Genomic DNA, 115343 nt, shown 5'->3' with positions numbered 1-115343 from the left:
CCGCATCGTGGCCGCCGCCGACGACGAGCGCAGGCGCGTCGAACGGGATCTGCACGACGGCGCGCAACAACGGCTGGTCAGCATCGTGCTGCTGCTGAGGATGGCCGAACGGCGGCTCGGGAGCGACCTCACCCCGTCCGTCGCGACCCTGCTGAGGAGCACCATCGACGAACTGCAGGCCACCATCACCGAGTTGCGTGAACTCGCGCGCGGGCTCCGGCCCGCGATCCTCACCGAGGCCGGGCTGATCCCCGCGGTCCGGTCGCTGCTGGACCGAGTCCCGCTCGCGGTCGACCTCGCCGGGGCGGACGTGCCCCGGCTCAGCGGCGCCGTCGAGGCCACGGCCTATTTCGTCGTCTCCGAAGCGGTCACAAACTCGCTGAAGCACGCGCGGGCGCGGGAGGTGCGCGTGCGCATCGGCGTCGAGGAGGGCAGCCTGCGGGTGGACGTCCACGACGACGGCACCGGCACGGCCGACATCGACGGCGGCTCCGGGCTGCACGGCCTGCGCGACCGGGTCCGCGCGCTCGGCGGCGAACTGATCGTCGACGGTCGGCCCGGCTCGGGGACCACGGTTTCGGCTGTGATCCCGTTGGAAGGCTAAGCCAGTCCTCGGATCGCGCGCGCGGGCGGGCGCACCCCCTGGATCGACGCGATCATCTCCAGCACCTGCCGCGTGCGCTTCACCTCGTGCACCCGGAACACCTTCGCCCCCTCGGCCACCGCCCAGGCCGTCGCGGCGAGGGTCCCGTCGACCCGCTCCGCGAGTTCCACGCCGAGTGTCTCCCCGACGAAGTCCTTATTGGACAGTGCCATCAGCACCGGCCAGCCGGTGTCCGCCAGTTCCCGCGCGTGCCGCAGCAGCGCCAGGCTGTGCCACGTGTTCTTGCCGAAGTCGTGGGTCGGGTCGATCAGCACCCCCTCGCGCGGGACACCGAGCGCGACGACCGCTTCGGCGTGCGCCGTCGTCTCGGCGACGACGTCCGCGACGATGTCCGGGTAGTTCACCCGGAACGGGCGGGTGCGCGGGACGGCGTTCCCGGTGTGCGAGCAGACGTAACCGGTGCCGAATTCCGCCGCGACCTCGGCCAGCTTCGGATCGGCCCCCGCCCAGGTGTCGTTGATCAGGTCCGCGCCCGCTTCGGCCGAGCGCCTGCCCACCTCGTGCCGCCAGGTGTCGACGCTGATCACCAGGCCGGGGTGCAGTTCTCGAATCCGTTCCACGAACGGGACCACCCGTCGGATCTCTTCCTCGACGTCGACGTCCGCACCGGGACCCGCCTTGACCCCGCCGATGTCGACGATGTCGGCGCCGTCGGCCACCGCCCGCGCGACGGCCGCGAGCGCGTCCGGATCCGAGAAGGTCGAGCCCCTGTCGTAGAAGGAATCAGGGGTCCGGTTGACGATCGCCATGACCAGGGCGCGGTCTCGGGCGACGCGGCGTCCGCGGAAGGTCAGCTCGTTCACGGACCGATCGTAGGCGAGCGGGCGCTTTCACGGGGCATGCCGCCCACCGGGACCGTCCCGTGCACCGGGAACGGCCATTCGAGTGGCATATCTGATATATGACCCAAGAGATCGGATCTCTCTTGACTCGCCGTCGCGAAGGCGAGTAAACGTTGTCCCGCAAGGAAGTTCAGCCCGGCGGCAGCGGTCGCCCCACAGCTGGCCGGGATGCCGACGGACGGCGGATCGGCATCCCGGCCACCGCTCCCCCTGCGCAGGAAGGGCCTCGAATGCCACTGGATCCTCTTCGCGCGGCACGCCTTTCGCGGCGCACGGTGCTGGCGGGAACCGCGGGTGCCCTCGGCGCGCTCGCCTTGCCCGGCGTGGCCACCGCGGCGACGGCCGACTGGTCGCGCGCGGTCGTCGACTCGACGATGAAACGCTGGACCCCCGCCACCCTCGGCGGCTGGGGCTACACCCGAGGTCTCTACCTCTACGGCCAGTACCTGGTGTACCGGCGCACCGGCGAGAAGTCCTACCTCGACTACATCCTCGCCTGGTACGACCGTTTCGTCACCGAAAGCGGGATCTCGAACGGATTCACCAACCTGGACGCGATGCGGTCCGGGCAGATGTTCCCCTTGCTGTACACCGAAACCGGGCAGGCGAAGTACAAGACCGCGGCGGACCAGCTGCGCCGGCGGTTCCCGTCCTATCCCCGGACGTCCGACGGCGGGATGTTCCACGCCACGAGCAAGACCGGGCAGCTGTGGGCGGACGGCGTGTACATGGCGCAGCCGTTCCTCGCCCTGTACGGCACGACCTTCGGCGATGCGGGCTACTGCCACGAAGAAGCCGCGAAGAACGTCATCGTGTACTTCGACCGGCTCAAAGAACCCGGCAAGGGCCTGCTCTACCACGCCTACGACGAGGACGGCTCGGAACCGTGGGCCACCGGCGCCGGACGGCATTCGAAGTTCCACTGGGCCCGCGCGATCGGCTGGCTCGGCATGACGGCGATCGACCTCCTCGAGATCCTGCCGGCCGGACATCCGCGACGGCGGCGTCTCGTCGAGATCGTCCGGTTCCTCGCGGCGGGCTACACCCGCTGGCAGGACCGGGCCTCGGGCCGCTGGTTCCAGGTCGTCGACCGGGCGGGCGACAAGGACAACTGGCTGGAGACCTCGGCTTCGGCGATGTACACGTTCCTGCTCTCCCGCGCGGTGGAACGCGGCCACATCGGCGCGGAGTACGGCCCGGTGGCCGCGAAGGGCTATCGCGGGGTTTTATCCCAGGTTTCGACCGGTCCCGACGGATTGACCGACATCGCGAACATCTCCGAGGGCACCAACGTCGGCGACTCCGCGTATTACTACGGGCGCAAACGCAACACCAACGATTTCCACGGTCTCGGCGCGTTCCTCATCATGAATGAGCAGCTCGCCCGCTGAGGTCGCCGCACCGGCCGAAGGACACCTTCCCCGCGCTCCACCTGGGGAAAGTGTCCTTCGGTCGTTTTCGGGGGCAGTGCCGGGTATTGACGGGAGGCGCTAACATCGCGTGCTGCGACGCCCACTCCCAGGAGGGACGACCGGATGCGCGAGACGCCGCCCCAGGCTTCTTATACCCGGCTCGAACTCGGTGACACCAGCACGATCCCGGTAGGTGTGACGGTTTCTCCGCACGTCTCGCTGGTTTCGATGCTCGTCGAGGTGGTCGGCGGGTACGACCGCGGCCTGCCCGCCCCCTGGCGCCGCCAGGTGGGCTCGGCGATCCCCGAGCAGGGGTACCGCGCGGCGAGCGCGCTCGCCCGGCGGGGCACCTCGGTACAGCCGGACTTCATCGTTCCGATCAGTCCCGGCGAGGACTCCTCCGCCGCCGCGCAGTCGGAAATGCTGCGCGACCTGACGGAAACCGACATCCTGAAAGGCCTCGAAGAGGTCTTCGGAGATCGATTACCCGCGCAGTGGCGGCAGGCCGCGGACCATCCGAGACGCTGGGTCGCCTCACTCGCGGACGCCTTCACCGCGACCAGGGTGGCGACCGAAAACCTGTGGACCAAGGCCCGTCCCCTGCTCGACCGCGAGATCGAGCGGATCGGGGTCGCCTACGTCCGCGGCGGGACCGACGCGGTACTCGGCCTGCTGCGGCCCCATTTCCGGTTCAGCAACGGTTCCCTGCTGCTGCCCGACGCCGAACCGGCCCGGTACACCACCCGCGGCCGCAAGCTGATCCTCGTCCCGATGCTCGCCGGCTGCCGGTCGGCGGTGTCCAACTTCGACGAAGAGGACGCCATCTGGATCGGCTACCCCTTGCCGGGTCTGGACGGCCTGCTCGACAACGGCAGGAACGAAACGCCCCCCGGTGTCGACGGGCTCGACCTGGTGGTCGGCGCCCACCGCGCCAAACTGTTGCGTCATCTGGGAAAACCCGCCCGGATGGGGGAGATCGCGAATCTCCTGTCCTGCGCCGCGAGCACCGCGACGTATCACTGCGAGCAGCTCGTGTCGGCGGGCCTGATCCAGCGGCACCGCGAGGGTCAGGTCGTCCTCGTGGTCCGGACACCTCGCGGTGACGCCCTGGTCGACCTGCTCTCGTGAGCGGTGGGCTGAAAGCGTCCATCCCGCCTGAGGTGTCGCGAAAGCCACTTTCGCGACGTCAGGTGTCCCGAAAGTGGCTTTCGCGACACCGGTTTCCAGACACCCGACGCCGGTACCCGCGAGCGCGTGGCCTCGCGTGAGACTGGCGGAAGCGGCGTTGTGAAAGCCACTTTCGCAACGTTGAAGGTTGCGAAAGTGGCTTTCGCAACCCTTCCCATGGGCTACGCCGTGCCCCAGGTGGCAGGTCCGTGAAGGCCTCCTTGAGGGACTCTGAGTCCCTCAAGGAGGCCTTCACGGACTTCCGAACGCGGCTCACGAGGGTTCAGGCCTTCTGCAGTCCTGGTTTCCCGGCTTCCACGACGTAGCTGCGGTCCGCGGCCAGGGTCACCTTCGAGAAGTCGTACTCGGTGGTGTCCGAAACCGTCATGAAGTCGGCCCGCATCTGCGTCTGCGACGCCGTCACCCGGACATAACCGCGCTTTCCCCGGCAGTACTTGATGTGCGGGTTGTTCGACAGCCACGCCGACGACGGATCGGTCGCGGTGTCGCTGTTGCTGGTGACCGAGGTCGTCACCAGTTCCGAACCGAACACCGGGTCGCTGTGGTTGAAGTAGTCGCGGCGCAGATCGGCCGCCCAGTGCCGGTGGACGTCGCCGGTCAGCACGATCGGGTTCGGCACCTTGCGGTCCACGATGCCCTTCGCGATCCGGTCGCGCGAAGCCTCGTAACCCTGCCAGGAATCGGGGCTCTCACAGGTGGCCTTGTTGCCGTCACCGTCACGGGTGGCGAAGAAGACCTGCTGGCCGAGGAAGTCCCACTTCGCAGGCTGTGTCTCCAGCGCCTTCAGCAGCCACGCTTCCTGCGCGGTGCCCAGGATGCTGCGTGACGTCGACCGCATGTCGGTGCACGAGGGACCGGCCGAACCGGAGGGGTCGGGCACCTGCGCGTTGCGGTACTGCCGGGTGTCGAGCATGTGGAACCGCGCGAGGTTGCCCCAGCCGAACTGCCGGTACAGGCGGATCGTCGAGCCGCTCGGCTTGGCGGTGGACCGGATCGGCATGTTCTCGTAGAACGCCTGGAATCCGGCGGCCTTGCGGTCGGCGGTGGCCGGGCTGGTGGTGCCGTTCCAGTTGTTCATCACCTCGTGGTCGTCGAAGACCACGATCCACGGCGCCATCGCGTGCGCGTTCTGCAGATCGGCGTCGGTCTTGTGCTGGGCGTGCCGGGCGCGGTACTGGGCCAGCGTCGTCACGTCTTCGGTGAAGGCCAGGTGGCGCGGATTCCGTTCGGCGGCGGCGCGGCCGGACTTCTTCTCGTACATGTAGTCGCCGAGGAACAGCACGAGTTCCGGGTTGTCGGCGAGCATGCCCTTGTACGAGTGGTACCAGCCCTCCTCCCAGTGCTGGCAGGAGGAGAAGCAGTACTTCAGCTGATTGACCGCGGCGCCGGCGGCGGGAGCGGTCCGGGTCCGGCCGACCGGCGAAATGTAGCCACCGGTCTTGAACCGGTAAAAGTATTCACGTCCCGCTTCGAGCCCTGCCGGTTCGATGTGCACGCTGTGCCCGGAGGCGCGGGCCGCGGTCGCGGTGCCGTTCTGCACGACCGAGGAGAACGCCTGGTCGTTCGCGATCTCCCAGTCCACTGTGTACGAAGCGTCCGGCATGCCGCCGAAACCGTCGGGGTTCAGCGGGGCGGGAGCGAGCCGCGTCCACAGCACGACACTGTCCGGCAGCGGGTCACCCGAGGCGACGCCGAGCTGGAACGGGTCGCGGATGGCGGGCGCCGCCGCCAAGGTTCTCGCGTTCGCCCACGAAGGCACCGTCGACGACAAGGCCGCCGCCGAAACCGCCGCTGCTCCACCGAGGAGTACCGCCCGCCGGTTCACCTGACCCATGAGAATTCAACCTTTCGAAGTGGGGAAAGAACGGGGAGGGATTTCACGCGGCGTAATCGGTGAGGCCGCCACTGCACGCTTCGAGCGTCGGATTCGCGGCGGCGTTGGCGACGCAGACCTTGTAATAGACCCACGATCCCTTCGCGACCGGGACGGCCTTGTCGACGTGTGTGCCGTTGCCGCCGGAAGCCCAGACGTAGAACGGGCCGGCGCCGCCCTTCAGCCAGTAGGCGACCACGGCGGACTTGCCGTCGGCGTCCTTGTCGTAGACCAGGAAATGCGCGTCCGACGAGCGGAACTGGCCCTCGCCTGCGCAGACGCCGGTGGAACATTCGGCACTGCCGGAGCCGACCCCGCAGTCGGGCGCGATCCGCTGATCCGAGCCGGTGTAGACGTAACCGTCCGAGATGTAGCCGCCGAGCGCGGGCACGTAATCCCACAACGTCGTCTTGCCCAAGGGACCCGTGACCTCGGTCCCGATCGTCTGGCAGTCGATGGTCACCGAGGCGCCGTTGGCGACCGTGCGCACCGCGGACGACGACGTGCTCGGGGCGCGGCGCACGTTCAGCGGATCACCCGCCGTCTTCACCGTCCCGGTGGCCGCGGCCAGCGCGGGAGTCGCTCCGGCGAGGCCCAAGGCGCCCGCCGTCGCCAGTACGAGAAAGAAACCGGCGAGCCGCCGGACACTTGAACGCTTCATGGCGTCAGCGTCGACCGGAGTCGTACACATCACGTACAAACCGGACCGGGCGTCTGCACAAGCATGCAAATGGATCTAGCCAACCATGGCGGGACGGCAATATTATCGGCGGATATGGGGCTCCTGCCGTATTGGCGGTTTAGGTGACTATTCTCGGATTTCGCGTTCTCGGCCCGCTCGAAGTGGCGGTGGACGGACAGGTGGTGCCGCTCGGCGGCCCCAAACCACGTCTGCTGCTCGCTGCTCTCCTGCTCCAGCCCAACGTCGTCGTCTCCACCGAACTGCTGATCGAGGTCCTGTGGCCCTCGTCGGCACCCCGTTCGGCGGCGGCGAACATCCGCACCTACGTCCATTCACTCCGCAAGCGGCTCGCCGACCACGACCCCGGACTCGGGGAGCGCATCGGCAGCCGGGCATCCGGATACATCCTCAAAGCCAGCCCAGGGGAGATCGACCACATCAAGTTCGGCGAGCTGGCCGCCCGCGCACAGGACGCGCTCGGCCACGGGGACGCCGAATCCGCCCTCGGCCTGCTGGATCAGGCCGAAGCGCTGTGGCGCGGGGAGGTACTCGAAGGGCTCCCCCACGACCATGGCTGGGGCGCGACCGTGGCCCGGCTGACGGAATCGCGGCTCGCGGTCCAGGAACAACGGCTGCGCGCGAGGATCGAACTCGGCCGCACCGCCGAGGCCGTCGCGGAACTGCGCGGCCTGGTCACCGAGCATCCCCTGCGCGAGGAACTCTGGCAGCAGCTGATCGTCGCGTTACGGGCCGACGGCCGCACCGCCGACGCGATCGAAGCCTACGAAACGGCCGAAAAGGTACTGGCCGAGGAACTCGGCACCGAACCGGGGCCACGGCTGCGGGAACTGCGGGCTTCGCTGGTCTTGACGCCTTCCCCGGCGCAGGACGCCGTGGCCGTCGCCCTCGCCAGGCCGGCGGCACCGGTCTGCCAGCTGCCGCTGGACCTGCCGGACTTCACCGGCCGCGACGAGGTGGTCGGCGAACTCGTCGGCCTCTTCCGCGACCGTCGCGAACAAGGGAAGCCCGCGATCGCGGTGCTTTCGGGAGCGCCGGGGATCGGCAAGTCCTCGGTCGCGATCCGGGTGGCGCACGCGGTCCGGGACGATTTCCCGGACGGTCAGCTGCACGTGGATCTCGCCGGGACGTCGTCCTCGCCCCGGCCGCCGATGACCGTGCTCGCCGAGTTGCTCCGCGCGTTGGGCGTCCCCGACGCGGGGCTGCCGCGTGATCTGCCCGAACGCGCGGCGCTGCTGCGATCCCGGCTGGCGACGCTGCGGATGTGCGTCGTCCTCGACGACGCCGGCAGCGCGGCGCAGGTCCGACCACTGCTGCCCGGCGCGGGCGCCTGCGCGGTGCTGATCACCAGCCGGGTGCGGATGCCGGATCTGGCCGGGGCCACCCCGGTCGACGTCGACCTCCTGCCCGAGGCCGAAGCCGCGAAGCTGCTCGAAGGCATCGTCGGCGCCGACAGGGTCACTGCGGAGCCTGAGTCCGCGACGGCGATCCTGCGCCACTGCGGCTACCTTCCGCTGGCGATCCGGGTCGCCGGAGCGAAGCTGACCCACCGGCCGGGCTGGACGCTGCGCGTACTGGCGGACAGATTGCGCGACGAGAGACGAAGACTCGACGAACTCCGTGTCGGCGATCTGGCCGTCCGGGCCAGTGTCACGCTCAGCTACGACCTCCTGCCGATGTCGGCGGCGAGCGCGTTCCGCGGTCTCGGCGGGCTCGGTTCGGTCCAGTTCCCCGCCTGGGTGGTCGCGGCCCTGCTCGGCCGCGCGCACGCGGACGACGTCCTCGACGTGCTGGTGGACGCCCACCTGGTCGATCTCCTCGGCTCGGACGGCACCGGCGAACCCCGCTACCGGCTGCACGACCTGCTGCGGTGTTACGCCGCCGAACTGCGCGCGCACGACATCCCGGCGAAGGCGCACGACGCCACGAAACGGGTACTCGAGGGATATCTCGCGCTCGCGCTCGAAGCGGCGGACCGGATGCCGATCCACTTCTTCGGGCTCTACCGGGACGACACGGCCGTCCAGCCCGTTCTCCCGCCCGGAACCGGGCAGCTGGTCGAGGATCCGGCCGCGTGGTTCGCCGTCGAGCGGCACACCTGCGTCGCCGCGGTCTCGCTGGCCGCCGAACTCGGCTTCGACGGGCTGGCCTGGCGGCTCGCCGCCGCGCTGGCGCCGTACTTCGACCAGCGCGGGCATCAGGACGACTGGCTGCACACGCACGCCGTCGCGCTGGCCGCCGCCCGCCGGTCCGGAGAGATCCGCGGGGAGGCGATCATCCAGCGCAACCTCGGCCAGGTCCAGCTGTACCAGGACAGCTACGCCGAGGCCCTGGTCGCGTTCGAGCAGTCGCAACTGCTGTTCGACAAGATCGGCGACGCGCGGGGCGCGGCGATCGCGCTGGCCGGGCTCGGCACCGTGCTGCGGATCAAGGGCGAGGACACCGTCGCGCTGGAGCACTGTCACGCCGCGCTCGACCAGTTCTCGGCGGCCGGTGATCCGCACGGCGAGGCCGTCGCGCGGATCGCGATCGGCGCGGTCTGGCTGGCGCGGCGCCGGTTCGCCGACGCGGAACACTGGTTCACCGAAGCGCTCGAACAGGCGGCGGACATCGGGGACCGGCATCGGGAGGCGCACGCGTTGAAGCGGCTCGCGATGCTGCGGCAGCATCAGGGCAACCTCGCGGGCGCGCGGGAACGGGTCGACCGCGCGATCGCGATCTTCAACGAGCTCGGCGACGACCATTGCGTCGGCTACGCGAACCAGAACCTCGGCGAGCTGTATCTGCACAGCGGCGATCTGGCCCACGCGCAGCTGCTGCTGGTCAATTCGCTGAGCGTGCACCGGCGCAACGGGGACCGCCGGTCCGAGGCGGAGGTGTCGCAGTTGCTCGGGGAACTGCACGAGGCACTGAGCCAGCCCGAACGATCACGGACGTATTCGGAACGCGCGCTGGCGTTGTGGCGGGAACTTTCCGCGCGGCCACAGGAATCCGCGCTCGCCTCACGGCTGCAGGAGTCCGCCGAAGCCTCTTACGGCGACTCCGCCAGCGCCTGACCCTTCGCCAAGTCGGCACCTGATCGCGTGTACGTGACGCGACCGGGTGCCGACTTGCTTTGTATCGATCGTGTACAGGTCCCGGCGAAGCTCCATTCGTAGCAACCGAGAGTGCTCGAAGGGAGACCGGAATGGTCCGGACCGTGAAGGCCCGCCGTGTGATGGCGGCCGTGCTGGCCGTGCTGGCCTCGGGGGCGGTCACCGCACTGGCCCCCAGCCCCGCGAACGCGGCGCCCGAAGGAAGCTGGCGCGCCGACCTGTCCACTGTGGATGGCGACGACGTCAACGTCCGCAGCGACGGCGGCGTGCTCAGCCTGGAAAACGCCGCCTGGCACAGAAAACCCGACTCCATCGGCAGCCAGGGTTACCTGCTGCTGGCCGAGCAGCAGCTCGGAAAGCCGGTCAACCGCGTCACCGCCCAGGTGACCGCCGACGCGCCGAAGGGCACCGAGGTCGAGGTCGACGTCCGGGGCAAGCTGAACTCCAACGACTGGACGGAGTGGACGCCCACCGAAGGCGGCGCCGCCCAGCTGTCCACTTCGGTCTCCACGGTCCAGGTCCGCATCGGACTGCGCACCCTGACCGACGGCGTGACCGCGAAGGTCAGCGACGTCACCCTCCAGGGTGAACTCGGCCCGCAGGTCAACGCGATCGGCGCGGCCGCCGCCCCGCTGACGTACAAGGTCTTCGGCACCCGCGAAGGTCTCGTCGGCGGCACCACCGCCAACGGGCACGTGATCAAGTCCCGCGACCACTTCGTCGCCCTGCCATCGGGCCGCGGCCTCGCGCCGAAGAACACCGGCAACTACACCGTGCGGATCTGCCGCACCGACAACAGCCGCTGCGAGTACGCGCCGGTGTGGGACGTCGGCCCGTGGAACACCAAGGACGACTACTGGAACCCGTCGGCCACCCGCCAGATGTGGAAGAACCTGCCGCAGGGCAAGCCCGAGGCGCAGGCCGCGTACCAGGACGGCTACAACGGCGGCAAGGACGAGTTCGGCCGCAAGCCCGCGAACCCGGCGGGTATCGACCTCGCGGACGGCACCTTCTGGGACGGCCTGAAGATGACCGACAACGGCTGGGTCAACGTCTCCTACCTGTGGATCGGCTCCGGCCCGACCGGCGTCGTCAGCACGGCGGGCGACCCGATGAACGTCCGGGCGTCGGCGAGCACGAGCGCGGCGATCAAGGGCCTCGCAGCGAACTACGCCAAGGTCAACATCGAATGCTACGTCGAGGGTGACACCGTCACCGGCAAATTCGGCACCAGCAACATCTGGGACCGGATCGGCCCCGGACACTACATTTCCGACACCTACCTGCAGACCGGTTCGGATCTGCCGGTGGCGCCCAAGTGCTAGTCACCCCCTGAACGCGAAGGCCCGGCGGACCCCATACCGCCGGGCCTTCGCCCTTTTCACGGCATGGGAAAACCTTGCGCCGGGCGGTGCAGACCCGGACAACGTGTTCCGGCACAACGCGAATATCCGTCCCGCTGAGTGAGCCCTTCTATTCACAACCATGAATGGTCTTCACAAGCCTGGAATCGTCGTGCGAAACTCCCGTCACGCGTTTCCCACTGACGAATGGCGGGCGTTGTGAGCGTTTCCCGGCGAACCCTGTTGACCACCGCTGCCGGTGCCGCCGTCGCGGCGACGGCGATCACCCCGGCCGCCACCGCGGCGACAGAAGAAGCCGACGGGCTAAGGACTTTCCGCCGGACGGCCGATTACGCGGTGGCCAAGCTGCGAGCCGTCGCGCCGGGCGTGACGACCTTTCCGGAGATCACCCGGTTCGAGAAATGGACCTATTCCGCGAAGGGCGGCTGGATCGGCGGTTTCTGGCCCGGCACTTTGTGGCTCGCGTCGATCTACAGCGGCGATCCGCAATTCCGGGCCCTCGCCGCGGCGTCCGCGGAAAAGCTCGCCCCGCGCCAGTACGAGACGAGCGATCACGACCTCGGATTCCTGTTCTACCCGTCCTGGGTGACCGGCTGGCGGCTCACCGGCGACGGGAAATGGCGCACCGGCGCGCTCAACGCCGCCGCGTCACTCATCCAGCGCTACAACGAAAAAGGGAAGTTCATCCGGGCCTGGGGCGCGCTCGGCACCCCCGGCAACGCCGGCCGGGTCATCGTCGACACGATGATGAACCTGGACCTGCTGACCTTCGCGAGCGAACAGACCGGCGACCGGAAGTACCTCGACATCGCCGTCTCGCACGCGAAGACCACGGAACGGGTCTTCGTGCGCCCGGACGGTTCGACCCCGCACGTGTTCGACTTCGACCCGGACACCGGCGCCGAGATCGGCCCGAACTCCGTGCAGGGCTACGGTCCGGCGTCCTGCTGGTCACGCGGTCAGGCCTGGGCGATCTACGGTTTCACCACGATGTACCGGCGCTCCGGCGACCCGCTGTTCCTGCGGACCGCGCAGCGCCTGGCGGACTTCGCGCTCCGCGCCCTGACCCCGGACAACGTCCCGGTGTGGGACTAGCTAGCGCCGCAAGCGCCGCACGACATCAAGGACTCCTCCGCCGGCGCCGTGATGGCGTGCGGCCTGCTCGACCTCGCGAAGGCCGCGAACCGGCCGCAGTACCGCGAGGCGGCGATCCGGATCCTCACCGCGTTGTGCGACACCTGCCTGACCACGAAGTCCGCCCGTGCCGAGGCGATCGTGGCGCGGGGCACGCGAAACCGTCCCGCCGAGGACGGTGTCGAGGTTTCGTTGCCCTACGGCGACTACTACCTGCTCGAAGGCATCCTGCGGGTGCTGATGCCGAAGGAGATCGACAAGGCGATCGGCCTCTCGGCTGTTTAGCTCCAGCCCAAGTCCGTGAAGGACTGGCGTTTAGTGAGCGTGGTGCGCGTGGACTTTCGCGTGGCCCAGTCCGCGTCCGATCATCCATTTGTTCACCGGCACAGTCAGCACAAACGCGACGGCCAGCGAGAACGCCAGCGCGCCCCAGAACAGCAAGCTCCCGAGCCCGGCGTCCATGGCGCCCGGCACCACCACCATGACCCCGTTGTCGACGATCTCCATCACCGCGATCGACACCGTGTCGGCGGCCAGCGCCACCTTGAGCGCGGCGCCGAACGCGAGGCCCGACTTCAGCACGCCGCGCATGGTCAGCGCGTAACCGAAGACGAAGGCGAGCGCGATCGAGAGCACGATCGTCCCCGCGTTGTGCAGGCCGAGCGCCGTGCCGATCACCATGCCGAGGACCTCACCGATCGCACAGCCGGTGAGGCAGTGCAGGGTCGCCGACGCGGCCATCGACCAGCTTGCTCCATGCCGTGTCTCGTTCATGCGGGGAAATATACCCCCCACCCGTATATGCGGCGCGGTGATCCCCGTCTCCCGGTCGCTCACCGTCACCTGCGTAGGCCGACCCGGTAATCGGCCCAGGTCGATGAACTCACTTCCGTAACCCTTTGCGCTCATCCGGTTGACCGGCGTAACCGAAGACCTTAGTTTCGCCCGGAGGTCTCCACCGCGCGCAGACCGATCGGCTGATTCAAGTGGTTCCGTGACTATGGGGTGGAGATGCGAGGGCCGACCAAGACGCTCGTCGTCGCCGCCGTGCTCGCTTGGGGCATGGTGTTCGGGCTGACCGGTTGCGGCGGTGACGCGCCTGCCGAGGTGACGGCCAAGCCGATCCGGATCGCGTTCGTGCCGAAGGTCGCGGGCATCCCGTACTTCGAGGCGATGAACACCGGCGGGCACGACGCTGCCAAGCAGCTCGGTGTCGAATGGACCTCGACCGGACCGGCCACGGTGGACCCCGCGGCGCAGGTCTCGATCATGCGGGGCCTCGTCGACCAGCGGGTGGACGTCATCGCGATCGCCCCGAACGACCCGAGGGCGATCGCACCGGCGATCACCGACGCGCGGGCCAAGGGCGTCCATGTGATCACTTCGGACACCGACGCGCCCGGCACCGATCGCGAACTCTTCGTCAACCAGGCGACCCCGGAGGGCATCGGCAAGGCGCTCACCGACGCCCTGATGAAGAAGATGGGCGGCGCGGGCAAGTACGCGATCGTCTCCTGCGGCGAGACGGCAGAGAACCTCAACGCGTGGATCGCCGTTCAGCGTGCGTATACCGCTACGGAGTATCCCCATGCGCAGCTCGTCGAGACGGTCTACGCCGGTGAAGACAAGGAGTACGCCACCGCGCTGGCCAAGGACCTGATGCGCAAGTACCCGGATCTCACCGGCCTGGTCGGCGAGTGCACGACGTCCGCGCCAGGGGTCGCCGAGGCGGTCCGCTCGCAGCAGAAGATCGGCCGCGTCTTCACCGTCGGCGTCGGGACGCCGACGGCGATCAAGCCGTACCTTCTGGACGGTTCCGCGTCGCTTTCGGTGCTGTGGAACGTCGAGTCACTCGGCTACCTCACCGCTTGGGCAGGCAAGCAGATCGCCGAGGGCAAACCGCTCGGCCCGTCGAACAAGGTCAACCTCGAACTCCCGGCGATCAAGTACGAGGCAGACCGGAAGACCGTGCTGCTCGGTGACCCGCTGCTGATCACCCGCGAGAACGTGGACCAGTTCAAGTACTGACTCACCGGGCCCGCCGGACGGCACCGGCCGCCGCTCCCCCGCCGAGGATCAGGACCAGCGCGGTCAGCCCCCATCGCCGCTTCTCCTTCGTGCGCGCGTGCGGATCGGCCTTCGCCGCCGCTTTCTCCTGCTTGGGCGCGGCCGCACGGGACGGCTTCGGCACGGGAGCGGGCGGCGGAATCACTTTGGCCATCGAAGTCGGCGTTGGTGACGGCGTTGGTGACGGCCTCGGTGAGGACGTCGGCGTGGGACTCGGTGCCGGGCTCGGGCTCGGTGTCGGGCTCGGGCTCGGTGTCGGGCTCGGGCTAGGACTCGGGTTCGGCGAAGGCGTCGGACTGGGTGACGGACTCGGAGTCGGAGTGGGTGACGGGGTAGGTGTGGGCGTCGGGGACGGAGTAGGAGTGGGTGTCGGCTTGGGCGGCTCCGGTTCCGGCGGCTCGGGCGCGGTGAGGCAGCCCGCCGCGTCCGAACCCGCCAGCGGCGGACCCGAAAGCACCTCGGTCACCTGCCCGCCGCGGTCCAGGCGGTACAGCACGCTGCGCCCGCCGATCCGGTTCGCCGTGGCGTACAGGGCACCGTCGCGGGCGAGCACGACGGAACCGTAGATGTCGGCAGGCGGGAACCGGGCGTCTTCGACTTCACGGACCTTGCCGGACGCCGGGTCGATCGTGATCACCGCGCCTCTTCCGCGCCAAGTGGTGGAGACGCCGTAGAGAAGTCCGTTGTGGTACGCGAAATCGTTGACGTCGTGGGCGAGCGTGATCGGCCGCAGGAACACCGTCCTGATCACCCGCAGGTACCGCTCCCCCGGCGTCAAGTCCACTGTGTACAGTGTGCCGTTCCTCAGCAGGTACCAGGAGTTCCCGCCGATCGCGCCGGCGGTCACCCCGGCGACGGGACTCCACAGCGGCAGCCGGTTCCCGGCGCGGGTGATCGGGCCGAGGTCCTCGGTCCGCCCGTCACGGTCGATCGACACCGCGTGCGCGCCGCGGCTGAGCCCTTCGGCGACACCGAAGACCAGATCCCGTGTCGCGGAGTAACCGAGCGCGTTGAGCCGGTAGCCCGGTTCGGTCACCCGCGAAGTGGTTCCCGAGCCGACATCGAGCCACCGCAGCTTCGACGTCCCGTACGAGCCGGTCTCCGCCTGCACCACCAGGCAAGACTCGGCGGCACGCGCCGTCATCGGGGCCAGCAGCGCCGACGCGCCGACCAGTCCGGCGACGGCCGCCGTCGCCGCCGCCCGTGTCACCCCGTCCACAGTGCTCACCGGTTCAGGTGAGCCTTGCCAGCGCGGCGGTGAACGCGTCGGGTGGGATCCGTACCCCGCCGCCGAACGGGTTCTGCAGCTGGTAGATCGCGAACAACAGCAGGGTGACCGTACCGGCAAGGGTGGACACGATCACCAGATGCGCGGCCAGCCGGGTGCCACCGAACAGGTTGGGCAGCAGCACCGAGATGAGGCTGCCGAGAATGAGCGCGAACCAGACGACACCACCGACCTTGCCGCCCTCGACGGCGTTGAGCCGGGCCTGCCTCGCCTCGTAGACCTGCCAGAGCTGGGTGGACGCCTCGGTCTTCCGCTCACGGAACCAGTCGTCGTCCGAAGGGGCCTTGTCGACCGCCTTCCGCAGCTGGTCGAGCTGCGTCCAGCCGGCGCCGGAGACGGTCTCCTCGCCGCCCGCCATCTGCGGCCACTCCTTCTTCTCGACCGTGGAGATGTACTCCGCGCTCAGCTTCCGGACCTCGACCTTGACCTCGTCACCCAGGGAATCCGCGGCCCAGACCGCGGCGACCAGGCTGTCCGCCTCGTGGTACGAGCCGTCCCGCGCCGCGCTCGCGGAGTCGAAGAGGGAGATCAGGATGAACGCGACCAGGACGGCGTGCAACCCGCCGACGATGGTGAACACCTGGCCCGCGGCGTCGTTGTTGTCCGGCCGCCCCTCGTCCCAGCCGAACTTGCGGACGAGGTAGCCGACGAATCCGGCGAAGGCCGCCGCGCCGACCACCCAGGCGATGCCGGTCAGGTAAATACCCATTCGACTCCTTCCCTGCGATGACTGCTGAACCTAGTTCACGCTTCGACAAGCGAAAAGACCGGTTGAATCAATTCATACCTGCGGCGGATAAGTGAAAGTGGATCATCACCGGCTCGGCCCAACTTCTCATATCGCGAAACGAATTCCGACACGCACCGAAAAGGCGCGTCACCGGTCGGCGAGCCCGCCTTCACGACCGAGTGAGGATCCACCACGTGACGTCATCACCGGGTCGGATACCGACATTTCGAGCAGTTTCGTAGCCCGAACGGCCGTCATCGGTTGCCGCGTCCGGGCCAATCCGGCAAACAGGTGAACCTCTCCCGAGACCCGATCGAGCTGTTTGTCCGAGCATTACCGCTTGCTATGTTGACGTTGCGTCCGCCCGCTCGAATTGGGCATCCGCGAATTGTGCTAACAGCAGTTCACGAAGTCTGAAGGGGAATCCGTTGACGACGATCGACACCCGCATCGGCTCCCGGCCCGCGAACGAAGTACTGGCGTGGAGCCGGAACCTGCTCGATCCGGCGTTGCGCGAAGCCGTCGACGGGCTGCCGGAATCGATGCGGCTCATCGCCGGTTATCACTTCGGCTGGTGGGACGAGCACGGCCGTCCATCCACTTCGGACGGCGGGAAGGCGTTGCGTCCCGCGCTCGCCCTGCTGTCGGCGCAGGCGGTCGGCGGCGACGCCGAAGTCGCCGTCCCGGTGGGGGTCGCGGTGGAGATGGTGCACAACTTCTCGTTGCTGCACGACGACGTGATGGACCGTGACACCACCCGGCGGCACCGCCCGACGGCGTGGACGATCTTCGGCACGGGCGCCGCGATCCTCGCCGGGGACGCCTTGCTGTGCCGGGCCTTCGAGATGCTGGCCCCGTTCGGGCAGACCGCGCTGCGGGTGCTGAGCACGGCCGTGATCGAACTACTGGAGGGCCAGAGCGCGGATCTGAAGTTCGAGGAACGCGGTGACGTCGACACCGCCGAATGCGTACGCATGGCCGAGGGGAAGACCGGCGCGTTGCTCGGGGCGTCCTGCACGCTCGGCGCGATCGCCGGGGAAGGGAGGCAGGATCAGGTCGACCGGCTGACCGAGTACGGGAGGGCACTCGGGCTGGCGTTCCAGCACATCGACGATCTCCTCGGGATCTGGGGCGATCCGGCGGTGACCGGGAAACCGGTCCATTCGGATCTTTCCAACCGGAAGAAGTCCCTGCCGGTGGTGGCCGCGCTCCACTCCGGGACCGAAGCCGGGCGAGAACTGGATGCCTTGTACCGCAAGGAAAACCTCGAAGCCGCGGAGTTGCCCCACGCGGCGGAACTGGTGGAACGGGCGGGCGGCCGGTCCTGGAGCCAGGAGCAGGCCGACGCGCTCCTGACCGGCGCGCTGCACCACCTCGCCGTCTCGAACCCGGTGCCCCGCCCAGGCGCCGAGCTCGCGGCCCTCGCGAAACTGGTGGTGCGGCGACGGTATTGAAGACGGGCGCGGAAAAGCAGCGGGTGGGCCGGTCGAAGCGGCCCGGCCCACTCGCTGTCAGAGCGGAAGGTTTCAGCGTCCGAGGCGGGTCAGCCCCCGCTCACCGGCTCCCCGGCTGAGGACGACCTCGTCGGTGGCCTTGAGCGCTTCCGCGCCGGCGTTCCCGGCCTGCCCGGCGGTCAGGTCGAGCAACCGGATCGGCGGGCCGAGCTGGACCAGGGTCGGGACGTACTCGGCTTTGTCGACCTTCCAGCGTTCGCCGTCCCGCACGAACCGGAACCGCGCGGCCGCGCCCTGTTCGGTCGAGCCCTTCGGTTCCGAATGCCGGGCGACACTGTTGCCGAGGCCGTAGGCGACCCACTTGCCGTTGATCTGCTCGAAGGGCTGCACGACGTGGGCGTGGTGGCCGATGATCAGGTCGATCGAGTCGTCACCGAGGAGTTTCTTCGCCAGTGAGCGCTGTTCGGCGGTCGCTTCGTGCTGATACTCGGTGCCCCAGTGCAGGCTCGCGACGACGACCTGGGCGCCCGCCTTCCGGGCAGCCTTGGCCTGGGCGATCACGTCTTCGGCGTCGATCTGGTTGACCAGCCAGGGTTTCCCCGCGGGAACCTTGATCCCGTTGAACCCGTAGGCGAAGGAGATCTGGGCGACCTTAACGCCCTTGACGTCGACGATCAGCGGCTTCTTCGCCTCTTCGGCCGAACGTGCCGACCCGGTGTGCTTGATCCCCGCCTCGTCGAGTTTGTCGAGCGTCCGCGTCGCGCCGTCCGCGCCCTGGTCGATCGTGTGGTTGGACGCCGTCGAGCAGTTGTCGTAGCCGGTGTCCTTGAGCGCGTCGACGATCTCGGGCGGCGCGCTGAACGACGGGTAGCCGCTGTACGGCCCGCCCTTCGGCGCGAGCGGCGTCTCGAGATGGCAGATGCCGAGGTCGGCGCCGGAGATCAGCGGCTTGATCCCGGCCAGCAGCGGCCGGTAGTCGATCTCACCCTTGCCGTCCTCCTTGGCCTGGTCGGTCAGCGCGGGGTGGATCAGCACGTCACCGGTCGCGACCACGGTGAACGACCCGTCCGGAGCCTGGCTCGCCTGCGTTGGCGCCTCGGACGCGGCGGGCGGCTTCGGTTCCTCGGAGGTGGTACTGCACGCGGCCAGCAGCAGGGCGGTGGCGAGGAGGGCGGTGCCTTGACGGGCGCGGGAGCTGAACATCGGTTCCCTCGATCGGGTGACTTGTCTTGTTCATCCTGCCTTACGGGAATCGCGCGCGACACTCAACCAAAGTCAACAACACCGATCGGACAAACTTCGGACAAGTTCCACAGGACCACTCGCCGCCGAACCCGGCTGCTGACCGGCGATTAATACGACCACAGCCGTTCCTCGTGACCAGATCGCGCCTTGACGTCACCTGGAAGAGTGATTAGTAATACGAGTCACACTCTTCCGCTTCATCCTGGGAGCAATCGATGTCCACAGCTTCGCACAGGTCCCTGCCTTGGCGCATTGTTGGTTCTTGTTTGATTGCTGGTCTCGTGGTGACCGGCTGCTCTTCCGGGAAGGAGACCGCCACACCGCAGCAGCAGGCTCCCGCGAGCGGCAAGGTCACGCTGTTCTACCTGCAGAAACAGGGCGATCAGCAGTACTTCGTCGAGCAGGCGCAGGGCGCGCAGGAGAAGGCGAAGGAGCTGGGCGTCGAACTCAAGGTCGTCAACCTCGGGCAGGACGCCAACAAGGCGATCACCGAACTCGACGCCGCGCTCGCCCAGGGCGCCAACGGCATCGCGATCGTCGTCCCGGACCAGGCCATCGGCCCGCAGGTGCTCGACAAGGCCAAGAGCGCGGGCATCCCGATCATCGCCTCCGACGACGTGATCAAGGACGGCGGCGGCACGAAGTCGCCGTTCGTGGGCTTCAACGGCTCGCAGATGGGCGATTCGGTCGGCAAGGAAGCCGCGAAGCTGTTCAAGGCGGCGGGCTGGACCGCGGCCGACACCAAGATCATCAGCGCCTACAAGCAGGACCTGACCGTGTGCTCGGACCGCGTCTCGGCGGCGAAGGCCGCTTTCGACAAGACTCTGTCTGATCAAAAGAGCGGTGCCCAGGTCCCGGTGATCGAGGTCGGCACCGACAACACCCCGGTGGACGCGCAGAACCGCACCGGCGCGGTGATCGGCTCGAACCCCGGCGTCAAGCACTGGGTGGTCTGGGGCTGCAACGACGAGAACGAGACCGGCGCGGTGACCGCGCTGGCGAACTCGGGCGTCCCCGCCGCCGACATCATCGGCGTCGGCCTCGGCGCGTACCTGACCTGCAAGGACTGGGCCGCGGGCAAGGACACCGGCAACAAGTCGGCGTTGTTCATCTCCGGCGCCGAGGTCGGCCGCACCGCGATCGGACTGCTGGTGGACAAGGTGAAGAACTCCAAGGAACTGCCCCCGGAGACGATCGCGAAGACCCAGATCGTCACCAAGGACAACTACAAGCAGGCCGGCGTCAACTGCATCTGATCCCGCGTGGAGGCGTTTCCATGGCCACATCCGAACCCGCGGCGGCGCTGACCGCCGAAGGGATCAGCAAACGGTTCTCCGGGGTGACGGCGCTCGACGGCGTCACCCTGGACTTCCGGCCCGGCGAGGTGCTCGCGCTGATGGGCGAGAACGGCGCCGGGAAGTCCACCCTGCTGCGGGTGCTGTCGGGCGACCACGGTCCCGACGACGGGCGGCTGCTGCTCGACGGCGGTCCCATGACGTTCGACAGCCCGCGCGCCGCGATGGCCGCCGGGATCCGGGTGATCTACCAGGAACCGGAGATCATCCCGCATGTCTCGGTGGCGGAGAACGTCTTCGTCGGCGAACTGCCGACGCGGGGACGGCTGGTCAACCGGCGGACCCTGCACCGGATGACGCAGGAAGCGTTGCGGGAGTACGGGTTCGAGGGCGTGCTGCGACCGGAGACGCTCGGGAGCAGGCTGTCCGCCGCGCAACGGCAGCTGGTCGAGATCCTGCGGGTGCTCACCGCGACGACGACGGCGAAGGTGATCGCGTTCGACGAGCCGACGTCGTCGCTGTCCGAACACGAGGTCGACGCGTTGTTCGCGCTGATCCGGCGGCTACGGGACAGCGGGGTGGCGGTCGTCTACGTCTCGCACCGGATGAAGGAGATCTTCCAGCTCGCCGATCGCGTGGCGGTGCTGCGCGACGGCAGGCTGATCGGGGTCGAGGACGCCGCCTCCACCGACGAGAACCGGCTGGTGCGCATGATGATCGGCCGCGATCTGTCCACTTTGGAGCGCCGGGTCACGCAGGAGACCGGCCGGGTCGTGCTGCGACTCGACCAGGTCACCACCGACGACGTCGCGGACATCTCCCTGGAGGTCCGCGCGGGCGAGGTCGTCTGTCTCGCCGGGCTGGTCGGCGCCGGGCGGTCGGAACTCGCGCACGCGATCGTCGGCGACCTGCCGGTGCGCTCGGGAACCGTGGAACTGGACGGGAAACCGTTACGTGCCCGTACTCCCGGCGACGCGGTCAAGGCGGGGATCGGGTTCGCGCCCGAGGAACGCAAGACCGACGCGTTGCTGATGCAGCGATCCGTGCGCGACAACGTCTCCATCGCCGTACTGGACCGGCTGCGCCGGTTCCGGGTGGTGCGGCGGGCCAAGGAACGCGAACTCGTCGAGGAGTACGTGCGCGAACTGCGGGTGCGGACGCCGTCGATGGAGCAGGAGGTCCGCAAGCTCTCCGGCGGCAACCAGCAGAAGACCGTGCTCGCGCGGTGGCTCGCGCGGCGCCCGAAGCTGCTGATCCTCGACGAGCCGACGCGCGGGGTCGACGTCGGCGCGAAGGCCGAGATCTACCGGATCATCGACGGCCTCGCCGCCGAAGGCATCGCGCTGCTGGTGATCTCGTCCGATCTGCCCGAGGTGCTGAGTCTCGCCGACCGGATCGTCGTGCTGCGCGCGGGCCGGGTCGCGGGCGAGCTCGGCCGCGACGACGCGAGTGAAGAAGCCGTGCTGACCCTGGCCATTCCCGCCACCGAAGAAGACCTGGAGATCGTCTCGTGAGCACCCCCACGCGCACCGAATCCGAAGAACGGGCTCCCGCCGCGGAAGCCGAGCGTGTCTCCCCCGTCCGCCGGGTGCTGACCGCGATCGGCGTGCAGAACTCGAGCCTGCTGCTCACCCTGATCGCGCTGGTGATCCTGATGAGCTCGCTGAACGAGAACTTCCTCCGCACCAACAACCTGCTCCTGATCGGCAGCGCGATCACCATCATGGGCCTGTTGTCGCTGGTGCAGACCCTGGTGATCATCCTGGGCGCGCTGGACATCTCGGTCGGCTCGATGGCCGGGCTCGCGTCGGTGGTTTCGGCGATGGTGTTCACCTCGACCGGCTCCTCCGCGGTCGGGACGCTCGCCGCGATCGGCGTCGGCGTGGTGTGCGGCCTGGTCAACGGCATGATCATCATCTTCGGCCGGGTCAACCCGGTGGTCGCGACGCTGGCGATGCTGGCGACGTACAAGGGCATCGCGCAGGTGGTCTCGGACGGGAAGGCGCAGGGCTACACCGGCGCCGACGACCTGTTCATCTTCCTGGCCAAGGGCTCCATCGCCGGACTGCCGACGCTGGTGTGGGTGTTCCTGCTCGTCGCGGCGATCCTGCACTTCCTGTTGCGCTACACCGACATCGGCCGCAACATCTACGCGATCGGCGGCAACGACACCGCCGCGCGGCTGGCCGGGATCAACATCAACCGCTACATCATCGGCGTGTACGCCCTCGTCGGAGTGGTCGCGGCGATCGCGGGGCTGCTGATCACCGCGCGCACCGGATCAGGGCAGCCGACATCCGGTTCCGAAGGGCTCGAACTGCTCGCCGTCACCGGCGCCGCGCTCGGCGGCACGATGCTCAAGGGCGGCAAGGGATCCATCATCAGCACCGTGCTGGCGGTGATCATCCTGGGCGTGCTCAACAACGGGATGTCCGGGCTCGGCGTCAACCCCTTCTGGCAGAACATGGCCACCGGGACCCTGCTCGTCGTCGCCGTCGTGCTCCAGCAGGTCCGCGGCGGGGAACGCCGGGTCGGCCTGCCCGTATGACCCGACATGCCCGGATCGTCGACGAACTGGGCAGGCTGATCGTTTCCGGGGCCTTCGGGACCGAGCAGCCGATCGTGCCGGAGGATCTCGGCCGCCGGTTCTCCGCGTCGCGCACGGTGGTGCGGGAAGCGTTGCGGGTGCTGGAATCCAAGGGCATGGTCGCGGCGCGACCGCGGGTCGGCACCTGGACGCGGCCGCCGGAGCACTGGGACGCGATCGATCCCGACGTCATCGCGTGGCGGGTCGCCGGTCCCGAACGCTCGCGGCATCTGGCGGAACTGCACGAACTGCGGCTGGCGATCGAACCGCAGGCGGCGCGGATGGCCGCGTGGCATCGGTGTCCGGACGAGCTCGCGGTCCTCGTCGCGACGTACGGGCTGATGGCCGACGCGGTCGACCTCCGGGCTTTTCAGGAGGCCGACCGCGCCTTCCACGCGGCCCTGCTTCGCGCGTCCGGCAACGCTTTGATCGCGCAGTTGCACATTCCGGTCGTCGCGGCGCTCGAAGAGGTGCCCGGCGACGAAGTGCTGTCCGCCCATTCGCTCGTGGTCGCGGCGGTGCTCGGAAAAGACGGTGACGGAGCGGAATCGGCGTCGCGCCGGTTACTGGAAACCGTTGTGCCGTACCGCTCACCGGCATCTTGACACCCTCAGCGGTGCACACCATTCTCGATTCCGGGTTTCCGGGCACGGAAGCTCACCGCCGCCGCGAAGTGCTTAAGGAGGACGCTCCATGCGTTTCCTCGGAATCGGCCATGCGGCCCCCGCGAGATCGCCGCTCAATCACGCGTGTCGTCCGTCTGATCACGCGTGTCGTCCATCCAGTCACGCCGGCCCGGCTTGCGGCATCGGCGAACTCGCGTGATCAGACGGCGAACTCTCGTGATTGGATGGACGAGACGCGTGATCGGGTGGACGTCAGCCGGACAAGGGCGAGGCCGGGTCGCCCTGCTCGCCGCGGCGGTGTTGGGCGCGAGCCTGTCGACCGTGCCCCCGGCCGTCGCCGCGGAGCAGTGCACCGTGGCGAAGGCGATGATCGCGGCAGGCGACCACTGGGTCGCCAACGGAACGGATCTCGCGGCGAACTCATGGCAGAACGGCACCTTCCACGTCGGGAACCTCGCGCTGGTGCGGACGACGGGCGTCTCGAACCACAAGACGCTTCCGTGGGCCCAGGACAACAAGTACCTGTTGCAGAGCGACCCGGCGCGGCCGTTCTTCCCGGCCTTCCAGGCGGCCGGTGAGGCGTATCTGGACCTGTACTCCTTCCACCCCGACGCCCCGGTGATCGCCGATGTCCGCCAACGGATCGCCGACGAGGTCGTGAGTGTGGAGCGGGGCAATACCGGTTACTGGGACCACGTCGAGGCGCTGAACATGGCGATGCCGTCGCTGGCGCGGATCGGCGTCATGGACGGCAGCGAGCCGGCACTGGCGGCGATGGGGAAACTGTTCCGCTCGGCGGAAAGGAAGCTGTACGACGGCGGGATCGGACTCTGGCGCCGCGACGCGGGCAGCGACGCTTACTGGTCGCGCGGCAACGGCTGGGCGCTCGCCGGTTTGGCGAAGGTGCTGCAGGTCCTGCCTTCCGGCGACCCGCGTCGGCCGGAGTACCTGCGGGTCTTCGAGAAGATGGCGAACACGCTCTGGTTCCTGCAGCGACGGGACGGCTTCTGGAACACGGATCTGCTGCGGCCGTGGAACCACGGCGGACCGGAAAGCAGCGGGACCGCGCTGATCACGTTCGGGCTCGCCTGGGGCGTCAACGCCGGGCTCCTCGACGCGGGCAAGTACCGGCGCACCGTCGACAAGGCCTGGGAAGCGTTGTCCACCAAGGCTTTGCGGGCGGACGGTTTCCTCGGCTACGTGCAGCCGGTCGCTTCCGGCCCTGGGCCTTCGAGTGCCGGTGACACGGGTGCCTACGGCGTCGGCGCGTTCCTGATCGCGGGACAGCAGGTGGCCCGCCTGACGCCCGGCTGCTAGCGCCCGACCCGCTTGACCCAGCTCGGACTGCCTGCCCGGTCACGAGGGGGCGTCGAACTCGGCGGGAAAGTACGTGGGCCGAGGGCCTTCACCGGTACCGGATACAGGCCTTTCCGGAAGGCGCCGTTTTCGAACAAGACGACCATGGCGGTGTCTTCGCCGCCGACCCACGCCTCGGCATTGCGGCGTCCCGCCTGATACCTGGCGTCGTAGGTCGACATGATCGAACGGAGCCGGATCGTGCTGCCGTCTTCGAAGCCGATCGAGATCAACGGCAGGGGCGCCGCACGTCCTTCGAAGACTTCGACGTCGACGACTTTCGCGGCGTACCAACCGGTCTTCCGCACGGACCTGGCTCTTCTGTTCCAGCCCGCCCAGGCTGTCAAGCTGCCGAAGCCTCCGACGGCCAGTGGAACGCCGGGGAGAATCGCGAGGGCCGGTGAACGCACCACCACCACCGAGAGCCACACCATGAGACCGAACATCACGACAAGGAATATGGAGAGCGGGATGGCCAGGAGGCTCATGGTGTGGAAACGCTGGGATTGCACCTCGAGTCCTGGCTTCCGTGCGACGGCTGTTTCCACGGGAAGCCAGGTGTCGACCGTGGCCCCGCGTACCTTGCGGCCGTACTGGAGAGCGATGCCGCACGCGATCCCGGCGGCGAGGAGCCCGGCCGACAGGACCACGAGTTCGGCGCTTCTCACCCAGGCGGCGCCGTCCCCTGACAGACCGAGGCAAAGCATGACGCCGGCGGCAAGGGCGACCACGAGCCCGCCCACGGTCGCCAGGTAGAACATCCGTCGCCGGTCCAGAAGCATCGGCACTGAAGAATGGGTGGCCACGGGGAACTCCCTTGGGTCGACGAACACCATGCCGACCAGACTTCCCGGCGCTCCTACCTGGACGATACCCGAACCGCCTCACGATCGGAACGCGTTTCGGGATCAGACCAGGCAGTCGCCGGGTTCGCCTCGGCGCAGAGCCGGATCCTCCTGAGGGAAGGTCCGCGCCACACCAGGGCCGCTGGACCGCGTCTCGAACCGCACGGTCACCCGCCCGTGCCCGGCGCCCTGCACCCAGCCCGTTCCGTGCGCATCGTGCACGACGTCGTCTCCGGGGCGCCAAGTCGACGAGACCGCGACCACCGGTGCGGGCGCCCGCTCGACCACGGGCACGTCCGGAGCAGGGACGGCGAGCGTGAACAGCGGATCCTGATGCGGCACCGAAAGCCCCGAGAACGCGACCCCGGCCAGCCGCACCCCGCCGAATTCGGTCGGGTCGATCAGCAGCCGTTCCGCCATCGAGGCGAGCTGGTCGAATTCGTCGGTGGGTGAGGCCATCGTCTCCGAACGTGTCACCGTGCTGAAGTCGGTGTGCCGCAGTTTCACCACCACCGTCCGCGCGACCCTGCCGGCGTTGACGAGCCGTTTGTGCGCGTGGACGGCGAGGTCGCGGACCTCGCGCCGCAGGCTCGGCAGGTCGATCAGGTCCCGGTCGAAGGTCGTCTCCGCGCTGACCTGCTTGAGTTCCGCGCGGTCGGACACCGGCCGGTCGTCGACGCCGGTCGCCAGGCGCCGCAGGTCCCGGCCGACCACACTGCCCAAAGTGGACACCGCGTCGGCGTCGGAGAGCGCGGTGAGCTGCCCGAGCGTCCGGACGCCGATCGCCCGCAGTTTCCCCTCCGCCACCGGGCCGATCCCCCACAGCACCCTGGTCGGCAACGGGGCGAGGAAGTCGCGTTCGGTGCCCTGGTCGACGACGAGCAGCCCGTCCGGTTTGGCCAGATCCGACGCGACCTTCGCCACCTGCTTCCCCGACGCCGCCCCGATCGACGCCACCAGGCCGATGTCGGACCGGATGTGTTCCCGCAGGCGGGCACCGAACTCCCGGACCTGATCCGACGACGCCCCGGCCAGCGACGGCGGTTCCGCGAAGGCCTCGTCGAGGGAGATCCGTTCCAGCACGGGCGCGTACTGGGCGACAAGATCGAACACCTGCGTGCTCAGCAGTTCGTACAACTTGAACCGCGGCGGGAGGATCACGCCGTTGGGCGGCAGCAGCCGTCGGGCCTGCGACATCGGCATCGCCGACTTGATCCCGTGTTCACGCGCCTGGTAACTCGCCCCGGCGACCACGCCGCGCGGGCCCGCGCCGCCGACCAGGACGGGACGCCGCGCCAGGGTCGGCCGGGTCAGCTGTTCACAGGAGGCGTAGAACGCGTCCATGTCGAGATGGATGACCCACCGGTCATGCCCGCCCATCGCCCGGTACCTCGAGAAGACGGTGCAGGGCCTTCGTGTACTCCTCGAACGCGGCCCGGCCACGGGTGGTCAGCTCGACCAGCGTGACCGGTGTGCGATGTTCGAAGGCCTTGGTGATCTCGACGTAGCCGGCGTCCTCGAGTTTGCGCAGATGCGTCGACAGATTGCCCGGTGTCATGTCCAGCAGCTGCTGTAGCCGCGGGAAAGTGATGCGATCCCCCGGCCCGAGGCTCGACAGCGCCACCGTGACCCGCAACCGCGCCTGCGCGTGGATCACCGGATCGAGCTGCGGCAGCCCGTCTTCGCTCATCGCGACCGCACCAGGAAGACCAGCGACGCCACCAGGAAGCCACCGCCGCCCGCGAGGCTCAGCACGAGGAAGTTGTGCGGCCCGCCCGCCAGCACACTCGCCGCGCCGCACGCGATGATCCACACGCCGAGGCCGTACTGCAGTTTGCTCTGCCACAGCATTCCGCCCGCGAGGTACATCAGGCCGGTCAGCATGAGCGACGTCCCGGACCACAGCAACGGGATCAGGTCGGTGTCGAGGCCGAGGCGGATCAGCGCGGTGTTCACCACCGTCAGCCCGCCGAACGCGATCACCCAGCTCCACCCGTACATCGCCCCGACGAGTCGGGACGGTCCGCGCACGCCACGGCCCGCGCGGATGCCGTAGATCGCCGAATACGCCATGGCCCCGGCGAAACCGGCGACCGTGATCGCCGCGGCGGCCCACATCGGCATCAAGGCGGTGGGCGGGGCGGAGACGTAGACGAGCCCGAAACCGAACAGCCACACCAGACCCCAGACGGCGAGCAGCACGGCCGGGTTCGGCCCGATCTCGCGCCGGGTCTTCTCCGACTGCCTGGCGATGAGCGCGAGCGACTCCTCGGGCGTCATCGGCCGCTCGTCGCCGTCCCGTTCATCCTCCACCACCTGGGAAAGCTAACACGCGATCACAGTCTCGCCGTGTCAAGCCGGAACCTCGCCATCACCACGAGCGCGGGAACCACGAGCCAGGCCGCGAGCACCCCGACGGCGATCAGCGTGCCCGAACCGCCGAGCACCGGCGCGCGGCCGATCTCGCCGAGCCAGTACGTCGGCATGATGTGCCCGGCGGTGTTCATCCAGCCGGGCAGGATCTGCAGCGGGATCCACAGCCCGCCGAACATGCCCAGCGGCAGCATCAGCGCACCGGTCACGGCCTGGACGGTGTCGCCCTTGCCGAACAGGCCGATCATCAGTCCCAGCACCGCGAAGGGCAGCGCCCCGAGCCACAGTGAACCGAAGATCGTCAGCCACTGGCCGGTTTCGAGCCGGATGCCGCGGATCATCCCGGCCGCGAAGATCACCAGCAGGACGGGAAGCGCGACGAACAATCCCGCCGACACCTTGACCATCAGGTAGCCCGGCGCCCGCAGCGGGGTGAGCCGCAACGTGCGCTGCCAGCCGTCGGTGCGTTCGGTGGCGACGCGGGTGCCGGTGAACAGCGCGGCGGTCATGGCGCCGTACGCGGCCATGTTCACCATGGTCACCGTCGCGGTCGAGATGCCGGGAGCGATCTCTTGGGCGCCGAAGATGCCGCCGAACAACAGGAACATCGCCAGGGGCATGCCGATGGTGAACAGCGCGAACTGCGGGCTGCGGACGATGCGCTTGATCTCCAGCGCGAGGTAGTTCAGGTTCATCGCAAGACTCCCTCGGTCTCAGCTGTGTTCTGCCCTTCAGGCGTGTCCGCGGTCAGCGCGATGAAGGCTTCTTCCAGTCCCACGGCGGTGATCTCGATGTTCGCGGCGAGCGGGAACTCGCGCAGCAGGCCGCGGATGGCGGCGTCGGAATCAGCGCAGCTGAGCTCCGCGTGCCCGGCCCGCAGCACCGCGCGCGACACTCCGGGCAGCGCGACCAGCCCGGCTTCGGTCGCCTCTGGGACGACGGCACGCAGCACCCGGCCCGCGACCGCGGCCCGGACCTCGCCGACCGGCCCGTCCGCGACGACCCGGCCGTGCCGCATGAGCACGACGCGATCCGCGTAGTCCTCGGCCTCGGCGAGGTAGTGCGTCGCGAACAGGACCGTGCGACCGGTCTCGGTGTATTCGCGCATCGACGCCCAGAACCGGCGCCGACCCTCGACGTCCATCGCCGCGGTCGGCTCGTCGAGTACCAGCAGGTCCGGATCGCCGACCAGCGCGAGCGCGAACCGCACCCGCTGCTGCTCGCCACCGGAGAGCTTCCCGCAGCGGCGGTTCGCGTACTCGGTGACTCCGGCGCGCTTGAGAACCTCTCGGGTCGGCAACGGGTTCCGGTGCAGCGAGGCGAACAGGCCGACGAGCTCGGCGACCGTGGCGTCCCTCAGCAGCGTCCCGTTCTGGGCCATCGCGCCGACCATCCCCCGGTCCATCGCCTCGGCCGCGCTGAGCCCGGCGACCCGCACCTGACCGGTATCCGGCCTGGTCAGGCCCAGCAGCATGTCGATCGTGGTGGATTTGCCCGCACCGTTCGGGCCGAGCAGCGCCACCACCTCCCCCGGTGCGACACGCACACTGACGCCGTCGACGGCCAGGACGTCGCCGAAGCGCTTCTCCAGCCCTTCGAGGCTGAACGCGTCCTCCATGACTCTCCCCCTTCGAGCACTCTGAACCACAAAGCTCACCCTCAACTTTGTAACACAAAGTCCCCTGCCCTGGAAACCCTAGAACGCCGTGAAGGCCTCCTTCCCTACGCTCAAGGTAGGGAAGGAGGCCTTCACGGACTTTCTGACTAGGCGGGCACTCGGGAGAGCGCAGCGGCCGCGGGTGCTGCCGGTGCCGGGGGTGGCACCGGGAGCGGCAGCGGAGCGCATTCGACGTCGGCCGTCCGCCCTGGCTTGCGGTCGGGCAGTGCCCCGGTCGCCAGGTAGTCGGCGATCCGGTTGTCGACGCACGCGTTGCCGCGCGGGGTGATCGCGTGGCTCGTACCGCCCGGCTCACCGATCAGGCGAGCGCCGGGGAACCGGCTACGCACCTCGAGGCTGCCCTCGTACGGCGTCGCCGCGTCGAGCGTCTCGCCGATCATCAGCACACTCGGCACCTTCTTGCCGTCGACCTTGACCGGCTTGCCCGGCTTCGCGGGCCAGTACAGGCAGGGCCCGTTGTACCAAGCGTTCTGCCAGGTGAAGTATGGCGCCTTCTGGTAGGTCCGCCAGTTGTCGTGCTTCCACTGCTGCCAGCTCTGCGGCCACTTCACGTCGGTGCACTGGACGGCGAGATAGACGGCGTAACCATTGTCGTCGCCACGGCCGCCGAAGCTCTCGAAGAGCCCCTTCATCGTCTGCCAGTCACCCTTGTTGACGAACTTCGCCAGCGCGTCACCGAGCAACGTCCAGCGCAGCTGGTAGTAGGAGGCCTGGTTGAAGACGTCGAGGAACTCGTCCGGTCCGATGAAGCCGCCCGCCGGGACCGCGCGCAGCTTCGTCAGCTGATCGTCGAAGACCTGCTTCACCGCGGCCTGGGTCTTGCCGAGGTGGTAGACGTCGTCGTGCGAAGCGACCCAGCCGAACCAGATGTTGAGGTTCACGTCATAGGCGAGGTCCTGGTTCAGGTTAGCCTGGTACCAGACGTTGCGCGGGTCCACAGTGGAATCGAGGACCATCCGGCGGACGTGCTGCGGGAACAGCGTCCCGTAGACCTGGCCGAGATAGGTGCCGTAGGAGTACCCGTAGAAGTTCAGCTGCTCCGCGCCGAGCGCCTTGCGGATGCTGTCCATGTCCTGGACCGTGTCGGTCGTCTTGATGTTCTCCAGCAGCGCGCGGCTGTTCTTCTCGGCGCACGCGTCGGCGTAGGACTTCGAACGCTGGAGCCAGGTCTTCTCCAGCTGCCGCGTCGTCGGCACGTATTCCGGCCGGTTGTAGTCCATGTAGTTCGGGATGCACGAGAGCGCGGGCTTGCTGGAGCCGACGCCGCGCGGGTCGAAACCGACCCAGTCGTAGGCGTCGCCGGCGTGGTTCGGCACGCGCGGCCCGCGGGTCGCGAGCAGCAGCCCGGAACCGCCGGGACCGCCGGGGTTCGTGAGCATGACGCCCTGGTACTGCGCTTCGGGCGTCTTGTGCTTCACGCGGCTGAGCGCGAGCTGGATCTTCTCGCCGCGCGGCCTCGAGTAGTCGAGCGGGACCGGCAGGTAGCCGCATTCGGCGCTGGCGTTGATCAACGCCGGGTCGGTACAAGCGCCCCAGGTGATCGTCTCGGCGGGTCGCGCCGCTTCGTCCGCACCGGCGGGCGCGGTCACCGCGACCGAGGCGAGCGTGGCGACGGCCAGCGCGGTGATGAGCACACGTCTCAAGGTTTTTCCCTTTCCCTCCAAAGGTGAAAGCCCCGAAACCCTATCCGCGCCGATGACCTGCGAAAGCCTTCCGGCGAAGGTCCCTACCAACGGCGGGTCCCGATCGCGGCAAACCGGGCAACCGGTTAATCGGTTGGGAGGCAGCCCCGATGCGCGCTAGGGTCTCGATCATGATCTATTACGTGCGCATCCGCACCGCCTGAGACGGCGTGACCGCAGGGCCTCCCGCGATCGGGAGGCCCCCTTTCTGCGCGCCGTCTGACGTCCCATCACGGATCCAGACAGGACATCATGCAGAAGCACATCGCCATGATCGGCTGCACCGCGCCGAGTCACATCTACCCGTCGCTGGCCGTCATCCGTGAGCTGGTCGCTCGCGGGCATCGCGTCAGCTACGTCGTGGGCGAGCCGCTCACCGGGTTGATCGAACCGACCGGGGCTGAGGTCGTCTCGCACTCCTCGATCCTCCCGCTCGGCGACCAGTCGGCGTGGCCGGAAGACCCGGCGTCGCAGATGCGGGTCTTCCTCGACGAGGGCATCCAGGCGATGCCGGTGCTGACCGGGTTCTACGACGACAACCGGCCTGACCTGTTGCTCTACGACATCGGCGGGCTCCCGGCGCCTCTTCTCGCCCGGCGCTACGGCGTTCCGGCGGTGCAGCTTTCCCCGACGTACGTCGCTTGGGAAGGTTACGAAGAGGACATGGGCGAGATCCTGACCTCGATCCGGTCCTCACCGTCCGGAAAGGACTACTTCGCCACTTTCACCCGGTGGCTGAACGAGAACGGGATCGAGGCCGACGCCTGGGAGTGGATCTCCCATCCGGAGCAGGTCCTCGCTTTGCTGCCGGGGGCGATGCAGCCGAACGTCGAACGGGTGCCGCCGTCGGTCCGGTTCGTCGGCCCGGCACTGGACCCGGAACGCCTCGCCGACCGGAGCTGGACCCCGCCCGCGAGCGGCAGGAAGGTCCTGCTGATGTCGCTCGGCACGGCGTTCACCGACCAGATCGACCTGTTCCGCGCGTGTGTGGACGGGTTCCGCGACTCGGACTGGCACGTGGTGATCTCGATCGGCCAGACCGACGCGGCCGAACTCGGCCCACTGCCCGAGCACATCGAGGTCCATCCGTTCGTCCCGCAGCTCGCGGTGCTGGAGGCCGCGTCGGCGTTCATCACGCACGCCGGGATGGGCGGCAGCACCGAATCGCTGTGGTACGGCGTGCCGACCGTCGCGATCCCGCTGGCCACCGACGGTTTCGGCAACGCGGCGAAACTGGCGGAACTGGGTGTCGGTGAGCAGCTCCCGGCCGACGACGTGACGGCCTCGACGTTACGGGCCGCTGTCGAGCGGGTCGCCGGGTCACCTTCGGTGGCCGCGCGGCTCGCCGAGGTGCGGGCCGAGACACGGAGGAACGGCGGGATCGAGCGGGCGGCGGACGCCGTGGAGTCCTTCCTGCAGTAACCGCACTCGCGTGCTCAGAGGCGGAACTCTCGTGATTGGGGACGGAACATCGTGTTCCGCCCCCAAGCACGCGAGATCGCCTTCTGATCACGCGAGTTACGCGTTTCCGCCCGCCCGGATCTCGTTCAGGTAGTTGTAGATCGTGTACCGCGTGACGTCGAGTTCCCCGGCGAGGTGGTCCACCGAGTCCTTGATGAGGAAGAACCCCGCCTCGTCCAGTTCCCGGACCACGGCCGCCTTGTGCCGCTTCTTCATCAGGTCCACCGGGATCCCGGCCTTCGTCACCGCGCGCCCGACCAGGAACCGCTGCAGGCTGTCGACGTCGGGCGGGAACGTCTCGGCTTCGTGCCCGTTGGCCTTCGGCGCGCCGTCGGTCAGCCGGTTGACGCACAGGCAGCCGATCGCGACCCCGTCGGCGTCCCGCAGGAACAGGGTCGAGGAGCGGATCGCGCGTCCGTCGGGGCCATGGGTCTCGTAGTTCGTCAGGTCCTGCGTGGTGCCGCGCCGGACCAGGCCCAGCAGGAGATCGGTCATCGGCCCGCCGACCGTCCGGCCGGTGAGGTCGCCGGCGATCGCGACGATCGAGTCCGGCAGCCTGCTCAGATCGTGCAGCAGGACCTCGTTGCCGGGCCCCAGCATCGCCGCGAGCGCGTGCACCGCCGGGACGAGCGCGGTGAGCAAGTCGCCCGAGACCGCTGACGCGACGACAGGCGCCTCGAAGACGCGAGCCGGTTTCGTCAAGCGGCTCAACGCCGAGCGCACCAGTTCCGCCGCGCTCGCCGGAGTCGACGCGTGCGGGGACAGCCGGACGTGTTCCGGCCGCACGGTCGCGGCGATCCCAGCGTCCGACAACGCGGAACCGACCTGTTCGGCCGCGTGCCCCGGCACCGTGAAGGCGAGGATCCCGGCCCGTCGCCCGACGGCCGAAAACACCTCTCCCCCCACGGATTTCACGGCTTCTTCGAGTTCACCGACGCGTTCCGCGATCCGACCGGCGATGGCTGGGACGCCCGCTTCCTCGACCAGTTCCAGTGCGGCCGCGAACGCGCCCGACGTGATCGGGCTCAGGTTCGAGATCGACCACGCGGCCGCGGTGTCGTCGGCGGGGTGGATCTCGTCGTCGAACAGACCTGGGTCACGCGCGCCGGTCCAGCCGGACAGGATCGGTTCCATCCGCTCCAGCGCCCGGTCGGACAGCACGGCGAAACCGGTGCCCCAGCCCGCTCGCAACCATTTCTGGCCGCCGACGACGAGCACGTCCGCGACCTCCCACGGCGCCTCGGTCACGCCGAAGCCCTGGATGCCGTCGACGACGAGCAGCCTGTCCCCCACCGCATCGCGGATCGCCGCCAGATCGGCGCGATACCCGGTGCGGAAGTCGACCGCGCTCACGCTGACCAGCGACGTCTCCGGCGTCAGCGACGCTTTGACCGCGCCCGCCGTGACGTTCCCGAGCGACAGCCGCCGCACCCTCAGCCGTCCCGCCTGTTCGGCCCGCGCCCAGGGATAGGTGTTGGCCGGGAACTCCGACGCCGAGACCAGCGCCTCGCCGCGGGGAGCGTTGAACGCGGCCTGGAACAGCCCGAGACTGGTGTGCGGCAACAGCACCGTGTGGTCGGTGTCGCTGCCGGAGAGCCGCGCGGCGGCCGCCTTGGCGCGGGTCTCCTGTCGCATCAGATCGTCCACAGTGGACGGACCGGCCTTGGTCGAGGCGTCGAGCAGGCTCGCCGTCGTATCGAGCACGACGTGTGACGGCGGACCGAACCTGGCGAAGTCGAGGTACCCGGCAGGCTCGTCGAACTGCAGCAGGTACCGCGGCGAGATCCGCGTCATGCGAGGACCCGTGCCAGGAACTGCTTGGTCCGCTCGTGCTTCGGGGCACTCAGGATCTCCCCCGGCGGCCCGGTCTCGACGACCACGCCGTCGGCCATGAACACCACCTCGTCCGCGGCCTCGGCCGCGAACCCCATCTCGTGCGTCACCACGACCATCGTCATCCCCTCCGCGGCCAACGTACCCATCACCGCCAGCACCTCGCCCACGAGTTCCGGGTCGAGCGCCGACGTCGGCTCGTCGAACAGCATCAGCTTCGGTTTCATCGCCAGCGACCTGGCGATCGCGACCCGCTGCTGCTGCCCGCCCGAAAGCTGCGCCGGATAGGCGTCGGCCCGATGCGCGAGACCGACCCTGTCGAGCAACTCCAGCGCCTGCACACGCGCTTCGTCGAGCGGGACGCCGAGCACCCGGACCGGGCCCTCGACGACGTTCTGCAACGCCGTCCGGTGGCCGAACAGGTTGAACCGCTGGAACACCATGCCGATGTCACGCCGCTGCCGGGCGACCTCGCGTTCCTTGAGTTCGTACAGTTTGCCGTTGCGCAGCCGGAAACCGATCGGTTCGCCGTCGACCCAGACCTGCCCGGCGTCGATCATCTCCAGATGGTTCACGCAGCGCAGGAACGTGCTCTTCCCGGCGCCGGACGGGCCGAGCAGGCAGACCACCTGTCCTTTGCGGACTTCGAGATCGATCCCGCCCAGCACTTCGGTGTGGCCGTAGCTCTTGCGGACACCCACGGCCTTGAGCAGCGGTTCAGCCACGTTCACTCCTCACCAGCGGCGCGGTGCGCAAGGCCTTGGCGGCGCGGGAGAACGGGCTCCGCGACCGGTCCTCGGCGTCGAAGGCGCGTTCCAGATAGTGCTGCCCGACCCCGGCGACGGTCACCACGACCATGTACCAGACCGCGGCCGCCAGCAGCGTCTCCATCACCAGCAGGTTGTTGGACGAGATGTTGTTGGCGGCGTGGATCAATTCGGTCACCCCGATCACCGAAGCCATCGACGTCCCCTTGAGCATGTTGATGAAGTCGTTGCCGGTCGGCGGGATGATCACCCGCATCGCCTGCGGCAGCACGACCCGGCGCAGCGTCGCACCCGGCGACATCCCGATCGACTTCGCCGCCTCCGTCTGTCCACTGTCGACACTGTTCAGCCCGGCGCGGACGATCTCCGCCATGTACGCGCTTTCGTTGAGCGCCAGGCCGAGGAGCGCGGCGGTGAACGCGGTGATCAGCACGTTGGTCTGCTCGTGCAGCAGGTAGCCGCCGAACGGCAGCGGGATCGAGACGAATTCGAAGACCAGCGCCAGGTTGTACCAGATCAGGATCTGCAGCAGCACCGGAAGCCCGCGGAACAGCCAGATGTAGCCCGCCGCGAACCAGCGCGCCACCGGATTCGCCGAACGGCGCATCAGGGCGATCACGATCCCGATGACGATCGCGGAGCCCTGTGCGATCACCGCGAGCAGCACAGTGTTGAGCAGGCCGACCGCCATCACCCGGTACCACAGGAACTCCGGGACGGAATCCCACTGGATCTGGGCGTTCCCGAGCGCGATCCCGAGCAGGACCAGCAGCACCAGGATGATCGCGGCGCTGATCCAGCGGCCCCAGTGCTTGAGACGGACGATCGGCAGCGGTTCAGCTTCCGCCATTGAGCTTCGCCTCCTTGACCGCGCCCTGCTCGACGCCCCAGGCCTGGAGGATCTTGCCGTAGCCGCCGTCAACGACCAGGGACTGCAGTGCCTTCTGGATCGACTCGGCGAGCGGCTTGTTCTCCTTGTTGACGCCGATCCCGTACGGTCCGCCGTTGATCGGCTCACCGGGGACGACCTCGAAGAACTTGCCCTCGCCCGCGGTGCGGGAGATGTAGACCGCGCTGGGCAGGTCGTTGAGGATGGCGGCGACCCGGCCGGTGCGGAGCTGGTTCTGGTTCTGCGTGTCGGAATCGGTCGCCGTCACGGTCAGCGCCGGTTTACCCGCCTGCGTGCATTTGCCGTTCTGCTCTTCGGCGAATTTCTGGTGGCTCGTACCCTGCACGACCGCGACGTTCTTCCCGCACAGCGTGTCCGGGCCGGAGATCCGGTCGGGATTCCCCTTGCGGACCATGATCGTGATGCCGGAGGAGAAGTAGTCGACGAAATCGATCTGCGCCTGCCGGGTCTTGGTGTCGTTCATCGCGGCCATCGTGAGGTCGACACGGCCGGACTGGAGGCTCGTGATCAGCGAACCGAACGCCATGTCCTGGTGGTGCACGGTGACGCCCAGCTTCTTGCCGATGGCCTTGGCGAGGTCGACCTCGTAGCCGATCGGGGTCTTGCCGTCGGCGGCGTAGAAGTTGTTGGGCGCGGACTGCAGGTTCGACGCCAGGTGCAGCATCCCGGCCTGCGCGTACTTCGCGGGCAGCGTGCCGGCGACGGCGGCGTCCTTCTGGACGGCCTCGATCAGCGCGGTCGTGTCCGGGATCGCGGAAGGCGCCCCCGGCGCGGCGGGTTCCTGGCCGCCGGCACCGTCGGGCCCACCTCCGCAGGCGGCGGTGACGAGCGCGGCCAGGCCGGTGAGCACGGCCAAGCGCCAGGTTCGGGTCAGGGTGTGCGGCGTCGACGGCATGACGGGGACCTCCACGGTGCCTCGGGATGGTCGCCGACGCTACAACTGGCTGTTGAAGAGGTCAACAGAGAGTTGAAATCTTGTCTGGTGGATGACAGAAAAGGGCCGTTCCGGACAAACCTCGTCCGGAACGGCCCCTGACCGGGAGCGGTCAGACCGCGATGTAGTTCCCCGAGAGGATGAGCAGGACCTGCACGGTGATGCCGGTGCCGTAGTAGTCCGTGGCGTTCGGCGTCCAGGTGGTGACGCGGGTCCACAGCTTGTCCAGCCAGGCCTGGCTGCCCGTGTCGTTCATCGCCGCGATGGCGAACGACGCGGTGAAGCAGGGGTGCTGGCCCGACTCGCCCGAGATCTTGGAGCCCGACAGCGTGTAGCCGGTGGTGATCTTGGCCGGGTCACCGCCGGTCGTCTGCTGGATCCAGGTGTTCATCTTCTTCACCTGGCCCTGCGCCGGGCTGCCCGACACGGTGATGCCGTCGACGCCGAGGCGCCACGGGTCACGGCAGGCGTTGTAGCTGTACTTGTCGTCCTTGCCTTCGAGGAAGTCCGCCGGGGCGGGCTTCGGCGTGGAGTTGGTGTTGACGACGAAGTCCGGGATCAGCCCGGTCTTCGGCGCGTACTGCTGCTGGAGCTGGGTGACGGCCTGCTCCTGACGGGTGCGGACCTGCCCCCAGAACGAGTCGCCCGTGACCTTCTCGAACGCGCGGAGGTGACCCGGCATCCAGTCCGACGACCGCGAGCTGTTGATGTACTTGCCATCGTCGGCCCAGTCGGCCAGCCGCATGAACTTGGTGCTGGAGTTGACCTCGCTGCGCTTGATCGCCTTGATGATCCGCAGCGCCTCGGACTTGTAGTTCACCGAGCCGGTGCTGCCCCAGACCTTGTCGGCGATGAGCAGGCCGTAAGCGATTTCGAGGTCGCCGTCGGTCGCCGAATCGACGCCGTTGACGCTCTTGCAGCTCTCGTTCTGCTCGGCGGCGTGCAGGTCCTTGTCGATCGACGAAGGGTGCGCCTTCACGAACTTCAGGATGCCGTCGAAGATGGTGCGGGCCTGCGAATCCTTGTCGCCCATCATGGCGGCGATGGTCATTCCGTAGCCCTGCCCCTCGGCCACGAAGGCGTGGTCGGCGTCCGGCGCCTTGACCGCGTAAGTGCCTGTCCCGCACTTGGTGGTCAGGAAGTTCTTCTTCCAGAAGTCGTAGTACTTGGCGAGCGCCGCGTCCTGCGTCGCCTGCGACACCGACGGGCGCAGAACGCCCGGCAGGTAAGGGGTTCCTTGAGCGGTGGCCGCGGTGGCGGGGGCGGTCGTGGCGACCAGCCCGGCGGTCAGCGCGGCCGCGGCCAGCACTGTCCGAACGGTCTTTCTCATGGCTCCTCCGGAAACGTCGTTGGTGGCGGCGGCGCGTTTCGAGAGTGACAGCCGGATCGGCCAAAAACAAGAGAGTTAAGAAAGTTTCCTTACTATTACCTCAAATGACGCCTGTGTGACCAGTGCCTTAGCGTTGACAGCATGGAGATCGATCTGAACGCGCGCGGCGAAGCCTTCCGGGAGTTCTGGACCGAACGGCACCTCGCCACCCTGACCACCGTCCGCCCCGACGGGACCCCGCATGTCGTCGCGGTCGGGGTCACGGTGGACTTCGAGACCGGGATCGCCCGTGTGATCACGTTCCGCTCGTCCAAGAAGGCCCGGATGATCAAGGAAGCGGGCGAAAAGGGCATTCCGGTCGCCGCTTGCCAGATCGACGGGCCCCGGTGGTCCACTTTGGAGGGGCGCGCGGTGCTGCGCGAAGACCCGGAGTCGGTTCACGACGCCGAGAACCGCTACGCCGCGCGCTACCGGCAGCCCAAGGTGAACCCGGAACGCGTGGTCATCGAGATCACCGTGACCCGTGTCCTCGGGAACGCTTGAGCCGTCAAGCCACGAAAAGACTGAGCAGGCCCTCCACCGAACGCACGATCACCCGCGCGGCAGCACGTTCGGCGTGCGCGGCGTCGGCCCGTTCGGCCTCGTGCCGCCAGCGGACGAGCGCGCTTTCGGCGCCCGCGTGGATCTCGGCCGGATCCGCGTCGGGTTCGAGACCGAGCCGCTCGGTGGGCGCGAGTCCCTGCGCGCCGAGCAACCGGGCGGCCTCCTCGGCGACTTCCCCGGACAGCGCCGTGCGGCCACCGCGGATACCGGCGATCAGCCGCAGTTCCCGGAAGTCGTGCGCGGCCGCGGCGAACCGCTCCACACGCGCGGCCAGCCGGTCGCCGTGCGGGAGCGGTTCGGCGGCGAGCAGCCCTTCCAGCCGCAGCACCGCCGTGCGCGCCTTCAAGGCATCCGCCCTGGCGACGAAGCATCCGGCGAGCGTGTCCCGGAGATCGCCGAGACCACTGCGGTGCACGAGTTCCGCCGAAAGCTTCAGCCTGCTCTCGCAGCCGGTGCGGATCAGGGTGATCGCCAGCCGGACACCGTAGAGCCCGAACCGCGACACCAGATGCTTCCTCGACTCCGGCGAGACCCGCACCGGGAACGGATCGTCCACAAAGGAATCCACGGACAGCAGATGGCGCTCCAGCTCCGGGCGGGAGACCGACGCCAGCGCGCGCAGCACCTCGAACTCGTCGTCCCGCAGCGCCCGTCCCCCGTAGCCCAGCTGTCCCGCGACCGCGATCACTCCCTGGAACCCCGCGCAGTCCGGGTCTTCACGCCACGCCCGCCGCGCCAGCTGCTTCGCGGTGAGCAAGGCGTCGATCCGGCCCGCGCCGACCTCGTCGGCCCTGCCGAGCACCAGCACCGTGTTCACCGCGGTCTGCCGCGCGAACGCCGAACCGCCCACCTGACGGGTACCGGCCAGCTCGTCGGGTTCGAGATGCCGCACCAGGCGCACCGTCGCGTCGACGTGTTCGGCCGGCGCCGGGGTGTCGAACAGATCGAGTTCGCGCAGGGCCCTTGTCGGCCATTCCGACAGCGCGGAGACCAAAGTGGACTTCCCGGTCCCCGGCGTGCCGACGAAACCGACCCGCAGCGGTTCTTCCAGCCGCTCCAGGCATTCCCGCAGCATCGCCACCGTGTGCGGCCGGTCCCGGTAGTGCGCCGCGGCCTCGTTCAGCAGCTCTTGGACGTCGAAGGGGGTCACGCGGAGAGCTCCCGGCGCGGCGCGGCGCCGCTGCCGAGCGCCCCGGCCTTCCGGTGCAGGGCGGCCAGCCGGTCGATCTCCTTCTTGACCCCCTGGGTGCGCCGGTCCCGTTCGGCGGATCCGGCGATGATCAGCTCCCGTTGGCGGGTCAGCTCTTCCGCGAGTTCGTCCGACAGCGCGACGAAATGATCGCGCAGGCGCCGCTGGACCTGACGGATCTCGTCCTTGATCTCCTTGCTGAACCGGATGAACACGTCGTCGACATGCCGCTGCGCCGCGGCCTTCGCCAGCGCTTGACGCCGCTGCAGCCGCATCCCGCCCTCGTCGCGGACGCTCTTGGTGGCGAACGCGACACCGGCGCCGAGGGACACCGGGTTGATCAGCGGCAGCCCGGCGAGGCTGGTGACGAGGCCGAACATCAGCACGCCACCGTAGGAACCACGCAGTCCGGTGAAGAGTTTCTGCCCGATCTTGAACCGCTCGATCTTGGGGGCGCCGACCTCGGGGATCGAGTCCACCCCCGATCCGGTCGACGGCAATTCCGGGGCCTGACCGTAGTGCGGCCCGAAGGTCGTGGCCACCGCGTGCGCGATCCAGGTCGACCGGTCGGAGACCCAGTCGTGGTTCGTCTCGACGGCCTCGGCGAGGTTCTCTTCCAGCCAGGTCTGGAAATCCGGCCAGATCTGCGCCGGATCGCCCTCGTCGAAGGTGCGGTCGATATGCCGCACGATCACCCTGGTCCGCTCACGCAGGTCGTATTCGGCGTCGGAGACCAGATCGGTGATCTCGTCCGACAGCATGTTCTGCCAGCGGACGTTCTGCCGCCGCAGCTCCTCGGTGCGCCGTTGTGCCTGCTGCAGCAGGGTGACCTGGTCGACCCCGGTGTCCCGCGAGACGGCGTCGAGCCGCGTCTGCAACGTCTCGACCAGTTCGACCGCGGCCGCGCGGACGCTCACCGCGGCGGCGAGCGCCCTGGTGCGTTCGATCGGGCGCGAGGCCTGCTCCCCCACCCAGTTCAGGAGTTCCGGGAAGCCGGACTGTCCGTTGAGGACGGCGTCACCGGCCTTCGCGGCGGCCTGCCGGACCGTCGCCGACACCGGGAAGACGTCGGCGACGACGCCGGTCTCGGACAGCGCGGCGCGGTTGCGGGCGGCGAGTTCCCGCCAGTCCGGGCTGACGTCGATCTTGGTCAGTGCCAGTACCAAGGCCGGGCACCAGGTCCGGATGTGCCGGGCCAGCGCGAGTTCGGCGGGCTGGAGTTCCTGCGTCGCGTCGGAGACGAGGATCACCGCGTGCGCATCGGCGAGGACGTCGAGAGTGGCCGCCGTGCGCGGCGATCGGGGATCCCCGATCGCCGGGGTGTCCACCAGCACCAGTCCCGTGCCGAGCAGTTCGCGCGGCAGGCCGACCTCGACCCGGCGCAGCGAACCGGGCGGCCGGACCTCGAGTTCCTTGGCCAGGTCACCGACGGGCACGCTTTCCCTGCCGTGTCCGACCAGTGTGGCGGCGGGGTCGGCGGCGTACCCGATCTCCGTGGGGACGGCGGGAGTGCTCGCGTCCCCGACCGCGCAGACCGGGGCGTTCAGCAGCGCGTTGAGCAGGTAACCCTTGCCCTGCTTGGGAAAACCGACCACCGCGATCCGGGCGCCCGGCGCCTGCCGGTCCCGTCTGCGCCGCAGGCGTTCGGCCAGGTCGGCGCGACCATGGGCGGCACAGGCGTCCAAGGTCTCGTTGAGCACGTCGAGCCAGGCGGGGGCTGTCACGGGGATGCAGTGTTCCCTTAACCAAGCGCGGAATCAATGTGGCATGGGCCAACATGCCGCGAGGGCCCCGCGACCTGGTGCGATCGCGGGGCCCGTGCACACGGCAAGAAGTGAAAGTTATTCAGCTCAGCCGATGTGGATGTCGTTGCCCGAGCCGATGTCGCCGACGTGGATGTCGCCGACGTTGCCGATGTTGTGGCCGATGTTGTTGCCGACCTCGGAGACCACGTCGTGGACGTCGGAGACGCCCGCGTGGTTCGCGACGTTGGCGACCTCGTTGGCCACGTTGCCCGCGACGTTGCCGGTCACGTCGCCGTGGTTGCCGAGGTTGTTCGCGATGTCACCGTGGTTGCCGAGGTTGTTGGCGACGTCGTGCACCTTGGTGGTGACGTCGGCGACGCCCGTCTGGCCGATGACGCTGGTCAGGTCACCCACGGTCGACAGGAAGTCCGGGGCACCGCCCGCGACACCGTCGACCCGCGGCAGGTCGCTGTTCAAGTCGCCGACGGCCGGAACCGAGTCGACGGCCGGGAGACCGGCGGCGTCCACGGCCGGGACGGCGTGGGCCAGGTCGGTCGCGGTGTCGACGGCGCCGGTGGCGACGTCACCGGTCTGGGCGACGGAGCCGGCGTCGAGGCCTCGCGAAAGGTCGTCGGTCAGGCCGAAGCTGCCGACGGTGTTCTGCGCCAGGGCGGTCACGCCGGCGGCGGCGTTCGACACGTCGGTCACGTCGGAGACGGCCGGGACGGCGGGCAGGCCGGGGACGTCGACCGGCAGGTCGCCGATGGCGGGCACGGCCGGGACGGCGGGGAGGGCGCCCAGCTCCGGCAGGCCACCCAGCTCCGGCAGACCCGGCACGGCCGGGACACCGGGGAGACCGGCGCCGGGCAGGCTCGGGACCTCGGGCAGGGCGGGGAGGCCGTCGACACCGGGGACCGCGACCGGCAGGCCGGCGGTCAGCGCGGTGAGCTGGTCGATCGCGCCCTGGACGCCGTCGGCGCACTCGCCGTCGGTGCCGTCGACGACGTTCGTGACGCCGCCGAAGCCCGCCAGGTTGTCGGCGGTGGCCGCGGCGGTTCCGGTGGCGTCGGTGACGGTGCCGACCGGGACGAAGTCGAGCACCAGCGGGACGACCTCGTGCACGTCGGCGGCGTTGATGTCACCGAGGCCGGCGTCGGCCAGGATCTGCTGCGGGTCGTTGGCGAACGCCGCGCGGGCGGCGGTGTCGTTCAGCAGGTTCAGCGTGAAGTCGTGCAGGGTCTGGACGGAACCCATGAAAGGACTCTCCCGTGGTCTAGGTCGGTGGGGGCGGCTCAGCGGCCGGAGGGCACGGCTGAGCGCAGGTCACCGAAGTTAGTGAGCCGGTGCCTCTGGGCACATCGGGGATCACTCCCGGTCGTCTCTCACTCAGCCAATAGGGGATCGGTATGACATCGTTAGGGCGTTAGGGGCTTAACCGAGACGCATCCGGTTGGGTTTAATGCCAACCCTCACCCGGATGGGTCAAGCCATTCAGGTGAGTGGCCCTATTTGGTCCTTAGGGGCTGGTCAAGCGAAGGAGGATGCTCGTTGCCCTACGTCCTCGGCATCGATATCGCCTCGACCCGCACCACCGCCGCCACCTGCGTGAACCATGGCGACGGCTGGGGCGTGCCCGAGCCGTCGTGGCTCGGCGCGCGCGGCCCGTCGGCGGCGTCCGCGGTGTTCCTCGACGACGACGGCTACCTGCTCACCGGGGACGCGGCCGTCGAAGCGGGCCGGTCCGCGCCCGCCCGGCTGCTGACCGGGTTCCACGAGCGGGTCGGCGACGACGTCCCCGTGATCGTCGGCGGCGAACGGTTCCCGGCCGAATCCCTCAGCGCGGTCCTCGTGGATGCCGCGGTGGATCAGGCGGCCGAGCGCTTCGGTGAGAAACCGCAGCACGTCGTGCTCACACACCCTGTCGGCTGGGGCTCGTTCCGCCGTGACCTGCTGCGCCGGGCGCTGGCCGAAGCCGGATTCCCCCGCGCCGCGCTGATACCGGCGCCCGTCGCCGCACTGCACGCATACCTTGCCCCGCAAGGCGATGTCACCGCCGGTGTCTGCGAATTCGGCCCGGACGGCGCGGTGGTCACGATCGCCGCGGCGGGCATCAACGGCTGGCAGCCGGTCAAGACGGTGGAAGGCGTCGACCCCGGTGAGGCGGTCGGCAAGGTCTTCGAACTCGCGCACGGCGCCGGGATCCCGCCGCAGGCGCTGGCGGGCATCGTGCTCTGCGGTGAGGCGCCCCCGGTGACCGGCCGGACGCCGTGCCCCGTCTTCGCTTCGAGCGACCCGGTGCTCACGGTGGCGACCGGCGCGGCCAACATCGCCGCGCGACGTGACATTCCTCAACCCGGCGGAGCGCGATCGAGCGCGGTCGCGACCGTGGAAACCACCCTGCTGCCCAGGGTGGACGCGCTCGAAGAGCTCACCGAGCGGCCCGAACGGCCGCCGGTGGACATCACCCCGTTCCCCTTGCCAGAACGCACCGGGGCGGCGAAACTGCTCAGCCGACGCAAGCCCCTCGTCGCCGGAGCCGCGGTCGTGGTGCTGGCCGCGACCACCCTGTTCCTCACCCTGACCACTCGGGAAGCCACCGCAGACAAGGGTCCCGAAGCCCCTCCCGCCACCTCGAGCTCGTGCGCGCCGCCCACCCCCGGCGGCGCGCCAACATCACCCGAAGGTCGCTGTTGAACGCACTGCTCGACAAGCCCGGCATCATCCATCCGGGTGCCCGGCGCCTGCTCGACGAGGTGACCACCGCCCCGGAACACCCGGTGCGGGTCACCGTCGTCGCCCCCGGTGGGCACGGAAAGACCCATCTGCTCGGCCAGCTCGGACGCCACTACGCGGATGCCGGGGTCGAAGCGCTGCTGGTCGACGACGCCGACCAGCTCGGCGACGACGAGATCGCGAAGATCAAGACACTGGCGGAGGAAACGACCACGCCCGTCGTCCTGGCCTTCCGGCCGGCGGCGCGGACGACGACCCTGCGCGCGCTCGCCGATTCCTTCGGCAGGTCGGTGGCCTTGGGCGCGTTCGGCGTCGACGACGTCCGGCGGCTCGTGGAGCACGCGGGCGGCGACGCGGCCACGGCCGAAGACGTCCACGTCAGAACCGGTGGTGTACCGGGACTCGTGCTCCGCGCGGTCAGCGGCAGGCTTGCGGACTTCCGCGGCGAGCTGGACCAGCTCGACGACGACGTGCACCGCTACCTGATCGCGGCGGAGGCGGGGGCAGGCCGGAATCTCGATCTCCTGGCGGCACTGCTCAACCGCGATCACGAAGGCCTGCCGGAGATCTTCGACGGCGCCAGGGCGACCGGGCTCCTCGGCGAGGACGACGTCCTGCTGCCGATCGCCGCCGAAGCCGTCCGGGCCTGGGGTTCGCCAGGGCGACGGCTGACGGTGCTGCAGCGGCTGGTGGAACTCCAGTTGCGTGACGGGCTTCCGGTACTGGACCTCGCCCGGTCCCTGCTGGGAACGGGAAGTTCGGGCGCGAGCGCGGCGGCGGCCTTCGAGGCGGCCGCGCGGGAGGCGATGCCCGACGACACGAAACTCGCGGCACGGTTCTACGAAGCCGCGTCCGAGGCCGGTGGGCGCGGCGCGGCGCTCACCGTCGGCTGGGCGCACGCCGCGGCGCTGGCCGGAGACCTCGACACCGCGCTCCGGCTCGGCGACGGAATGCTCGGCAGTACTGACGATCCTGATGCCGCTGACGCCCGTGCCGCGGGCGCCGAGGTCGCCGCGACCGTGCTGGCGCATCGCGGCGAGCTGGCGCACAGCGCGGAGCTGTACCAATGGTCCGGCCGGGCAGGCTCGAAGGCGTTCGCCGCGATCGCCTTGCTGGGCACGGGAAACCTCGAAGCCGCCCGTGGCGTGCTGGAGACCCCCGAAGTCCCGACGCTGTTCGCGGGCGCCGCTTCACGGATGGCGCGCGCGATCACCGGCTCGGTGTCCGGCTGCGGCTCCGACACCCTGTCGGCCCTGCTGGGCGCGGCTTCGATGCTGGAATCGGCGGGGGCTCCCGCGCCGCTCCCGGACAGCCCCGCCGCCCTCGCGGCGTTGGTGGGCCTGCATTCCGGCGAACTCGCGCTGGCCGAGTCGGTGCTGGACCGCGCCGTGGGCGGGCGGATCGGCGGCGACCTGCTGGCGAAACGGCACCGGCTGCTGCACGGCTGGGTCGCGATGACCGCGGGTGACCTCAAGACGGCCGCCGAGGCCTTGATGCCACCGGACGGTCTCGAAGCGCGCGACGAACTCTTCGCCGCCACCCTTCAGCTGGGCCTGGCACGACGGTCGAGCGATCTCCCCGGCCTGCAACGATCCTGGGACCGGGCGTATCAGGCGTCGATGCGACAGCAACCGGACCTGTACTCCTTGCTGCCGCTGGGAGAACTCGCGATCGCGGCCGCACGGGGCGGCGCGAGCGCCAAACTGGCCGGACAGCTGGAACGGGCGCACACCGTACTCGACGCGCTCGGCAACCCTCCACTGTGGACGGCCACGCTGCGCTGGCACGAGCTGCACGCCGCCATCACCGTCGAGGATCACGCTTCGGCCGGGGAACACCTGGCCGCGCTGAACACTTTCGCGCCTTGCGGACGCTACCCGGCGGCACTCGCCGCCGCCGCGACCGGCTGGCTCGCCGTCCTGACCGGGACCTTCGACCCGGAAACGATCACCGCCGCCGCGTCGGAACTGCACGAACTCGGGCTCTGCTGGGACGCTTCGCGGCTGGCCGGTCAGGCGGCGATCCGGACCTCGGACCGGAAAGCGATGGTCCAGCTGCTCGAAGCGGCACGGCAGTTCCAGGGGCGTGCTCCGGAACCGGTCGCGGCCACCGGGTTGAGCGCGTTGAGCGAACGGGAGCTGGAGGTCGCCAGGCTCGTCGTCGACGGGCTGACGTACAAGCAGGCCGGGAGCAAACTGTTCATCTCCGGGAAGACCGTGGAACACCACATGGCGCGGATCCGGGGGAAACTCGGGGCCGGGGACCGGCGGGAGCTGCTGGCGATGCTGCGGGAGTTGCTGTCGGCAGGCGAGGGTTGAGCCCCGGCGGATCAGCCAGGCAGCCGCTACGCTCACTCCAGCGCGGACTGGCGGGGGGCCGAGATGGCGTTCGACGAGTCACTGGAACGGCTGTGGCAGCGAATCACCGCCTACACGGAATCGCGGCAGGCGGACATCATCTTCTGCGAAGCAGCCCTGGCCGAGGCCGCTGACCTGGAACGGGCCTCGGAACCGGCCGATCCCGGCAACCCGGCATCGAGCGAAAGACAACGGCGTGCCGGGGCCGCCCACGCGGTGGGGTGGCTGCACTTCCTGCGGTTCACCGCAACGCCTGACGGCCGGGATACCGCCGAGTTGGCCAGGGCACTTGTTTTCTTCGGACTGGAGAGCCTTCACGCCGACGCGATCCCCGAATCACTCCGCGGTGTGGTCGGCCCCACCGCAGACCCCGATGCACGATCAGAGCTTGCCGGAGCCTTGCTGGCGGATACCTCCGCCACGAGCGCCCCCGAAATCTTCGCCGCCGCTGTCGGCCTTCTGACCGCCGCGGTGGCTGCCACGCCGCACGAGCACGCCGACCGGGCCAAGTATCTGAGGAATCTCGGCTTCGCCTACCAAGAACGGTTCCGGTACCTGGGGGCGTCGCCGGATCAGGAACGGGCCATCAAGATCTTCAGCAAGCTTGTGGACGATGTTCCCCGCGATCATGAGGACCGGGCCGGGTCCACGTTCATGCTCGGTCGCGCCTACCTGATGCGGTTCGAGCGGTCGGGGATGCCGTCGGATCTGGATCGCGCCATCGAGTTCGAACGGCAAGCCGTCGACGTCACTCCGCACGACCACCCCGACCACGTCACTTTCGTGTCCGGCCTCAGCCGCGCTCACCTGCACCGGTTCAGTCTGGCAGGGGCGACGTCGGACCTGGATCAAGCCATCGAACTCAGCCGGCAAGCCGTCGACGTCGCCCCGCACGACCATCCCGACCGGGCCGGGTTGGTAGCCAACCTCGGCATTACCCACCAAACGCGGTTCGAGCGGCTGGGGACGACGCCGGACCTGGATCAGGCCATCGATCTCGCGCAGCAGGCCGTGGACGCCACTCCACCCGACGACCCCGCCCAGGCCGGATTCCTGTCCAACCTCGCCACCGCCCAACTGCTGCGGTTCGAGCGGGTCGGGATGACACCGGACCTGGTGAAGGGCATCGGCATCTTCAGTGAGCTCGTGCGTGTCACCCCGGACGAGCACCCCCGCCGAAGTGAGTTCCTGAACAGTCTCGGCAGCGCTCATCTGCTGCGGTTCGAGCGCACAGGGACGATGTCGGACCTGGAGCAGGGCATCGAACTCGGGCAGCAAGCCGTGGACACCGCCCCCGGCGACCATCCGCTCCAGACCATGTACCTGAACAACCTCTGTGTCCGCTACCAGCTGCGATTCGAGCGGCTGGGAGCGATGTCGGACCTGGAACGCGCCATCGAAATCGGCGAACAGGTCGTCGCGGCCACCCCCGCCGACCACCCTGATCGCCCAGGCGTCCTGTCCGACCTCGGCATCAGCTATCGACGACGCTTTCTTCGGTCGGGGGCGATGTCGGATCTGGAACAGGCCATCGAAATCGGCGAACAGGTCGTCGCGGCCACTCCCCTCGACCACCCTGATCGGGTCAAAGTCCTCTCCACGCTCGGCGCCGTCTACAGCGACCGGTTCGCCCGTGTGGGGACGATGTCCGACCTGGAGCAGGCCATCGAGGTGACCCGTCAAGCCGTCGCGGCCACCCCTCCGGGCCACCCCGACCTCGCCAAGCACTTGCACAATCTCGGCGCCGGCCACCACGACCGGTTCAAGCGCCTGGGGGCGACGTCGGATCTGGAACGGGCCATCGAAATCGGCGAACAGGTCATCGCGGCCACCCCCGATGACCACCCGAGCCGGGCCATCCGCCTGGTCGCCCTCGGCGGCGCCTACCGGTCGCGGTTCGACGAGTACGGGCAGCGGCCAAGCCGGAGCCGGCTGAGCATATTGGCGCACCAAGTCTCCGGCGCCACGACTTCCTCCCCGGTGGATCGCACACTGGCGGGCCATATCGTGGGGTCGTTGGCGCACGAGATAGGCGAGCACGACGAGGCTGTGAAGCTACTGACCGCCGCCGTGGCCTTGTTGCCGCTGGTCGCGTCCCGCGAAACCGGATGGGCCGACCGGGAGCACCGCCTCGGCGAGCACATGGGCTTGGTCGGGGAGGCCGTGGCCGCGCAGTGCGCGGCAGGCGATCCGGTCGGAGCCGTGGAAACCGCCGAACTGGGCCGAGGCATCCTGCTGGCCGCTCAGCTGGACTCCCGTACCGACCTCACCGATCTCGACTCCGCCGCGCCCGAGCTCGCCGGGCGTTTCCGGCAGATCCGTGACCGGCTCACCACGTCGGCCGAGATAGCCGACCGGAGGCGTTGGTGGGTCGAACACGACGAGGTGCTCGCGGAGATCCGTCAGCGCACCGGCTTCGACCGATTCCTGCTGCCGCCTCGCCTGGCCGACTTACGCCCCGCCGCGGCAGACGGCGCGGTCGTCCTGCTCAACGCCGGCCGGTGTCGCAGCGACGCGATCATCATCCCGTGCGCAGGGGCTCCCCTGGTGTCGATTCCCCTGCCAGGGCTCGTGCTCGCCGACGTGAGGTCCCACGCCGCGGTACTGGTGGAGGCCACCCACGACGACTCGAATTTCGCAGGAGCCCTGCGACAGCAGCGAGTTGTCCAGCACATCCTGTCCTGGCTCTGGACCTCTGTCGTCCAGCCGACCTTGGACGCGCTATCCGAGATGACCGACATCGGGGAGTCCCTGCCACGGGTGTGGTGGATGCCCACGGGCCTGCTCGGTCTGTTCCCCCTGCACGCCGCCGGTCACCCTGGCGAGCCTGGGGCGTTGGACCGGGTCGTGTCCTCCTACACACCTACCCTGCGGGCGCTGGCCCACGCCCGTGCGCGCCGGCCTGCCACCGTCCGCAGCCAGCTCACCGTCGCCCTCGAACACACCCCCGGCGAGCGCGATCTGCCGGGCACCGCCGCCGAAGCCGCCGCGCTGCATCCCCACCACGCCATTCCGCCGCTCACCGATCAAGACGCCACCACCGGCCGCGTCCTGGCCGCCCTCTCCGAGGCCACCTGGGCGCACTTCGCCTGTCACGCCCGCGCCGACCTCACCACCCCTTCCCTGGGTGGGCTGCGGCTCCACGACGGCACCCTGTCCCTCCCGGAGATCAGCGCGCTCCACCTCGTCCAGGCCGAACTCGCCTACCTGTCCGCCTGTTCCACCGCGCTGGGCGGATTCCGCCACGCCGACGAGTCTCTCCACCTGGCGTCGGGCTTCCAGCTGGCAGGCTTCCGCCACGTCATCGCCAGTCTCTGGCCCCTCGACGACCAGATCGCCGCTGACGCTGCCTCCTCCTTCTACCGCCACCTTTCCCACGCCGTCGCAGCCGACGCCGCTCCGACCGCCCTGCACAAAGTCACGCGCGACCTGCGCTTCAGATACCCCGACCGACCCGGCCTCTGGGCCTCCTTGATCCACAGCGGCGCATAGTCGCGTCAGTCGTGGCGGTGGCGTGTCACGAGGTCGATCAGCTCCTGGTGGGTCGCGGGGCCGGAGGACGCGACCAGTCCTTGGGCGCCGGTGTGCACGGGTTGCCCGGCGAGGTTGGTCACCACACAGTCCGCCGCCTGACACAGGGCTATGCCGCCGGTGAAATGCAGGTGGCCGTCGGTGACGTAGGCGGCCCGCCGCCCGGCCGCGCCGCCGTAAGCGCGCCGGATCACTTCGCTCGCGGCGTCCGTGGCACGGATCGCCACCTCCGCGTCAGAACTCATTTCCGCTTACCGGCCTCATGAAGCCCGCCCAGTCCGAGTTCCCAGATCGGTGTCGTTCTCCGTGCTCCCGGCGGCGACATGGTCGTCGACAGCGACTTCCGGCCGCGTGCGCGATCATTGCCGCGCCTTGCTCGCTGCCCACCATTCGGCGTGCCAGGCCTGTTGTTCCTCGATGGTCCCGATCTGTTCGAGCTCGGCGTCGGCCAGCGTGTCGACGAGATCGTCGATCGAAGACTTCTGGCCGGGCCGCATGACGTAGGCCCGCATACCGCCATCCATGTCCCTGGTCATCCCGCTCGGGAACGTGTCGCGGCGAGCCCCCTGAACGGCGACAGTCCAACCGTCGGGCTCCAGCTGGCGACGCAGCCGGACAAGCGATGCGAACATGTCCATGGCGGTGCCCGTATACCGGTCTCCATCGAGGAACAGCTCGATCCGATAGAGCGGTCGTGGCCCGTCGTAGCCGTCAAGCCAGCCCCGAAGGCGTGCTTGTCGTCGCTCACCGGCTCGCGCCACCACTACTTCCCGGTCTTCCAGCAGTCTCGGATAGTTGTCGCTCACCTCATCATCCAACCAGTCAGGGCCGGGCGCCAACGCCGAAAGTCGATGAACGGACCTGTCATCGCACCCGTTCACTCTCCGCGTAAATCCAGTCACAATCTCGGTCGCGTTCGAACGTGCGTTCGAGTATGATCATGGGCATGACCACAACTCTCGTTTACAACCCGAAAGCCGCTCGCTTTCTTGACACCGCGTTCGACGAAGAGATTTCGCTTCGCCAGACACAGGGACGTCAAGTACGAGCGTTAGCCGACTTCGCCGCTGCCGGTGGTTCGCGAAGATCGGTGACCGAGGAGGTCGCCTTGCGCTTCTCGGTCACCCGCAATCACGCGACCCTGCTCGTCGAAACCTCACGCGCCCTGGTCGCCCGCCTGCCGAACACGTTGGCAGCGTTGGATCGTGGCGATATCGACCTGTACAAGGCTTCCAAGGTCATGCAACTGACCAGGGAAGTGTCGGACGAGGTCGCAGCACAGGTCGACGCCTGGCTGGCCAAACGGCTCGCCGATCGCGATCCCGGCGCGATCCGGAGTTCGGTGAACTATGCCGTACAGAAATTCGACTACGACGGCTATCACGAACGAGCCGCCAAGAAGCGCGCTCTGCGGCATATCTCGTTGGAGCACAACGACGAGACCATGTCCACGCTCTCCGGCCATCTTCCCGTGGAACTCGCCAGTTCCATCTATGCCTCAATGAGCCGCGCCGCGCGGGCCCGGCGAAACAAGGACAAATCCCGGACCCTCGACCAACACCGCGCCGACATCTTCGCCGAACGTCTGCTCGCCGAGGAAGGCCACGGGAAACCGCGGGCGCATATCCACATCTATGTCGACTTCTTGACACTCATCGGCGCACGCAAGGACCCCGCGACACTCGCCGGATACGGGCCCATCCCCGATTGGCTGGTCCGCGAGATCGCCACCGAGCCCGACTCGACCTGGTCGCGACTGATCACCGACTCCGCCACCGGCCAATTACTCGAAGCCGGAGCCGACAAGTACCGGTCACCGGCCTCATTGGCACGGTTGATCATGGCAAGGGACCGCGAGTGCACCCAACCGGGCTGCCACTGTCCGGCCGAGTTCTCCGAGATCGATCACATCATCCCCAGAGCTCGCGACGGCAAGACCACCCATCACAACTGCCATATGCGCTGCAAGACTCACAACCTGCTTCGCGAGGAACCCGGCTGGTCGGCCGAACCCACCGGCAACGGCGGCACGATCATCACCACGCCGAGCGGCCATACCTACGAGACAGCACCCGAACCGTTCCACGAGCCCCGCGCGGAACCCGAGGACGACACTCCTGAGGACTCCCCCTGACAGACCATCACCAAACCGCCTGCCGCGCTCATCCTTTTCGCGGGTAGACGCCCCAAGGCGGAACGCGTAGGAACGAAAGAATGGCTGAGGAAAGGTCCAGACGAGTTTTCCTGTCCACATCGGCGGCGCTCTCGGCGGCCGCCCTGTCGTCCACCGCCCTCACCGGGGCACCCGCCGGCGCCGACCAGCCGGGCGATCTAGGCCCCGGCACACCCGTGGCACCGCAACGGCCCGACGCGGAACTGCGGGCGATCCTGCGGGAGATCGACGAACACCGTGTCGAAGCCACCGTACGCAGGCTCGCCGCCTTCGGAACGCGACACACGTTGTCCTCACAGACCGATCCTGTCCGGGGTATCGGCGCCGCCCGCGACTGGATCTTCGCGGAGATGCTGAAATCCGCGGGAAGGTCGGGCGGCCGGATGAAGGTCGAGTTGCAGTCGTACCTGCAGCCGCCGTCCCCTCCTCGGATCCCCGTCGCCACCACGATCACCAACGTCGTCGCCACCCTGCGCGGATCCACCACGCCGGAGCGGATCTACGTCGTGTCGGGCCACTACGACTCGCGCTGTTCGGATCCGCTGGACGCGACAAAGGACGCGCCCGGCGCCGACGACGACGCCTCCGGGGTGGCCGTCGCGATGGAGCTCGCCAGGGTCCTGGCCACCCGCCGTCCCGCCGCGACCATCGTGTTCGCCGCGGTCGCGGGAGAGGAACAGGGCCTGTTCGGCGCGCGGCACCTGGCCACGCTGTACAAAGCGGCGGGCGCGAACGTGCAGGCGATGTTCACCAACGACATCGTCGGCTCGAGCCGGGCGGACGACGGGACACGGGATCCGCATACGATCCGCTTGTTCGCCGAGGGTGTGCCGACATCGGAAACCCCGGCGCAGGCGGAGATCCGGCGCGCGGTCGGCGGCGAGAACGATTCGCCGTCCCGTCAGCTGGCCCGGTTCGCTCGGTCGGTCGCGGAGAACGACGCGACCGGCATGTCCGTACGGGTGATCTACCGGCGTGACCGCTACCTCCGGGGTGGCGACCACATCCCGTTCCTGGAGCAGGGGTATCCGGCCGCGCGGTTCACCGAACCGAACGAGGACTACGCGCGCCAGCACCAGGACGTCCGGATGGAGAACGGCAAGCAGTTCGGCGATCTGCCGGAGTTCTGCGACTTCCCGTTCATCGCCAGGGTCGCGCGGGTGAACGCCGCCACGCTGTGGTCGCTGGCGACCGCTCCCGGTACGGCGGAGGACGTCCGGATCCGCACGAACCAGCTGACGAACGACACGGATCTGGTGTGGCGACGGGGAATGGACCCGGATCTCGCCGGTTACGAGGTCGTGTGGCGGGAGACGACGGAGGCCGACTGGACACACTCGATCGGGGTCGGCGACACCACCGAGGCTAAAGTGGATCTGTCGAAGGACAATGTGTTCTTCGGCGTCCGCGCGGTCGGGAAGAACGGCCGCCGCGGTCCGGTCGCGTTTCCGACACCTTTGAGCTGATGCCACGATGACAGTCACTCTCGACGACCTCGACGCGGCGATAAGGAGTGTGACCAACGGGCTGAGCCAGGCGGCGGACCGCGATTGGTCGGTGGCGCCCGGCACCGGCGACCTGAACGCCTGGCAGACGGCCGAGCACCTCGGCGACTGCCTCATTTCCTACGCGGGGCTGCTGATCGCCCAGCCGCTGCTGCCCCGTTTCGTCTGCTTCGAAGCCGTCGCCGAGGCGACCGCGAGGCCATGGGAACTGCTGGAGTTCGTCACGGTCAGCGGCCGCATCCTGGGTGCCGTCCTCCGCACCTCGGATCCGGACGTCCTCGCGTATCACCCGAGCGGCCATGCCGATATCGAGGGTTTCACCGGAATGGGCTGTGTCGAAGCCTTGGTCCACGGTGAGGACATGGCCAGGGGGCTCGGCGTCACCCTCGATCCGCCACGCGGCGTCTGTTCGCGCGTGCTCGCAAGAATGTTCCCGGAGGTCGACGCAGGCGACGTCGACCCCTGGACGGCGTTGCTGTGGGCGACGGACCGAACGGACCTTCCTGGACGGCCTTCCCGCGCCGGCTGGCAATGGCGAGGTGCACCACTCGATCAAGCAGCCGGTTAACCGAGCAACCGCCGGATGTACGCGGTGGCGGCACCGAACAGGACGGTGGTGCCCGTTTCGCGCCAGATCCGCCGCAGTCAGACGTTCATCTGCTCGCGGGTGGGCGCGACCAGCGCGCCGAACGGTTCGTCCATCAACAGCACCCCGTGGCCGGTGCAGCAGCGCGCGGCACAACGCGAACCTCTCGCACCGCCCAGGCATGAAAACGCTTTCTGAAAGCGCTTTCATGCGTACCGTAGAATCCGCCGACCACAGGGGTCAAGGCGGAGGAGCACGAATGGTCCAACAGGCCCAGAGCACTCTCGGCGACGTCGCGAAGGCGGCCGGGGTCTCGCTCGCGACCGCGTCCAGGGTGCTCAACGGCACCGCGAGCGTCGGCCCGGCACTGCGCGACAGGGTGGAACGGGCGGCCGAACGGCTGGCCTACTCCCCCAACGCGCACGCTCAGGCGCTGGCCCGCTCGACCAGCCGGACGGTCGGGGTGATCTGCCACGACGTCGGCGACCCGTACTTCGCCGGCATCGCGCGCGGGGTGATGCGCGCAGCGAGCCGCCACGATCTCCAGGTCGTCCTCGGCAGTACCTTCCGCGACCCGGACCGCGAAGTCGCCTACACCTCGATGATGCGCGGCCACCGTGTCCGGGCGGTGCTGCTGATCGGCTCCGGCTTCGAGGACCGGGAACGCCAGGAGGGCCTGCGCCGGGAGCTGGATCGCTACCGCGCGACCGGTGGGCGGGTCGCGGTGATCAGCGGGCATCGCGGTCTGCGGGCCGACGCTGTCCTGCCGGAGAACCGGGAAGGCGCCGCGGACCTGGCGCGGGCCATGCTCGGGCTCGGGCACCGCCGGTTCGCTGTACTGTCCGGTCCCCCGCTGCTCACCACGGTCGTCGACCGCGTCGGCGGCTTCCTCGAAGCTCTCGCCGACGCGGGCGTCACCGTGGAGCGCGAAGACATCGTCGAGGCGCCCTTCACCCGTGACGGCGGTTACGAGGCCGCCCAGCGGCTCATCGGCCGCGGCCTGCGCGCCACCTGCGTCTTCGCCTCGACCGACGTCATGGCAGCGGGCGCGCTCGCGGCACTGCGCGACCACGGCGTCAGCGTGCCCGGCGACGTCTCGCTCGCCGGGTTCGACGACATCCCGATGATCCGCGACCTGACTCCGCCGCTGACCACGGTGGCGCTGCCGCTGGAGGACCTCGGCGAACGGGTGCTGGAGCTGGCGATGCTACCGGAACGCGCCGGCCGGTCCCGTGTCGAACGGGTCCGCGGCCACGTCGTGCTGCGCGAAAGCACCGCGCGCCGTGAGGGCGATTCCTGACCGTCACCATGTCCTACCGGGAGTACGTGGGTACGGCCGATCGGCGCAACTTGGCCGGTGAAACGTTTGCCATGACGGAATCCGGGAACTTTTCCGGCATGTCCAGATGGCGAACCACCAGTAGGAGCAACACCGCCGTGCGGGTCATCACCGGCATCGGCGCCGTGTTCGCTTTCATCGAACTGCTGTACATGGTCATGGTCCTCGCGGGAGCCAACGCGGGCAACGGTTTCTTCATCTTCATCCAGGCGCTGGCCAAACCGCTGGCGTTGTTCTGGCCGGGACTCTTCCCGGTAAGTGACCCGAATCTCGCGGTCATCCTCGACTACGGCCTGGCCGCGGCGTTCTGGGTGATCCTGGCGGGCGTGATCGCCCGTTTCGCGGCCCGCTGACCCCCTGCGGCGGCATCCGGCGTCCCGTTCGGCGACACTGGACGGATGAGCGACGGCAGATGGTTCGAACTGAACCCCCTTCCCGAGCTGTTCGGCCTGGCCGCCGCCGGGCGGGCGCTGCTGCCGAATGTGCCCGTGACCCCGGCCGCGGTACTGAAGACCGTGACCGAACAGCTGGTCGGGCGGCGGTTGACCGCCAAAGTGGACGGCCACGACGTGGGGCTCACCCTGACCGGGCTCGACTACCAGGCCGACAGTCTCAGCCTGGCCGCCACCGGCCGGATCGGTGACGTCCGCATCGTCGTCGAGGACGTCGACTGGCCGGAAACCCCGCTCGAGCGCATCACCGTGCTGGCCTCGAACGTCCGTCTCCGCTCGCTCCCGTCCCCGGCGGCCATCCCCGAACAGGTGAAGATGGCGATCCGGGTGTCGCCCGAGGTCCTGCGGGCCCGTGTGGCGGAGGCCCGGCCGGGCATCATCGTGACCCCCGGCGACGACGGGCATTTTCACATCCGCTGGGAAAAGCGTCCCCGCTGGGGCCATCTGGCCCTGGAGTCCACTGTGGAGGACGACGCCGTCGTGCTCCGGCCGATGTCCGTCCACATCGGACGACGACGGTTCGGGCCGCCGTCCCGCCTCAAGCCGATCGTGCTGCCCCTGCCGGAGCTCCCGCCGGGGATCCGGCTCACCGCGGTCGAAGCGCATGACGGTCATCTGGTCCTGCACGCGCTGGCCGAGGAGTGGCCGGAGAAACTGTCCACCGTCCCGCTCGGTGATCTGCTGGGCTGGGTGATGACCGCAGTGACCACCCTGACCCTGCCGAGGCTCGGCGGCCGTTGACAGTCCGTGAAGGCCTCCTTGAGGGACTCTGAGTCCCTCAAGGAGGCCTTCACGGACTTCATGTCCGGCTATCAGCTAGCTGTGCAGACGTCCCTCCGCGACGCGCACCGGAGGCGCGGCAGGCGTCGCCGCGGCGCCTTCCGCCTGTGCCCCGGCGGAAGATCGCACGAGCCCGGCCGACTTCCCGCACACCTTCTTCTTCTCGTCCGACGTCATCTTCTTGCCGACCGTCCTGGTCTGGCCGACGACACCGGGAGCGGGGCCTTCACCGCTGAAGTTCCAGACGTACCACTGGTTGTGACCCCATTTGCGCTTGTCGAACCACATGTCGTACCAGCCGTCGGCCACCCGCATCACCGGTGAGCGGTCCAGGCCCGCCCAGTAGCCGGGGTTCACCTCGATCCGGGTTTCGACGCTTTCGCTGGTCTCCCAGCCCCATTCCTGGCCCCACGTGCGTTTGTAGGCGACCGACCAGTCGACGAGGAACTCGAAGCCCGCGCTCACGCTGATCTCGTTCGACACCGTGTTCTTCCCGCTGCGGGTGTCGCGTTTGCCGATCACCTGGGTGATCTTGTTCGCGCTGCAGTTGTAGACCGTGTCGACGCGGCCCCAGCTGCCGTAGAAGTCCTGTCCACGCTGGTCGACGTGGGCGTTGCAGTTCTTGGTGGCGCGGCCGCAATCCTTGAGCAGTTCGGCGCGGGACGGCCCGCGCGAGTACACCACCGAGCTGCCGCGGTCGTTCATGTTCGACCCGTAGTTGGCGCTGTCGTTGGCGTACCACTCCTGGCTTTCGCCCTGGTACTCGGCGTGCTCGTACATCGTGATGTAGCAGTTCTGGAAGGTCTGGAACGAGGAGATCTTGTCGTTCCAGTCACCGAGGAACCCGATGGTCTGGTTGGTCCCTTCGACGCACGGCGACCCGGTGATGGCGACGCTCGCGCCGCCGAAGTTCGCGTGTTCGTACAGCACGCTGATCACCGTCGCGGAGGCGCCGACCTTGCCCGCCGACGCCGCGGCGAGAGACTCGCCGACACTGTCGAAGCACCGGATCACCTCGGTCGCCGTGTCGGCGACGCAATGGTCGCCGCGCTGCTCGGCGTTCGCCGGGACACCACCGGCGAGGCACACCATGACCGCGGCCAGCACGGCCGCCCCGAGTCTGTGTTTGCGCACGTCTGAACTCCCTGGGAGAGACGGATACCGACCAAGGCTGGATCGGCGCCATCCAGTTCAGCGCGGGGAATCCGGCTTGCCCATGCAGAACGACCGGCAGACTTTTCTCGCTTTACCGCTGATCGGGACCGCCTCAGGCCTCGCCTCGCTCGCGCAGATAGCGCGAGTGGTCGGCCTGCTGATGGACGTCGCCGGCGTAGAACCGTTCCGCGATGCGGTGCGCTTCGGTCTCCAGCAGCTCCAACTGCGCGAGGAGTTCCTCGGACGCGCTCGGCTCACCGCCTGCCCGCCGTTTGGCGGCGAACCACCACGGCAGGTTGAGATAGGTCTCCACGGAAAGCGGCAGGTCGGTGCGCGCCAACCGGGTGACGGCGTGCTGGACGTCGGGATCGGCCGCCCACCGCTCCGGCCGGGACAAGATGTCGTCGAGGATCCCCGCGATCCGCCGGACACTGTCCACAGAGGACTCCGGCATCCGCTGCGCCCGCACGGTCACCTTCTCCACCAACGAGACGAGGTCCGCGCGCAGATGCCCGGTGTCCACCGACGTCAGCCGGACCCGTTCCGGCGGCGCGAGCAGGGCGAACACCGCGTACAGCCCGGCGACCACCACCGGCCACAGTCCGCCGACGACGCCGGCCAGGTACAGCGCGAGCCCGATCAGCCCGCCGACGCAGCCGGCGAGGTTCTTCGTGGAGCCGAAGTACCGGATCATTGGTAGCCGCGGATTTCCTGGAACACCTTGGGCAGCACGTCGCCTCGCGCGTCGAACACGTTGCCGCCGGTGCGTTTCGCGACTTCGCCGAGTTCGGCGGAATCGCCCTCGCCGAAGATCACGGTGAACACCGGGATCTGCCGCATCGCCTCCGGCAGCGACGGGAACTTCCGCTGGAAGTCCTCGAACGTGGATCCGCTCGCGTTCTCCCCGTCGGTCATCAAGACGATCGAAGTGAACCGGTCCGGATCGCGCGTGACGGGCGGCCCCATGATGTCGTACGCGCGTTGGAGACTGTCGTAGATCGCCGTGCCGCCGTTCGCGCCGAGCCCCTCGGCGAAGTGCTTGATCTTGTCCAGGGCGGGCTGCGGATCGCCTTCCGGCACCGCGAAGGTCTCCGGGCGGCCGGGCAGGGTGGCGAACGGCAGCATCGTGACCTCCTCACGGCTGCGGAACCGGCGGTACCGGCCGGTCAGGGAACCGTCGGCGCCGGTCAGCCCGATCAGCGCGGTGCGCAGCGCCTCGATCCGGTCACCCGCCATGGAACCGGAGGTGTCGAGCACGTACAGCGTGCGCGACGGACGCCGGATCTTGTCGAAGTAGGCGCCCAGCAACGCGTCGACCGCCTGCTGCGTCGCGGGAAACGGCAGCTCCACGAGATCTTTCTGCGCGAACTGCTGTCCTAATTGGACGCCAGGAACGACCGGGCGGCGTTGCGTGGTCTCCATGATCTTGCGCTGCGTGTCCGGTGTGCGCAGCCGCTCGGCCAGCTTGCGGTGCGCGTCGCGCGCGTCTGAATTCGCGCCCTGCAACAACGTCAGCGGATAGTCGGCGGTGACGACGCCGTCGGAGGGGTACACCAGCGTCAGCGGTTCGGGAAGTTTCCCGCTCGCGTTCATCGACAGCAGGACGGACTCGTAGTTGATCAGCCCGTCGACCTTCTTGCCGGGATCCTGACCGCTCGCCCGCCGCTGGTAGGCCTCGGAAAGCCAGCCGGACGAGCCAGCCGACATCGCCTGCGCGCTGAAGAACTCAGTCAGTTTCGGGGTGACGGAGGCGATCTGCTGCGCGTCGATCGCGTTGCCCGCACCCGCGAGCGCCGACGCCACTCCGACCAGCGCAGAGAAACCGGAGTTCGACGCCGAAGGGTCGGTCATGCCGTAGGTGAACGCCTTCTTCCCGGCCTGCTCGGCGATCTCGCCCCAGCCCACCGGCCGCCCGGTCCAGCCGAGCCGTTGCGCCGCCGACGCGGACAGGCCGAGCACCACCGGCGAGCTCATGATCTTCACCTGCTCGCCCAGCCGTTTCGCCGCCTCGGGGACGGCTGCCGGGTACCGGTTCGACGAGAACCAGACGGCGTCGTACTGGCCGTCCGCCTTTCCGTTCGCCAGCGACTCGGTGCCCTCCAGCGTCCCGGTGAACTGGAACTTGACCTTGACCCCGGTCGCCGCCGCCTCCTGCTCCAGCAGCGGTTGCAGATCGGCCAGCTCACTGCCCGCGAGCACCCGCAACGTGCCCGGCTCGGCCTCCCCCAGGCCCCGCGTCTCGCCCTCGCTCGAATCGCAGGAAACCAGTGACAGTGCGCAGATCGCCGCCAGCGCGACCACCGTCCAGCGTTTCACGATGCCCCCTCGGCCGTCGCCGTCTCGTGGGACCGGCGCAGATGGTCTTCGGCCCGCCGGATCTCCCCGGACAGCGCCTCCACGGTCGCCGCCATCGTCGAGACGGCCCCCGCCTTGTATTCGTCGATCGCGTCGATGCTGCGATAGATCCGCTCGAACGACTCGCGGATCGTCGCCACCGCGACCGCCGGATCGCTGCCCGCGCGCTGGATCTCGGCGCCGCGCAACTCCAGGATCTCCGCGTTCGCCCTGATCAGGCCGTCGGTGGTGGCCTGCACCGCCCGGACCTCGTCGAGGACGTCGCGCTGACCGGCGAGCGCGCCGCTCACCAGCAGCGCGACCCGCAGCGCCGCGACCGTGGTCGACACCGCCCGCTCGATCCCGCGGATCAGCTCGTCGTTGTTGCGCCGCACCAGATCCAGCGCCAGATAGCCCTGCGCGCTCACCGCGAGCTGGGTCAGCAGGTCCTGGTGGCGCTGCCGGATCGGATGCAGCGCGTCGGCCCGCAAGGACTTGGCCCGCGCGGGATCGGTGAAGTCGAAGATCCCCGCCTGCCGCTCGACGGCCGTGTCGACGGCTTCAGCGAACGCGGCCGCTTCCGACAGCTTCCCGAGCGTCCCCCACAACCGTTCCCGTTCGCCCTTGAGCGCCGCGTTGTCCCGGCGCAGGACGTCCTGCCGTGCGCGCAGGTCAAGGACCAGCGCGTTCACCGGCTCATTGGCCGCGCGGTAGCGGTCCAGCGCCTTCTTCGCGCTGCCCGCGACCGGGATCAGTCCCATCAGCTTGCGGCCGGTGATCGGCAGCTTCGCCGGGTCGATCTCCGCCACGGTCCGCCGGAGCCCGGCCAGACTCACGGTCGCCTGCTGTTGCGGTGAGCCGATTTCCGCCAGCGCCCTGGTCGAACGGTCGAGCAGCGCACCCGCGACGGTCGCCGCCGCGCGCATGTCGGACTCACCGACCGCGAGCAGTTCGTCCAGGACACGGGTGAACTCCGGCGATCGGACGTCGAGCGCTTCGAGCCGCTCGGCGAACTTCGCCGCGCGCCGCGCGACTTCGGCGTGGACCTCCGGGCTGAGCGTGACCAGGCCTGCCGCCCGCTCGGCCGGGATCGCCTCCACCGGTTCGGGTGGAGTGAGCGTGAAATCGTCCATCAGTACTGCTTCTTGACCGCGTCGAGCAGACGCTCCAGCGTCTCGTACGACGGCGGCTCGACCGCGTCCACCAGATCGGCGGGCACCGGCGCCTTGGCCGCGGCGACGACGTCGGCGAACAGCCGAGGGTCACCGGTACGGAACCCGAAGGTGGCGGCGAGTTTCCCCAGTTCCGGGTCGGTCGCGAGCAGCCTGCCGACCTGGTCGCCGTTCGGTTTCAGCGGGACCAGCGTGTGCTTGGAGTACACCGTCGGCGCCGTGTAGAGCAGGCGCATGTCCGGCCGGATCGAGCCGTCCGCGCGGACGAGCCTGTCGACGAACTGCGACTCGTAGATCAGCGCCATCGGCGTCTTGCCCATGCCCGCGGCGAGATAGTCCTCGAACGGGCCTTCGGTGCTGTTCTGCGTGTACCCCTGGTCGATGAACAGCTTCGACACCCCTGGCAGCACCTTCGCCTCGGCCTCGGGCGTGTTGACCACGTTGTTCCCGTTGGCGACGAAGGAAACGATCGACAGGTACATCGCCGCCGAGTTCGATTCACGCGGGTCCGTGGTCGTGACCAGCACGTTCTTGCGAGCCGGGAAGGCGGTGTTGCCGGGCAGCTGGTCCCAGCGCGTGCCGTTGCGCGCCAATTCGAGGTACTTCGCGACGTCGAGCACCTGGTAGTCCCCGGCGCCCTTGCGCACGATCCCGTTGGCGCTCAACAGGTTCACGATCGGCTCGAAGGTCGCGATCGCCATCGGTGACTGGAACGGCGTGTGCACGCCGGTCACCTTGTGGTCGCGCTGGATCCGCTGCGCGGCGGGCGACGAGGACGGGAACGCGAACTCGTACGCGCCGAGGTCCATGCTCGCGATCTGCCGCGAGCCCGCGGTGTCCACTTCGACCTTGAGACCGTGTTTGGCGAACGCGTCCGCCACCCGCTTGTCGGAGAAGAACGCCAGCTTCTCCGAACCGATGACCCCGCGCACCGTGGTCAGATCCTGACCTTGCGCGGTGTTCTCGTCACCGCCCCGGCCCCAGACGATCACCGCGACCACCGCCAGCAGCAGTACCACTGCCAGGCCGATCGACAGACGGCGTTTCACCGGCCCACCCCCTCGTTCACCGGCTTGATCCTTCAGCCCGTTCGACTCTTTTGACGCGCGGGCGGACCATTTCGAAGTGAACGATCGATGAACGTAAGAAGTCGTCAGTTTCTGGCGAAACGTTGGGCTGGAAGGGAAATTGGGCGCGGATGGTGCGGTGGTTCAGTAGGTTGCACCTCGGTAGGCAGAAGGCTTTCGCAACGCTTCCGGGACTCCGCCACTCACGACCACCCGGCTCCCCCGTCAGATCACGGACTGCTCCGAGACCGGCAGGCACACCGTGAACCGCGTATCGCCCGGCGCCGAGTCGACCCGGAGATCGCCCTGATGCCGCTCGACGACGATGCGCCACGAGATGTCCAGGCCGAGCCCGGTCCCTTGCCCCACCGGCTTCGTGGTGAAGAACGGCTCGAAGATCCGCTGCCGCACGTCCGCCGGGATACCCGGCCCGGTGTCGCCGATCTCGACGTGCACGTGATCGTCCACTCGGGACGTCCTCAGGGTCAGCGTGCCCTCGGTGCCCATGGCGCCGAGCGCGTTGTCGATGACGTTCGTCCACACCTGGTTCAGCTCACCCGCGTACGCCGGGATCCTCGGCAGCGCGTGGTCGTACTCCTTCACGACGCGGATGCCCGGCGCGATCTTGCCTGCCAGCATGACGAGGGTGGAGTCGAGTCCTTCGTGGACGTCGATCCACTGGTGCGGCGCGCGGTCCATCTGGGAGTACTGCTTGGCCTTGCCGACCAGTACCGAGATCCGGGTCGTCGAATCCTCGATCTCGCCCATCAGCATCTCGGTCTCCAGCGCGTACGCCAGCCAACGGACGGCGCCGTCGAGGAAGGTCTCCCCGACCGAGTCGAGCAGCCGGTCCAGATCGGGCACGGTCAGCCCGGCGCGGACGTAGATGTCGGCGAGGTCCCAGCCCTGGTCGATGCCGTGATCGTCGAACCAGTCGCCGATCTCGTCCTCGCGGTCGGCCTGCTGCATCGCGGTCAGCTTCGGCGCCGAGGCGACCTGCTTGACCAGCTGTTCCTGGATCTCCAGCAGCTGCTCCAGCAGCGTCGGGTCGACGTTCTTCTTGGCCAGCATCGCGAGCTTGTGCCGCATCCCGGCGACCCGCTCCCGCAGTGACGCCGTCGCGCGGACGGCAGCGGCGGCCGGGTTGTTGAGTTCGTGGGTCAGCCCGGCGGAGAGCTCGCCGAGCGCGAGGAGCCGCCGCCGCGAGCCGATCACGGTGTCGCTGTTGCGCCAGCCGAGGTACATGCCCTCCAGCAGATGCGTCGCCATCGGGAACCAACGGCGGAACTCGGTGGCGAACTCGGCCGCGGGCAGGGTCAGGAAGGTGAGGTCGCTGACAGCGTGCACCGAAGCGCCGTAGGTGTGTTCGGTCTCCTGGTGCACGAAGAACTGCGTCGCACCGCAGTACGCGCCGCGCTGGTCGGACCGGATCGTCTCGACCTCGGTGCCGCCGACGAGCCGCGTCATCCGCAGCGCCCCGGACAGCAGGAGATAGAAGCAGGTGGCCGGTTCACCCTCGCGCATGACCGTGGTGCCGCCGGTGTACTGCTCGAGGACGGCGTGCTCGTCGATCCAGTCCAGCTGTTCTTCGCTGAGGTGCTCGAAGAGGAAGAGCCCGCGTAGTTCCTCCCTGGGCAGGACGCTCATTGTTCCTCCAAGTACCGGTGAACCAGGGTGACCGCCATGGCGCCTTCGCCGACGGCCGAGGCGACGCGTTTCACCGACGCGGCCCGGACGTCGCCCGCCACGAACACGCCGGGAATGGACGACTCCAGGTAGTGCGGGTCGCGGTCCAGCGTCCAGCCCGGCGGCGGGCCGCCATCGGTGAGCAGATCCGGGCCGGTCCGCACGAAGCCGTGGTCGTCGCGCTGGATTTCCGTGCCGAGCCAGTCGGTGCGGGGCGCCGCGCCGATGAAGATGAACAGGTGCCCGGTCGGCACGGTCTCGGTCGCGCCGCCGTTCTCGCACAGGGTGAGCTGTTCGAGGTGATCGTCGCCGTGCGCCTCGACCACCGTGGTGCGGGTGCGGACGTGGATGTTCCCGATCGCGGCGATCTGCTCGATCAGGTAGTGCGACATCGACGCTTCGAGCGACTGGCCGCGGACGAGGATCGTGACGTCGGCGGCGTGCTTGGAGAAGAACACCGCCGCCTGGCCTGCCGAATTCGCGCCGCCGACGATGTAGACGTGCTCACCCTTGCACTCGGGTGCCTCGGTGGCGGCCGAGCCGTAGTACACGCCGCGGCCCGCGAGTTCGGCGACGCCGGGAGCCTCCAGTGCGCGATAGTTGACGCCGCTCGCCAGCACCACGGAATGGGCGGAGATCTCGGTGCCGTCGCCGAACAGCACGACCCGCGCCGAACCGCGCGCCTCCAGTCCCACGACGTCGCGGGCGGTGAGCACCTCGGCGCCGAACTTCAGCGCCTGCCGCCGCGCGCGGTCGGTGAGCTGCGCGCCGGAAACCCCGTCCGGGAAACCGAGGTAGTTCTCGATGCGGGAGCTGGTGCCCGCCTGCCCGCCGGTGGCCTTGCGCTCGACGATCACCGTCCGCAGCCCCTCCGACGCGCCGTACACGGCCGCCCCGAGCCCGGCGGGCCCGCCGCCGATGACGATCAGGTCGTAGAACTCCTGCGCGGGCCGGGTGGACAGGCCGACGGCGTCGGCGAGTTCGGGTCCGGACGGCTGGCGCAGCACCGTGCCGTCCGGCGTGACCAGCACCGGGATGTCCTGAGCCGCCGCGTCCGCCGCGTCGAGGATCCGGCGGCCCTCGTCGTCGTCGACGGAGTACCAGCGGTACGGCACGGCGTTGCGGGCCAGGAAGTCCCGCAGGTGGAACGACGGCGAGGAGTACCGGTGGCCGATGAGCTTGATCTCGTCGACCGGCCGCTCCCCCACCGCGCGCCAGGTCTCCACCAGCGCGTCGATGACCGGGTAGAGCTTCTCTTCCGGCGGGTCCCACGGCTTGAGGAGGTAGTGGTCGACGTCGACGACGTTGATCGCCTGGATCGCGGCGTCGGTGTCGGCGTACGCGGTCAGCAGCGCGCGGCGCGCGTTCGGGAACAGGTCCATCGCCTTCTCGAGGAAGACGATGCCGTCCATCTGCGGCATCCGGTAGTCGGCGAGGATCGCGGCCACGGCGTCGCCGCGCAGCTTGATCTCGCGCAGGGCTTCGAGGGCGTCGGCCCCGGAATCGGCCCGGATGATCCGATAGTCCTTCCCATACCGTTTGCGCAGGTCGCGGGCGACCGAACGGGACACGGCGGGATCGTCGTCGACGGTCAACAGGATCGGCTGGCTCACCGGTTCAGCCTAATCCCTATTACGTTCGGGTCGTGCTGACCGAAGCCGAAGAAGTGATTCATGCCCGTGCCGTCGTCGCGTGTGAAGCGGCCGCGGGTCTGCCGGGCACTTTCTCCGCGTGGCGCGAAGACGGTCTGCTCGCCGTGCTGGCCACGGCTCCGGAGCTGAGGTTCCTGCGCACGATCTCCGGCGTCACCGCGGAGAACCTGCCGTCGGCCGTCCGGCTCGCCGGGGCGTCGTGCTGGGACGGCGACCCGCCGACGCTAGTACTGCCACCGGGCTTGAACCCGCCCGGTCTCGTGCCCGACGGCGTCCGCCCGATCGCGGTCCTCCCGCTCACCGAACTCGCGGCCTCGGACGCGGACGTCGATGACTCGCCAGACATCGACGTGTTCCTCCGCATCCTGCTCGACGGGTACGAAAGCGGCGGCGCCGTGACGGCGTTCATCACCGCCGAACACCGCGATCCCCGGATCCGGCGATCGCTGCTCATCGAGGACGGCATGCCGATCTCCGCGGCGGCCCTGAGTTCGCACGGGCCCGGCGTCCTCCTCGGCGGCTCGGCCACCCCTCGGGCCCAGCGCGGCAAGGGCGCGCAAGCACGGCTGCTGGCGCATGGCCTCGCCGCGGCCGCCCGCGAAGGGCACCGTTTCGCCGTCGCGACCGCGGTGGAGGGCTCGCCGAGCCTGTCGAACCTTCGCCGCGCCGGGGCGCGGGTCCACTTGCGACAGGCTTTCAGGCTTGCGTGAGTTTGCGCAGGCGGAAGGCCAGGACGAGCAGCATGATGCCGTACAGCAGGGCGTAGATCCCGACCAGCAGCGCGATCCCGTAGGCGCCGGCGATCGGGTTGATCACGATCACGATGCCCGCGATCAGCGAGAGCGCACCCGCCGCGATGAGGAAGGCCTCGCCCTCGATCTGCTTGCGCAGCCGGATCGCGGCGACGATCTCGACGATGCCGGTGAAGATCGCCCAGAAACCGACCAGGAAGGCCAGCACCAGCACGGTGATCCCCGGCCAGAGCAGGACCAGGACACCGGCGGCGATGCCGAGAACGCCGAGGACCCCATAGGCGGCGCGATGGGCGGCGTCACCCGGCCGGAAGGCCTGCATCAGGCCACCGATGCCGTCGATGATCGCGTAAATGCCGTAAATGATCGCGAGGACCAGGACAGTGGCGCCGGGCCAGATGAGCGCGAGTACGCCGAACAGGATGGCGAAAACGCCGCGGACGGCGGCCAGTGGCCAGGCAAGGCGGGGTTCGACGACGGTGAGACCGACGAGAGGCATTCTCCGGCTCCCTCTCTACGCGGACGGGGAACCCAGTATCGAAGCGCCGGAGGAAGATCGCGCGGCACACCACCCGTTCGGGCGGGGGTCTCTTCGCGCCGGGTGAAAAAGGCCGGTGCGCGCCGCGACCGCCATCACGGCGCGCACCGGGGTCATCAGGGATAGGCGACCAGGTTCGCCACGGTCGAGCCCGAGTTGGCAGGCCCGCCGCGGTCGTTGACGACCCGGCTGATGGTCCCGTTCCCGCCGAGGGAGACCGCGACCATGCTGCGGAACCGGACGTTCGGGTTGTTCGGCGCCTCGATCGCGCGATCCGCGACCACACTCGGATTCACGTTGAAGTAGCAGTAACTCCCGAGCCCGTAGGCCTCGTGGTTCGTCACCGAGTTCGCCACCTTGTAGGCCGCGTAACCCCGCGTCGATCCGTTCATCCAGGCGGCCTGATTCGGTGGGTCGTAAGGCATTTCGTTCTGGTAGAAGTACGTCCGGCCGCGGTTGCCGTTCCACAGTGTCTGGTACTTCTGGTAATGCTCGACGAACAGGCCGTACATCGTGACGTCGTCGCCGTTGACGATCAGGCCGGTGCCGGCGGTGTTGGTGGTCCACCCGACGCCGCTGCCGTGGTCGGCGCGCCAGATCCACAGATGGTCGCCGATGACGTCGTCACTGTTGACCACCAGGCTGTTCGTGGCCTTGCCGACGCCCGCGCCGCCGACGCGGAAGAACACGTCGTGCAGCGAAGTCGGGTTGGCCGCATGATCCTGCGCGGAGTTCGCGGGACCGACCTCCATCAGCGTGTTCGAGTTCGTGGCGCCCGCGTCGATCAGCACGCCGGCGACTTTGACGCCGTCGACGTCGGCCACCGTCATCGCGGTGATGCCGTTGTCCGGGATCAGCGTCGCCAGCCCGAGGCCGAGCACGACGGTGTCCGGCCGGGTGACGCGGAGTGTCTCGTTGAGGTGGTAGACGCCAGGGGTGATCAGGAGGTCCTTGCCTTCGGCGAGGGCCGTATTGATCTGCGACGCCGTCGTGCCGGGCTTCGCGATGAAGAACCGGCTGATCGGCAGCGACGAACCCGGCTGGTTGGCACCCCACGTGATACCCGAGGCGTTGGTGCGCGTGGAGGGCACGAAGACCTGGTACGCGCCCGCGTTGTCGACGTAGAGGAACGGCTTCTCCCGCACGACCGGCGTCGTGTTCACCGTGGTGTACGGCGGATTCGGGAAGCTCGTGGAAGGGGCGCCGTTGACGCCGGCGAACACCATGTTCCAATTCGAGCCGCTCCAGCTGCCGAACTGCGAGTTGCGCGAGATCCACTGCTGCTGCGAGCCGGACCGGACCTGGCCGTCGACCTTGACGTCGGACATCCAGCCGCCGCTGGACCAGCCGCCGTCGTCGAGCTGCAGGTTGCCGCGGACGTGCATCCGGCGGTACGGCGCGGCCTGCGAAACCGCCCAGCGGTCAGTCCCGCCGTTGGGGTTCACGGACAGGTTTTCCGCGCCACGCCAGAAGTTCTGCGTCGCGTTGCCCTGGAACCAGTCGGCTTCCGCGTGCACCGCGCCGTTGATCGTCACGTTGTCCGGCGAGAGTCCGAGCCCGAGCACCTGCGTGTAGAACCCGACGTTGACGTCGACGTTGTACGAGCCCGGTTTGAACAGCAGCGCCTTCCGGTTCGAGCCGAACTGGCTGGTTTCCTGCTGCGAGAAGACGCTGTTGACCTGGGACTGGATCGCCGATTGCGCCATGCCGGGGTCGAAGACGAGCACGTTCGGCCCCAGGTCCGGGTTCGCGGTGCCGGTGACCGGCGTGAGCCGGAAGGACTGGGCGCCGGACCCGTTGCAGGAATACTGCTGGAGCTGTGTGCTGTCCTGGGTCGAGAGGCCGGGGACGTCCAGGCACCTACCGCTGTTGCGGCTCACGAAGTGATACGCCCCACCGTTTTCCTCGACCGGCTGCCACTGCTGGTTGTTCCCGCCGCCGTAGGCCCACAGGTGGACGAGCCCGCCGTCGGCCGTCGACACCTCGGCGACGTCCCACACCTGCGCCGGGTTGTTGCGCGTGTTGACCCGGTAGTAGCCGCCCGAGGTCGGCTGGAACTGCCACTGCTGGGAAAAGGTCTGATTGCAGGCGTACTGCTGGACGACCGTCCCGTTGGCCGACCCCGCGGCACGCGCGTCCACACACTTCCCGCTGGTGGCCGTCACCGTGTACCAGGTATCGGGAACGATGGCCGCCTGTGCCGCCGGGGCCACCACGATCAGCGCTCCGACCAGGGACAACAGGGCTATCAGGACTGCTCTGGCCCTCATCAGGACCTCCTCCGCGTCATTCGGGCAGGGCGAGCTGAGGCGGAGCCCAGTGGAGACGCGGCGTAGCGGGCGGGGACCTCGGCGTCACGATCGTCGAAAACGTAACGGCGGTCACACCCGGAGTCAATACACGTCTAAAAATAAGTCTCAAAGATGCAGGTCAGCGTCAGTTCCGGCAACCGGGACCGCATAGAGTGACCCCCGCGCGAACGGCCGTCGCGGGCGGTGTAATGTATGGACACACGAGATGCGGAGTACAACTTCGCTCCGGGGCTATGGCGCAGCTGGTAGCGCACCTCACTGGCAGTGAGGGGGTCAGGGGTTCGAGTCCCCTTAGCTCCACAGTACGAAAACCCTCCCGATCAAGCGGAAACTTCCGCAGGTCAGGGAGGGTTTTCTCGTTGGGCGGCGGATCACCTGAAGATCCACTGCGGATCGATCTTGCCGCTCTGCCTGCTCGATGATCAGCAGCAGGCGCCAGGTCGAGGGCTCGCGGTGAAGCGAGGCGGGGGAACGTCTCAGGTACTCGCCGATGGCGGAACTCGCGTGCTTGGGCGCGGAACTCACGTGTCCAGACTGAGAACTCGCGTGCTTGGAGGGCGAACACGGCCAGCCCAGCGCGACGGTGGCCCGAGACCGCGTGAACTCATATCCGCCCGCAAGCGGATATGAGGTACATGGTCCGCTCATCGAGCGAGAAGTAGTTGATGAATCGGGCAAGCACGCATTTCCGGCGAACTTTACTGATTACGGCGCTGGTATCGGGGCTGCTACCGGTATCGGGCGGACAGGCGGTGGCGGCCTCGGGCTACCAGCTGACGCTGCGCATGCTCGACCGCAACGGGGCAGTGGCGACCGCGGGCTCCCGCGCGACGTTCGACGTGATCAGCCTCAACGGTGGCGGGCGTGTACGCGACGTACCCGCCGGAGCACCCTGCGGCTGCCCGCCGACCGTTACGCGCTGGTGGGCAGCCTGATCACGCCGCGCCCTGGGCTGGAACCCTCGATTGCCGCGATGGCCCACCCGGAGCTCAACCTGACACGCGACACCACCGTCACCCTGGACACCCGCCAGACCGCGAAGGTCACCGCGAACGTCGATCAGCCAGAGGTGACCGGGGGCAGCTCGCTGGTCGAGATGGGAGTGTGCCTGAGCGCCGACCAGACGCAGTCCGTGGTGCTCCCGTTCGAACAGCGTTTCCAAGAGATGTTCGCCGGTACGCAGCCGGGCACCTCGTCGGCCGCCTTCTACTTCGGCGCCAGCCACCGCCTGGAACAACCGCGGCTGGAGCTGTTCGGCGAACAGCAGAAGCGTTTCCCTGTCCCCGTCGTGGTGGTCGGCGCTCCTCTGCCGGTGGGGTCACGGACGCCCGCGCTGGCGTTCGGCGGCGCGGGTCGCTCACAAGACTTGGCCGGAGTGGAGGTGCGCGATCGGCTGGTGGTGCTCGAACTGCCCTCGGGCACCACCCTCGAGACTCTGACGGAACGGGTCGCCACGGTGCGCGAGCACGGTGGCGCGATGGTGGCCGCGTGGTTGCGCACTGCCGACGTGGTTCACCAGGGCACGGAGCTGACGAGGCAGCCAGGCAGCCGAATCGCAGCCGCGGCGACCGCCGCGAAACCGTCCAGTGAACTGACCGGCGCCAAGGCCGCCGAGGCACTGGCACTGCCGACCGTCCAGATCGCCGGCACGAACGCCGAGCGGTTTGCCGCGTTGGCCCGGACCGGTGGCGGCACCGCGACCATGATCGCCCGACCGGAAATCCGGGACGCCTATGAATTGTCCTTCCCGGCCACCGGGCGGGTCCCCGCACAGCTCGAACACTCGGTGCGCAAGTCCGAACTCGCGGCGGTGACCATGGCTTTCCACGGCTACTCGGCGGAGTCCACGCCCCAGATGCACGCGATCCACCGGGCGGCAGGGGTACGCCTGGGAGTGTCACGGCTGGGCTATGGAACACCGGGGCTCGTGCGAGCGGAACGCCAGGAGTACTACACGCCTGGCACCTGGGCGTTCCTCAACGCGCTGGTGAGCCAAACTCCGAGCGTCGGCGGCGACCTGCGCGGTGAGGAACTCTTCGCGGCGGGCAAAAGCTACCGGCTGGCCTGGAACGGTGCGGTCACCGGCCCCGGCTTCCGCGGCAAGCGCAACTATCCGGCCGACAGGCCCTGGGCCGCACGCACCACGCAGGAGATCGACATCAGCATCCCGTTGTTCTCCGACGGTGCCGGGCACACCGCAACCGCGGACCTGGACGCGCCCGGTGACCGCGGCAGCACCGTGCTCTACCGCCGAGGCGGAGCGCGACGAACCCTGGGCACCGTTGTCCACCAAGGTCTCCGCCGAATGGACCTTCCGCAGCGGGCTCGTCCAGGGGCCGAGCCGAGCGCTGCCGCTGCTGGAGGTGCGGTACACCCCGGCGGTGGATCTGGCCAACACCGCGCCGGGCGGCGGCACCTTCACCGTCCCGGTCACCGTGTCCCGGCAGGACGGTCCCGCCGCGATCACCGGCCTGCAGGTCGAAGCGTCCTACGACGGTGGCGTCAACTGGCGGCCCGCGAAGGTGAGCGGGCAGGACGGCCGGTACAACGCCGAGCTCCAGCACCCGGCGACCGGATCTGTGTCCCTGCGTGCGAAAGCCACCGATGCCGACGGGAACACCACGACCCAAAGCATCATTCACGCTTACCGGCTCCGCTGACACCGGTTCAAGAATCCGCACGGTTCCGGTAGCCACCGGAACCGGAAGGGTGTGGAAACAGGGACATTGAGTGTCCCTGTTTCCACACCCTCGTCCCACGCCCCCGCTGCCTCGAACAACAGCGTCCAAGGCCACCCATTGACACAACGGCGAGCCATGAGCGGACGCTGTCGACAACGGCCCACCTGGCAACTTTGCCGAGGTAGGGCAGTTTTTCGTCTTGGCTGGTTTGAGAATTGTCGCGCCGAACTTTCGCGCATTGGCTAGGTGAGTTGTGGCTTCACCGCGGATCCGCGGTGAAGCCACAACTCACCGAATTCACTTGAGGCGTACCGGAAGACTCGTATGCCCGTTCGAAATGAACGACGGCATCTTCTCCAGTTCGGAGACCTCCGCCGCCAGGGCCAGATCGGGGAACCGTTCGAACAGCGCCGGTAGTGCGAGTTCCGCTTCCAGTCGCGCCAAGGGCGCACCGAGGCAGTAGTGCACCCCGTGCCCGAACGACAGGTGCTGGCTCTTCGACTCCCGCGAAAGCCGGAACTCGTCCGCGTCGGAACCGTGCACCTCGGGCGAGCGGCCCGCTGCCGCGTACGAAGCCAGGATCGCCTCGCCCGCCTTGATGTGCACTCCGTCGATCTCGATGTCTTCCACCGCGTACCGCAGCGGAAGGTTCGCGATCGGCGCCTGCCACCGCATGGTCTCGTCGATCACCTCGGCCCAGGTGTGCTCCCCGGAGCGCACCTTCGCCAGTTCTTCCGGATGCGTCAGCAGCGCCAGGATCGCGTGGTGCAGCAGGTTCACCGTGGTCTCGTGCCCGGCCGAGATCATCAGGATCAGCGTGTCGATCAGCTCGGCCTCCTCCAGCACCGAACCGTCCTCGTCCCGCGCGGCGATCAGGCCGCTGGCGAGGTCCTCACCGGGGTTCTCCCGCCCGTTCGCCACCAGCTGCCCGAGAATCCCGTACATCAGCACGCCGTTCGCCTGCGCCTCCTCGGCGCTGAGCGAGGTGTTGAACACTCCGTCCACCGCGCGCCGCAGCTCCGGCCGGTGCTCCTCGGGCACGCCGAAGAGCTGGCAGATCACCTCGATCGGCAGCGGATAGGCGAAATTCTCCCTCAGGTCCACCGAGTCCGGCCCGGCGGCGAGCTGGTCCAGCAGGCCGGTGATCAGCTGCTCGACCCACGGCCGCAATGCTTCCACGCGGCGCGGGGTGAACGCCTTCGACACCAGCGAACGTAGCCGCCGGTGGTCGCCACCGTAGGCGGTGAACATGTTCTGCACCGAGACCCAGATCCGCAGCGGCCAGTCCTCGGGGATCTCACCGGCGCGGTAGGCCGCCCAGTGCAGGTTCGGATTCTTCGACACCCGCGGGTCGGCCAGCAGTTTCCGCAGCAGTTCCGGCTGGGTTACTGACCACGCCACCACTTCGCCAGGGAGTTCCACCAGCGTCGCGGCTCCGCGGGCGCGGAGTTCGGCGCCTTCGGTGTGGATGTCACGGCCGTTGGGATCGAGGACGAACGGGCGGGCTGGTGCCATGGGTGCTCTCCTGTCGGGTCGGGAACGGGACTGGCCGGTGCGACGACGGGGGTGAACAGGACCGGGAGACCGGCCAGCGCGCGGTGGAACGGGCCCGGCCGCCAGCGCAATTCGGCGTCCGGCACAGCAAGGCGCACATCCGGCAGCGCGTCGAGCAGGGTCTCGATGGCGGTGGTGGCGATCAGCCGCGCCGGGCCCTGCGCCGGGCAGGAGTGCACCCCGGCGCTCCAGGCCATGTGCGCCCGGTTACCGGCCCGCTGGGCCTCGCCCAGTTCGGGATCGGTGTTGGCGGCGGCGAAACTGATCACCACGGGCTCGTCGGCAGGCAGCCGCGAGCCCATCAGGTCGGCCGCCGGATAGGGGTAACCGGCGGAGTAGTTGGCCATCGGCGGGTCGCTCCAGAGGATCTCCTCCAACGCGTCCTCGACGTGCAGGCTGCCGCCTGCCAGGTCCCCGGCGAAGCGCTCGTCCACCAGCAGCAGCCGCAGCCCGTTGGCGATCAGGTTCTGCTGCGGTTCGGTGCCCGCGCCCATCAGCAACACCAGCTGGTGCAGCATCTCCTCGTCGGTCAGCCCTGAGGGATGCGCCATCATCCACGAGGGCACGTCCTGGCTCGGCTGCCGCCGCTTGAGCGCCAGCAGGTCCAGCATGGCCGCGGTCAGCTCGGCGTTGGCACGCTCCGGGTCCACCATGTCGAAGATCCCGCGCATCCCCGCGGTGAGCCGCTCGCCCAGTTCCGGCGGGCAGCCGAAGAGGTGGTTGAACACCTGAAGGGAAAGGGTTCCGGCGTACTCGGTGAGCAGGTCCGCCCGGCCGTTCCGGGAGAACTTCGCGATCAGCTCCCGCGCGGCCTTCTCCACATAGCCCAGGAGGGCGTGCGGGTTCACCCGCGAGATGCTGTCGGTGACCGCGCTGCGGTAGCGCGCGTGCACCGCGCCGTCGGTGAACAGGCAGTTCGGCCGGTAGCCCATCATCGGCATCACCGGGTTGTCCGGCGGCTGATTGGCCTGCCAGCGGCGCGGGTCCCGCGGATAGGTCTGCGGGGAGCGCAGCACGTCCAGCGCCGCCTCGTAGCTCAGCACCAGGCTCGCGTTCACCCCCGGCGCCAGCTCGACCGGCGCGACGTGGCCGTGTTCCTTGCGCATCCGCGCGTAGACCCTCGCCGGGTTCGCGGCGAACTCCTCGTCGTAGAGCGGGGTGCGCGTGGCGTGAGCGGGACATCCGGGGGGCGGGGTGGCGGGAATGGTCACGGATGCTCCTGGCGGACGGGAGTGAACAGGTAGTCGACCAGGCTGATCAGCGCCGAGGCGGCGGACGCGCGATCGCGGGCGTCACAGGTGACCAGCCGGGTCTGGGGTAGCAGATCGAGCGCCTCGCGCAGCTCGGCCTCGGGGAAACTCGGCGCACCGTCGAACTGGTTGACCGCCACCGCGTAGGGCAGGTCCAGCTCCTCCAGCAGGCCCATCACGTCGAAGGAGTCCTGCAGGCGGCTGGGATCGACCAGCACCAGCGCCCCGAGCGCACCGTGGGCCAGGTCCTTCCACATCTGCGTGAACCGCTGCTGCCCAGGAGCACCGAAGAGGTAGAGCACCACCTCGTCGCTCAGCGTCAGGCGTCCGAAGTCCATGGCCACCGTGGTGGTGTCCTTGCCGCGCACGCCGGACAGGTCGTCGACCAGTGCGCCCGCCTGGGTCATCCGCTCCTCGGTGCGCAGCGGGCGGATCTCCGAGAGCGTGCCGACAAAGGTGGTCTTCCCCACCGCGAACGGGCCGACGATGAGGATCTTCACCGAGGTCCGGACCGTGGCGGGAACGTATCGGTCAGGTGAGAGCGCGGAGGCCATCGAGTACCTTCTGCAGGAGTTGCTGGTCGGGGACTTCGGTCTCGCGCACCGCGGCCCGTGCTTCGATGTGCCCGCTGTCGAGCAGGTCCGACAACAGCACCTTGGTGACGCTGGTGGGCAGCTTGAGATGCGCCGCCACCTCCGCGACGGCCAGTGCGCCGCCCCGGCACAGCTCCATCACCCGCCGTTTTTCCGGGCTCAGCCCGGTCACCGGAGCCCAGGTGGCCAGCACCACGGTGGCCACGTCCAGGGTGTTGCGGGTCGGATGGGCCCGGCCCTCGGTGACCACGTGCGGCCGGACCAGCGCCCGTTCCCGCCGCTGTCCGCTCATGTCGGGTTGCCAGCTCCCTCGGTCGGAAAGCGCGGCGGTGCGGTGAGTTCCTGGCCGAGTCTCTGCACCAGCTCTTGCAATCGCGAGGAAACGCCCTCGATGTCCACCCGGCCGGTGGTGGACACCGCGACGTAGGCGCCCTGTCCGGCGGAAGTCAGGAAGACGAACCCGCCGTCGAATTCGATCAGCGTCTGCCGCCACTGCTCCGGCGGCTGACGGCAGAACTCGCCGGTGGCGCGGGCGAGCGACTGGAGCCCGGAGACCGCGGCGGCGGTGCGCTCGGCGTCCTCCACGGTGATTCCCTGCGAATGGGCCATCAGCAGGCCGTCGGCCGAGAGCAGCACCGCTGAGATGGTCTCCGGCATCTGCAGGGCCTGGTCGAGCATCCAGCCCAACCGGTTGTTGGTGGTGACGGAGCTGCTCACTGGAAATCCCTTTCGTCATCGGTGGAAGAAGCGCGGCCCTGGCGGGTGCCGCGCTGCCAGGCCGTGGCCGTGGCGACCGGGCTGTGGTTCACCGGGGACTCGGTGAGTTCCGGCGCGGCTGGCGGCGACACCGGAACCGACAACGTGGTGGTGGCCGCCCCGGTCACCGGGGCGCGTCGGCGACGGCGGGGCAGGCCGTGCGCGGTGGTACCCAATTCCTCGGCCGGTTCGGCAGGCTGTGGTTCCGGCTCGGGAACGCGCACACGCGGGGCCGGGCTGGGGGTGATCGCGGCCGGGCTGGCAGGCGCGGCCAGCGACGGGACTTCCTGCGGTGCCGGCTCCGGGACGGCGGCGCGGGTGAGCAGCTCACTCGGCAGGAACAGCACCGCGCGCACCCCACCGAAGGGCGAGCGCATGTCCACCGAGACGCGAAAGCCGTAGCGGTGGGAAAGCACGCCGATGACGGCGAACCCGATCCGCGGCGGCACCCCGAGCGCGGCGATGTCCTGACCGCCGTGGCCTCCCAAGAGCCAGCCCGCGCGCTGCACCGCTTCCACCGTCATGCCGACCCCGGCGTCGTCGATGACGATCGCCAGCCCGTTGTGCGCCTGCTGGAAGCTGACCTGCACGGGCGAACCGGGCTGCGAGTGGCGGGCGCCGTTGTCCAGCAGTTCGGCCACCGCGAGCACCACCGGTTCCACGGCCTGGCTGACCACCGCGGTGTCCGAAGGCGCCGGGATCTGCACGCGCGCGTAGTCACGGATGCGGCCGGTGGCCCCGCGCACCACGTCGGTCAGGGTCGCGGCGGAGCGCTGCAGGCCCGGCCACGAACCGCACAGCACGGCGGTCGCCTGGGCGCGCCGGCCCAGCTGCGAGTTCGCGTGGTCCAGGCCGAGCAGACCATCGAGCACGTCGGGATCGTCGTGGTGCTCCTCCATCGCCGAGATCAGCACCTGCTGTTCCCCCGCGAGGTTCTGCACCGTGCGCATCATCGCGCGCAGGGTCGCGGCGGCGGATTCGGCGGCGTTGCGGCGGGTCTGGCCGGTCAGCTCGCTGACCGCCGCCAGCAGTTCGCGGTGCGGGTCCTCGCCGTTGAAGGCACGCAAGGGGCCGGGCACGGTCACGGCCTGGTTGGTCTGCGCCTCGACGATCGCAGGCAACCGCCTGTGCAGCAGGTGTCTGTCCTCCTCCTCACGGGCGCGGAGTTCGGCCAGCAGCTGCTCACCACGACGGCCGGTGTTGACGGTGACCCGGCGCTGGCGCACCAGCAACAGCGCGAAAGCCGCGGCGAGCAGCGAGACGCAGATCAGCGCTGCCGTCAGCAGGGGGTACTCCATGAAATCCTCACGGTCGACAGGGCAAGGACGCCTGGGCCGAGCCGGGGGATCATGCGGCAGCTCCACGGCATCGGGGATCGAAGGACGTCATCAGCAGCGAGTACCGTAGCGCAAACACGCCGTGAGCGGCAGCCGCTTCCCGTGAGAAAAGTGGTTCTGTGCAGGGCACAGCCGATCGGCCAGGGGCGGGCCGGACACACCGGATCCCGAGCCGGGCCCGACCTCGGTCAGGAGACTCGGATATCGCGGCGTACGGCGTCGAGGTAGTCGTTGATGGCCCGGTGGTTCTTGGTGAGGCATTCGATCTTTTCGGCCATGCGGTCGCGTTCGAGTTCGAGCGTCGCGACCATGTCCGGCGTGGCGTAGGGCATGTGAATCGTGCGAGGGGTGTTCAGACAGGGCAGGATCTGCTTGATGATCCGTGTGGGCAGCCCCGCGTCGAGCAGGCCTCGCACCTGGAGAACCCTGTCGACGACGTACTCCTCATAGTCCCGGTATCCGTTGGGCAGCCGATCTGACTCGATCAGTCCCTGCTCCTCGTAGTAGCGCAGCAACCTCATCGAAGTCCGTGTGCGCGTCGACAGCTCACCGATCCGCATATCCCTCTCCTCGCCCTCCGTGGCCGGCGTCAGGTGACTCAGCGGGAACCGAATTGACCTTCACACTAATGTCAACCATTGATCATAAGGCTATGACACGACCACAGACTCTGTCACCTCACTCGACAACGAGCGACCGGCTCCCGCTGGCGGCTCTTCTGGCCTTGGCCACCACCGGGTTCATCACACTCCTGACCGAGACGATGCCCGCCGGGGTGCTTCCCGCGATGAGCCGAGACCTTGGTGTGAGCGAGAGTGCTGCCGGGCAGAGCGTCACCGTCTTCGCGATCGGTGCGATCCTCGCCGCAATCCCGCTCACCAAGGCGACCATCGGCTGGCCGCGACGGCACCTGCTGCTGGTGGCGATCTCAGGATTCGCGGTCGCCAACACCGTCACCGCGCTCTCCGGGAGCTTCGCGCTCACGCTGGCCGCCCGGTTCATCGCCGGCATCGTCGGCGGGTTGCTCTGGGCGCTGCTGGCCGGATACGCGGTACGGATGGTTCCCGCACATCAGCGCGGCAAGGCCATGGCGATCGCGATGGCGGGCGCGACCGTTGCTTTGTCCATCGGAGTTCCCGCCGCGGCGCTTCTGGCCAAGCTCATCGAATGGCGATACGCGTTCGGGATCATGACCGTCCTCACGCTCGCGTTGATCGTGTGGGTCGTCGTGGCGGTGCCGAACTTCCCCGGACAGCCCAAGGGTTCACGGCTCCCGCTCACCCGCACCTTCCGCATTCCCGGCGTGGCGCCCGTGCTCGTCGTGACCCTCACGTTCGTGCTCTCCCACAGCATCCTCTACACCTACATCGCCCCGTTCCTCGCGCCGCTCGGCATGGAAAGTCAAGTCGACGCCGTGCTGCTCACCTTCGGCCTGGTGTCGCTGGTGAGCATCTGGATCACCGGAGCGCTCATCCACCGGAACCTGCGTCTCCTCATGATCCTCGCGTGTGCGCTCTTCGCGGCATGCACGCTGCTGCTCGGCATCTTCTCCGGCGTGCCCGCGCTCGTCTACGCCGGCGCAGCGCTCTGGGGGCTCGCGTTCGGCGGCACCTCCACCCTGCTGCAGACCGCGGTCGCCGAAGCGGCAGGCGACGCCGGCGATGTCGCCCAGGCACTCCTCACCACCGGATGGAACATCGGAATCGCCGGTGGCGGCATCATCGGCGGCATCATCCTCGGCGGATTGAACGCATCCTGGCTGAGCTGGGTTGCGCTCGCACTGCTCGTCCCCACCCTCGCCATTGTGATCACGGCACGCAAAAACGGGTTCATCAAGGGAGAACTCGGCAGCCGCTGAACCTTCGCTGCCCGCAGCTGAGACCCGTGAGCTGTAGCCCTGCGCACGCGGCGCATCTCGCGTCCTGCGCAGGGCCTCCCGCGACGCTTGGTCTTCAGCCGACGGCAGCCGTCCGGTCACTGGGCAGACCGAGACCGGAAAGCAGCTCGAAGAAGGTCGGACAGGTCTTGGCGACACAATCGGGATGATCCAGCGAAATTCCGCTACCCCCAATCCCGATGAGCGCGGATGCCATGGCCATCCGGTGGTCGTCCCTGGTTCGTACCTCGGCCCGCCGAACCGTGGCCGGTTCGATCAGCCATCCGTCGGGCCGCTCCTGCACGCGAGCACCCACCGCACGCAGGACCTCGGTCATCGCGTCGATGCGATCGCATTCGTGGTGCCGAACGTGTTCGATGCCGGTGATCTCCACCGGGGCATCGGCGAACACCGACAACGCGGCGACGGTCAAGGCCACATCGGAGCAGGCGTTGAGGTCGAACCGGTGACCACCGCGCAGGCGGGTCAGCCCCTGCGGACGCCGGATGCGGACGCCGACGTCTCCCGTCCACTCGGTCACACATCCGAAGGCGGCCAGGATCTCGACGAACTGGATGTCGGGCTGCCTGCTGGCCCGTGCCAGATTCGTCAGCTCGATGGCACCACCGGCAACGGCGGGTAGTGCCGCGAAGTACGTGGCTGTCGACGCATCCGCCTCGACATCGAACGTGGTGGCCCGGTATTCGACCGGCTCGACGTCGATGCGGCTCAAGTCGTCGGAAGCCTCGACTCGGGCGCCGAACCGCCGCATGCAGTCGATCGTCATGCGAACGTACTCCGACTGCACCACGGCACCGTCGGTGGTGATCCGGATCGGGGTGGCGTTCCTGGGCGCGGCCAGCAACAGCCCGCTCAGGTACTGGCTGGAAACGCTGCCGTCGACATGCGCGACCGATTTCCGAATGCGGCCGCCCCGGACAGTGATCGGATATCGCCCTGGATTCTCGATGTATTCAAGCGGATCACCGAGCTGGTTCAGGGCCGCACCGAGCCCGTCGATCGGCCGCTTCGTCATCTGCGCGCTCGCCGTCAGATGCCATTCACCGGATTCGCCGAAGGCGAGAATGCAGGGCAGGAAACGGGCGATCGTTCCCGCCGATCCGACATCGATCGTCGCCCGCGGCACCGGGCGCTGCCTGCCGATGCCGGTGATCTCGACCTCGTCGTCCCGGACCAGGACCTTGCATCCCAGAGTCTGGGCCGCGGCCAGCCCGCGTTCGGTGTCATCGCTGAACAGCGGGTTGGTGATGCGAGAGGTTCCGGTGCTCAGCACGGCAAGGGCGATCGCCCGGTTCGTGATGCTTTTGCTGCCCGGTATCCGGACCGATCCGCTGACCTCCCCGTCGGCCGGGTGAACCACAATCCGGTCTGTCCCTGTCTTCACTTGCGATACCGCCTTCTCTGTCACTTCCGATGCCTCGATTTCCCGGCCCCTGCACTGTGCTGAACAGTCCGGTGGCTCCGACGCGTTGCCGCGCCGGAGCCCCTTCCGAACCGGACATGTGCTAGAGAGTGACTTGCGGCATCCGGGAATTCTCCTTGGGGAGTTGGGTGATCGCCGGTTTGGTGAGCGCCGCGACGACGGTGCTCACCGTGTGCTCGACGTGCGGAGCGCGCAGGATCTGGAAGTGATTGGCGTCGAGGGTGTCACTCGCGTAGCTGACGTCGATGGCGACCGTGTCGAGGAACGAATAGTCGTCGCCGTCGGCGCGAATGATGGTGATGGCAGCGGAGAGGTCGCGCTCGGCCAGCTCGGTGAACGTGTACTCGAACTCGCACGTCTTTTCCACGAGCCGGGTGATCCGGTCGGCGAGACTCGTATCGATCTCGAGTTCGGACGCGACCGCCTTCAGGAAGGAGTCGCGGCCCGTCACCGTGGCGGCGACACTGTCGGCGAGTGGTCCGTCGGTGCGACCGAAGAACACGGCGAACAGCAACCGCTTGAACCAGGTGTCGCGGTAGCGGCCCTCCGCGCCAGGGGTGGCGGGTTCCTGCTCGACATGAGGTGAGCCGGGGGCAAGGAGGATGAGTCTGTCTACTGTTTCACCTTGGGTTTCGAGCTGGTAGGCGACCTCGAAGGCGACCCGCGAACCGAATGAGTAGCCGACGAGGTTGTACGGGCCGTGGGGCTGAACGCGGCGGATCTCGTCGATATCGCGACGCGCCATGGCAACGATGGTGTCGTCGACGTCTTCGCCGTCGTTGAGCCCGTGTGCTTGCAGGCCGTAGCACCGGTAGGAGGTACCGGCGATGGCCTCGGCGAGGGGCCGCAGGTTCATCGGGTATCCGCCGAGTCCCGCCCAGAGGAAGACGGGATTGTCGCCGCTACCGGCCAGCGGGACGGCCCTGGAGAACACTGCGGTGTTTCCGGCGCTCAGCGCGCGGGCCTGCTTGGCGATGGTGTCGTGCTCGAATATCGCCTGAACGGGGAAGGGGATACCGAGCCTGGCACGAATGTTCTTGACGAGCCGGACCGCGGAGATCGAGTTCCCGCCGAGGGTGAAGAAGGATGTTGCCGTCGATACCAGGCTGTCGTGCTGCAGAGACTCTCGCCATAACCGAGCAAGCTGGTGTTCGACGAGTGTCGCAGGGGCGACGTAGGTTTCCTCGGCGGGATCGTCGGCGCGGGCGAGTTCGGCCTCGCGAAGTGCCCGAGTGTCGATCTTCCCGCTTGGACTCCGGGGCAGATCGTCGAAGATGCGGATGACGTCGGGCAGCATGTAGTGCGGCAGCATTCCGGCGATGTCGGTGCTGATGATGTCGGCGAGCCCTTGTGTGTGGAGGATGTCCTCATCCATGCCGTCGTGGGCGATCTGGTCATCTGTCACGGGCCCGCCGAGGGCGAAGTACGAAGACTCGCCGTGGTTGCCGGTGAACGCGCGGATCCGGCGGGCGGTGGCCAGTTCGTGCCCGCTGAACGAGCTGTATCCCGCGGACACGAGACCGAGATTCCGATCGTTCATCTCGACACGTTGGAGGGCCCGGCCGAGGTCGATGTAGGACTCCGGTGAGCCGGTGGAGGTCAGCACGAGTCCGAACGACGCCTTGTCGTGGACCCGCTGGTTGATCGCGATGACGTCTTTACGGCGAATCAGCGGATCGGTGCCGACTCGGGTGAGGACGGAGCCGTCCGACTCGTACACGCCGCGGTCTTCGGGGCTGCCGCCGAGTATTTCGACGCGACACCGGACCGCGCGCAGAGGGTCCGCGCCGGCGGCATCCGTCAAGGGCCACGAGCCGATCACGAACCGATCCCCCGTGTCGGCACCGATGAGGGCGAGGTCGGCGACGGGCAGGTCTTGGCGATCGCCGACGCGGTGGCCGACGGCAGGCGCGACCGTGTCCAGGAGACCGAGCAGGTGTCCGGCTTCGAGGTGCAGGACCTCGTCGACATTGGTCGTGTAGACCGACGAGATCACCGAACGCTGACCCACCAGGACAAGATCGACGCCGGCGCGGTGATCGCCTGCGGGCGCGGCGTGGACGAGGTGCAGCGTGGCGGTCCTGGGATTCAGGTAGTACATGCCGTCGGCGACAGCGGGCAGAGCGGCGATCCGGACGTAGACCTGCACGCCGTACAGCGCGCCGGTCGAGGCGTATGCGTACTTGGGCAGCAGCCGAGACTCACTGCGGTACTGGACGAGCGAGCGAAGGACGAAGGCCAGCGACGACATCGACCAGTCACCGGTGTGCAGGCCGGATAGTTCTCGGGGTGTCTCGACGAACGCGGTGAGTCGCGCAAGCAGGCGGGGATCGATCTCGGTCGAGTGGAAGGTTCGGTACGATTTGCGGCCGAACGCGATCTTGCGAAGGAGCAGGTCGTCTTCCGGGGAGATGGGAAGCGCGATGGCCGGCGTCGCAGGGTCCTCCCACACACCAAGCCCCGCTACCTGGGCCGGGGCGGTCGTGGGCTGGTGTTGCACGCCCTGGTCGATGACGGCGGCTTCATGCGGGTTGAGCTCGACGTGTGCCACGAGCTGCGGGGCGGCGCCGTTGCCGCGGTCGACCGTGAACACACCGGCGTGCCGGACCCATTCGTGATTCTCGAGGGCACTGCGGATCTCGTCGAGCTCGATCCGGTGGCCGCGGATCTTGACCTGGGAATCGGTACGGCCACGGAAGTGGAAGACACCGTCGATCAGTTCGCCGACGTCGCCGGTGCGGTAGAGACGCGTCGGGGTGCCGTTGATGACACGGGTGACGAAGCGGCGGTCGGTCTCCTCGGGTCGGTTGCGATAGCCGCGGGCGAGCTGCTTGCCAGAGATGCCGATCTCGCCGGTGGCAGCGTCTGTCGGCTCGCCGGCCTCGTCGAGGAGGTGAAAGTCGAGCCCGTCGACCGGGACCCCGATGGGGACCACCCCGGCCGCCGATCCCTGGCCGCCCGGTGTGCTGGGTAGCGTGTAGAAGGAGGAGTTGATCGTGGTTTCGGTCGGGCCGTACACGTTCACGATCCGAGTGGCGGGAAGGATGCCGACGGCCGTAGCGGCAAGCCGGGACGAGAGGGACTCGCCGCCGCTCGCGACCAGACGCAACGACGTGCAAGTGGAAAAGGCCGCCTCCTCGCAGAGTGCCTGCAGCAGGGTCGGCACGACTTGCAGGTGAGTGACCTGGTGAGTGGTCACGGTGTCGATCAGCGCCTCGGGGTCCCGGTAGAGATCGGGGTCACCGACGACCACCGCCGCGCCGGTCGCGTTCGCCAGAAACTCCCATTGCGCGGCATCGAAGCTGATCGGTGTCTTGTGCACGATCCGGGCTCCCGGCCCGAGATCGAGGCCGGCACTGATCCACCGCATTTGATGAGCGAGCGACGCCTGCGGGATCTCCACTCCCTTGGGGGCTCCGGTGGAACCGGAGGTGTACAGCACGAAGGCGATGGCGTCGGGCTCGGCGACATTGCGGGGCGTGTCACCCCCGTCGACAGCGGGAATCTCGTCGGCGGCAGGGATCTCGGCGATGGTGACGTCGGTGCCGGCGACGATCTCCTCCAGATCGCCCCGGAGTTCTGCCGGAGTCAGGATCAGATCGACGTCACCGGCGACGATCATGTAGCGGATGCGGTCATCGGGGTAAGTGGGAGCCAACGGCACATAGGCGATGCCGCTGAACAACGCGCCCCAGGCCGACGCGACAAGTGCGGGCGAGGGGGTGAAGTACAGACCGACGGTGCGCGGTTTGGCTTCGGTGATGATCTGCTGGGCCGCCGCGACCGTCCGGCCCAAGGACTGGAATGAGATCACGCCGTCGCGTGAGATCACCGCAGGGGCACAGGGATCGGCGCCGAGCTGATGCAGGAATTGTTCACAGAGATCGGAGGTGGCGATGGATGGAGCGTTCATGGTATGTCAATCCCCTAGAATCAGGTGTACGCAAAGAAGATCGAAGAGTCGGCCGCGACCGATGAACTTTTCTCCACTATTGCCGCATCCCATTGCCTGCCAGGCAGGCAATGGGATGCGGAAGACCGTCACGAACATTCCCGGCACAACAGGACACGGACCGTCAGGAGAGCATCCGCATCGAGGAGATCAGGTCGATCAGGCCCTGAGACGACGCATCGGAGGTGGATTGCTGGACGAGTGGCCCGGAGTCTTCCTCGCCGATCGAATAAAGGCACACCAGCCACCCGTCGATCGGCACGTCCGGCATGAATGCCCCCAACCGTGGCGCTGCCACGATTTCCGTATCGGCACTGATCATTCCGGCCAGCACCGATCGTCCCGCGGACAACTGCTCCACGGTCAGTGCGAGTCCGACATGCGAATGGACCGCGTTCTGCAGGGATCCGAGTGGCCCATGGAGGTACTCAGAGGCCGGATCGCCTGCCGATTCCACCGTCGGCAGCGGTTGGCCAAGGTCAATTTCAGGGGATACCACTTCAGCGTCCTCTCCAGCTGATCGGAGTCCTCGTGCCCGCGATCAGGAAACGAAAGTGAAGTAGCCGGTTTCGTCGTAGTCGTACCCGGCCACCTTGTACCGTTGTTCCGGAGCGGGGTAACCCTTTTTGAGGTACTCCGCGAGAAAGTACCTTTCCTCGGGAGACGTCAGGCCGAGCCGGATATCCTCACCACCGGGAAACTCGATCTCGCCCGCCATGGCGGCGGCGTATTCACGAAGCTGCGATTTCAGCCCGCTGCCGTCCGGCATGCGGATCTTCGGACGGTGGAGGATGTAGTCCGGAAGCAGATCCGAGACGGCCTGGCGCAGGATCCACTTCTCCACCCCGTCGCGTATCTTCACGGAGAACGGCAGGCCGAGGGTGAATTTCGCGAGATCCAGATCGAGGAAGGGGACCCGCGTCTCGACCGAATGAGCCATGCTCATGCGGTCGACCCGCTGAATATCGGTCCGGTGCAGGTTGCCCGTGCGGTAACGGACCAGCTCCACCGGATCGGGGTGGGTACGGAACAGGTCATAGCCGCCGAGCAGTTCATCGCTGCCTTCGCCGCAGATCGCCACCTTGAAGCCGTGTCGCTGGATCAGCCGGTAGGCGAAATAGGAGATACACGAATCCATCGCGTCGATGGCCTCGAAGAACTCCCCGTATCGGACCACGGTCGGGACCGCGGCGATGACGTCGTCCATGGAGATCTCTTCGACGTGGTGCGCGATGCCCTGCTCTTCGCAGTATCGCCGGGCGACCTCGATGTCCGCCGAGCCCTTGAGTCCGACCGTGAACGCAACGACGTTGTCGTGATAGCGACGCGCCGCGGCGAGCACCGCGGCACTGTCGATGCCGCCACTGAACGTGACCGCTACCGGCAAGTCGGTATCGACATGACTTCGCACCGCCTGGAGGAACAGGTCCCGATACGTCCGGACGAGCGCGTCCTCGTCGAGGTGGAGCTCGCCCGGATCAGGCGAGATGTCCAGGATGGTGGAAAAACGCTGGTAGGTCGTGCCGTCGTACCACTGTCCTGGTTCGAACTCCACCGGCCGGTGGCCCTCGACATCCCCGAAGCTCTTCAGCTCCGAGGCGATCAGCACCGCTTCGCTGTTCTCGGACAGGTAGAGCGGCTTGATGCCGAGGGGATCCCGTGCGATGACGAAACCATTGTCGTCATCGCTGAAGATCACGAGGGCGTACATGCCGGAGATCCGGGAGAAGGCCTGCTTTCCCCACGCCCGGTACGCGTTGAGGACGACTTCGGTGTCTGTTTCGGTCTCGAACTCGAAACCCAGTGCCACCAACTCGTTCCGGAGCGAGTCGGTGTTGAACAGCTCACCGTTGTAGAAGAGCGTCAGCCCCTCCCGCGTGACCGGCTGGACGCCGTGGTCCCGGTCCGTGATCGCCAGCCTGTTCGTGCCCGCCGCCCACCGGTCCGTGATCCGCGTTTCCCCGAAATTTTCGACATCGCCCCGATGTGATATCGGGAGCAGCATCGACCGGAGCATGCCAGCCAGTGGGGCATCGGTCGAACGAGCCCCCTTGGTGATGATCGCCGCGATCCCGCACATACTAGGCACCCGCCTTGACGCCAGGCTCCGCCGACAGCTGCAGATCGATGCCCAGTTCGGCGGCACCACGGAAGAAATCGGGATAGGTCTGACCGACAACGCCGGCGTTCTCGATGACCAATCCATGCTTGCTCCGCGCGCCGATGAGCGTGAAGGCGAGCACGACCGCGTGGTCGAAATGGCTGTCGACGACCGCGGATTCGGTGGCACCCGCCGGGTTGCCGTGGATGATGAGACTGTCCACGGTTTCGTCGGACTCGATGCCTACCTTGCGCAATTCCTTACGGAAGTCGGAGATCCGGTCACACTCCTTGTACCGGATGTGCTCGATGTTGCGGAAGATGCTGGTCCCGTCGGCGTGCGCGGACAACGCGGCCAAGGGCAGGACGGAGTCCGGTGACAGGGATCCGTCGAAATCGAGCGGCTTCAGCGCCGCCGGATTGCCCTGGACACGGATCTCGTCGGACCCGACCGTGACGGTCGCGCCGACGGACCGGACATAGTCGACGACACCGTCGAGTTCGGTGAGCCCGGTATGCCGGATCGACACGTCGGAATCCAGTGCTGCCGTGAGCGCCAACAGGGCCGCGGTGCTCGCGGGATCGCTGCCGACGGCGAATTCGGCCGGAGCGAAGGCAGTGTTCGCGGGGACCTGGTAGTGCAGTCCGTCCGCGGATGCGGAGGTTTCGACGCCCGCGGTGGCGAGCACCTGCTGAGTCGTCCGCACCATGGACGGGGCCTTGAGTTCGTCCGGCACGTGGATTTCCAGTGCCGAATCGAGCCTGCCACCCAGATAGAGCAGCCCACTGAGGAATTGCGAGCTCTTGCGAGACTCGATCGAGGTGCTTCCGCCGTGGATGCCGGCGCCGTAGGTGCTGATCGGCAGCCGTCCGTCGCGTTCCTGCCAGTCGGCACCGACACCGAGCTGGCGAAGCGCGTCGAGCATCTCGATGTTCGAGCGCCGGCCGAGCGATTCGGGGAACGTCGTCACGAACGTCGTGCGGTCCAGATGCGCGGTGGCACCGAGCAGCAACCGCAGCACGATGCCGGAGTTGCCGACGTCGATCGTCTGGTTGTTCTTCAGCTCGGCGGGCCCGACGACGACGAGATCGTCGCCCTCGAAACTGATCTCGGCGCCCAATGTCGCGACCGCGTCGATCAGTGCCCGCACATTGCGGCTGTTGGTGATCCGGCGGATCCGGCTCGTGCCCGGCGCCATGCCCGCGGCGAGAACAGCGCGGGCGGAGTAGCTCTTCGAACCGGGCGGCGTGACGGTGCCGCGCAACGTAGCACTCGGGGTGATTCGAGCGGCGGTCAGCGCGATCTTGGATGTCGACATGATGACCTCTCCTGTGATGCTGTCTCTGCTGGTCAAGACTGCGTTTTGGGGCGATCGACGACGGCGCCGAGTGCTTCCAACTGCTCGATGAACTCCGGGAAGCTGTCGATCAGGCTGTGCAGATCCGAGAACGCGACCGGGTTGCTCGCGCCGACGGCCGCGGCCATGGCAGGCAGCAGGACGCGATGGTCACCGTCGTCATCGATGACGATCCCGCCCCGCGGTGGGCCGTCGAGGGGTTCGGTGTGGAAACCGGTGACGACATCTCGGTGATCGCGCACCTCGCGGATATCGAATCCCATGCGCGCCAACGTTCTTACAATCAGCTCCACCCTGCGGGTCTTGTGGTTGTTCACGTGCCCGCAGTTGACCGCCGTGACCGCACCGCGCGAATAGGCGGCGATGGCGGCCAGGCTGGTCACCGCCGTCGGTACGTCACTTCCGTCGATCACCACCGGCTCAGCCGGATAGCCGACGCGTCGGATCTGCAGCGTGGATTCGGCAGGGTCGTACGTTGTCCCGATACCGAGCTTGGCGATCGCACGGAAGAACAGGTCCTCCGATTCCAGCCCGGACGGCGTGTAGTTCTTGATCACGACCTTGTGCTGCCCCACTTCGCCTGCAGCGGCAACCACCGCGAAGTAGGTGATCGACGTGAAATCGGTCGCGATCCGGTACTCGCTCGCGGGATACCCGCCCGGCTCGATGACAGCCGACCACTCCCACCCGTGCTGGGCACTGTGTGCCAGCCCGGTGCTGGCACCGAGCGCGCCCAACATCTCACGGGTCAGTGCGATGTAGGGAGCGCCGACGACGCGGCGAGTCGCGGCCCGCACGCGCAGCTCCTCGCTGATGAACGGCGCGGACAGCATCAAGGCCGTCACGAGCTGCGAACTGTCGACCGTGTCGACGACATGCGTCGCCTGCTGATCACACCGCCTGCCTCGGCCCTTGATGGAGACGACGTACTCCGAGTCGTTGCCATAGGTACTCAAGACGGCGCCGAGCTGATGGGTGAGCACACCCAGGTGTTTCGCGACCGGGCGATTCATCATCCCCCTGGTCGCCCGGAAATGCGTGGTTCCGCCGCTGACCGCGGCAAGCACGCCCAGCACACGGAGGGTGAACGCCGATCCCGCGACGTCGACCTCACGAACGGGGCTGGCCGAGGCGGCGTCCGGGTCCACCGTTATCGACGCCCGATCACCGTCGATGGTGGATGTCGCGCCGAATTGGTTCAAACCCGCCAGCAGCAACGTGGTCTCTCGCGACCAAGCAGCGTTGGTGACTGTCGACGTGCCCGATCGCGTCAAGGCGCCGGTGACGAGCGCGCGCTGAGTGTGCGGCTTGGAAGCGGGCGCGGTGACGATGCCACCCAGCCCTCGGACGCCATTGTGAATAGAGAGCATGAGGCTACCCGCCAACGATCGCGATAGCGCTGATCTCGGCCATGGTTCGCATATTCCGATCTCCTCTTTCTGCTGATGTGCGGCTGCCGCAGGATTGTGCCCATGCGCAGGCACACGGACCGCGTTCTCGGACACGGCCGCGTCTTGGTGGCTACTGATCTCATTTGAGATGGGGCTGATCTTCATATCGATCATGACGACTCGAAGACGGAGCCGAGCGCTCATGCGACTGAAATCGTGGAGGCACGCTTTCGGCCTGGGGCGAGCCGAGGAAGGCGGCCGGGGTGGAATATTGTCCAGAATTCTGGCGAAGGTCTTCTCAGCGACGCAGCAAATATATCCGACGTCGACTGTCTTCACTTGATCGCGGCCACGAATTGCCTGGAGACCGATCGCTCCTGTCGAATGCCGCGCGTCTGTTTATTTCACGGGACGGCACGAGGCCAGGTAGGCGGGGACTTGGCGGACTCGCACATCGGTGAGGTACTGGTCGACCCAGTCGTAGTCGGGATTGTCCGCGGCCAGGTAGTACAGCGGGTTGTCGTCGATGAAGGGCTGGTCTCGTGATCGCAGGTTCATGTTGAGGCTGACGCGATATCCGCTCCGGATGGGGGCGGTGCGGTGCAGGACCCGCATCAGCTGGGCCAGCGTGCTCGCCCCCAGCCGATGGGGGACGGTGATCAGATCGTGTTCGGGCAACGAGCCGTGCTCGTTGAGCCTGGTGAAGCCTGCTTCGTAATCGCCGTGATAGATCTGCAGTTCCCCGCCGTCGATGTCGTGCATGGCCAGTGGCACGATTTCGGTGGCAGGCACGCCGTCTGCGTGCCAGGCGACAGTTCCGTCATCCGGGTTCGCCCCCATGAAGGTGATCGTGCTGCTGATCACCGACACCGGATACGGTTCGAGTGCCGTTCCCGCCAGTTCACTGAGCCTGTCGAGACGACCTGGGTAATGGACCAGCTCAAGGATCTCGGGTATCGCGACATGCGCCTTCCGAATGAAACGGAGATTCAGATGTCGTTTCTCACTGGCCTCGTCTTTTATTCGCTGAGCCTTGTCGAGTATCAGCTTCAGCAGTTCTGGATCATAGTCGAACTCGACCTGTTTAAGGCCTAAATCCGATATCTGCCAATAAGACTTCTTGCCGATGAGTTCCGCTCTGGATCTTTCTTCGAAGACGCGCACGAGTACCTCCCCGATACTTTAGCTTCGCTCAAAGCATTAAGGCAAGCAGCACCATACATGACCAAGATCAGCGATCAGCTTGTCAAGATTCGCACCCCAGTCGCACGAACACCTTCCGTCGCAAGTTTACCAACCACCTCAATCCCGTACCAGATCATTCCCAGTAAGTGGGACCCGTATTGCAAGGGGCGACAAGGACGACGACCGCCACCCGCACGGAACGAAACACTGCCGATTCAAAAACCCGGTTCAGGCACCAAAACTCGACGTCAGAATACTGAGCCGCTTCCCAGTGGTGCAGTAACAGCCGGTCTTTGTCTATCGATCCGCGAGCCCGGAAAGGAGAAACTGCATGTCAGCGAGGATGTGGCGCAGATCTTGTGCTGCACCGCTCGCCACGGTCGACCAATGATTCACCGCGTATACCTCGTTTTTCACGGAATCGGGCGATGAATCTTCTGCTGACAGAAGATTCTGCCGCCATCGTGCCATCAGTTCGTTGTTGATCGTAGTCACGCCGGTCGCGATCGCGTCGAGGACATGGACGAGATTTCCGGTGACAAAGTAGAGGTCTGCGGTGGATATCGCCGGATTGAGCTCGGTCCCCGATGCCGGAGGGGTCACGGTGCGCCGAAGATGCTCGACGCTCTGGCGTGTTCGGTCGAGGGCGTCAGTGGCGAGCATCGCGCTGCAACTCCGGGGTCGATGGTTTGAGTGCTGTTTCGGGTTCGCGGTGGCTCTCACTGTGGCTGAGGAGGAGCACGCCGATGTTGCACGCCAGGATCAGGATCGCCCCGACCGCGGTCAGTGCGGTGACCGGTGCGCCTGCCGCGATCAGCAATGCCGTGGACGCGAACGGGGTGAGGTAGCCGATCGCGGCGATCACACTGGGGCGGCCGCGGGCACTGGCCACCGTCCACAGAAGGTATCCGGCGGCCATCGGCCCGATGCCCAGGTAGATCGAGCCCAGCCATTCCGACATCGGCGGCCATGGCGCACCGCTGACCTCGGATCCGATCCAGGCAACGACGGTTCCCGTGATCGCCGCGGGGAGCAGGACCTGCATGGTCCGCAACCGCAGCCTGCCCGCTGCCACGGTGTAGAAGGCCATACAGACGGCGGAACCCACGGCGCACGCGTAGCCGACCATCGAGCCCAGCGACAGGCCCTCCGCTCCCACACCCAGCAGCATGACCACTCCGGTCATCCCCAGCGCCGACAGGAGCAGATGCGGCCAGCCTTTGGCGATTCCCAGCGACCATGCGCCCCATAGCGCGATGAGGAGCGGCCATCCGTAGGAAATCGCGTTCGCGTCGAATACCGGAGCGAACGCGAAAGACACCTTCTGGAGAAGGATCGTCCCGGTCAACCCGACCATGCCGACCGCCAGGCCACGCCACCCCGGCGAGTTCGCTCTCCACGACCAGGTCTCCCTCGCGGCCTCGCGTGAGCGAAGGGCGCCACAGACTCCCAGGACCGCGAGAGTCACCGCGGCCGCGCCGAACTGCAACGTCAGCAACTGCAAGGCCGTCACACTGCGCAACGCTTCCGCGGCAACCGTCGCGTTGGTCGCCCAGAGCACGACCGCCAGCATGGCGGCACACACCGAAGCCAGGCTGCGCATGATCCGGACCTTACTTGTGCATTCAGCCAGTTAGCAAGTAGGCTAAACAGGTGAAGCTCAGTGACGTGGCCGCGGTGCTCGCCTCCGATGTGCGCATCAACATCTTGCAGTGGCTCAAGAATCCTCAGGCCGAGTTCGTCTCCCAGCGCGAAGGTGACCTCAGCGAGCACGGCGCGTGTCTCTCCCTCATTGCCGCCAAAGCCGAGATCTCCGTACCCACCGCCTCCCGGCACATCGAGAGGCTCGTGCAGGTCGGGCTCGTCAAAACCACCCGTATCCGCCCCTGGAACTTCCACGCGGTCGATGTGGACGGCCTCGATCGCGCGCTGCGGCTCTTCGACGAACTCAGGAAATGACCCTCGGCCCAGGAGAGGGAAAGCCCGACGAGCTGGAACCAAAAGAACGCACGAAAGGGCAGCCAGGAGCCTGCGTCGAACGTGCTCGACGGCAAGGTGCCCCTTTGGGGTCGGCTGCGGCCCGGCCATGACTTCTGCTTCGGCTTGAGCCCGGAACGAAACCCTCGGCTACCTGTGCCGGAAGAAGAAAGTGGTGTCGCCGATGACGCGGTGGCACGGCCGGGAGAGGGTGTCACGCAGGTCGTCGGCCGAGTCCGGCAAGTCGCTGCGCGGAGTGTTGCCGGGCCTCGGCCGACGCAACCGGCACAGCACGGCGAAGGCGAAGAACCTCCTCGGCTGGTCGCCACGAGCGATACAGCATCGGTTACCGCATGACCGTCCGCCTGTTTCGACGCGGCGGATTCAGGAGGCCAGGCGGTCCTCGGCGTCGAGAATGGACTGGTGCAGTTCCCGAAGCGAACGGCACGGTTCCACACCGAGTTCGTCGTTCAACGTCTTGCGAGCGGCCTGATACACCTTCAGCGCGTCACCCTGACGTTCGGAACGGTACAACGCCAGCATCAACTGCCGGTAGAACACCTCGCGCAACGGGTTCTCGGCGATCAGCGAATACAGCCTGCCCACGATCTCCCGGTGCATCCCGAGCACCAGCTGCGATTCTCCGAGCATCGCCGCGGACTCCAGCTTGGCCTCCGTCAGCCCGGTGACGAAACCGTCGACGATCGGGCCACTGCGCATACCGCCCATGACCGGGCCGCGCCATAACGACAAAGCCGCCTCGAAAGCGGAACATGCCTCACGGTGCCGCTTTTCCTTGGCGAAAACGCGCCCCTGGCCCATCCGGCGCAGAAACAGGCGCGCGTCCAGCTCGTCGTCGTTCAGCCGCAGCAGATAGCCGGACGGCCTGGTGACCACCGGGCTCTCCGTGTCATCCGGTCGTCGCAGGAACTTGCGCAGTTGTGAGACGTACACCTGCAGGCAGGCCATCGCGCGCCGGGGCGGCTCCTCTCCCCAAAGCTCGGCCATCAGCGCCTCGAAGGACACGACCCGGTCCGCGCAGGCCAGCAACGCCGCGAACAACTTCTCGATTTTTCGCGCACTGATCTCCGACGGGATATCGCCGTCCAGCACCCGCAGCGAACCAAGAACCTCGTATCTCACTAGCTCTCCTCTTCGGGAACCGTGGCGATACAACCACGCGGCGAAATGCGTGCTTCACAAATTGAATACACGGCGCCTCGGGCGAGGCTAACACGGCGCCGCGGCGGCGGCGATGACACTCTTGCCAGTAAACATACTGGCAAGAGTGTCCTTGTCTCCAGGCACGAAATTCTCTTTGATGAACACGGGGACTTCCCCCGCCATCAAACAAGGAGAATGCGCATGAATTCGCATGACGATGCCGTAGCACCGTCGATTTCCGACCAGGACATCGAAAACCTGGTCGCGCAGATCACCACGGCCGAGACGGCCACGACCGAGGACGGCCTGTCGCTGTCCGACGTCTCCGGTTTCAGCGAGGAGGAGCTGCAGCGCTTCCTCGAGGAGAAGGCCGGTCTCACCGCCGCCAGCGGTGTGCAGCAGAGCGTCATCGGCTTCGCGGTCACCATCGCCGTGCACTGCTAAGCACCAAACACCATGAATCCTTCCATCGATTTCGATGAGAGGCTGCGCGTCCGGACGCTGGGGTTCCACCTCCCGCGTCCGGGCTCGCGGACTTCGACCCGTTACCAGCGCCCGGCCGAGCCGACCTGGGCCGAGGTCGCCGAACAGGTCCGCTCGACACCGGATCCGGCGCCACTGCGCGGCTTCTCGATGTGCGTCTCACGCAGGCGGGTCGTCCTCGCCGAGCTTGCCGACGGCAGGCACGTGCTGATCAAGTGGCCCGACGACGGCCTCGACCAGGACACCGGGCACGAGCTCCGCATGCTCGGACTGATGGCTGAGCTGCCGCTGCCCCGGCCGACCCGCGCGGCGATTCCCCGCGTCCTCACCGACCCGGACCGGCGGATCTCGGTCTACGAGGCCATCGATCCGTGCGAGAGCATGCGTGAGCTGTCCGACCGGGGCGGGCTGACCACGGCGCATATCGTCGCGCTCGCCGGCGTGCTGGCCGGGCTGCACACGACGCCGGTCGACGACCTGGCCGCCGCCAACCCGGATCTGCGGGTGCCCATGCCCGCCCCCAAGAACACCCTCCTGTCGGTCCGCGAATACTCCTACGGCCTCGGCATGGAGTACGACGAATGGCTCCGCGTCATCCAAAGCCTTTCCGGTCATTGGGCCGCGCTGCACCGGACGTGGCAGCCGCGCAGCCTGCTCCACTTCGACCTGCGCGACGACAACGTCCTGTTCGCGACGGGCGATCTCCGCGTCATCGACTGGGAGTTCGCCTGCCTCGGCGACCCCGCCTACGACGTCGGTCATCTGATCACCCAGTTCGTCCTGCCCGCCGTCCGGCGCTGGCAGCCGGGAAGTCCGCTGATGCCGCCCGAGGTGCTGGGCCGGATCGGCACCTTCCTGACCGCCTACCTCCGGTTCAGCGGCTACGGCACGGAACTGCCCGCCACCGCCGTCCGCTACGCCGGTCTCGTCCTGCTGCAGCACGCGGGCGCGCAGCTGGAGCAGTTCGGCTCACTCGACCGGACAGGCCATCTCGCGCTCGTGCTGGCCGAAGGGCTGGTGCGGAAGCCGGAAACCCTGCTGAAGAACCTCCATCTCGATCTCCCGGAGAGCTCATGACAGCGCACCAGGACCTGCTGCGGCAGATCGCGGCCGACATCGAGGTGCTCGGTGATCTCGAGTTCCGGCACCGGACACTCGGTTCGCTCACTCCCCCGCGCGACGTGCAGACCGATCCCGAACGGCCGCTGCTCGTCCTGCTGTGCCGGACGATCTACCTCGCGTACCACGTCGGCGATCTGGCGGCCGCCCGGCTTTTCCTCGGCGGGGGCATGGCTGTCGGCACGCTTTACGACATCGAGGACTACGACTACACGGAACGCCTTCGCGCGGCCAATCCCGGCGTCGGATGCTGGGAAGACGGTTGGACGGTCAGCCGCGTCGACGGTGACCGGCGAGTGGTCACCAAGGACGGGATTTCCCTGCTCGCCACCCCCGGCGAGCTCCGGCCGCCCACGTCCGCCGCCGGTACCGAGGTCTCCGTGCGGTTCCCGCCGGAGGCTCGCTACCGCCTCACAGGCTGGTACAGCGTCCGCAGTGACTCGGGCAAGCCGCTCGGCGACGACGTCGTCCGCGTCTACTACACCGTCGACCATCCTGATGCCGCGCCGTCGCTGCTCAACGCCGTCTGTTCCCGGCTCAACCGGCTGGAAGCCCCCTTCGGCATGAAGACCGTGAACGATCCGGCCGGGCTTCTGCGCCGCGACTCGTTCGTCGTCTACCTGGACGTCGACGTCTGGCAGCGCGAGCGGGATTTCCTCGTCCAGCTCGCCGAGGACCACCGGTCCTTGCTGCGCGACGATCCGCCCCGGTTCGCGCTCCGGATCGGGCACGGCATCTCGCTGGCCCACGAACCACGGCGAGAGACGGCTGCCATGAGCTTCGGAGAACATCGCAGCCTGCTCGTCGCGGAAGGCCTGCTCGACGCCTGGGAGGCGGGCGAGCGCACGCACGATCACAAGGTCAGCGCGATCGAAGCACGGTTCGCGGCCAAGGGGCTCGACGCGCACCACCCTTACCGCAACGACCGGCAGCTGAGCGCATGACCACCGCGGCCGGTGAGGTCCGGCGGATCACCGGACCGTTCGTCGTCCGAGCTTGCCTGAGCGACGAAACAGGACACCACTGGACCGAACGGCTCCGCCACGGCACCGAGGGCTACCTCGGCACGGCGGGGATCGAAGCGCTGCACGAAGCGCTCGGCGACTCACCCGGCTGCGTGCTGCCTGTCCTGGCCTCCCCCGAAATCGCGCTGTGGCCCGGCATCGCGACTCCTTGGCTGCTGAGCGACAAAATGCTCTCCGGCGGCCTCGCCGAAGAATCCCCGTATTGGCTGGAGTCGTTACGGCTTCTGGGTTCTCTGGCGGGTCGCATCCACTCGGTGCCGCTGACCGCGGAACTGCGCCGCGCCCTTCCCTGTCGTGACGTTCCGGCGTGGCTGACCCGGCCGGACGTCGCCGAGAACGTGCGTGCCGCCCACTCGCGCCTCCCCCGGCACCTCGCCCCCGCCCTCGCCGCCGCGGCCGCCGGGACGCACCCGCCGTCGCCGCCGTCACTCGTCCACGGCCGGTTCTCCGCCGGCACCTGCACCGCCGAAACCCCTCCCCGGTTACTCGGCTGGCGGGAAGCCGGAATCGGCGATCCGCTGGAGGATCTGGCTCATCTGGTGGCGGATCTTGTCGAAGCCGGATCCGCCACCGGATGTCCACTGGACGTGCTCGGCACACGAGTGGCCGCGTTCCTCTCCGGCTACCCCCGCCCCGTCGACAGGACCAGGCTGTGGTCGGCCGTGGCCAAGCGGATCTTCGACCACTACGCGCTCGGTACGTGGGCGACCGGCGACTCCACCGGTGTCGCCGAACTGCTGCCCGCCGCCGAAGCGGGCTGGCTGGCGATCCAGGAGAGCACCCCGTGACCGCACCGGACGTCTCCTCGACCAAGCTGCTGCTCGGCGTCTGCGGCTCGGTGTCCGCGGTGGGCACGCCCCACCTCCTGATGTGGCTGCGGACCACGTTCGGCCTGACCGATGTCCGCGTGATCCTCTCGGACATGGCGCAGCGGTTCGTCACCAAGCAATCGCTGGCGGCCGTCGCCGACTACGAGGTCGTCACCGGCTGGGACGACTTACCCGACGGCACCAAGTCCCATGTCGGGGTGGCCGCGGACGCCGATGTGCTCGTCGTCATGCCCGCGACGGCGCATCTGATCGCCCAGGTCGCACACGGTCTCGGCGGCAGCTTGCTGACCTCGGTGATCGCCGCGGCCACCTGCCCGACGCTGATCGTGCCGTCGATGAGCGAGGCGACCTGGCTCAAACCTGCCACCCAGCGCAACGTCACGCGGCTGCGCGACGACGGCTTCGAGGTCATCGAGCCGGCGGAAGGCTTCTCGACCAGCGGATCGATCACCGAGTTCGGTTCGCTCGGCGACTTCCGCGCGCCGCTCGTCCGCGCGCTCACCCGCTCCCACAGCAGAACCAAGAAAGGAAGCCGTCATGGAGATCGCCTATGACACCGTGCTCGTCCGGGCACCCGAGCTCGTCATCGAACTGGACAGCGCGAACGACGTGCGGATACATCACGCACAGGGCGTCTGGAAGTTCGGTCACCACGCGCTGGCGCTCCTGGACACCTTCCACGGCCCGGCGCCGGTCGCCGACGCCCTGCGGCGGCTCCGGCCCAAGCTGGCAGGTGAGCGCGCACTCGCCGAAGCCGTGGCCACCCTCGGAGAGCTCGTCTCCGCCGGCATCCTGACCGCCCCGTCGCGGCCCGGTTTCACCGAGCTGATGTTCCCCGTCGGCGGCTACGGCCTGGCCTACGCCAACATCCGGATGCTGGACGACCCGATGCGCAAAGGCCTGTTCGTCCAGGCGGTCCGCGAGGTGGTCCGGCCAGGTGACGTCGTACTCGACCTCGGCACCGGCTCCGGCATCCTCGCCGTCGCGGCGGCGCAAGCGGGTGCGGCCCGTGTCTACGCCGTCGAGCCGGCGCGGACGGCGGGCGTCGCCGAGAGTCTCGCCGAGCACAACGGCGTCGCCGACCGCATCACCTTCGTCCAGGACTGGTCGACTTCGCTCACCCTGCCCGAAAAGGCGAACGTGCTGACCACCGACATCGTCGGCAACGACGCGCTCGACATGGTGATCTGGGAAACGGTTCAAGACGCGCGGCGCCGGTTGCTCACTCCCGACGCCCGGCTGGTGCCCGGCGCGCTGCGCGCCTATGCCTGCCTTGTCGAGATGCCCGCCGAGCGTGTCGCCGAGCACCGGATCGTCCAGGCGCACATCGACGACTGGAACACCCGCTACGGCATGGACTTCACCCCGTTCCTGGAGCTGGACCGCGAGCGCGTCGCGGGCTTCTACGAACCGCCTTCCCTTGTCCGGCAATGGCCGCGGCTGTCCGATCCGGCTTCGCTCTACCGCGTGGACCTGCGGGAGGACGCCCGGATCTTCCGGGGCGAGCAGACCTTGACCGCGCACACCGGCGGCGTGGCTTCCGGGGTGATCGTCTTCTTCGAAGCCGATCTCGCACCCCGCACCGTGCTGAGCACCCACCCCGCGAACGGCGGTCCGCGCAGCCATTGGTTCACCGCGGGCTGGGCGTTCGCCGAGCCGGTGAAGGTCACCGAAGGCGACGAGGTCACGATCGCCTACCACTACGAGGGCGACGGCAGGGCGCAGGTCCGCGTCGTCGACTCCCCGGCAGGGCAGAAAGGATAGTCATGCATATCCGCGAAAACGCGCCGAAGGTCCGCAATTCCGGGGTACACCGGGAAATCGCCGTCGAGGACACGCTGGCACGGGTGACGCCCTACCTGCGTGACGTCGGCATCACCAGGGTCGCGAACATCACCTGGCTGGACCGCGTCGGCATTCCGGTCTACAACGCGATCGTGCCCCGTTCGCGGGATCTGATCTCGGTGTACAACGGGAAGGGCGTCCGTCCCGTCGATGCCAAGACGTCCGCGATCATGGAAGCGATCGAGCGGTTTTCCGCTTGGCTTCCCAGGGCTCCGGCGGTCGTCTCGTCGTACGAGAACCTCGTGCGCCGTGGCCGCCGGGTGATGCATCCCGGCGAATACAACATGAAGCTGACGAAGTACTACCGCGACGACCGGCCGATCTCGTGGCTCCAGGGTTACGACCTGATCGGGGAAGAACCCGTACTCGTCCCGATGCACGGCGCCGCCTACATCGACCGCTATCACGAAATCCCTTGCTACGACATCGTTTCCACCAATGGGCTGGCTTCCGGCAACACGCTGGAGGAAGCCGTCCTGCACGCGCTGTGCGAGCTCATCGAGCGGGACGCGATGACCACGGCCGAGCTGGTGACCAGTCATCTCACCGAACTGCTGCGCAGCGATCTGATCACCGAACACACGCCACCGGCCGTTCTCGACGAGCTGAAATCACGGCATCCGCATTTCGACATGAACTCGCTGCCGCCGAAGGCGAGTGAGCTCGTCGCCCGGTTCGCCGCCGCCGACATCGAAGTGCGCATGGCCGACATCACCTCGGACATCGGGATTCCCAGTGTCTGGTGCGCGACCGCCGACACGTTCAGCATCGGCGAGGGCCAGCAGGGGCACGGCGGGTTCGGCACCCATCCCGATGTCGAGGTCGCGATGATGCGCGCGCTCACCGAATGCGCGCAGAGCCGATGCGTCGACATCCAGGCCATGCGCGAGGACATCAGCATGCCGGACGAGGACGTGCCCGCCCATATGAAGCACATCCAGCGGGCGAAGACGATCAACAAGGCCACCTGGTGGTGGACGCCGACGGACACCCGCCGCAAGGCGAGCGACCTGCCGAACCTGTCTTCCGACGACGTCGCCGCGGACCTGCGGCTCGTCTTGGACCGGCTGCGAAGCTGCGGCCTCGACCAGGCGATCGCCATCGACCTTTCGCCGCCCGAGATCCCGGCCAAGGTGGCGAGGGTGATCGTGCCGGGCATGGAGTCCTGGGCGGTGGACCACAGCAAGCTCGGCCCGCGCGGAACCAGGGTGTGGAACGAGACGATCAGGCAACTCGCCCGCCCGGCCGCCGCGGCGGGTACGAAAGCGGGGAACTGACATGCGCCCAGTCGTCTTCCGCGGCCCGAGCATCACCACCGAGGCGGCCGCCGAAATCCTCGACGCGGAATATCTGCCGCCGGTCGGCAAGGGTGACATCGACCGGCTGCTCGACCGGCCGGAGCCGCCGACGGTGATCGGCATCGTCGACGGGCGGTTCCTGCACTCGCTGTCCATCTCGCCCAAGGAGATCCTGCGCGCGATGGACGCGGACGTCGTCGTCTACGGCTCGTCGAGCATGGGTGCGCTACGGGGCGCCGAATGCGCGCCGCACGGCATGATCGGTATCGGCCGGATCTTCGAGGAGTACTTCTCAGGCCGCACGGACGAGGACGACGAGGTCGCGATCACCTACAGCGAGGACACCCTCAAACCGTTGAGCGAACCGCTGGCGAACATGCGCTTCGCCGTCGCGGCGGCGTTGCGGGCGGGAGCGGTCTCCGCCGGGCTCGCGGACCGATTCCTCAAAGCGGCCAAGGAGATCTACTTCCCGGAACGTTCGGTGAACGCGACCCTGCACGCGCTGCGGGGAACCGTGCCCCAGGCCGAACTGGACGAACTGGCCGCGTTTCTCCGTAACGAGGCCCCGGACACCAAACGCGACGACGCCGTGGCGCTGCTGCGTCGCATCCGTGCCGACCTCGAAGCGGCACCGGCATGAGCGGCGCCCGATGACCGCGGGCGCGGTCACCTTGCCTCGCGCGTGGTTCCCGCCGGTGCTCGACCACCGCGACCAGCCGACCTGCACGGCCGCGGTGGTCACGGCGCTGGCCGCCTACCAGGTGCGACGGCTCACCGGGCTCGACTGGACACCGTCGGTGCTGTTCAACTACGTCACCTCGCGGATGATCAGCGGACACGGGCGGCTGCGCGGCTCGCGGCTGGACTGGGCGTTCGCGGCATGGCACCGGTTCGGCCTCCCGTCCGAAGCGGACTGGCCGTTCAGCGCGGCACAGATCGACCGGATACCGACGAAAGCGTGTTTCCTCCGTGCCAAGGCGTTCCGCGGGATCGGGTACCGACGGCTCGACACCGGCGAGCAGGCGCCAGGCGAGCCGCTCGCGCGAATCCGTGCCGCCGTCGGCTCGGGGACACCGGTCAGCCTGGAGTTCCCGCTCAACCCGGCACAGCTGACCGCCATGGATTCGGGCCGCCTGCCAATGCTGCCGGACGACGCGAAGGTCTTCGCCCGGCACGTCGTGCTGGTCACCGGTTACGACGACAACGCATACGCCGGAACCGAACCGGGCTCCGGCGAGGAACTCACCGGCGCGCTGCTCGTCCGCAACAGCTGGGGCACCGGCTGGGGCGACGAAGGCTACGGGTGGCTGCCGTACCGGTACTGCGACAAAGGCCTGACCAGCCACCACTGGACCGTGGAGCTGGGGCAGGTCTCAGGGGAAAGGACGGTCGGATGACCGGCGAGAACCAGATCATCGTCATCACCGGGGCCAGTTCGGGCATCGGCGCACGCGCCGCGGTCCGGCTGGCGGGCAGCGGCGCGACCGTCGCGCTCGTCGGCCGGGACACCGACCGGCTCGGCGCGGTCGCCGCCGAAATCGAGCAGGCGGGCCAGGAACGGCCCGAGACGTTCAGTGCCGACTTCGCCCGCCTGTCCGACGTGCACGAGCTGGCCACGCGGCTGCGACGGCGTTACGACCGCATCGACGTACTGCTCAACAACGCCGGCATCCATTGCGCCACCAGAAAGACCACTGTGGACGGCAACGAGCTCACCAACCAGGTGAACCATCTGGCTCCCTTCCTGCTGACCCGGTTGCTCGAAGAGATGCTGACCGTGCGGCCCGGTTCCCGTGTCGTGGGGACCGGCTCCCTGCTCGCCGAAGGTGTCCGCCCCGACGATCTGAATCGCACCGGGCTGCGGTGGAGCGGCTGGGGCGCGTACAAGGCGTCGAAACAGGCGAACGCGCTTTTCGCTCTTGAATTCGTGAAACGCGCGGGCGCCGACGGACCGATCGCCACTTGCTGCCACCCAGGAATGCTGAAAACGTCATTCGGCAGCGAATCGGCCGCGTACCGGCGATTCCGCAAATTCCTGCCCGCGGCTTTCAAACCCGCGGATCACGGGGCGTCAACACTGGTCAAGCTGGCGCTCGACCAGGCGGGCATCGCCCATCCCGGTGCGTTCTTCATCGAGGGAAAGCTCGGGCGGACCCCTCGACGGCTGGCCGACCGAGAGCTGGCGGCCGAGCTCTGGGACAAGACCGACGAACTGCTGACCAGCAGCACGAGCCGGTGAGACATGATATCCTTTTACAATGCCAGAGGGGGACACCGAAACCAACCGGCAGGACGATTCGACTGGCACGAGTTCACTCGATTCGATAAGCCGGGAAAACATCCGGGAAAAGCCGCGGGGAATACGAAAGATCGCACGGTATCTGCCGTGGGTTTTGCCCGCGGTGCTACTCGTGGAGATCGTGCTGTTCAGCACGGGTCTCATCAGCCTCGGAGACGGCATCCTGGCCGCGACGATCGTCGAGGCATCGGTGTTCTTCGTCGTGGTCTTCGAACTCATCGCTTTGCGCTCGGCGATCAAACGGGCCCGCGCGGAAGGTCTCGGCTTCTTCGACGCGGTTTCCGCGACGTTGAACCGGATCATGCCGGAGCGGGCCGCCACGATCGTCCGGCACGACCTGAAGATGATGCGCGCGCTGTGGCTGGTCGCCGCGCGCAGGCAGGACGTTCCGGCCGACGGCGACGCCATCGCCTACAGCGGGCCGATGCGGCCGATCTTCTGGGTGTTCCTGTTCCTCAATCCGATCGAGATCGCCCTCGTCGAGTTGATCGTGCCGTGGCCGGCGGTACGGCTGGCGCTCCTGATTCTCGGCGTACTGGGCACCATCTGGTTCCTGGCGTTGATCTCCTCGCTGTACAAGTATCCGCATACGGTCGACTCGCGCACCCTGCGGCTGCGTTATCTTTCGTTCTTCGATTTCCGGGTGCCGGTGGCGAAGATCGAGTCGGTGGGACTGCGCACCCGGTCACGGGAGCTGAAAAAGGGCAACGACGTGGTCGACGGCGTTCTCGTGATGGAGATCGTCAAGACGACCAACGTGACGCTGCGGCTGCGCGAACCGCATCAAGCCGATTTCGGGCACCGCGGGATCAAGGAATTCGACAGCATCGAATTCTGGGCCGACGATCCTCGCGAGGCAGCCAAACTGATCAGGAACCATTTGGCGGGCTGAGCCGTGATCCGGCCCCCGCCATGTACGGGGGTACGAGATGACGGAAACCGTGAATCGACGTCCGGTCGACGAGTTCCTCGAGGCCGACCCGATGTTCGACGATATCCACCCGCTGCTCGACCGGGCCCGCGCGGACAGCCCGGTCGCCGAGGTCGTCACCACGGACCCCGCGACCGCCGGGGAAATACGCCAGTACTACGTGTTCGGCTACGACTTGGTCCGCGAAGCGCTCAGCGACACCACGCGGTTCTCCAACATCGCCTACGCGCCCCAGCTTCGGCTGCTGGCCGGGCGGAGCATGCTGGAACTCGACCCGCCACACCACCACAGTTACCGGTCCTTGGTGGCGCCGCTGTTCCGCAAGACCGTGGTCGCGCGGCGGTATACGGAGCAGATCCGGGAAATCCTGGCGGACCTGTTCTCCCGGTTCCGCACACGTGGCCACGCCGAACTGCTCGCCGAGCTGACCCTGCCGTTCCCGGTCCGGGTGATCGCGGCGGTGATCGGTGTGCCGATGGAGGATTTCACGTTCTTCAGCGACCGCGCGCTCCGCATGATCGACTCGACCCTCCGGTGGCCGGAAGTGGAGTCGGCCAAGAACGAGCTGGCCGACTACTTCACCCGGCTGATCGCCGCTCGCCGCGCCCGGCCGTCGGACGACCTCGTCGGTGAACTGGTCGCCGCGGAACGGGACGGCCAGGTCCTCACCGACGAAGAGATCCTGTCCTTCCTGCTGTTGCTGATCCCCGCCGGAATCGAGACGACCCACCGGGCGTCGAGCACGCTGATCTTCGCTTTGCTCACTCATCCGGACCAGCACGCACGGGTGCGCGCGGATCACTCGCTGCTGCCCGCCGCGTTCGACGAGGCGATCCGCTGGGAACCCGCGGTGGCAGGCGGTCTGCGCATCGCGAAGGCGAACACCACCCTCGGCGGGGTCCGGATCGGCGCGGGCTCGCTGGTGTACGCCTCGTTCCTCGGGGCGAACCGGGATCCCGCGCAGTACGCCGACCCCGGTGTATTCGACGTCTCCCGCACCGGACTGCCACACGTGACCTTCGGGCACGGCCCGCACACCTGCATCGGCATGCACCTGGCACGTGTCGAAACCGACGCGCTGATGCACCGGCTGTTCGAAGAACTCCCAGGTCTGCGCCTGGATCCGGAGGTAGCGCGGCCTCGTATGCACGGCAAGATCTACCGGATGCCCACGGCACTGCCCGTTCTCTTCACGCCACGCTGACCGCAACGCGGCAAAGCCCCTTTCCCAGGCCGGGAAAGGGGCTTTGCCGCGTTGCCGTCAGCCGTGCGGGCCGAGCAGCGGACGGGGGTCCGGCACGGGCTGCCATTCCCCGTCCACCGCCTCGTATGTCCACTTCGGACCGGACTCGAGGATCGAATCGATCGCGGCGACCAGCCGATCGACCTGCTCGGCCGTGGTACCGAGCCCGATACTCACGCGCAGCGCCTGCCCGTCCGGCGGTCCACCGGCCGCCCGGACCAGCGTACGGGTGGCCGGATGCGCGCAGAACGCGCCCGCGCGTACCCCGATTCCGTGCTCCGCCGAAAGAACGGCGGCCAGCAATCCCGGTTCGACGGACCCGGCGAGCAGTGCGGTGACGCCGACGGCCGGCGTGTCGGGACCCCACATGCTCAGCAGCCGGACTCCGGGCACCGCGGCCAGTCCCGAGCGCAGCCGGTCGAGCAAGGTGTGCTCGTGTGCGGCGATGGCCTCCCAGCCGCATTCGGTGAGTGCCACGCACGCGGTCGCCAGCGCGTGCGCACCCACGACGTTCGGCGTTCCCGCTTCGTGCCGCGCCGGCACCTCCCGCCAGCCGACCTCGAACCGCCCGTCGACGTCTTCGACCTTCCCGGTGGCGCCACCGCCCGCCAGGTACGGCTCGGCGTCCTGGAGCCAGTCGGTACGGCCGACGAGCGCGCCGACGCCGAAGGGCGCGTAGATCTTGTGCCCGGACAAGGCGACCCAGTCGACTCCCCAGTCGGCCATGCGAAGCGGCTGGTGCGCGGCCAGCTGTGCGGCGTCGAGCACCGTGCGGGCACCGTGCCCGCGCGCGACGGCCGCCAGTTCGGCCACGGGCCACACTTCGCCGGTGACGTTGGCGGCACCGGTGATCACCACCAGCGCCTGTTCGCACGCCTGCAACGCGGAATCCAGCATCGACAATGCTTCTTCCGGGGAAGCGGGCATCGACAGGACTTCGACGTCCCGCCACGGCAGCATCGCGGCGTGGTGATCGCTGCCGAAACACAGGACCGTGGTCCCCGCGGGCACCGCGTGAGCGAGCAGGTTCAGCGCGTCGGTGGTGTTGCGGGTGAACACCACCGACGCGTCGGCCTCGGCACCGGCGAACCAGCGGACCGTGTTCCTGGCGTTCTCATAGAGCGAAGTGCAGATCTTCGACGCCATCCCCGCTCCCCTGTGGACACTCGCGTACCACGGGAGCAACTCGTTGACAGCGACGGAGACCTGCTCCAGGCACGGCGCGCTGGCGGCGTAGTCGAGGTTGGCGTAAGCCACCGTGCCACCGGTGACCAGCGGGACTCGCAGTTCCGCGCCGAGAACGCGCGCGGGCGGCCGGCTTTCCACCGGCCGGGGTGACATCCGTACTCCCACCATTCCCCTTACCTCGACCTTTGCGGCGAGATCCCGCTCGTCGCACGCAGGGAGAACGAACTCTTCCGCTCATGGAATTCGGCCCACACCGCCGCGAGCTCGCCGGTGCGCACAAGCACCTCCGAGCCGACCCGGCTCAGCCGATAGCGCGGGCGCGGGATGGAATTGCGAGGCTGGATGAAACGTTCCACCAGTCCGGACTGGCGCAGCTTCTCCAGCACTCTGCTCAATTGTCTCGGATCCAATTCGGTTTCCGTGAGCAGCTCGGCGAACCCGATTTCCCGCCGCTCGAGCTTCGCCATCACGGTCAACGTCCATTTACCGGAGATCGCCTGTACGACCTCGGTACGGCTTTCCACTGTGGTCATCGATTTCCCCCTGGAAGCTGATCGGGATGCGCGACCGGGGAAGTCCCGCCGCGCACCGAGGTAAGCCACTTGCGGTCCGCGTCCACGTGCACCGGCCGCAGTTCACCCGCGAGGAACAGCGCGCGCATCGCCGAGCGCTGGGCCTTCCCGCTGGTCGTCCGGCGGACCGCACCCGGCCGGACCAGCACGATCGCCTCCGCACGCAAGCCGAACTCATCGGCCAGCTGCGTCCGCAGCCCGCCGGTGATCTCCCGCAGCCTGGCATCGGTGTGCCTGCCACGGACTTCGTGCACGACGACGAGCTGCTCGGCCCGGTGGACCATCCCCGTGTCCTGGGTGACGGTGAACGCGGCGCCCCGCAATCCCTCGAACTCTTCGCGCCCGCTCGCCAGCGCGTGCTCGACGTCGTGCGGGTAGATGTTGCGGCCCCGGATGACCATCAGGTCCTTGATCCGCCCGGTGACGAAAAGTTCACCGTCGCGCAGGAAGCCGAGGTCGCCGGTGCGCAGGAACGTCCGGCCGTTCTCGCCGGGCAGCCGCACGCCGAACGTCGCGGCGGTGGCTTCGGGTGATCGCCAGTAGCCGGGCGACACGGACTGCCCGCTGAGCAGGATCTCGCCGATCACCCCGTCACGCACCGCGATCACGGTCTGTGGCTGGACGATCCGGATCTCGATCGCGGCCGGACGGCCGCAGCCGACGAACCGCTTGACCGCGCCGTCCACCCGGTGGGTCAGCAGCGTCGCTTCGGCCTCGCCGGTCCCGGTGACGAACACCGTCGCTTCGGCCATCCCGAAGGACGGCGTCATGGTGGCCGGGCGGAAACCGGCGGGTCCGCACTGTTCGACGAACGCCTCGACGACGTCGGCCCGGACGGGTTCCGAACCGTTGATGGCGATGTCCCAGCGGGACAGGTCGATCCCGGCCAGCTGTTCGGCGGTGATCCGGCGGGTGCACAGCTCGTAGGCGAAGTCGGGCGCCGACGAGACCTGGATGTCGAACCGGTCGATCATCCGGAGCCACAGATGCGGCCGTTTGAGGAAGGTCGCCGGGCTCATCAGGACACAGGTGGTGCCCGAGAACAGCGCCGGCGTGACCTGACCCAGCAACCCCATGTCGTGATACAGCGGTCCCCACCCGCCGAACCTGGCGTCGTCGCGGATACCGAGTGATCGCCGCGACGTCGCCACGTTGTGCAGCAGGTTGCGGTGGGTGATCATCACCCCCTTCGGTTCCATGGTCGAGCCCGACGTGTACTGGAGCAGGGCCACCGTTTCCGGTTCCGGCGCCGGTTCCGACCACGCTCGTGCGCAGGCGAAGTCGTCGTCCCCGGTCGCGGCACACCGCAGGCCGCCCAGATCCTGTCCGGCCAGCCAGGCCGCGACGTCGTCCCGCCGCGCGCGATCGGTGAGCACCAGGCCGATGCCGGCGTCGCGGATGATTCCCCGAAGCCGGGTCTGCTCGTGGTGATAACGGCCGGGCAGTGGCGCCAGCACGGGAATGCTGCCCGCGTACAGGCATCCGACGAACGCGGCGGGCCCGTCGAGTCCCGGCGGGTACAGCAGAAGCACGCGCTCACCGCTCAGCCCGTCCGCCTGCAGCCTGCCCGCGATACGGCGGGCCTGCTCGTCGAGCCGCCGGTAGGTCCATGCTTCGTAGCCATCCGGCGCTTCGGGATCGTCGACGAAGACCAGCGCGTCACGATCCGGTGTTTCCGCCACCCGCCGCCGGATCAGGGCCACCGCGTTCCGGGCGTTGAGCACCTGAACGTCGATCGGGGCCTTCTCAAGCATTGTTCACTCCCCCTGTTTCGAAGGATCTTCACTCGGGTGCTTCGAGACCCAAGCTCCCCCTTCGGAACCCCGTGGAATGCCCGCCGCCCTCCCCGGCCGCGGGTCGCGACGCCGGCCGAGGCCGGCGTACCCCCTTGCGACTCCCACGTGGTTCGTCCTCTCTGAGACCAGGGTGACAAGCACTACTTCCCGCCGACTCAACGAGGGATCAACGCCGCACTCAGCGGACGTCGCCCACCGCCTTGAGCGAGCTCCGTGCCTGTTCGATCCACTGGTCGGCACCGACTTTGGCGGCGACCCGTTCGGCCTCGGCGTAATGCGCGGCGGCCGTGTCCCACTCGCCGAGGAATCTCGCGAGATCCCCGAGCAACTGGTCGACCGGCCCGAGCACGACAGCGTGGAAATTCCCCCCGACCAGCATGCTCCGGTACGGCAGCAGCAACCCGTACGTCTCGGCGGCACCGGCACGGTCTTCGAGTGCGAGCGTCACCAGCGCGCGCATGCTCACCGCCGTGTCGTAGAAATAGTCCCGCCGGATCGGCGATGCCTGCGCGACAACGGATCTGGCCTCGCTCGCCCGGTCACTGGCGGCCAGGGCGAGCGCATAGCAGCTCGCCGTGATCCCCAGCGGCTTGTACTTGTCCCACATTTCACCCAGCAGCTCGGTCAGCTCGCCGATCCGGCCCTCCACGATCCGGAGGCAGACGATCGCGAGCCAAGCCAGGCTCTGGAACTCCTTGTCGTTGTCCCACGCCGTCGCGTCGTGATCACTGCGGATCGATTCCATGAAGAGCCGCTCAGCGCCCGCGTAGTCCCCGGTGACGGCGCGCAGCCTCGCCTGATGCCACTGGTCCAGCGGGATCATGAGCCGCAGGTCGTTCTGCTGGGCCAGTGCCCTGGCACGTTTCATGTGCAGCTCTGATTCGGGCAGCTCGAGACGGCCGAAGGCGGTGAGCGCGAGCGCGCTGTGCGCGAAGGTCTCGTAGACACCGATCGGTGTCTCGTCGGCCATCGCCAGCAATTCCAGGCCGATCTCGCGTCGCTCGTGCAGTCCGTCGTCGTACCGGAACGTGTAGAAGTACCGGCCGTGCAGGGAAACGGCCAGGATGTCCGGCCTGCCGAGCCGCCTGGCCGCCGCGATGGCCTCGATCGAGGCTTCGGCGCCCCGTTCGCCGCTCTCGCCGTGCAGTTCGAGCGCCAGGGCGGTGAGCAACCTCACCCGCAGTTCACTGTCCTCTTCGGACAGTCGTTTCAACACGTTCTCGATCGCCCTGAGCACGTCTTCACAGCGGCCGCCGTGCAGTCGTCCGGCGCCGAACATGGGCACATCGACGGCGACGATGAGCCGTCCGAGCAGATCCGGGTCCGCGGATTCGCGGAATTCCCTGACCACGGCGGCACGGTAGGCACGCGCCTGCAGGATCTTGCCGTCGAGGGCCAGCGCACGAAGGCGGCGGACGATGAGTTCGAGCCGAAGCTCACCGCCGCCGCCCGGTCTGCTTTCCAGCGCCAGGATCGCCTGTCCCCAGAACCTGGCCGCGCGGGCGAACGCGAACTTGCATTCGGAGATCTCGGCGGCCGTCCTGCTGTAGTGCACGGTCTCGGCGGATCGCGCGTCGGCCTCGGTGTGGTGGTACGCCAGCATCATCGAGTCGTGCGGCTTGATCCGTTCGAGGGCGTCGGCGATCCTGGCGTGGATCCGGGCCCGCCGGACCATCGAGATGTCGGCCAGCAGGGTGTCCCGGATGAGGGCGTGCGCGAACCGCGGCTGCGCCTCGTCGGTCTCGATCAGCAATCCGGCCGCGAGGGTCTCCTCGATCGCGGCGATGGCCGACTCCGGCTCGATGTCGCAGGCCGCGCACAGCAATTCGACATCGATGTCAGGACCGACCACAGCGGCGACACGCAGCACGCTGCGGGTGCCTTCCGGCAGCTTGCCGATCCGCTGGCGCAGGACGTCACGGATCCCGGCGGGTAACGCGGGAACCAGGGGAATCGGCACGCTGAGATCAAGCATCCGGCTCATTTCCCTGACGAACAAAGGGTTTCCACCGGTTCTCGCCGCGATGAGCCCGGCGGCGCCGACGGTGACCTCGGTTTCGTTCATGCCACCGACCAGCTTGGCGATCGCCTGGGTGTCCAGTCCGGCGAGCTCTATCCGGTCGGGCACGTGCCTGGCGAGCGCACCGATGGCGTTGTCGACCCGGCGCTCCCCCTCCCCCGGCCGGTAGAGCACGAGCATGAGCACCCGCGCCCCGGTCAGCAGCTCGGGCAGATGGGTCAGCAGGGCAAGCGTTTCCTCGTCCGCCCAGTGCAGATCGTCCAGGACGATCAGCACCGGCCGCCGCTCCGCGAGGTGACGCAGGTAGTCGGCGACCGCGCAGTGCAGCAGGAACCGGCCTTGGCTGGCGTCCTCCTCGATGGCCGCCATCGCGTCGACGTCCAGCAGCGGCCGCAATCGCTGCCGGGTCACCGGATCCGGCGGGGCCTGCTGAGCCAGCTTGGCCAGCACGCCCGCCCACGCCCAGCCCGCCGGAGCGCCCGCGTTCTCGGAGCTGTGGCCGTCGGTGGTCAGCCAGCCTCGCTGTTTCAGGTGGGACGCGATCTCCGTGGCCAGCGTCGTCTTTCCCATCCCCGCCTCGCCGGTGAGCAACGCGATCATGGGACGGCCCGCCTCCACCGCCGCCGCGTCGCCCAGGAGGTTCTCGACCTCCCATTCGCGGCCCACGAAAAGCTCCCGGCGTTCCGGATGCGCGGCAGTGGCCGCCAGGTCATGGGATGGCCCCAGTTCCCGGCCGGCCGGGGCCTGCCCGGTCACCGGCGGGCCGGCGAGATTCGGTTCCTGCGCCAGGATATCCGCTTCGAGCTGCTGCAAGACGGGACCGAGATCCACGCCGAGCTGGTCGCGGAGCGCGGCACGCCCGCGCCCCAGCGCCGCCAACGCGTCTCCCTGCCTTCCCGACCGGTAAAGCGCGATCGTGAGCAGCCGCCACGCCTCCTCGCGCAGCGGATACTCCCTCGTGAGCACGGTGAGCCCGAGAATGGCCTGCGTGTAGTCGCCGACGGTGATTTGCGCCGCGGCCCGGTTTTCCGTCACGAGCCGGTGCAACTCGCCGAGCCGCTCGACTTCGGTGGCCGCCCAGCCGTAGTTCTCGAATTCGGAATACGAGGGGCCGCGCCAAAGCGAAAGCGCGTCCGACAGTGCGGTCAAGGCCTTCTGCGGCTGATTCTCGGCCATCGCCGCTGTCGCCGAGGCGGCGAGCGCCTCGAACTGCCATGCGTCCACACATTCATCAGGAAGACGCAAGGCGTAGCCAGGTGGCGTGGTCACCAGCACGGCCGATTCCGAACGCGGCGGCCGGTCGGGTTCCAGTACCCGGCGCAAGGACGACAGAATCGTCTGCAAGGTCGCTCCGGAACGGGCGGACGATTCGCCCTGCCACACGTCCTCGACGAGCTGCGACACCGGGACGACAGCACCTTTCGCCGCCACCAGCCTGGCAAGCACCGCCCCCTTCCTCGGTCCGCTGACGCGTACCCGCTCACCACCGACTTCGACTTCCAGTGTTCCCAATACGCAAATTCGGATCATAGTTACCGCGGCATCGAAACAGGGCGACCACAATCGCTCCCCTCGATGACGCCGCGCCCCTCCCTCTGCCCCTGCCGGCACATGATCATCACTCCCGAACCTACCGCCACCCCGACTCGGCCGACCAGGTGGAACTTCACCGGCGCCCTTCGAACCGGAATGGCGAACGGAGCATGATCGACACCCCAGCAGTGTAAGGCGAAAAGGCGAGGGCGGTGGTCAAGTCCGCTGCCACAGTCGACCACGGCCGAGGTCGCCGAGGAGCTTCGCGGCGGCACCGTTTACCGGAAGCGGATCGCGGTCGGAGCGGCCTTGATCCACCGTCTTGCATATTCCGTGGAAGATATCGCGGCCTTCGACGAATACGCCGGAGGAATCGGCTCCGCTGAAACGGATTCCGGATTTCCCGAGCTTCACCGCGGTGGCCGAACTCGCCGGAGACGTGAACCTGAACGAGTACACCCGCCCCAGCTTCACGGCGAACCGCGCCCAGGCCAGGCACGCACCGCGAGCAGACGATCACCGAGGACGACATCTTCCGTCGGAAGCCCACGGCGTCGCTTTGCCGATAATTTAGCCCTTCTTTGTTCGCCTCCCTAGCATTGCCGAAGAAACAGGGAGGAGGTGAACAATGAAAACGAATTCGATCGCTTCCAGGCTTGCCAGTGGCAACCTCCAGCAGCATCTGCATTCCTCGGTCAGTGTCGTCGCCGAGGCGTGCAAGGGTTACGGCGCGTTCTGCAACATCAGCGTGCAAGACTGCTGCGCCCCGTACCGATGCCGCTGGATCCCACCCACCGCGCTTTCGAGCTGCCACTGAGGCTTCCCGCTGACCGGTGCCGCCCCTGGCCGCCTCAGGCAACCGGGGGCGGCACCGCTTTGCGGATCCTTTAGCAGTTCTTTGTTCGCCTCCCTAGCATTGCGTGCCCACGATGACTTCGCCGCCGGAGGTTCTCGATTCATGAAAACAGCCAAAGCCGTTCTTGCCGCCTGCCGATTCGTGGCGTCGGCCAAGAACGAAACCGGCGCCTACCGGATCGAAGAATGGCCACCGGTATCCCGCAAATCGTGGACGCGGAAGATTCACGTCCAGCGGGCGGTCGCCAGGTTGAGGATCGCGCAGCGGAAACAGGTGGGCTTCCTGGATCCGCTGGACGACGCGTTGTTCCTCGCCGCCGGTCTCCGGTCCTTGGGTGTTCCCGCTTCGTTCCACCTAGGCCGCGAACTGCTGCCGTCGATGCCGCCCGCCGGAATCTATGCCTGGGTCGAGTGCGATGGCGAGGTCGTGAGCACGTCGCTCCCCGTGCATCAGTCCTATCTCGAGGTCTACCGCGCGGAGGCACGGTGAACGGGCCGCGGAACACGGCGGAGGTGACTCCCGCGGGCAGGATTCACCGGACCGGCAGCTGGCAGGCGACTCACGGGGTCCGGGTGACACACACCGAAGACCGGCTGGAGCTGAAGGCGGAACTACCCGCCGGCTCGCCGGTGTATTACCGGCTCGATCACGGCAAGCTGACCTGGAGCGGGTCGTTGGACTGCTTCAGTGCCGGGCGGAGGGCGACGCCATCGCCAGGGCAGTTGCTGGCCATCGTGCATGGCATCGCTCCGGCGCCGGACGCCACGACCGTTCCCGCCGTGCACAAGCTCGCGGTGGGCGACGTGATCCGGGTCGACCAGGCGGGGGTGACCGTCACCGAACATCGGCCGGAACTGCCCGCGACCGGCGGCGATGTACTCGGAGCCGTCGCCGCCGCGTTGGACGAGCTGGGAGAGGGCTATGGCATCGCCTACAGTGGCGGCGTTTCCTCTGCTTTCGTCGCGATCGCGGCATTGAAGGCGAAGCATCGGCCCGTCCTGCTGCACGCCGATCTGGGTCCGGCGTTCACCCGGCTGCCGGTTCCCGAAGTCCCCGGACTGTCCGTCCGCAAGGTCCGCATGGACCTGGCCGAGCTGCTGGCCCGCCCGCCGCTCACCGGCACGGAGCCGCCGGTTCCGGACCTCGAGGTCAACCGCCGGATGATCGCCCGGCTGGCAGCCGAATCCGGCACCACGGTCGTGGCCGGTGCGCTGCTGGAGGATCTGCTGTCGAGCCGGTTGGCGGACGTCGATCGGGACAAGGGCGGCCATCGCCTGCTGCAGTGCGAGCCCT

100 protein-coding genes, 1 tRNA gene and 1 pseudogene (2 of these 102 running past the window's edge) are annotated in these 115343 nt (G+C 68.1%); 46 read left to right on the top strand and 56 right to left on the bottom strand.

Going from position 1 to position 115343, the window contains the following annotated elements:
• On the top strand, positions 1-604 hold the final stretch of the coding sequence (locus AMYAL_RS0126440) for a sensor histidine kinase (RefSeq protein ID WP_020634281.1). It extends 917 nt beyond the left edge of the window; the window shows 604 of its 1521 coding nt (coding positions 918-1521); its start codon lies beyond the left edge, outside the window; the stop codon is at positions 602-604.
• On the opposite strand, the gene folP is transcribed toward AMYAL_RS0126440, so the two are convergent.
• The gene (gene folP / locus AMYAL_RS0126435; RefSeq protein WP_020634280.1) at positions 601-1467 is read right to left on the bottom strand and encodes a dihydropteroate synthase; all 867 of its coding nucleotides are present in this window, start codon (positions 1465-1467) and stop codon (positions 601-603) included. The genes AMYAL_RS0126440 and folP overlap by 4 nt on opposite strands.
• Positions 1468-1736: 269 nt before the next feature.
• Here folP and AMYAL_RS0126430 point away from each other — a divergent pair, with 269 nt between their 5' ends.
• Together AMYAL_RS0126430 and AMYAL_RS0126425 are read left to right on the top strand one after the other, a co-directional pair.
• Complete coding sequence (locus AMYAL_RS0126430) at positions 1737-2897, top strand: glycoside hydrolase family 88/105 protein (RefSeq protein ID WP_020634279.1); 1161 nt, start codon at positions 1737-1739, stop codon at positions 2895-2897.
• A 144-nt stretch (positions 2898-3041) separates the two neighbouring features.
• Positions 3042-4046, top strand: coding sequence for a winged helix-turn-helix domain-containing protein (locus tag AMYAL_RS0126425; protein WP_020634278.1), 1005 nt, complete (start codon positions 3042-3044; stop codon positions 4044-4046).
• 322 nt (positions 4047-4368) lie between these two features.
• On the opposite strand, the gene AMYAL_RS0126420 is transcribed toward AMYAL_RS0126425, so the two are convergent.
• On the bottom strand, positions 4369-5940 hold the full coding sequence (locus tag AMYAL_RS0126420) for an alkaline phosphatase D family protein (protein WP_020634277.1): 1572 nt from the start codon (positions 5938-5940) through the stop codon (positions 4369-4371).
• 43 nt (positions 5941-5983) lie between these two features.
• On the bottom strand, positions 5984-6640 hold the full coding sequence (locus AMYAL_RS0126415; protein WP_020634276.1) for an SH3 domain-containing protein: 657 nt from the start codon (positions 6638-6640) through the stop codon (positions 5984-5986).
• Positions 6641-6783: 143 nt separating this feature from the next.
• Here AMYAL_RS0126415 and AMYAL_RS0126410 point away from each other — a divergent pair, with 143 nt between their 5' ends.
• From AMYAL_RS0126410 to AMYAL_RS50410, 4 genes are all read left to right on the top strand, one after another.
• Positions 6784-9735: an AfsR/SARP family transcriptional regulator gene (locus tag AMYAL_RS0126410; protein WP_026467465.1), complete on the top strand. Its 2952-nt coding sequence runs from the start codon at positions 6784-6786 to the stop codon at positions 9733-9735.
• A gap of 131 nt (positions 9736-9866) precedes the next feature.
• Positions 9867-11099, top strand: a complete 1233-nt coding sequence (locus tag AMYAL_RS0126405; protein WP_020634274.1) for a hypothetical protein — start codon at positions 9867-9869, stop codon at positions 11097-11099.
• A gap of 261 nt (positions 11100-11360) precedes the next feature.
• A complete protein-coding gene (locus AMYAL_RS46210) occupies positions 11361-12233 on the top strand; it encodes a glycoside hydrolase family 88 protein (RefSeq protein ID WP_245193054.1) in 873 nt (290 codons plus the stop codon).
• A 51-nt stretch (positions 12234-12284) separates the two neighbouring features.
• Positions 12285-12557, top strand: a complete 273-nt coding sequence (locus tag AMYAL_RS50410) for a hypothetical protein (RefSeq protein WP_020634272.1) — start codon at positions 12285-12287, stop codon at positions 12555-12557.
• 30 nt (positions 12558-12587) lie between these two features.
• Here the strand turns inward: AMYAL_RS50410 and AMYAL_RS0126395 are convergent, their stop codons facing one another.
• Complete coding sequence (locus AMYAL_RS0126395) at positions 12588-13013, bottom strand: DUF4396 domain-containing protein (RefSeq protein WP_020634271.1); 426 nt, start codon at positions 13011-13013, stop codon at positions 12588-12590.
• Between the two features lie 270 nt (positions 13014-13283).
• Here AMYAL_RS0126395 and AMYAL_RS0126390 point away from each other — a divergent pair, with 270 nt between their 5' ends.
• Positions 13284-14300, top strand: coding sequence for an autoinducer 2 ABC transporter substrate-binding protein (locus AMYAL_RS0126390; RefSeq protein ID WP_020634270.1), 1017 nt, complete (start codon positions 13284-13286; stop codon positions 14298-14300).
• Between the two features lies 1 nt (position 14301).
• On the opposite strand, the gene AMYAL_RS0126385 is transcribed toward AMYAL_RS0126390, so the two are convergent.
• Both AMYAL_RS0126385 and AMYAL_RS0126380 read right to left on the bottom strand, forming a co-directional pair.
• A complete protein-coding gene (locus AMYAL_RS0126385; RefSeq protein ID WP_026467462.1) occupies positions 14302-15567 on the bottom strand; it encodes a DUF6923 family protein in 1266 nt (421 codons plus the stop codon).
• Positions 15568-15571: 4 nt separating this feature from the next.
• On the bottom strand, positions 15572-16336 hold the full coding sequence (locus tag AMYAL_RS0126380; protein ID WP_020634269.1) for a bestrophin-like domain: 765 nt from the start codon (positions 16334-16336) through the stop codon (positions 15572-15574).
• A 449-nt stretch (positions 16337-16785) separates the two neighbouring features.
• On the opposite strand from AMYAL_RS0126380, the gene AMYAL_RS0126375 reads away from it, so the two are divergent.
• Positions 16786-17811: a family 2 encapsulin nanocompartment cargo protein polyprenyl transferase gene (locus AMYAL_RS0126375; RefSeq protein ID WP_020634268.1), complete on the top strand. Its 1026-nt coding sequence runs from the start codon at positions 16786-16788 to the stop codon at positions 17809-17811.
• Positions 17812-17883: 72 nt separating this feature from the next.
• On the opposite strand, the gene AMYAL_RS0126370 is transcribed toward AMYAL_RS0126375, so the two are convergent.
• A complete protein-coding gene (locus AMYAL_RS0126370) occupies positions 17884-19014 on the bottom strand; it encodes a CapA family protein (RefSeq protein ID WP_020634267.1) in 1131 nt (376 codons plus the stop codon).
• A gap of 326 nt (positions 19015-19340) precedes the next feature.
• Between AMYAL_RS0126370 and AMYAL_RS0126365 the strand changes: the two genes are divergently transcribed.
• The 5 genes from AMYAL_RS0126365 to AMYAL_RS0126345 all read left to right on the top strand — a co-directional run bounded on the left by AMYAL_RS0126365 (position 19341) and on the right by AMYAL_RS0126345 (position 24881).
• Positions 19341-20312, top strand: a complete 972-nt coding sequence (locus tag AMYAL_RS0126365; RefSeq protein WP_245193052.1) for a substrate-binding domain-containing protein — start codon at positions 19341-19343, stop codon at positions 20310-20312.
• A 20-nt stretch (positions 20313-20332) separates the two neighbouring features.
• On the top strand, positions 20333-21865 hold the full coding sequence (locus AMYAL_RS0126360) for a sugar ABC transporter ATP-binding protein (RefSeq protein ID WP_020634265.1): 1533 nt from the start codon (positions 20333-20335) through the stop codon (positions 21863-21865).
• Complete coding sequence (locus AMYAL_RS0126355; RefSeq protein ID WP_020634264.1) at positions 21862-22899, top strand: ABC transporter permease; 1038 nt, start codon at positions 21862-21864, stop codon at positions 22897-22899. The genes AMYAL_RS0126360 and AMYAL_RS0126355 overlap by 4 nt, the downstream gene beginning before the upstream one ends.
• Positions 22896-23543 carry a FadR/GntR family transcriptional regulator gene (locus tag AMYAL_RS0126350; protein ID WP_020634263.1) on the top strand — a complete coding sequence of 216 codons (648 nt, stop codon included), beginning with the start codon at positions 22896-22898 and terminating at the stop codon, positions 23541-23543. Before AMYAL_RS0126355 ends, AMYAL_RS0126350 begins: the two co-directional genes overlap by 4 nt.
• A gap of 258 nt (positions 23544-23801) precedes the next feature.
• The gene (locus AMYAL_RS0126345) at positions 23802-24881 is read left to right on the top strand and encodes a glycoside hydrolase family 88 protein (protein WP_020634262.1); all 1080 of its coding nucleotides are present in this window, start codon (positions 23802-23804) and stop codon (positions 24879-24881) included.
• Here the strand turns inward: AMYAL_RS0126345 and AMYAL_RS47835 are convergent.
• The 7 genes from AMYAL_RS47835 to AMYAL_RS0126310 all read right to left on the bottom strand — a co-directional run bounded on the left by AMYAL_RS47835 (position 24878) and on the right by AMYAL_RS0126310 (position 31459).
• The gene (locus tag AMYAL_RS47835) at positions 24878-25726 is read right to left on the bottom strand and encodes a hypothetical protein (protein ID WP_143267604.1); all 849 of its coding nucleotides are present in this window, start codon (positions 25724-25726) and stop codon (positions 24878-24880) included. The two genes, AMYAL_RS0126345 and AMYAL_RS47835, sit on opposite strands and share 4 nt — an antisense overlap.
• Positions 25727-25828: 102 nt before the next feature.
• Positions 25829-27145: a DNA polymerase IV gene (locus tag AMYAL_RS0126335; RefSeq protein WP_020634260.1), complete on the bottom strand. Its 1317-nt coding sequence runs from the start codon at positions 27143-27145 to the stop codon at positions 25829-25831.
• Positions 27132-27455: a transcriptional regulator gene (locus AMYAL_RS0126330; protein ID WP_020634259.1), complete on the bottom strand. Its 324-nt coding sequence runs from the start codon at positions 27453-27455 to the stop codon at positions 27132-27134. The genes AMYAL_RS0126335 and AMYAL_RS0126330 overlap by 14 nt, the downstream gene beginning before the upstream one ends.
• Complete coding sequence (locus tag AMYAL_RS0126325; RefSeq protein WP_020634258.1) at positions 27452-28081, bottom strand: hypothetical protein; 630 nt, start codon at positions 28079-28081, stop codon at positions 27452-27454. The genes AMYAL_RS0126330 and AMYAL_RS0126325 overlap by 4 nt, the downstream gene beginning before the upstream one ends.
• 20 nt (positions 28082-28101) lie before the next feature.
• Positions 28102-28833, bottom strand: a complete 732-nt coding sequence (locus tag AMYAL_RS0126320; protein ID WP_020634257.1) for an ABC transporter permease — start codon at positions 28831-28833, stop codon at positions 28102-28104.
• Positions 28830-29756 (bottom strand): ABC transporter ATP-binding protein, encoded by a 927-nt coding sequence (locus AMYAL_RS46200; protein ID WP_020634256.1) that lies wholly within the window; start codon positions 29754-29756, stop codon positions 28830-28832. The genes AMYAL_RS0126320 and AMYAL_RS46200 overlap by 4 nt, the downstream gene beginning before the upstream one ends.
• 146 nt (positions 29757-29902) lie before the next feature.
• Entirely contained in the window at positions 29903-31459 is a 1557-nt protein-coding gene (locus AMYAL_RS0126310) for an alpha/beta hydrolase (protein WP_039794124.1), read from the bottom strand.
• A gap of 288 nt (positions 31460-31747) precedes the next feature.
• Between AMYAL_RS0126310 and AMYAL_RS0126305 the strand changes: the two genes are divergently transcribed.
• Positions 31748-32920, top strand: coding sequence for a macrolide family glycosyltransferase (locus AMYAL_RS0126305; protein WP_093976432.1), 1173 nt, complete (start codon positions 31748-31750; stop codon positions 32918-32920).
• A 96-nt stretch (positions 32921-33016) separates the two neighbouring features.
• Here the strand turns inward: AMYAL_RS0126305 and AMYAL_RS0126300 are convergent, their stop codons facing one another.
• The 5 genes from AMYAL_RS0126300 to AMYAL_RS0126280 all read right to left on the bottom strand — a co-directional run bounded on the left by AMYAL_RS0126300 (position 33017) and on the right by AMYAL_RS0126280 (position 38733).
• Positions 33017-34753 carry an aminotransferase class V-fold PLP-dependent enzyme gene (locus tag AMYAL_RS0126300; RefSeq protein WP_020634253.1) on the bottom strand — a complete coding sequence of 579 codons (1737 nt, stop codon included), beginning with the start codon at positions 34751-34753 and terminating at the stop codon, positions 33017-33019.
• Positions 34750-35517: an amino acid ABC transporter ATP-binding protein gene (locus AMYAL_RS0126295; RefSeq protein ID WP_020634252.1), complete on the bottom strand. Its 768-nt coding sequence runs from the start codon at positions 35515-35517 to the stop codon at positions 34750-34752. Before AMYAL_RS0126295 ends, AMYAL_RS0126300 begins: the two co-directional genes overlap by 4 nt.
• The gene (locus tag AMYAL_RS0126290) at positions 35510-36409 is read right to left on the bottom strand and encodes an amino acid ABC transporter permease (RefSeq protein ID WP_020634251.1); all 900 of its coding nucleotides are present in this window, start codon (positions 36407-36409) and stop codon (positions 35510-35512) included. Before AMYAL_RS0126290 ends, AMYAL_RS0126295 begins: the two co-directional genes overlap by 8 nt.
• The gene (locus tag AMYAL_RS0126285; RefSeq protein WP_020634250.1) at positions 36396-37364 is read right to left on the bottom strand and encodes an ABC transporter substrate-binding protein; all 969 of its coding nucleotides are present in this window, start codon (positions 37362-37364) and stop codon (positions 36396-36398) included. The genes AMYAL_RS0126290 and AMYAL_RS0126285 overlap by 14 nt, the downstream gene beginning before the upstream one ends.
• A gap of 151 nt (positions 37365-37515) precedes the next feature.
• Positions 37516-38733 carry a family 8 glycosyl hydrolase gene (locus AMYAL_RS0126280; protein WP_026467460.1) on the bottom strand — a complete coding sequence of 406 codons (1218 nt, stop codon included), beginning with the start codon at positions 38731-38733 and terminating at the stop codon, positions 37516-37518.
• A 141-nt stretch (positions 38734-38874) separates the two neighbouring features.
• Here AMYAL_RS0126280 and AMYAL_RS0126275 point away from each other — a divergent pair, with 141 nt between their 5' ends.
• Complete coding sequence (locus tag AMYAL_RS0126275) at positions 38875-39276, top strand: PPOX class F420-dependent oxidoreductase (RefSeq protein WP_020634248.1); 402 nt, start codon at positions 38875-38877, stop codon at positions 39274-39276.
• 4 nt (positions 39277-39280) lie between these two features.
• Here AMYAL_RS0126275 and AMYAL_RS0126270 read toward each other — a convergent pair whose 3' ends face one another.
• From AMYAL_RS0126270 to AMYAL_RS0126260, 3 genes are all read right to left on the bottom strand, one after another.
• Positions 39281-40486 carry a hypothetical protein gene (locus AMYAL_RS0126270; protein ID WP_020634247.1) on the bottom strand — a complete coding sequence of 402 codons (1206 nt, stop codon included), beginning with the start codon at positions 40484-40486 and terminating at the stop codon, positions 39281-39283.
• Positions 40483-42249 (bottom strand): dynamin family protein, encoded by a 1767-nt coding sequence (locus AMYAL_RS0126265; protein WP_020634246.1) that lies wholly within the window; start codon positions 42247-42249, stop codon positions 40483-40485. The genes AMYAL_RS0126270 and AMYAL_RS0126265 overlap by 4 nt, the downstream gene beginning before the upstream one ends.
• A gap of 126 nt (positions 42250-42375) precedes the next feature.
• A complete protein-coding gene (locus AMYAL_RS0126260) occupies positions 42376-43524 on the bottom strand; it encodes an IniB N-terminal domain-containing protein (RefSeq protein ID WP_020634245.1) in 1149 nt (382 codons plus the stop codon).
• A gap of 294 nt (positions 43525-43818) precedes the next feature.
• Between AMYAL_RS0126260 and AMYAL_RS0126255 the strand changes: the two genes are divergently transcribed.
• From AMYAL_RS0126255 to AMYAL_RS46195, 3 genes are all read left to right on the top strand, one after another.
• The gene (locus tag AMYAL_RS0126255) at positions 43819-44964 is read left to right on the top strand and encodes an Hsp70 family protein (protein ID WP_020634244.1); all 1146 of its coding nucleotides are present in this window, start codon (positions 43819-43821) and stop codon (positions 44962-44964) included.
• Complete coding sequence (locus AMYAL_RS0126250; protein WP_026467459.1) at positions 44961-47321, top strand: helix-turn-helix transcriptional regulator; 2361 nt, start codon at positions 44961-44963, stop codon at positions 47319-47321. Before AMYAL_RS0126255 ends, AMYAL_RS0126250 begins: the two co-directional genes overlap by 4 nt.
• A gap of 63 nt (positions 47322-47384) precedes the next feature.
• The gene (locus tag AMYAL_RS46195) at positions 47385-50852 is read left to right on the top strand and encodes a CHAT domain-containing protein (protein WP_020634242.1); all 3468 of its coding nucleotides are present in this window, start codon (positions 47385-47387) and stop codon (positions 50850-50852) included.
• A gap of 5 nt (positions 50853-50857) precedes the next feature.
• Here the strand turns inward: AMYAL_RS46195 and AMYAL_RS0126240 are convergent, their stop codons facing one another.
• Together AMYAL_RS0126240 and AMYAL_RS0126235 are read right to left on the bottom strand one after the other, a co-directional pair.
• Positions 50858-51136 carry an FIG domain-containing protein gene (locus AMYAL_RS0126240; protein ID WP_020634241.1) on the bottom strand — a complete coding sequence of 93 codons (279 nt, stop codon included), beginning with the start codon at positions 51134-51136 and terminating at the stop codon, positions 50858-50860.
• Positions 51137-51250: 114 nt separating this feature from the next.
• Entirely contained in the window at positions 51251-51709 is a 459-nt protein-coding gene (locus tag AMYAL_RS0126235) for a hypothetical protein (protein ID WP_245193050.1), read from the bottom strand.
• A gap of 128 nt (positions 51710-51837) precedes the next feature.
• On the opposite strand from AMYAL_RS0126235, the gene AMYAL_RS0126230 reads away from it, so the two are divergent.
• The 3 genes from AMYAL_RS0126230 (at position 51838) to AMYAL_RS0126220 (ending at position 55137) form a co-directional block, all read left to right on the top strand.
• The gene (locus AMYAL_RS0126230) at positions 51838-53025 is read left to right on the top strand and encodes an HNH endonuclease (protein WP_084702332.1); all 1188 of its coding nucleotides are present in this window, start codon (positions 51838-51840) and stop codon (positions 53023-53025) included.
• Between the two features lie 80 nt (positions 53026-53105).
• The gene (locus tag AMYAL_RS0126225; protein WP_020634238.1) at positions 53106-54530 is read left to right on the top strand and encodes a M20/M25/M40 family metallo-hydrolase; all 1425 of its coding nucleotides are present in this window, start codon (positions 53106-53108) and stop codon (positions 54528-54530) included.
• 7 nt (positions 54531-54537) lie between these two features.
• The gene (locus AMYAL_RS0126220; protein WP_026467457.1) at positions 54538-55137 is read left to right on the top strand and encodes a hypothetical protein; all 600 of its coding nucleotides are present in this window, start codon (positions 54538-54540) and stop codon (positions 55135-55137) included.
• An 80-nt stretch (positions 55138-55217) separates the two neighbouring features.
• On the opposite strand, the pseudogene AMYAL_RS50405 reads toward AMYAL_RS0126220, so the two are convergent.
• Positions 55218-55332 (bottom strand): annotated as a pseudogene (locus tag AMYAL_RS50405) (ABC transporter ATP-binding protein); the annotation flags it as partial.
• Positions 55333-55414: 82 nt separating this feature from the next.
• Here AMYAL_RS50405 and AMYAL_RS0126210 point away from each other — a divergent pair.
• The 3 genes from AMYAL_RS0126210 to AMYAL_RS0126200 all read left to right on the top strand — a co-directional run bounded on the left by AMYAL_RS0126210 (position 55415) and on the right by AMYAL_RS0126200 (position 57687).
• Entirely contained in the window at positions 55415-56455 is a 1041-nt protein-coding gene (locus AMYAL_RS0126210; RefSeq protein ID WP_020634235.1) for a LacI family DNA-binding transcriptional regulator, read from the top strand.
• A gap of 137 nt (positions 56456-56592) precedes the next feature.
• Positions 56593-56847: a hypothetical protein gene (locus tag AMYAL_RS0126205; protein ID WP_026467456.1), complete on the top strand. Its 255-nt coding sequence runs from the start codon at positions 56593-56595 to the stop codon at positions 56845-56847.
• Between the two features lie 45 nt (positions 56848-56892).
• Positions 56893-57687: an LmeA family phospholipid-binding protein gene (locus AMYAL_RS0126200; RefSeq protein WP_020634233.1), complete on the top strand. Its 795-nt coding sequence runs from the start codon at positions 56893-56895 to the stop codon at positions 57685-57687.
• Between the two features lie 75 nt (positions 57688-57762).
• On the opposite strand, the gene AMYAL_RS0126195 is transcribed toward AMYAL_RS0126200, so the two are convergent.
• The 7 genes from AMYAL_RS0126195 to AMYAL_RS0126165 all read right to left on the bottom strand — a co-directional run bounded on the left by AMYAL_RS0126195 (position 57763) and on the right by AMYAL_RS0126165 (position 66753).
• On the bottom strand, positions 57763-58860 hold the full coding sequence (locus AMYAL_RS0126195; protein ID WP_026467455.1) for a peptidase inhibitor family I36 protein: 1098 nt from the start codon (positions 58858-58860) through the stop codon (positions 57763-57765).
• Between the two features lie 133 nt (positions 58861-58993).
• Entirely contained in the window at positions 58994-59575 is a 582-nt protein-coding gene (locus tag AMYAL_RS0126190) for a hypothetical protein (protein ID WP_020634232.1), read from the bottom strand.
• The gene (locus tag AMYAL_RS0126185) at positions 59572-61197 is read right to left on the bottom strand and encodes a VWA domain-containing protein (protein ID WP_020634231.1); all 1626 of its coding nucleotides are present in this window, start codon (positions 61195-61197) and stop codon (positions 59572-59574) included. The genes AMYAL_RS0126190 and AMYAL_RS0126185 overlap by 4 nt, the downstream gene beginning before the upstream one ends.
• Positions 61194-62348 (bottom strand): toxic anion resistance protein, encoded by a 1155-nt coding sequence (locus tag AMYAL_RS0126180; protein WP_020634230.1) that lies wholly within the window; start codon positions 62346-62348, stop codon positions 61194-61196. The genes AMYAL_RS0126185 and AMYAL_RS0126180 overlap by 4 nt, the downstream gene beginning before the upstream one ends.
• Positions 62348-63436, bottom strand: a complete 1089-nt coding sequence (locus AMYAL_RS0126175; protein WP_020634229.1) for a hypothetical protein — start codon at positions 63434-63436, stop codon at positions 62348-62350. Before AMYAL_RS0126175 ends, AMYAL_RS0126180 begins: the two co-directional genes overlap by 1 nt.
• 243 nt (positions 63437-63679) lie before the next feature.
• Positions 63680-65101: an ATP-binding protein gene (locus AMYAL_RS0126170; RefSeq protein WP_020634228.1), complete on the bottom strand. Its 1422-nt coding sequence runs from the start codon at positions 65099-65101 to the stop codon at positions 63680-63682.
• Positions 65098-66753 (bottom strand): NAD(P)/FAD-dependent oxidoreductase, encoded by a 1656-nt coding sequence (locus AMYAL_RS0126165; protein ID WP_020634227.1) that lies wholly within the window; start codon positions 66751-66753, stop codon positions 65098-65100. Before AMYAL_RS0126165 ends, AMYAL_RS0126170 begins: the two co-directional genes overlap by 4 nt.
• A gap of 32 nt (positions 66754-66785) precedes the next feature.
• Between AMYAL_RS0126165 and AMYAL_RS0126160 the strand changes: the two genes are divergently transcribed.
• On the top strand, positions 66786-67502 hold the full coding sequence (locus AMYAL_RS0126160) for a hypothetical protein (protein ID WP_020634226.1): 717 nt from the start codon (positions 66786-66788) through the stop codon (positions 67500-67502).
• On the opposite strand, the gene AMYAL_RS0126155 is transcribed toward AMYAL_RS0126160, so the two are convergent.
• The gene (locus AMYAL_RS0126155) at positions 67489-68043 is read right to left on the bottom strand and encodes an HdeD family acid-resistance protein (protein ID WP_020634225.1); all 555 of its coding nucleotides are present in this window, start codon (positions 68041-68043) and stop codon (positions 67489-67491) included. The two genes, AMYAL_RS0126160 and AMYAL_RS0126155, sit on opposite strands and share 14 nt — an antisense overlap.
• A gap of 155 nt (positions 68044-68198) precedes the next feature.
• Positions 68199-70352 (bottom strand): RICIN domain-containing protein, encoded by a 2154-nt coding sequence (locus AMYAL_RS0126150; RefSeq protein ID WP_026467454.1) that lies wholly within the window; start codon positions 70350-70352, stop codon positions 68199-68201.
• A 269-nt stretch (positions 70353-70621) separates the two neighbouring features.
• On the opposite strand from AMYAL_RS0126150, the gene AMYAL_RS0126145 reads away from it, so the two are divergent.
• From AMYAL_RS0126145 to AMYAL_RS0126140, 3 genes are all read left to right on the top strand, one after another.
• Positions 70622-70694 (top strand) — tRNA-Ala (locus AMYAL_RS0126145).
• 365 nt (positions 70695-71059) lie between these two features.
• Positions 71060-71329: a hypothetical protein gene (locus AMYAL_RS49340; RefSeq protein WP_143267605.1), complete on the top strand. Its 270-nt coding sequence runs from the start codon at positions 71060-71062 to the stop codon at positions 71327-71329.
• Positions 71330-71367: 38 nt separating this feature from the next.
• Complete coding sequence (locus tag AMYAL_RS0126140) at positions 71368-73086, top strand: hypothetical protein (RefSeq protein WP_039794123.1); 1719 nt, start codon at positions 71368-71370, stop codon at positions 73084-73086.
• Between the two features lie 286 nt (positions 73087-73372).
• On the opposite strand, the gene AMYAL_RS0126135 is transcribed toward AMYAL_RS0126140, so the two are convergent.
• From AMYAL_RS0126135 to AMYAL_RS0126105, 7 genes are all read right to left on the bottom strand, one after another.
• Positions 73373-74479 (bottom strand): cytochrome P450 family protein, encoded by a 1107-nt coding sequence (locus AMYAL_RS0126135; protein WP_020634223.1) that lies wholly within the window; start codon positions 74477-74479, stop codon positions 73373-73375.
• A complete protein-coding gene (locus AMYAL_RS0126130) occupies positions 74461-75840 on the bottom strand; it encodes a cytochrome P450 (protein WP_020634222.1) in 1380 nt (459 codons plus the stop codon). Before AMYAL_RS0126130 ends, AMYAL_RS0126135 begins: the two co-directional genes overlap by 19 nt.
• Positions 75837-76433, bottom strand: a complete 597-nt coding sequence (locus AMYAL_RS0126125) for a GTP-binding protein (RefSeq protein ID WP_020634221.1) — start codon at positions 76431-76433, stop codon at positions 75837-75839. The genes AMYAL_RS0126130 and AMYAL_RS0126125 overlap by 4 nt, the downstream gene beginning before the upstream one ends.
• A complete protein-coding gene (locus tag AMYAL_RS0126120; protein ID WP_020634220.1) occupies positions 76411-76764 on the bottom strand; it encodes a DUF742 domain-containing protein in 354 nt (117 codons plus the stop codon). Before AMYAL_RS0126120 ends, AMYAL_RS0126125 begins: the two co-directional genes overlap by 23 nt.
• Entirely contained in the window at positions 76761-77189 is a 429-nt protein-coding gene (locus AMYAL_RS0126115; RefSeq protein ID WP_020634219.1) for a roadblock/LC7 domain-containing protein, read from the bottom strand. The genes AMYAL_RS0126120 and AMYAL_RS0126115 overlap by 4 nt, the downstream gene beginning before the upstream one ends.
• A complete protein-coding gene (locus tag AMYAL_RS0126110) occupies positions 77186-78526 on the bottom strand; it encodes an ATP-binding protein (protein ID WP_020634218.1) in 1341 nt (446 codons plus the stop codon). Before AMYAL_RS0126110 ends, AMYAL_RS0126115 begins: the two co-directional genes overlap by 4 nt.
• 227 nt (positions 78527-78753) lie before the next feature.
• Positions 78754-79125, bottom strand: a complete 372-nt coding sequence (locus AMYAL_RS0126105; protein ID WP_020634217.1) for a MerR family transcriptional regulator — start codon at positions 79123-79125, stop codon at positions 78754-78756.
• A 92-nt stretch (positions 79126-79217) separates the two neighbouring features.
• Between AMYAL_RS0126105 and AMYAL_RS0126100 the strand changes: the two genes are divergently transcribed.
• Entirely contained in the window at positions 79218-80423 is a 1206-nt protein-coding gene (locus AMYAL_RS0126100) for an MFS transporter (protein ID WP_026467452.1), read from the top strand.
• A 94-nt stretch (positions 80424-80517) separates the two neighbouring features.
• Here the strand turns inward: AMYAL_RS0126100 and aroA (AMYAL_RS0126095) are convergent, their stop codons facing one another.
• From aroA (AMYAL_RS0126095) to AMYAL_RS0126050, 9 genes are all read right to left on the bottom strand, one after another.
• Positions 80518-81846, bottom strand: coding sequence for a 3-phosphoshikimate 1-carboxyvinyltransferase (aroA, locus tag AMYAL_RS0126095; RefSeq protein WP_167336159.1), 1329 nt, complete (start codon positions 81844-81846; stop codon positions 80518-80520).
• Positions 81847-81967: 121 nt separating this feature from the next.
• Positions 81968-85798, bottom strand: coding sequence for a non-ribosomal peptide synthetase family protein (locus AMYAL_RS0126090; protein WP_020634214.1), 3831 nt, complete (start codon positions 85796-85798; stop codon positions 81968-81970).
• Between the two features lie 163 nt (positions 85799-85961).
• Positions 85962-86336: a hypothetical protein gene (locus AMYAL_RS49335; RefSeq protein WP_143267606.1), complete on the bottom strand. Its 375-nt coding sequence runs from the start codon at positions 86334-86336 to the stop codon at positions 85962-85964.
• Positions 86337-86378: 42 nt separating this feature from the next.
• Positions 86379-87986, bottom strand: a complete 1608-nt coding sequence (gene asnB, locus AMYAL_RS0126075; protein WP_167336158.1) for an asparagine synthase (glutamine-hydrolyzing) — start codon at positions 87984-87986, stop codon at positions 86379-86381.
• Positions 87919-89256 carry a 3-phosphoshikimate 1-carboxyvinyltransferase gene (gene aroA / locus AMYAL_RS46185; RefSeq protein ID WP_020634211.1) on the bottom strand — a complete coding sequence of 446 codons (1338 nt, stop codon included), beginning with the start codon at positions 89254-89256 and terminating at the stop codon, positions 87919-87921. The genes asnB and aroA (AMYAL_RS46185) overlap by 68 nt, the downstream gene beginning before the upstream one ends.
• Before the next feature lie 32 nt (positions 89257-89288).
• The gene (locus tag AMYAL_RS0126065) at positions 89289-90860 is read right to left on the bottom strand and encodes a hypothetical protein (RefSeq protein WP_167336157.1); all 1572 of its coding nucleotides are present in this window, start codon (positions 90858-90860) and stop codon (positions 89289-89291) included.
• A gap of 225 nt (positions 90861-91085) precedes the next feature.
• Positions 91086-91850 (bottom strand): hypothetical protein, encoded by a 765-nt coding sequence (locus tag AMYAL_RS49330; RefSeq protein ID WP_039795759.1) that lies wholly within the window; start codon positions 91848-91850, stop codon positions 91086-91088.
• Between the two features lie 318 nt (positions 91851-92168).
• Entirely contained in the window at positions 92169-92534 is a 366-nt protein-coding gene (locus AMYAL_RS0126055) for a hypothetical protein (RefSeq protein ID WP_020634207.1), read from the bottom strand.
• Positions 92521-93474: a DMT family transporter gene (locus tag AMYAL_RS0126050; RefSeq protein WP_143267607.1), complete on the bottom strand. Its 954-nt coding sequence runs from the start codon at positions 93472-93474 to the stop codon at positions 92521-92523. The genes AMYAL_RS0126055 and AMYAL_RS0126050 overlap by 14 nt, the downstream gene beginning before the upstream one ends.
• 50 nt (positions 93475-93524) lie before the next feature.
• Here AMYAL_RS0126050 and AMYAL_RS0126045 point away from each other — a divergent pair, with 50 nt between their 5' ends.
• Positions 93525-93830: an ArsR/SmtB family transcription factor gene (locus AMYAL_RS0126045; protein ID WP_039794119.1), complete on the top strand. Its 306-nt coding sequence runs from the start codon at positions 93525-93527 to the stop codon at positions 93828-93830.
• 402 nt (positions 93831-94232) lie between these two features.
• Here AMYAL_RS0126045 and AMYAL_RS0126035 read toward each other — a convergent pair whose 3' ends face one another.
• Positions 94233-94991, bottom strand: coding sequence for an AfsR/SARP family transcriptional regulator (locus AMYAL_RS0126035; RefSeq protein WP_020634203.1), 759 nt, complete (start codon positions 94989-94991; stop codon positions 94233-94235).
• Positions 94992-95213: 222 nt separating this feature from the next.
• Here AMYAL_RS0126035 and tvaA point away from each other — a divergent pair, with 222 nt between their 5' ends.
• The 12 genes from tvaA (at position 95214) to AMYAL_RS46165 (ending at position 106046) form a co-directional block, all read left to right on the top strand.
• On the top strand, positions 95214-95456 hold the full coding sequence (gene tvaA / locus AMYAL_RS49935; RefSeq protein WP_020634202.1) for a thioviridamide family RiPP peptide: 243 nt from the start codon (positions 95214-95216) through the stop codon (positions 95454-95456).
• 12 nt (positions 95457-95468) lie between these two features.
• On the top strand, positions 95469-96572 hold the full coding sequence (locus AMYAL_RS0126025; protein WP_020634201.1) for an aminoglycoside phosphotransferase family protein: 1104 nt from the start codon (positions 95469-95471) through the stop codon (positions 96570-96572).
• The gene (locus AMYAL_RS0126020) at positions 96569-97558 is read left to right on the top strand and encodes a T3SS effector HopA1 family protein (protein WP_020634200.1); all 990 of its coding nucleotides are present in this window, start codon (positions 96569-96571) and stop codon (positions 97556-97558) included. Before AMYAL_RS0126025 ends, AMYAL_RS0126020 begins: the two co-directional genes overlap by 4 nt.
• A complete protein-coding gene (locus AMYAL_RS49930; RefSeq protein ID WP_020634199.1) occupies positions 97555-98427 on the top strand; it encodes a phosphotransferase in 873 nt (290 codons plus the stop codon). Before AMYAL_RS0126020 ends, AMYAL_RS49930 begins: the two co-directional genes overlap by 4 nt.
• Complete coding sequence (locus AMYAL_RS47825) at positions 98424-99023, top strand: flavoprotein (RefSeq protein WP_020634198.1); 600 nt, start codon at positions 98424-98426, stop codon at positions 99021-99023. The genes AMYAL_RS49930 and AMYAL_RS47825 overlap by 4 nt, the downstream gene beginning before the upstream one ends.
• Positions 99007-100233 carry a 50S ribosomal protein L11 methyltransferase gene (locus AMYAL_RS0126005; RefSeq protein ID WP_020634197.1) on the top strand — a complete coding sequence of 409 codons (1227 nt, stop codon included), beginning with the start codon at positions 99007-99009 and terminating at the stop codon, positions 100231-100233. Before AMYAL_RS47825 ends, AMYAL_RS0126005 begins: the two co-directional genes overlap by 17 nt.
• Positions 100234-100235: 2 nt before the next feature.
• On the top strand, positions 100236-101591 hold the full coding sequence (locus AMYAL_RS0126000; RefSeq protein ID WP_020634196.1) for a YcaO-like family protein: 1356 nt from the start codon (positions 100236-100238) through the stop codon (positions 101589-101591).
• Between the two features lies 1 nt (position 101592).
• Positions 101593-102252 carry a TfuA-like protein gene (locus AMYAL_RS0125995; protein ID WP_020634195.1) on the top strand — a complete coding sequence of 220 codons (660 nt, stop codon included), beginning with the start codon at positions 101593-101595 and terminating at the stop codon, positions 102250-102252.
• The gene (locus AMYAL_RS47820; protein WP_020634194.1) at positions 102224-103009 is read left to right on the top strand and encodes a C1 family peptidase; all 786 of its coding nucleotides are present in this window, start codon (positions 102224-102226) and stop codon (positions 103007-103009) included. Before AMYAL_RS0125995 ends, AMYAL_RS47820 begins: the two co-directional genes overlap by 29 nt.
• Positions 103006-103851, top strand: coding sequence for an SDR family NAD(P)-dependent oxidoreductase (locus tag AMYAL_RS0125985; RefSeq protein WP_020634193.1), 846 nt, complete (start codon positions 103006-103008; stop codon positions 103849-103851). The genes AMYAL_RS47820 and AMYAL_RS0125985 overlap by 4 nt, the downstream gene beginning before the upstream one ends.
• A 172-nt stretch (positions 103852-104023) precedes the next feature.
• Entirely contained in the window at positions 104024-104803 is a 780-nt protein-coding gene (locus tag AMYAL_RS0125980; RefSeq protein WP_143267610.1) for a hypothetical protein, read from the top strand.
• 37 nt (positions 104804-104840) lie between these two features.
• A complete protein-coding gene (locus AMYAL_RS46165) occupies positions 104841-106046 on the top strand; it encodes a cytochrome P450 (RefSeq protein ID WP_020634191.1) in 1206 nt (401 codons plus the stop codon).
• Positions 106047-106103: 57 nt separating this feature from the next.
• Here AMYAL_RS46165 and AMYAL_RS0125970 read toward each other — a convergent pair whose 3' ends face one another.
• The 5 genes from AMYAL_RS0125970 to AMYAL_RS0125950 all read right to left on the bottom strand — a co-directional run bounded on the left by AMYAL_RS0125970 (position 106104) and on the right by AMYAL_RS0125950 (position 113668).
• Positions 106104-107426, bottom strand: coding sequence for an aminotransferase class V-fold PLP-dependent enzyme (locus AMYAL_RS0125970; RefSeq protein ID WP_026467448.1), 1323 nt, complete (start codon positions 107424-107426; stop codon positions 106104-106106).
• 20 nt (positions 107427-107446) lie between these two features.
• The gene (locus AMYAL_RS0125965) at positions 107447-107806 is read right to left on the bottom strand and encodes a winged helix-turn-helix transcriptional regulator (RefSeq protein WP_020634189.1); all 360 of its coding nucleotides are present in this window, start codon (positions 107804-107806) and stop codon (positions 107447-107449) included.
• On the bottom strand, positions 107803-109599 hold the full coding sequence (locus AMYAL_RS46160) for a fatty acyl-AMP ligase (RefSeq protein ID WP_020634188.1): 1797 nt from the start codon (positions 109597-109599) through the stop codon (positions 107803-107805). Before AMYAL_RS46160 ends, AMYAL_RS0125965 begins: the two co-directional genes overlap by 4 nt.
• Before the next feature lie 220 nt (positions 109600-109819).
• Positions 109820-113191, bottom strand: a complete 3372-nt coding sequence (locus AMYAL_RS0125955; protein ID WP_063712250.1) for an ATP-binding protein — start codon at positions 113189-113191, stop codon at positions 109820-109822.
• A 219-nt stretch (positions 113192-113410) separates the two neighbouring features.
• Positions 113411-113668 carry a hypothetical protein gene (locus tag AMYAL_RS0125950; RefSeq protein ID WP_157358216.1) on the bottom strand — a complete coding sequence of 86 codons (258 nt, stop codon included), beginning with the start codon at positions 113666-113668 and terminating at the stop codon, positions 113411-113413.
• A 154-nt stretch (positions 113669-113822) separates the two neighbouring features.
• Here AMYAL_RS0125950 and AMYAL_RS0125945 point away from each other — a divergent pair, with 154 nt between their 5' ends.
• From AMYAL_RS0125945 to AMYAL_RS0125935, 3 genes are all read left to right on the top strand, one after another.
• Positions 113823-114011 carry a hypothetical protein gene (locus tag AMYAL_RS0125945; RefSeq protein ID WP_020634185.1) on the top strand — a complete coding sequence of 63 codons (189 nt, stop codon included), beginning with the start codon at positions 113823-113825 and terminating at the stop codon, positions 114009-114011.
• 141 nt (positions 114012-114152) lie between these two features.
• Complete coding sequence (locus AMYAL_RS0125940; protein WP_051137547.1) at positions 114153-114539, top strand: lasso peptide biosynthesis protein; 387 nt, start codon at positions 114153-114155, stop codon at positions 114537-114539.
• Between the two features lie 83 nt (positions 114540-114622).
• On the top strand, positions 114623-115343 hold the 5' portion of the coding sequence (locus AMYAL_RS0125935) for a hypothetical protein (RefSeq protein WP_157358215.1). The gene runs 650 nt beyond the window's last position; the window shows 721 of its 1371 coding nt (coding positions 1-721); it begins with the start codon at positions 114623-114625; the stop codon falls past the right edge of the window.

The sequence above is a fragment of the Amycolatopsis alba DSM 44262 genome (assembly GCF_000384215.1).
Taxonomy (GTDB): Bacteria; Actinomycetota; Actinomycetes; order Mycobacteriales; family Pseudonocardiaceae; genus Amycolatopsis; species Amycolatopsis alba.
The sequence above is the reverse complement of the archived record's forward strand: the minus strand, read 5'-3'. Positions and strand labels throughout refer to the sequence as shown.

Excerpts from the sequence above, each read along its gene's own strand:
- AMYAL_RS0126430 (WP_020634279.1), top strand. The coding sequence starts at position 1,737 with ATGCCACTGGATCCTCTTCGCGCGGCACGCCTTTCGCGGCGCACGGTG.
- AMYAL_RS0126425 (WP_020634278.1), top strand. The coding sequence starts at position 3,042 with ATGCGCGAGACGCCGCCCCAGGCTTCTTATACCCGGCTCGAACTCGGT.
- AMYAL_RS0126420 (WP_020634277.1), bottom strand. The coding sequence starts at position 5,940 with ATGGGTCAGGTGAACCGGCGGGCGGTACTCCTCGGTGGAGCAGCGGCG.
- AMYAL_RS0126415 (WP_020634276.1), bottom strand. The coding sequence starts at position 6,640 with ATGAAGCGTTCAAGTGTCCGGCGGCTCGCCGGTTTCTTTCTCGTACTG.
- AMYAL_RS0126405 (WP_020634274.1), top strand. The coding sequence starts at position 9,867 with ATGGTCCGGACCGTGAAGGCCCGCCGTGTGATGGCGGCCGTGCTGGCC.
- AMYAL_RS50410 (WP_020634272.1), top strand. The coding sequence starts at position 12,285 with ATGGCGTGCGGCCTGCTCGACCTCGCGAAGGCCGCGAACCGGCCGCAG.
- AMYAL_RS0126395 (WP_020634271.1), bottom strand. The coding sequence starts at position 13,013 with ATGGCCGCGTCGGCGACCCTGCACTGCCTCACCGGCTGTGCGATCGGT.
- AMYAL_RS0126390 (WP_020634270.1), top strand. The coding sequence starts at position 13,284 with ATGCGAGGGCCGACCAAGACGCTCGTCGTCGCCGCCGTGCTCGCTTGG.
- AMYAL_RS0126380 (WP_020634269.1), bottom strand. The coding sequence starts at position 16,336 with ATGGGTATTTACCTGACCGGCATCGCCTGGGTGGTCGGCGCGGCGGCC.
- AMYAL_RS0126370 (WP_020634267.1), bottom strand. The coding sequence starts at position 19,014 with ATGTTCAGCTCCCGCGCCCGTCAAGGCACCGCCCTCCTCGCCACCGCC.
- AMYAL_RS0126360 (WP_020634265.1), top strand. The coding sequence starts at position 20,333 with ATGGCCACATCCGAACCCGCGGCGGCGCTGACCGCCGAAGGGATCAGC.
- AMYAL_RS0126350 (WP_020634263.1), top strand. The coding sequence starts at position 22,896 with ATGACCCGACATGCCCGGATCGTCGACGAACTGGGCAGGCTGATCGTT.
- AMYAL_RS0126335 (WP_020634260.1), bottom strand. The coding sequence starts at position 27,145 with ATGGGCGGGCATGACCGGTGGGTCATCCATCTCGACATGGACGCGTTC.
- AMYAL_RS0126330 (WP_020634259.1), bottom strand. The coding sequence starts at position 27,455 with ATGAGCGAAGACGGGCTGCCGCAGCTCGATCCGGTGATCCACGCGCAG.
- AMYAL_RS0126320 (WP_020634257.1), bottom strand. The coding sequence starts at position 28,833 with ATGAACCTGAACTACCTCGCGCTGGAGATCAAGCGCATCGTCCGCAGC.
- AMYAL_RS46200 (WP_020634256.1), bottom strand. The coding sequence starts at position 29,756 with ATGGAGGACGCGTTCAGCCTCGAAGGGCTGGAGAAGCGCTTCGGCGAC.
- AMYAL_RS0126300 (WP_020634253.1), bottom strand. The coding sequence starts at position 34,753 with ATGACGCGGATCTCGCCGCGGTACCTGCTGCAGTTCGACGAGCCTGCC.
- AMYAL_RS0126290 (WP_020634251.1), bottom strand. The coding sequence starts at position 36,409 with ATGGCGGAAGCTGAACCGCTGCCGATCGTCCGTCTCAAGCACTGGGGC.
- AMYAL_RS0126285 (WP_020634250.1), bottom strand. The coding sequence starts at position 37,364 with ATGCCGTCGACGCCGCACACCCTGACCCGAACCTGGCGCTTGGCCGTG.
- AMYAL_RS0126280 (WP_026467460.1), bottom strand. The coding sequence starts at position 38,733 with ATGAGAAAGACCGTTCGGACAGTGCTGGCCGCGGCCGCGCTGACCGCC.
- AMYAL_RS0126275 (WP_020634248.1), top strand. The coding sequence starts at position 38,875 with ATGGAGATCGATCTGAACGCGCGCGGCGAAGCCTTCCGGGAGTTCTGG.
- AMYAL_RS0126260 (WP_020634245.1), bottom strand. The coding sequence starts at position 43,524 with ATGGGTTCCGTCCAGACCCTGCACGACTTCACGCTGAACCTGCTGAAC.
- AMYAL_RS46195 (WP_020634242.1), top strand. The coding sequence starts at position 47,385 with ATGGCGTTCGACGAGTCACTGGAACGGCTGTGGCAGCGAATCACCGCC.
- AMYAL_RS0126240 (WP_020634241.1), bottom strand. The coding sequence starts at position 51,136 with ATGAGTTCTGACGCGGAGGTGGCGATCCGTGCCACGGACGCCGCGAGC.
- AMYAL_RS0126230 (WP_084702332.1), top strand. The coding sequence starts at position 51,838 with ATGACCACAACTCTCGTTTACAACCCGAAAGCCGCTCGCTTTCTTGAC.
- AMYAL_RS0126225 (WP_020634238.1), top strand. The coding sequence starts at position 53,106 with ATGGCTGAGGAAAGGTCCAGACGAGTTTTCCTGTCCACATCGGCGGCG.
- AMYAL_RS0126220 (WP_026467457.1), top strand. The coding sequence starts at position 54,538 with ATGACAGTCACTCTCGACGACCTCGACGCGGCGATAAGGAGTGTGACC.
- AMYAL_RS0126210 (WP_020634235.1), top strand. The coding sequence starts at position 55,415 with ATGGTCCAACAGGCCCAGAGCACTCTCGGCGACGTCGCGAAGGCGGCC.
- AMYAL_RS0126200 (WP_020634233.1), top strand. The coding sequence starts at position 56,893 with ATGAGCGACGGCAGATGGTTCGAACTGAACCCCCTTCCCGAGCTGTTC.
- AMYAL_RS0126190 (WP_020634232.1), bottom strand. The coding sequence starts at position 59,575 with ATGATCCGGTACTTCGGCTCCACGAAGAACCTCGCCGGCTGCGTCGGC.
- AMYAL_RS0126180 (WP_020634230.1), bottom strand. The coding sequence starts at position 62,348 with ATGGACGATTTCACGCTCACTCCACCCGAACCGGTGGAGGCGATCCCG.
- AMYAL_RS0126170 (WP_020634228.1), bottom strand. The coding sequence starts at position 65,101 with ATGAGCGTCCTGCCCAGGGAGGAACTACGCGGGCTCTTCCTCTTCGAG.
- AMYAL_RS0126155 (WP_020634225.1), bottom strand. The coding sequence starts at position 68,043 with ATGCCTCTCGTCGGTCTCACCGTCGTCGAACCCCGCCTTGCCTGGCCA.
- AMYAL_RS0126150 (WP_026467454.1), bottom strand. The coding sequence starts at position 70,352 with ATGAGGGCCAGAGCAGTCCTGATAGCCCTGTTGTCCCTGGTCGGAGCG.
- AMYAL_RS49340 (WP_143267605.1), top strand. The coding sequence starts at position 71,060 with ATGAATCGGGCAAGCACGCATTTCCGGCGAACTTTACTGATTACGGCG.
- AMYAL_RS0126140 (WP_039794123.1), top strand. The coding sequence starts at position 71,368 with ATGGCCCACCCGGAGCTCAACCTGACACGCGACACCACCGTCACCCTG.
- AMYAL_RS0126125 (WP_020634221.1), bottom strand. The coding sequence starts at position 76,433 with ATGGCCTCCGCGCTCTCACCTGACCGATACGTTCCCGCCACGGTCCGG.
- AMYAL_RS0126120 (WP_020634220.1), bottom strand. The coding sequence starts at position 76,764 with ATGAGCGGACAGCGGCGGGAACGGGCGCTGGTCCGGCCGCACGTGGTC.
- AMYAL_RS0126110 (WP_020634218.1), bottom strand. The coding sequence starts at position 78,526 with ATGGAGTACCCCCTGCTGACGGCAGCGCTGATCTGCGTCTCGCTGCTC.
- AMYAL_RS0126105 (WP_020634217.1), bottom strand. The coding sequence starts at position 79,125 with ATGCGGATCGGTGAGCTGTCGACGCGCACACGGACTTCGATGAGGTTG.
- AMYAL_RS0126100 (WP_026467452.1), top strand. The coding sequence starts at position 79,218 with ATGACACGACCACAGACTCTGTCACCTCACTCGACAACGAGCGACCGG.
- AMYAL_RS0126090 (WP_020634214.1), bottom strand. The coding sequence starts at position 85,798 with ATGAACGCTCCATCCATCGCCACCTCCGATCTCTGTGAACAATTCCTG.
- aroA (WP_020634211.1), bottom strand. The coding sequence starts at position 89,256 with ATGTCGACATCCAAGATCGCGCTGACCGCCGCTCGAATCACCCCGAGT.
- AMYAL_RS0126065 (WP_167336157.1), bottom strand. The coding sequence starts at position 90,860 with ATGATCGATATGAAGATCAGCCCCATCTCAAATGAGATCAGTAGCCAC.
- AMYAL_RS0126055 (WP_020634207.1), bottom strand. The coding sequence starts at position 92,534 with ATGCTCGCCACTGACGCCCTCGACCGAACACGCCAGAGCGTCGAGCAT.
- AMYAL_RS0126050 (WP_143267607.1), bottom strand. The coding sequence starts at position 93,474 with ATGCGCAGCCTGGCTTCGGTGTGTGCCGCCATGCTGGCGGTCGTGCTC.
- tvaA (WP_020634202.1), top strand. The coding sequence starts at position 95,214 with ATGAATTCGCATGACGATGCCGTAGCACCGTCGATTTCCGACCAGGAC.
- AMYAL_RS0126025 (WP_020634201.1), top strand. The coding sequence starts at position 95,469 with ATGAATCCTTCCATCGATTTCGATGAGAGGCTGCGCGTCCGGACGCTG.
- AMYAL_RS0126020 (WP_020634200.1), top strand. The coding sequence starts at position 96,569 with ATGACAGCGCACCAGGACCTGCTGCGGCAGATCGCGGCCGACATCGAG.
- AMYAL_RS49930 (WP_020634199.1), top strand. The coding sequence starts at position 97,555 with ATGACCACCGCGGCCGGTGAGGTCCGGCGGATCACCGGACCGTTCGTC.
- AMYAL_RS0126005 (WP_020634197.1), top strand. The coding sequence starts at position 99,007 with ATGGAGATCGCCTATGACACCGTGCTCGTCCGGGCACCCGAGCTCGTC.
- AMYAL_RS0126000 (WP_020634196.1), top strand. The coding sequence starts at position 100,236 with ATGCATATCCGCGAAAACGCGCCGAAGGTCCGCAATTCCGGGGTACAC.
- AMYAL_RS0125995 (WP_020634195.1), top strand. The coding sequence starts at position 101,593 with ATGCGCCCAGTCGTCTTCCGCGGCCCGAGCATCACCACCGAGGCGGCC.
- AMYAL_RS0125985 (WP_020634193.1), top strand. The coding sequence starts at position 103,006 with ATGACCGGCGAGAACCAGATCATCGTCATCACCGGGGCCAGTTCGGGC.
- AMYAL_RS46165 (WP_020634191.1), top strand. The coding sequence starts at position 104,841 with ATGACGGAAACCGTGAATCGACGTCCGGTCGACGAGTTCCTCGAGGCC.
- AMYAL_RS0125970 (WP_026467448.1), bottom strand. The coding sequence starts at position 107,426 with ATGTCACCCCGGCCGGTGGAAAGCCGGCCGCCCGCGCGCGTTCTCGGC.
- AMYAL_RS0125965 (WP_020634189.1), bottom strand. The coding sequence starts at position 107,806 with ATGACCACAGTGGAAAGCCGTACCGAGGTCGTACAGGCGATCTCCGGT.
- AMYAL_RS46160 (WP_020634188.1), bottom strand. The coding sequence starts at position 109,599 with ATGCTTGAGAAGGCCCCGATCGACGTTCAGGTGCTCAACGCCCGGAAC.
- AMYAL_RS0125955 (WP_063712250.1), bottom strand. The coding sequence starts at position 113,191 with ATGATCCGAATTTGCGTATTGGGAACACTGGAAGTCGAAGTCGGTGGT.
- AMYAL_RS0125945 (WP_020634185.1), top strand. The coding sequence starts at position 113,823 with ATGAAAACGAATTCGATCGCTTCCAGGCTTGCCAGTGGCAACCTCCAG.
- AMYAL_RS0125940 (WP_051137547.1), top strand. The coding sequence starts at position 114,153 with ATGAAAACAGCCAAAGCCGTTCTTGCCGCCTGCCGATTCGTGGCGTCG.